Annotated in this window: 90 protein-coding genes and 1 pseudogene (1 of these 91 only partly in view); 39 read left to right on the top strand and 52 right to left on the bottom strand. The window is 71.1% G+C overall.

Translation table 11 applies throughout. The features are described from left to right. The 10 genes from guaD to G514_RS0111560 form a co-directional block, all read right to left on the bottom strand. Nucleotides 1-490: the start of a guanine deaminase gene (gene guaD / locus G514_RS0111605; protein ID WP_028651880.1), read on the bottom strand. It extends 788 nt beyond the left edge of the window; 490 of the gene's 1278 nt are visible here — the first part of the coding sequence; the start codon lies at nucleotides 488-490; its stop codon lies beyond the left edge, outside the window. Next, nucleotides 487-1305 (bottom strand): xanthine dehydrogenase accessory protein XdhC, encoded by an 819-nt coding sequence (xdhC, locus tag G514_RS0111600; RefSeq protein ID WP_028651879.1) that lies wholly within the window; start codon nucleotides 1303-1305, stop codon nucleotides 487-489. Before xdhC ends, guaD begins: the two co-directional genes overlap by 4 nt. Next, nucleotides 1302-3638, bottom strand: a complete 2337-nt coding sequence (gene xdhB, locus G514_RS0111595; protein WP_245582175.1) for a xanthine dehydrogenase molybdopterin binding subunit — start codon at nucleotides 3636-3638, stop codon at nucleotides 1302-1304. The genes xdhC and xdhB overlap by 4 nt, the downstream gene beginning before the upstream one ends. Next, nucleotides 3635-5095 (bottom strand): xanthine dehydrogenase small subunit, encoded by a 1461-nt coding sequence (locus tag G514_RS0111590; RefSeq protein WP_028651877.1) that lies wholly within the window; start codon nucleotides 5093-5095, stop codon nucleotides 3635-3637. The genes xdhB and G514_RS0111590 overlap by 4 nt, the downstream gene beginning before the upstream one ends. A 157-nt stretch (nucleotides 5096-5252) precedes the next feature. Then, nucleotides 5253-6068 carry a bifunctional allantoicase/(S)-ureidoglycine aminohydrolase gene (locus G514_RS0111585; RefSeq protein ID WP_028651876.1) on the bottom strand — a complete coding sequence of 272 codons (816 nt, stop codon included), beginning with the start codon at nucleotides 6066-6068 and terminating at the stop codon, nucleotides 5253-5255. Then, nucleotides 6065-7411, bottom strand: coding sequence for an allantoinase AllB (allB, locus tag G514_RS0111580; RefSeq protein WP_028651875.1), 1347 nt, complete (start codon nucleotides 7409-7411; stop codon nucleotides 6065-6067). The genes G514_RS0111585 and allB overlap by 4 nt, the downstream gene beginning before the upstream one ends. Next, the gene (gene uraH / locus G514_RS0111575) at nucleotides 7401-7709 is read right to left on the bottom strand and encodes a hydroxyisourate hydrolase (RefSeq protein ID WP_028651874.1); all 309 of its coding nucleotides are present in this window, start codon (nucleotides 7707-7709) and stop codon (nucleotides 7401-7403) included. Before uraH ends, allB begins: the two co-directional genes overlap by 11 nt. Continuing rightward, nucleotides 7706-8158, bottom strand: a complete 453-nt coding sequence (locus G514_RS0111570; RefSeq protein WP_036564618.1) for a 2-oxo-4-hydroxy-4-carboxy-5-ureidoimidazoline decarboxylase — start codon at nucleotides 8156-8158, stop codon at nucleotides 7706-7708. The genes uraH and G514_RS0111570 overlap by 4 nt, the downstream gene beginning before the upstream one ends. Further along, the gene (gene pucL / locus G514_RS0111565) at nucleotides 8158-9048 is read right to left on the bottom strand and encodes a factor-independent urate hydroxylase (RefSeq protein ID WP_028651872.1); all 891 of its coding nucleotides are present in this window, start codon (nucleotides 9046-9048) and stop codon (nucleotides 8158-8160) included. Before pucL ends, G514_RS0111570 begins: the two co-directional genes overlap by 1 nt. 222 nt (nucleotides 9049-9270) lie before the next feature. Then, entirely contained in the window at nucleotides 9271-10482 is a 1212-nt protein-coding gene (locus G514_RS0111560; protein ID WP_028651871.1) for a DUF6986 family protein, read from the bottom strand. Nucleotides 10483-10572: 90 nt separating this feature from the next. Between G514_RS0111560 and G514_RS0111555 the strand changes: the two genes are divergently transcribed. Next, nucleotides 10573-11316 carry a hypothetical protein gene (locus G514_RS0111555; protein ID WP_028651870.1) on the top strand — a complete coding sequence of 248 codons (744 nt, stop codon included), beginning with the start codon at nucleotides 10573-10575 and terminating at the stop codon, nucleotides 11314-11316. After that, nucleotides 11313-12863 carry an HD domain-containing phosphohydrolase gene (locus tag G514_RS0111550; protein ID WP_028651869.1) on the top strand — a complete coding sequence of 517 codons (1551 nt, stop codon included), beginning with the start codon at nucleotides 11313-11315 and terminating at the stop codon, nucleotides 12861-12863. The genes G514_RS0111555 and G514_RS0111550 overlap by 4 nt, the downstream gene beginning before the upstream one ends. Nucleotides 12864-12927: 64 nt before the next feature. On the opposite strand, the gene G514_RS0111545 is transcribed toward G514_RS0111550, so the two are convergent. Further along, nucleotides 12928-13119, bottom strand: a complete 192-nt coding sequence (locus G514_RS0111545; protein WP_028651868.1) for a hypothetical protein — start codon at nucleotides 13117-13119, stop codon at nucleotides 12928-12930. 110 nt (nucleotides 13120-13229) lie between these two features. Between G514_RS0111545 and G514_RS0111540 the strand changes: the two genes are divergently transcribed. From G514_RS0111540 to G514_RS0111525, 4 genes are read left to right on the top strand one after another with little or no spacing between them, the layout of a single operon-like run. Further along, the gene (locus G514_RS0111540) at nucleotides 13230-14174 is read left to right on the top strand and encodes an EamA family transporter (protein WP_028651867.1); all 945 of its coding nucleotides are present in this window, start codon (nucleotides 13230-13232) and stop codon (nucleotides 14172-14174) included. 51 nt (nucleotides 14175-14225) lie between these two features. Then, the gene (locus G514_RS0111535) at nucleotides 14226-18824 is read left to right on the top strand and encodes an ATP-dependent helicase (protein ID WP_028651866.1); all 4599 of its coding nucleotides are present in this window, start codon (nucleotides 14226-14228) and stop codon (nucleotides 18822-18824) included. Continuing rightward, complete coding sequence (locus tag G514_RS0111530; protein WP_028651865.1) at nucleotides 18817-19653, top strand: DNA-formamidopyrimidine glycosylase family protein; 837 nt, start codon at nucleotides 18817-18819, stop codon at nucleotides 19651-19653. The genes G514_RS0111535 and G514_RS0111530 overlap by 8 nt, the downstream gene beginning before the upstream one ends. Beyond that, the gene (locus G514_RS0111525) at nucleotides 19650-20363 is read left to right on the top strand and encodes a VOC family protein (protein ID WP_028651864.1); all 714 of its coding nucleotides are present in this window, start codon (nucleotides 19650-19652) and stop codon (nucleotides 20361-20363) included. The genes G514_RS0111530 and G514_RS0111525 overlap by 4 nt, the downstream gene beginning before the upstream one ends. A gap of 54 nt (nucleotides 20364-20417) precedes the next feature. Here the strand turns inward: G514_RS0111525 and G514_RS26360 are convergent, their stop codons facing one another. The 3 genes from G514_RS26360 to G514_RS0111510 all read right to left on the bottom strand — a co-directional run bounded on the left by G514_RS26360 (nucleotide 20418) and on the right by G514_RS0111510 (nucleotide 24335). Continuing rightward, nucleotides 20418-23477 carry a reprolysin-like metallopeptidase gene (locus G514_RS26360; RefSeq protein ID WP_051247377.1) on the bottom strand — a complete coding sequence of 1020 codons (3060 nt, stop codon included), beginning with the start codon at nucleotides 23475-23477 and terminating at the stop codon, nucleotides 20418-20420. Between the two features lie 19 nt (nucleotides 23478-23496). Beyond that, nucleotides 23497-23793, bottom strand: a complete 297-nt coding sequence (locus tag G514_RS26355; protein ID WP_036564616.1) for a helix-turn-helix domain-containing protein — start codon at nucleotides 23791-23793, stop codon at nucleotides 23497-23499. A 62-nt stretch (nucleotides 23794-23855) separates the two neighbouring features. Next, nucleotides 23856-24335 (bottom strand): CinA family protein, encoded by a 480-nt coding sequence (locus tag G514_RS0111510; protein WP_028651863.1) that lies wholly within the window; start codon nucleotides 24333-24335, stop codon nucleotides 23856-23858. A gap of 559 nt (nucleotides 24336-24894) precedes the next feature. Here G514_RS0111510 and G514_RS0111505 point away from each other — a divergent pair. Then, a complete protein-coding gene (locus G514_RS0111505) occupies nucleotides 24895-26688 on the top strand; it encodes a glycoside hydrolase family 15 protein (protein WP_028651862.1) in 1794 nt (597 codons plus the stop codon). 83 nt (nucleotides 26689-26771) lie between these two features. Here G514_RS0111505 and G514_RS29215 read toward each other — a convergent pair whose 3' ends face one another. The 6 genes from G514_RS29215 to G514_RS0111475 all read right to left on the bottom strand — a co-directional run bounded on the left by G514_RS29215 (nucleotide 26772) and on the right by G514_RS0111475 (nucleotide 44692). Further along, the gene (locus G514_RS29215; protein WP_051247374.1) at nucleotides 26772-31325 is read right to left on the bottom strand and encodes an Ig-like domain repeat protein; all 4554 of its coding nucleotides are present in this window, start codon (nucleotides 31323-31325) and stop codon (nucleotides 26772-26774) included. 207 nt (nucleotides 31326-31532) lie between these two features. Next, nucleotides 31533-32177 carry a CDP-diacylglycerol--glycerol-3-phosphate 3-phosphatidyltransferase gene (gene pgsA, locus G514_RS26345; protein WP_036564615.1) on the bottom strand — a complete coding sequence of 215 codons (645 nt, stop codon included), beginning with the start codon at nucleotides 32175-32177 and terminating at the stop codon, nucleotides 31533-31535. Continuing rightward, nucleotides 32174-33523 (bottom strand): 30S ribosomal protein S12 methylthiotransferase RimO, encoded by a 1350-nt coding sequence (rimO, locus tag G514_RS0111490; protein WP_211222140.1) that lies wholly within the window; start codon nucleotides 33521-33523, stop codon nucleotides 32174-32176. The genes pgsA and rimO overlap by 4 nt, the downstream gene beginning before the upstream one ends. 146 nt (nucleotides 33524-33669) lie before the next feature. Continuing rightward, nucleotides 33670-40095, bottom strand: coding sequence for an ExeM/NucH family extracellular endonuclease (locus tag G514_RS0111485; RefSeq protein ID WP_084152056.1), 6426 nt, complete (start codon nucleotides 40093-40095; stop codon nucleotides 33670-33672). 304 nt (nucleotides 40096-40399) lie between these two features. Further along, nucleotides 40400-42034 carry a helix-turn-helix domain-containing protein gene (locus G514_RS30935; RefSeq protein WP_051247372.1) on the bottom strand — a complete coding sequence of 545 codons (1635 nt, stop codon included), beginning with the start codon at nucleotides 42032-42034 and terminating at the stop codon, nucleotides 40400-40402. Between the two features lie 9 nt (nucleotides 42035-42043). Then, nucleotides 42044-44692: an FtsK/SpoIIIE family DNA translocase gene (locus G514_RS0111475; protein WP_084152055.1), complete on the bottom strand. Its 2649-nt coding sequence runs from the start codon at nucleotides 44690-44692 to the stop codon at nucleotides 42044-42046. A gap of 298 nt (nucleotides 44693-44990) precedes the next feature. On the opposite strand from G514_RS0111475, the gene G514_RS31120 reads away from it, so the two are divergent. Continuing rightward, complete coding sequence (locus G514_RS31120) at nucleotides 44991-48167, top strand: M4 family metallopeptidase (protein ID WP_028651858.1); 3177 nt, start codon at nucleotides 44991-44993, stop codon at nucleotides 48165-48167. A 675-nt stretch (nucleotides 48168-48842) separates the two neighbouring features. Here G514_RS31120 and dapA read toward each other — a convergent pair. From dapA to gcvT, 8 genes are all read right to left on the bottom strand, one after another. Further along, complete coding sequence (dapA, locus tag G514_RS0111465; RefSeq protein WP_028651857.1) at nucleotides 48843-49739, bottom strand: 4-hydroxy-tetrahydrodipicolinate synthase; 897 nt, start codon at nucleotides 49737-49739, stop codon at nucleotides 48843-48845. A gap of 860 nt (nucleotides 49740-50599) precedes the next feature. Then, nucleotides 50600-51067, bottom strand: coding sequence for a dihydrofolate reductase (locus tag G514_RS0111460; RefSeq protein WP_028651856.1), 468 nt, complete (start codon nucleotides 51065-51067; stop codon nucleotides 50600-50602). A 16-nt stretch (nucleotides 51068-51083) separates the two neighbouring features. Then, a complete protein-coding gene (locus G514_RS0111455) occupies nucleotides 51084-51893 on the bottom strand; it encodes a thymidylate synthase (protein WP_028651855.1) in 810 nt (269 codons plus the stop codon). 9 nt (nucleotides 51894-51902) lie between these two features. Then, nucleotides 51903-52724, bottom strand: coding sequence for a PhzF family phenazine biosynthesis protein (locus G514_RS0111450; RefSeq protein ID WP_028651854.1), 822 nt, complete (start codon nucleotides 52722-52724; stop codon nucleotides 51903-51905). Nucleotides 52725-52729: 5 nt separating this feature from the next. Continuing rightward, complete coding sequence (locus G514_RS29200; protein WP_051247370.1) at nucleotides 52730-54034, bottom strand: hypothetical protein; 1305 nt, start codon at nucleotides 54032-54034, stop codon at nucleotides 52730-52732. 10 nt (nucleotides 54035-54044) lie between these two features. After that, a complete protein-coding gene (locus G514_RS0111440) occupies nucleotides 54045-55199 on the bottom strand; it encodes an MFS transporter (protein ID WP_028651853.1) in 1155 nt (384 codons plus the stop codon). A gap of 66 nt (nucleotides 55200-55265) precedes the next feature. Next, entirely contained in the window at nucleotides 55266-55523 is a 258-nt protein-coding gene (locus tag G514_RS26320) for a hypothetical protein (RefSeq protein WP_036564609.1), read from the bottom strand. Further along, nucleotides 55520-56671 carry a glycine cleavage system aminomethyltransferase GcvT gene (gene gcvT / locus G514_RS0111430; RefSeq protein ID WP_051247368.1) on the bottom strand — a complete coding sequence of 384 codons (1152 nt, stop codon included), beginning with the start codon at nucleotides 56669-56671 and terminating at the stop codon, nucleotides 55520-55522. The genes G514_RS26320 and gcvT overlap by 4 nt, the downstream gene beginning before the upstream one ends. Before the next feature lie 31 nt (nucleotides 56672-56702). Between gcvT and G514_RS0111425 the strand changes: the two genes are divergently transcribed. Beyond that, a complete protein-coding gene (locus G514_RS0111425; protein ID WP_028651851.1) occupies nucleotides 56703-58238 on the top strand; it encodes a leucyl aminopeptidase in 1536 nt (511 codons plus the stop codon). A 625-nt stretch (nucleotides 58239-58863) separates the two neighbouring features. Here the strand turns inward: G514_RS0111425 and G514_RS26315 are convergent. Beyond that, nucleotides 58864-59238 carry a hypothetical protein gene (locus G514_RS26315; RefSeq protein ID WP_245582174.1) on the bottom strand — a complete coding sequence of 125 codons (375 nt, stop codon included), beginning with the start codon at nucleotides 59236-59238 and terminating at the stop codon, nucleotides 58864-58866. Between the two features lie 70 nt (nucleotides 59239-59308). On the opposite strand from G514_RS26315, the gene lpdA reads away from it, so the two are divergent. From lpdA to G514_RS0111405, 3 genes are read left to right on the top strand one after another with little or no spacing between them, the layout of a single operon-like run. After that, complete coding sequence (gene lpdA, locus G514_RS0111415) at nucleotides 59309-60694, top strand: dihydrolipoyl dehydrogenase (protein ID WP_028651849.1); 1386 nt, start codon at nucleotides 59309-59311, stop codon at nucleotides 60692-60694. Between the two features lie 45 nt (nucleotides 60695-60739). Continuing rightward, nucleotides 60740-62737, top strand: coding sequence for a 2-oxoglutarate dehydrogenase, E2 component, dihydrolipoamide succinyltransferase (sucB, locus tag G514_RS0111410; RefSeq protein ID WP_028651848.1), 1998 nt, complete (start codon nucleotides 60740-60742; stop codon nucleotides 62735-62737). A 24-nt stretch (nucleotides 62738-62761) separates the two neighbouring features. Further along, a complete protein-coding gene (locus tag G514_RS0111405) occupies nucleotides 62762-63673 on the top strand; it encodes a TIGR01777 family oxidoreductase (protein ID WP_028651847.1) in 912 nt (303 codons plus the stop codon). Between the two features lie 58 nt (nucleotides 63674-63731). On the opposite strand, the gene G514_RS26310 is transcribed toward G514_RS0111405, so the two are convergent. Continuing rightward, the gene (locus G514_RS26310) at nucleotides 63732-64265 is read right to left on the bottom strand and encodes a hypothetical protein (protein ID WP_157544751.1); all 534 of its coding nucleotides are present in this window, start codon (nucleotides 64263-64265) and stop codon (nucleotides 63732-63734) included. 64 nt (nucleotides 64266-64329) lie between these two features. On the opposite strand from G514_RS26310, the gene G514_RS0111395 reads away from it, so the two are divergent. From G514_RS0111395 to G514_RS0111380, 4 genes are read left to right on the top strand one after another with little or no spacing between them, the layout of a single operon-like run. After that, nucleotides 64330-65202 carry an alpha/beta hydrolase-fold protein gene (locus G514_RS0111395; protein ID WP_169576410.1) on the top strand — a complete coding sequence of 291 codons (873 nt, stop codon included), beginning with the start codon at nucleotides 64330-64332 and terminating at the stop codon, nucleotides 65200-65202. Between the two features lie 52 nt (nucleotides 65203-65254). Beyond that, the gene (gene lipB, locus G514_RS0111390; RefSeq protein WP_028651845.1) at nucleotides 65255-65986 is read left to right on the top strand and encodes a lipoyl(octanoyl) transferase LipB; all 732 of its coding nucleotides are present in this window, start codon (nucleotides 65255-65257) and stop codon (nucleotides 65984-65986) included. Between the two features lie 9 nt (nucleotides 65987-65995). Next, nucleotides 65996-66916 carry an ABC transporter ATP-binding protein gene (locus G514_RS0111385; protein WP_028651844.1) on the top strand — a complete coding sequence of 307 codons (921 nt, stop codon included), beginning with the start codon at nucleotides 65996-65998 and terminating at the stop codon, nucleotides 66914-66916. Further along, complete coding sequence (locus tag G514_RS0111380) at nucleotides 66913-67875, top strand: ABC transporter permease (protein ID WP_028651843.1); 963 nt, start codon at nucleotides 66913-66915, stop codon at nucleotides 67873-67875. The genes G514_RS0111385 and G514_RS0111380 overlap by 4 nt, the downstream gene beginning before the upstream one ends. A 4-nt stretch (nucleotides 67876-67879) precedes the next feature. On the opposite strand, the gene G514_RS0111375 is transcribed toward G514_RS0111380, so the two are convergent. Both G514_RS0111375 and G514_RS0111370 read right to left on the bottom strand, forming a co-directional pair. Continuing rightward, on the bottom strand, nucleotides 67880-68386 hold the full coding sequence (locus tag G514_RS0111375) for an SRPBCC family protein (protein WP_028651842.1): 507 nt from the start codon (nucleotides 68384-68386) through the stop codon (nucleotides 67880-67882). Further along, a complete protein-coding gene (locus G514_RS0111370; RefSeq protein ID WP_028651841.1) occupies nucleotides 68383-68739 on the bottom strand; it encodes an ArsR/SmtB family transcription factor in 357 nt (118 codons plus the stop codon). Before G514_RS0111370 ends, G514_RS0111375 begins: the two co-directional genes overlap by 4 nt. Before the next feature lie 161 nt (nucleotides 68740-68900). Here G514_RS0111370 and lipA point away from each other — a divergent pair, with 161 nt between their 5' ends. From lipA to G514_RS0111355, 3 genes are read left to right on the top strand one after another with little or no spacing between them, the layout of a single operon-like run. Continuing rightward, nucleotides 68901-69836, top strand: coding sequence for a lipoyl synthase (gene lipA / locus G514_RS0111365; RefSeq protein ID WP_028651840.1), 936 nt, complete (start codon nucleotides 68901-68903; stop codon nucleotides 69834-69836). A gap of 36 nt (nucleotides 69837-69872) precedes the next feature. Continuing rightward, a complete protein-coding gene (locus G514_RS0111360) occupies nucleotides 69873-70589 on the top strand; it encodes a DUF4191 domain-containing protein (protein WP_028651839.1) in 717 nt (238 codons plus the stop codon). A 7-nt stretch (nucleotides 70590-70596) separates the two neighbouring features. After that, on the top strand, nucleotides 70597-71520 hold the full coding sequence (locus tag G514_RS0111355) for a Gfo/Idh/MocA family protein (RefSeq protein WP_169576408.1): 924 nt from the start codon (nucleotides 70597-70599) through the stop codon (nucleotides 71518-71520). Between the two features lie 239 nt (nucleotides 71521-71759). Here the strand turns inward: G514_RS0111355 and G514_RS26305 are convergent, their stop codons facing one another. Further along, entirely contained in the window at nucleotides 71760-72158 is a 399-nt protein-coding gene (locus G514_RS26305) for an RDD family protein (RefSeq protein WP_036564603.1), read from the bottom strand. Between the two features lie 255 nt (nucleotides 72159-72413). Here G514_RS26305 and glnA point away from each other — a divergent pair, with 255 nt between their 5' ends. After that, complete coding sequence (gene glnA, locus G514_RS0111345) at nucleotides 72414-73832, top strand: type I glutamate--ammonia ligase (protein ID WP_028651837.1); 1419 nt, start codon at nucleotides 72414-72416, stop codon at nucleotides 73830-73832. A 153-nt stretch (nucleotides 73833-73985) separates the two neighbouring features. Here the strand turns inward: glnA and G514_RS0111340 are convergent, their stop codons facing one another. Next, nucleotides 73986-74918, bottom strand: coding sequence for an SDR family NAD(P)-dependent oxidoreductase (locus G514_RS0111340; protein WP_028651836.1), 933 nt, complete (start codon nucleotides 74916-74918; stop codon nucleotides 73986-73988). Continuing rightward, nucleotides 74915-75103 carry a hypothetical protein gene (locus G514_RS30680; RefSeq protein ID WP_169576406.1) on the bottom strand — a complete coding sequence of 63 codons (189 nt, stop codon included), beginning with the start codon at nucleotides 75101-75103 and terminating at the stop codon, nucleotides 74915-74917. The genes G514_RS0111340 and G514_RS30680 overlap by 4 nt, the downstream gene beginning before the upstream one ends. A 220-nt stretch (nucleotides 75104-75323) precedes the next feature. On the opposite strand from G514_RS30680, the gene G514_RS26300 reads away from it, so the two are divergent. Continuing rightward, a complete protein-coding gene (locus G514_RS26300) occupies nucleotides 75324-75635 on the top strand; it encodes an alpha/beta fold hydrolase (RefSeq protein ID WP_028651835.1) in 312 nt (103 codons plus the stop codon). Between the two features lie 154 nt (nucleotides 75636-75789). Continuing rightward, nucleotides 75790-76020: a hypothetical protein gene (locus G514_RS0111325; protein ID WP_028651834.1), complete on the top strand. Its 231-nt coding sequence runs from the start codon at nucleotides 75790-75792 to the stop codon at nucleotides 76018-76020. A gap of 257 nt (nucleotides 76021-76277) precedes the next feature. On the opposite strand, the gene G514_RS0111320 is transcribed toward G514_RS0111325, so the two are convergent. The 3 genes and pseudogenes from G514_RS0111320 to G514_RS29875 form a co-directional block, all read right to left on the bottom strand. Next, nucleotides 76278-76994 carry a flavodoxin family protein gene (locus tag G514_RS0111320; RefSeq protein WP_028651833.1) on the bottom strand — a complete coding sequence of 239 codons (717 nt, stop codon included), beginning with the start codon at nucleotides 76992-76994 and terminating at the stop codon, nucleotides 76278-76280. A 215-nt stretch (nucleotides 76995-77209) separates the two neighbouring features. Then, nucleotides 77210-77614, bottom strand: a complete 405-nt coding sequence (locus tag G514_RS29880) for a UBP-type zinc finger domain-containing protein (RefSeq protein WP_084152053.1) — start codon at nucleotides 77612-77614, stop codon at nucleotides 77210-77212. Between the two features lie 475 nt (nucleotides 77615-78089). Continuing rightward, nucleotides 78090-78305 (bottom strand): annotated as a pseudogene (locus G514_RS29875) (transposase); the annotation flags it as partial. Nucleotides 78306-79035: 730 nt separating this feature from the next. Here G514_RS29875 and G514_RS0111310 point away from each other — a divergent pair. Genes G514_RS0111310 through G514_RS26295 form a run of 3 tightly spaced genes read left to right on the top strand, consistent with a single transcriptional unit; the run spans nucleotide 79036 to nucleotide 81313 of the window. Continuing rightward, the gene (locus G514_RS0111310) at nucleotides 79036-79791 is read left to right on the top strand and encodes an SDR family oxidoreductase (protein ID WP_028651831.1); all 756 of its coding nucleotides are present in this window, start codon (nucleotides 79036-79038) and stop codon (nucleotides 79789-79791) included. Beyond that, entirely contained in the window at nucleotides 79788-80693 is a 906-nt protein-coding gene (locus tag G514_RS0111305) for a GTP-binding protein LepA (protein ID WP_084152051.1), read from the top strand. Before G514_RS0111310 ends, G514_RS0111305 begins: the two co-directional genes overlap by 4 nt. Continuing rightward, the gene (locus G514_RS26295; RefSeq protein ID WP_084152049.1) at nucleotides 80690-81313 is read left to right on the top strand and encodes a TetR/AcrR family transcriptional regulator; all 624 of its coding nucleotides are present in this window, start codon (nucleotides 80690-80692) and stop codon (nucleotides 81311-81313) included. The genes G514_RS0111305 and G514_RS26295 overlap by 4 nt, the downstream gene beginning before the upstream one ends. On the opposite strand, the gene G514_RS29870 is transcribed toward G514_RS26295, so the two are convergent. Beyond that, on the bottom strand, nucleotides 81241-82134 hold the full coding sequence (locus G514_RS29870; protein ID WP_245582215.1) for a patatin-like phospholipase family protein: 894 nt from the start codon (nucleotides 82132-82134) through the stop codon (nucleotides 81241-81243). The genes G514_RS26295 and G514_RS29870 overlap by 73 nt on opposite strands. A gap of 205 nt (nucleotides 82135-82339) precedes the next feature. On the opposite strand from G514_RS29870, the gene G514_RS29865 reads away from it, so the two are divergent. Next, complete coding sequence (locus tag G514_RS29865) at nucleotides 82340-84091, top strand: ferritin-like domain-containing protein (protein WP_157544747.1); 1752 nt, start codon at nucleotides 82340-82342, stop codon at nucleotides 84089-84091. Between the two features lie 22 nt (nucleotides 84092-84113). On the opposite strand, the gene G514_RS0111285 is transcribed toward G514_RS29865, so the two are convergent. From G514_RS0111285 to G514_RS0111255, 7 genes are all read right to left on the bottom strand, one after another. Continuing rightward, complete coding sequence (locus G514_RS0111285) at nucleotides 84114-84314, bottom strand: hypothetical protein (protein ID WP_028651828.1); 201 nt, start codon at nucleotides 84312-84314, stop codon at nucleotides 84114-84116. 116 nt (nucleotides 84315-84430) lie between these two features. Further along, nucleotides 84431-84964, bottom strand: coding sequence for a GNAT family N-acetyltransferase (locus tag G514_RS0111280; protein WP_028651827.1), 534 nt, complete (start codon nucleotides 84962-84964; stop codon nucleotides 84431-84433). Nucleotides 84965-85186: 222 nt separating this feature from the next. Then, nucleotides 85187-86626, bottom strand: a complete 1440-nt coding sequence (locus G514_RS26280) for a cytochrome b (RefSeq protein WP_157544745.1) — start codon at nucleotides 86624-86626, stop codon at nucleotides 85187-85189. Between the two features lie 89 nt (nucleotides 86627-86715). Beyond that, a complete protein-coding gene (locus G514_RS26275) occupies nucleotides 86716-87450 on the bottom strand; it encodes an alpha/beta fold hydrolase (protein WP_036564597.1) in 735 nt (244 codons plus the stop codon). 39 nt (nucleotides 87451-87489) lie between these two features. After that, on the bottom strand, nucleotides 87490-88440 hold the full coding sequence (locus tag G514_RS0111265; RefSeq protein ID WP_028651826.1) for an alpha/beta hydrolase: 951 nt from the start codon (nucleotides 88438-88440) through the stop codon (nucleotides 87490-87492). A gap of 160 nt (nucleotides 88441-88600) precedes the next feature. Continuing rightward, complete coding sequence (locus G514_RS0111260) at nucleotides 88601-89458, bottom strand: alpha/beta fold hydrolase (protein WP_028651825.1); 858 nt, start codon at nucleotides 89456-89458, stop codon at nucleotides 88601-88603. A gap of 120 nt (nucleotides 89459-89578) precedes the next feature. Next, a complete protein-coding gene (locus G514_RS0111255; protein ID WP_028651824.1) occupies nucleotides 89579-89908 on the bottom strand; it encodes a hypothetical protein in 330 nt (109 codons plus the stop codon). A 272-nt stretch (nucleotides 89909-90180) separates the two neighbouring features. Here G514_RS0111255 and G514_RS26270 point away from each other — a divergent pair, with 272 nt between their 5' ends. Then, nucleotides 90181-90906 carry a sigma-70 family RNA polymerase sigma factor gene (locus tag G514_RS26270; protein WP_169576404.1) on the top strand — a complete coding sequence of 242 codons (726 nt, stop codon included), beginning with the start codon at nucleotides 90181-90183 and terminating at the stop codon, nucleotides 90904-90906. A gap of 85 nt (nucleotides 90907-90991) precedes the next feature. Continuing rightward, nucleotides 90992-93766 carry an AAA family ATPase gene (locus G514_RS0111245; RefSeq protein ID WP_028651823.1) on the top strand — a complete coding sequence of 925 codons (2775 nt, stop codon included), beginning with the start codon at nucleotides 90992-90994 and terminating at the stop codon, nucleotides 93764-93766. Here G514_RS0111245 and G514_RS26265 read toward each other — a convergent pair. Further along, nucleotides 93725-94687, bottom strand: a complete 963-nt coding sequence (locus tag G514_RS26265) for an alpha/beta fold hydrolase (protein WP_036564593.1) — start codon at nucleotides 94685-94687, stop codon at nucleotides 93725-93727. The genes G514_RS0111245 and G514_RS26265 overlap by 42 nt on opposite strands. 157 nt (nucleotides 94688-94844) lie before the next feature. Here G514_RS26265 and G514_RS26260 point away from each other — a divergent pair, with 157 nt between their 5' ends. The 7 genes from G514_RS26260 (at nucleotide 94845) to G514_RS0111200 (ending at nucleotide 103379) form a co-directional block, all read left to right on the top strand. Further along, entirely contained in the window at nucleotides 94845-95765 is a 921-nt protein-coding gene (locus G514_RS26260) for an NADPH:quinone reductase (RefSeq protein ID WP_084152042.1), read from the top strand. A gap of 375 nt (nucleotides 95766-96140) precedes the next feature. Continuing rightward, the gene (locus G514_RS0111225; RefSeq protein ID WP_211222120.1) at nucleotides 96141-97361 is read left to right on the top strand and encodes a low temperature requirement protein A; all 1221 of its coding nucleotides are present in this window, start codon (nucleotides 96141-96143) and stop codon (nucleotides 97359-97361) included. Further along, nucleotides 97358-98680, top strand: a complete 1323-nt coding sequence (locus G514_RS0111220; RefSeq protein WP_028651821.1) for an NAD(P)/FAD-dependent oxidoreductase — start codon at nucleotides 97358-97360, stop codon at nucleotides 98678-98680. The genes G514_RS0111225 and G514_RS0111220 overlap by 4 nt, the downstream gene beginning before the upstream one ends. Nucleotides 98681-99200: 520 nt before the next feature. Next, entirely contained in the window at nucleotides 99201-99797 is a 597-nt protein-coding gene (locus G514_RS0111215; protein ID WP_028651820.1) for a redoxin domain-containing protein, read from the top strand. Between the two features lie 589 nt (nucleotides 99798-100386). Beyond that, nucleotides 100387-101025 carry a site-specific integrase gene (locus G514_RS31115; RefSeq protein WP_051247353.1) on the top strand — a complete coding sequence of 213 codons (639 nt, stop codon included), beginning with the start codon at nucleotides 100387-100389 and terminating at the stop codon, nucleotides 101023-101025. 315 nt (nucleotides 101026-101340) lie between these two features. Beyond that, the gene (locus G514_RS0111205; RefSeq protein ID WP_028651819.1) at nucleotides 101341-101721 is read left to right on the top strand and encodes an ArsR/SmtB family transcription factor; all 381 of its coding nucleotides are present in this window, start codon (nucleotides 101341-101343) and stop codon (nucleotides 101719-101721) included. Continuing rightward, nucleotides 101718-103379 (top strand): SulP family inorganic anion transporter, encoded by a 1662-nt coding sequence (locus G514_RS0111200; RefSeq protein WP_028651818.1) that lies wholly within the window; start codon nucleotides 101718-101720, stop codon nucleotides 103377-103379. Before G514_RS0111205 ends, G514_RS0111200 begins: the two co-directional genes overlap by 4 nt. Nucleotide 103380: 1 nt before the next feature. On the opposite strand, the gene G514_RS26250 is transcribed toward G514_RS0111200, so the two are convergent. Beyond that, nucleotides 103381-104007, bottom strand: a complete 627-nt coding sequence (locus G514_RS26250) for a TetR/AcrR family transcriptional regulator C-terminal domain-containing protein (protein WP_051247352.1) — start codon at nucleotides 104005-104007, stop codon at nucleotides 103381-103383. Between the two features lie 169 nt (nucleotides 104008-104176). Here G514_RS26250 and G514_RS30285 point away from each other — a divergent pair, with 169 nt between their 5' ends. Both G514_RS30285 and G514_RS0111185 read left to right on the top strand, forming a co-directional pair. Further along, the gene (locus G514_RS30285; protein ID WP_036564589.1) at nucleotides 104177-105079 is read left to right on the top strand and encodes a DICT sensory domain-containing protein; all 903 of its coding nucleotides are present in this window, start codon (nucleotides 104177-104179) and stop codon (nucleotides 105077-105079) included. Between the two features lie 78 nt (nucleotides 105080-105157). Further along, a complete protein-coding gene (locus G514_RS0111185; RefSeq protein ID WP_157544741.1) occupies nucleotides 105158-105583 on the top strand; it encodes a hypothetical protein in 426 nt (141 codons plus the stop codon). 525 nt (nucleotides 105584-106108) lie between these two features. On the opposite strand, the gene G514_RS0111175 is transcribed toward G514_RS0111185, so the two are convergent. The 3 genes from G514_RS0111175 to G514_RS26240 all read right to left on the bottom strand — a co-directional run bounded on the left by G514_RS0111175 (nucleotide 106109) and on the right by G514_RS26240 (nucleotide 110709). Then, nucleotides 106109-107542, bottom strand: coding sequence for a glycosyltransferase (locus tag G514_RS0111175; protein WP_051247350.1), 1434 nt, complete (start codon nucleotides 107540-107542; stop codon nucleotides 106109-106111). Between the two features lie 206 nt (nucleotides 107543-107748). Then, nucleotides 107749-108504, bottom strand: coding sequence for a DUF4386 domain-containing protein (locus tag G514_RS0111170; protein ID WP_051247348.1), 756 nt, complete (start codon nucleotides 108502-108504; stop codon nucleotides 107749-107751). Nucleotides 108505-108528: 24 nt separating this feature from the next. Next, nucleotides 108529-110709, bottom strand: a complete 2181-nt coding sequence (locus G514_RS26240) for an MMPL family transporter (RefSeq protein ID WP_051247346.1) — start codon at nucleotides 110707-110709, stop codon at nucleotides 108529-108531. Between the two features lie 134 nt (nucleotides 110710-110843). Between G514_RS26240 and G514_RS0111160 the strand changes: the two genes are divergently transcribed. Both G514_RS0111160 and G514_RS0111155 read left to right on the top strand, forming a co-directional pair. Then, a complete protein-coding gene (locus G514_RS0111160; RefSeq protein ID WP_028651814.1) occupies nucleotides 110844-111179 on the top strand; it encodes a hypothetical protein in 336 nt (111 codons plus the stop codon). Between the two features lie 14 nt (nucleotides 111180-111193). Beyond that, on the top strand, nucleotides 111194-112132 hold the full coding sequence (locus G514_RS0111155) for a DMT family transporter (protein WP_084152032.1): 939 nt from the start codon (nucleotides 111194-111196) through the stop codon (nucleotides 112130-112132). Here the strand turns inward: G514_RS0111155 and G514_RS29190 are convergent. Continuing rightward, nucleotides 112071-115115: an ATP-binding protein gene (locus tag G514_RS29190; protein WP_051247344.1), complete on the bottom strand. Its 3045-nt coding sequence runs from the start codon at nucleotides 115113-115115 to the stop codon at nucleotides 112071-112073. The genes G514_RS0111155 and G514_RS29190 overlap by 62 nt on opposite strands. Between the last annotated feature and the right edge of the window lie 228 nt (nucleotides 115116-115343).

Below are 115343 nucleotides of genomic sequence, written 5' to 3'. Positions count from 1 at the left end.
CCTCGCGCAGGATCCGGTCGGACAGCACCAGTCCGGAGGTGACCCGGAGGCCGACCCGGGTCGCCTCGGTGAACAGCGCGTCGACCGCGGAGGCGAAGTGCGAGCCGAAGACCAGGGCGGTCGTCGTGCCGGCCCGCACGAGCCCGGAGACGAAGTCGGCGGCCACGGAGGCGGCGTACGCCGCGTCGGCGAGCCGCGCCTCCTCGGGCAGCGCGCACTTCTCGAGCCAGTCGAGCAGCGGCATGCCGAGGCCGCCGATCGCGCGCACCTGCGGGAAGTGCACGTGGGTGTCGACGAAGCCCGGCAGCACCAGGCCGTCGCGCAGGTCGACGACCTCCTCGGAGCCGTCGTGCACCGAGGAGGTGTAGGGCTCGCGCGCGACGATCACCCCGTCGCGGACGACGAGGGCGAGGTCGGACTCCGCGCGCAGCTGACCCCCCGTGAAGGGGCTGCGCGGCGTGTCGAGGAAGGTGCCGCGGAAGACAGTCACCTCGAGGTGACGCCCTCGCGCTCGAACGCCGCCAGCAGCCCGGCCGCGACCGAGACCGCGATCGCCGCGGGCTCCTTGCTGGTCGTGACGCCCGGCAGCCCGATCGGAGTCTCCACGCGGTCGACCACGTCGGCCGGGAACGACGCCAGCAGGGTCGAGCGGAACCGCGCCCACTTCGCCGACGACCCGATCAGCCCGATCGGGCCGAGGTGGCCGCAGCGCAGCGCGGCGTCGATGATCGCGAGGTCCTCGGCGTGGTCGTGGGTCAGCACCAGCACACGCGTGCCGGGCGGCAGCTCGCCGAGCACGAGCTCGGGGATCACCGGGACGTGGTGGGTGTGCACGGCCGCCACCGAGTCGGCCAGCGGCGCGAGCTCGGCCTCGGTGAGGTGTGCGGAGCGCGAGTCGACCAGGTGCAGGTCGAGGTCGTGACGGGCGAGGATCCGCGCCAGCTCCAGCCCGACGTGGCCGACCCCGAAGATCGCGACCGACGGCACCACGGCGAGCGGCTCGAGGAGCACGGTCACCTCTCCCCCGCAGCACTGCACGCCGTGCTGGAACGGCGCCTTGTCGGAGAGGTTCGCGGTGAACGACGCCGGCGCGCTCGCGGCCGAGCCGATCAGGTCGCGGGCGCGGCGTACGGCCTCCTCCTCGAGGTTGCCGCCGCCGATCGACGCCCACGTCGACGACCCGGAGACGACCATCTTGGCGCCGGCCTCGCGCGGCGCGTGCCCGCGGACGTCGGTCACGGTGACCAGCACCCCGGGCTCGCGCGCGGCGCGCAGCGCCGCCACGCCGGCGAACCAGGAGCTCACCGCGCGGCCTCCGCCGCCGACCGGGCCGCGTCGAGCGCCCAGTAGACGGCCTCGGGAGTCGCCGGCGAGGCGAGCTCGACCGGCCGTCCGGGCGGGCCGAAAGCAGCGCACGCGTCGCGCAGCGCCTCGCGCACGCTGAAAGCGAGCATCAGCGGCGGCTCGCCGACGGCCTTGGAGCCGTAGACGACGCCGTCCTCGTGCGCGCGCTCCAGCAGCGCGACGTTGAACTCGCGGGGCATCTCGCTGAACGACGGCAGCTTGTACGTCGACGCGGCCTGCGTGGTCAGCCGGCCGCGGCCAGGGCCGTCGGACTCGTCCCAGCGCAGGTCCTCGAGCGTCAGCCAGCCGGCGCCCTGCACGAACCCGCCCTCGATCTGCCCGAGGTCGACGAGGGGCGAGAGGCTGTCGCCCACGTCGTGGACGATGTCGACCCGCCGCGTGGTGTAGGCGCCGGTGAACCCGTCGACCTCGACCTCGGCGGCGGCAACGCCGTACGCGAAGTACTTGAACGGCGAGCCGGTCATCGTCGAGAGGTCCCAGCTGAGCCCCTCGGTCTTGTAGAAGCCGGCAGCCCACAGCTGCACGCGCTGGTGGTAGGCCTTCGCGACCAGCTCGTCCCACGACAGGTCGGGGTGCGCCGCCCGCACGGGCTGCAGCCGGGCCAGGATCTGCTCGCAGGCGTCCTTGATCGCGCCGCCGTTGAGGTCGGCGCCGGCGCTGGCCGCCGTGGCGGAGGTGTTGGGCACCTTGTCGGTGCGCGTGGGCGCCAGGCGGATCCGCTCCAGCGGCAGCCCCAGCGCGGTCGCCGCGACCTGGAGCATCTTGGTGTGCAGCCCCTGGCCCATCTCGGTGCCGCCGTGGTTGATCAGCACCGAGCCGTCCTTGTAGACGTGCACCAGCGCGCCGCCCTGGTTGAACGTCGTGAAGTTGAACGAGATGCCGAACTTCACCGGCGTGATCGCCAGCCCCCGCTTGGTGTGGGGGTGCGCGGTGTTCCACTCCGCGATCGCGGCGCGCCGCGCGTCGAGGTCGGCCGAGTCGGTGACCTGCTCCCAGGCCGCGACCAGGCGCTCGGGGTGGCGCACGACCTGGCCGTACGGCGTGGCCTGCCCGTCGACGTAGAAGTTGCGCCGCCGCACCTCCGCGGGGTCGAGGCCCAGCACCGGCGCGCAGCGGCCGATGACGTCCTCGATCACGAGCATCCCCTGGGGGCCGCCGAACCCGCGGAACGCCGTCTGCGAGGTCTTGTGGGTCCGCGCGATGCGGCCGTGGGCGAGCACGTCGGGGACCCAGTAGGCGTTGTCGACGTGGCACAGCGCCCGTGACAGCACCGGCTCGGAGAGGTCGAGGCTCCAGCCGCCGTCGGCGGTCAGCGTGGTCTCGAGCGCCGTGAACCGGCCCTCGTCGTCGAAGCCGACCTTCCACGTCGCGTGGTAGCCGTGGCGCTTGCCGGTCATCGTCATGTCCTGCTGGCGGCTCAGCCGCAGCCGCACCGGGCGGCCGGTGAGCGTGGCGCCGAGCGCGGCCACCGCGGCGAGGCCGTGCGGCTGCATCTCCTTGCCGCCGAACCCGCCACCCATCCGCAGGCACTGCACGGTGACCGCGTGGCTCGGGACGCCGAGCACGTGGGCGACGATCTCCTGGGTCTCGGTCGGGTGCTGGGTGCTGGACTGGACGAACACCTGGCCGGCCTCGTCGACCATCGCCAGCGAGCAGTGCGTCTCGAGGTAGAAGTGCTCCTGCCCCGACATCGCGGTCACGCCCTCGAAGACGTGCGTGGCGCGGGCCAGCCCCGCGGCCGCGTCGCCGCGGGCCATCGTCGGCTGCGCTCCCTGGAAGCTGCCGGCCTCGATCGCCTCCTCGACGGTCAGCAGCGCGGGCAGCTCCTCGTAGTCGACCTCGACCGCCGCCGCGCCGCGGCGCGCGGCCTCGAGGGTCTCGCCGAGCACCCAGCAGACGGCGTGGCCGACGTAGCTCACCTCGGACGGGAACAGCGGCTCGTCGTGCTTGATGCCGGAGTCGTTGATGCCGGGCACGTCGGCCGCGGTGAGCACGCGCACGACCCCCGCCACGTCGTACGCCGGCCCGACCTCGAGCCGGGTCACCCGCGCGTGGGCGTGCGGCGCCTGCACGGGGTGGGCGTGCAGCACGTGGGTCGACCGGGCGACGAGGTCGTCGGTGTAGAGCGCGTGGCCGGTGACGTGCAGCGCGGCGCTCTCGTGGGGCACCGACGAGCCGACCACCGCGTCACCGGGCCGCCTGCTCAGCGCGCTCGTGGTGATCTCTGGCTCGGTGGTGAGCTCGGAAATTCCTCGACTGTCGACGTCGGTCACGACGTCACCTCCGCGAAGAGCTTGCGCAGCGACTGGCCCAGCATCGCCGCCCGGTAGTCGGCACTCGCGCGCTGGTCGGAGATCGGCGTGCCGGCCCGCCCCAGGACCTCGGCCGCCGCGTCGACGGTCTCCTGCGTCCACGGCCGGCCCTCGAGCGCCGCCTCGACCTCGAGCGCCCGGATCGGCGTCGCCGCGACTCCGCCGAGGCCGATGCGCGCCTTGCGCACCACGCCGTCGGCCACGTCGAGAGCGAACGCGACGGCCACCGACGAGATGTCGTCGAAGGCGCGCTTCGCGATCTTGTGGAACGCCGTCACCTCGGCGGCCGGCAGCGGCACGACCACCTCGGTGATCAGCTCGTCGGGGCGGCGCACAGACTCGCGGTAGCCGGTGAAGTAGTCGGCCAGGGCCACGGTCCGCTCGCCTTCGGTGGACGCGAGCACCACCGATGCCTCGAGCGCGAGCAGCACCGGCGGGGCATCGCCGATGGGTGAGCCGGTGCCGAGGTTGCCGCCGAGCGTGGCGGCGTTGCGGATCAGCGGCGAGGCGAACTGCGGCATCAGCGCCGCCAGCAGCGGCAGCCGGCTCCCGCTCGGTGACTCGAGGCGGCGCTCGACCTCGGTGAGCGTGAGGGCGGCGCCGATCCTGATCTCGTCGTCGCCGACGCTGAACCCGCGGAGTTCGGGCAGCCGGTCGACCCCGAGCACCAGGCCGGCCCGCGCGCCTTTGAGGTTGACGTCGACGCCCCAGTCGGTGCTGCCCGCGACCACCGTCGCCGCCCGGTCACCGTCGGAGTGGTCGCGCAGCAGCTGGAGCGCCTCGGCGAGCGTCGCCGGGCGGACGTAGGCCGCCTCGCCGTCGTGCAGCTGGGTGGCGGCGGGCGCGGGTGCGGGCACCGAACGCCGGGCGGCGAGCGCGTCGTCGGACGCCGGCGAGGTGAGCGCGAACGCCGCGTCCTTGATCGGCCGGTAGCCGGTGCAGCGGCACAGGTTGCCGCTGATGGCGTGCAGGTCGAACCCGTTGTCGCCGTGCATGCCGTCGTCGTGCCGCGGGCCGGTGCCGTTGGTGGCGGCGCGGCCGGAGCGGTAGTACTCCGCGGCCATGCTGCACACGAACCCCGGCGTGCAGTAGCCGCACTGCGACCCGCCCCGCATCGCCATCTCGTGCTGGACCGGGTGCAGGTCCTCCGGCGAGCCCAGACCCTCGCTGGTCACGACCTCCTGGCCGTCGAGCGCTGCGGCCGGGACCAGGCAGGAGTTGATCGCCGTCCACTCGGTCGCGTCGGACCCGTCGGGCGCCGGCCTGGCCACCATGACCGAGCAGGCGCCGCACTCGCCCTCGGCGCAGCCCTCCTTGGCCCCGGTCAGCCCGCAGCCGCGCAGGAAGTCGAGCGCGTTGGTGTGCAGAGGCACCCCCGCGAGATCACGCGGTGCGCCGTTGACCACGATGCCGGCCATCCGCACCTCCCGTCAGGTGACGATTGGCATGGTTGCTGGTCCCGGTGGGGAACGACCCGCTGGTTGTCCATGCGAACAGCGGACCGCCCGGCCACCCTACCCGCGCGCGCCCGTCCTGACGACGACCAGCGGCGACACGCGCTTCTCGCGCGGGGGGTCAGACCCGCAGCTCCACGTGCCGGTTGACGTCCTTGTAGAGCAGGTAGCGGAACGGGCCCGGGCCGCCGGCGTAGCAGGCCTGCGGGCAGAACGCGCGCAGCCACATGAAGTCGCCGGCCTCGACCTCGACCCAGTCCTGGTTGAGCAGGTAGACCGCCTTGCCCTCGAGCACGTAGAGGCCGTGCTCCATCACGTGCGTCTCCGGAAACGGGATCGCGCCGCCGGGCTGGAAGTTCACGATGTTGACGTGCATGTCGTGGCGCAGGTCCGCGAGGTCGACGAAGCGGGTCGTCGACCAGGCGCCGTCGGTGCCGGGCATCTCCAGCGGCGCGACGTCCTGCTCGCGGGTGACGAACGCCGGCGGCACGTCGAGCCCCTCGACGCGGTGGTAGGCCTTGCGGATCCAGTGGAACGCCGCGGTGCCGGCGCCGTTGTTGCGCAGGGTCCAGTCGGTGCCGGGCGGCAGGAACGCGTAGGAGCCCGGCTCGAGGGCGTGCTCCGCACCGTCGACGGTGAGCGCGAGCGCGCCGTCGACCACGAACAGCACCGCCTCGGCGCCCGGGTCGGCCTCAGGGTGGTCGGACCCGCCGCCGGGCGAGACCTCGACGACGTACTGGCTGAACGTCTCGGCGAATCCCGACAGCGGCCGCGCCAGCACCCACATCCGCATGCCGTCCCAGCCGGGCAGGTAGGACGACGTGATGTCGCTGAGCGTGCGCGCCGGGATCACTGCGTAGGCCTCGGTGAACCTCGCCCGGTCGGTCGTGAGCGCCGTCTGCGGGGGCAGCCCGCCCTTCGGCACGTAGTAGGTCATCGCTCGCCTCTCCTCAGCAGTCGTCCTCGCGGGCTCTGTTCGTCGCCGTCGGCCACCGGTACGCCGCGCAGCCAGGTCTCGCGGACGACGCCGGCGAGCCGGCGGCCGGCGTACGCCGAGACCGGGTTGCGGTGGTGCAGCCTCGTCACGTCGACGGTGAACTCCTCGTCGGGTGCGAAGCGCACCAGGTCGGCGTCGGCGCCGACCTCGATCCGGCCCTTGTGGGCGAGCCCCACGCGGTCGGCCGTGGCGGTGGCCATCCAGCGCACCACGTCGACCAGCGCGTGCCCGCGCTCGCGGGCACCGGTCCACACGGCGGGCAGCCCGAGCTGGACCGACGCGATGCCGCCCCAGGCCTCTCCGAAGTCACCGCCGCCGCGCCGCTTGAGGTCGACCGTGCAGGGCGAGTGGTCGGACACCACGAAGTCGAGGTCGCCCGCTGCCAGCGCCGCCCACAGCGCTTCCCGGTTGGCGGCCTCGCGGATCGGTGGGCAGCACTTGAGCTCGGTGGCTCCGTCGGCGACGTGCTCGGCGTCGAAGGTCAGGTAGTGCGGGCAGGTCTCCACGCTGAGGTCGACGCCGTCAGTGCGCGCGGCCCGCAGGGCGGCGACCGCGTCCGCGTCGCTGAGGTGCACGACGTGCGCCCGGCCACCGGTCGCGCGGGCCTGCGCGATGACCAGGTCGATGGCGGCCTCCTCGGCGGCCTTGGGCCGCGAGGCGAGGAACCCCGCGTAGCGGCCGCCGTCGAGCGCCGCCTCGTCGAGCAGCCCGCCGTCCTCGGCGTGCACGATCATCAGCGCGCCGAGCGCGGCGGTCTCCTTCATCGCGAGCGCGAGCTGGTCGGGCTCGAGGTGGCCGAACTCCTCGACCCCCGAGTCGAGCAGGAAGCACTTGAACCCGAACACCCCGGCCTCGTGCAGCGGCCCGAGGTCCGGCACGTTGCCGGGCACCGCCCCGCCCCAGAACCCCACGTCGACCGAGACCTGGCCCTCGGCGACGGCCCGCTTGGTCTCCAGTGCCTCGACGGTCGTGGTCGGCGGGACGGAGTTGAGCGGCATGTCGAGGATCGTGGTGACCCCGCCGGCGGCCGCCGCCCGGGTGGCGGTCGCGAACCCCTCCCACTCGGTGCGGCCCGGCTCGTTGACGTGCACGTGCGTATCGACCAGGCCGGGCAGCAGCACCTCGTCGTCGGCGAGGTCCACGACCCGCGCGGCTGCCGGCGGGTCGTCGTACGCCGTCACCGCGGCGATCCGCTCGCCCGCGATCCCCACCGCGGCGGGCACCTCGCGGGGCCCGATGACCGCACGCCGGGCGCGGACGACGAGGTCGAGCTCAGCTGCCACGGTAGGTGGAGTAGCCGTAGGGGCTGAGCAGCACCGGCACGTGGTGGTGGCGCTCGTCGGAAATCGTGAACACCACGACCACCTCGGGGAAGAAGCTGTGCTCGAAGTGGGACTCGGTGGCGAACCTCAGCACGTAGTCGCCGGCCGCGAGCTCGCCGCCCAGCGAGCCGATCCGCCCGTCGTGGTCGGTCACCGACTCGTCGATCGGCGTGCCCGAGCGGGTCTCGAGGACCACCCGGACCCCCGTCGCCGGGAGGCCGGCGGCGGTGTCGAGGACGTGGGTCGAGAGCGTGCTCACGAGAGCGCCGCCTCCAGCCGCAGCAGCGCGATCTGGCGGAGGTTGTCGACGGTCTCGGCGCGCTCGGTGGCGTCGTCGTTGCCCAGGCGCCGCTCCAGCTCGACGAGGATCTCGTCGGCGTCGCGGCCGGCCGCGCGGATCAGGAACACGCGGTCGAAGCGCTCCTCGTACGCCGCGTTGCCGGCCCGCAGCCGCGCGGCGGTCTCGTCGCCGGTGTCGACGCCCGACTGCTCCCGCTGCGACTGCGCACCCCCGCGCTCGCCGATGCGCGGGTGGCCGGACAGCGCCTGGTCGAGCTCCTCGTCGGTCAGCTCGCGTGCGGCCCGGTCGGCCGCGACGATGACCTCGTCGCGGTCGGCGTACGGCTGCCCGGCGAGCACCTCGTCGGCGAACCGCGGCACCGACAGGCAGCCCAGCAGCACCTCGCGGGTGACCTCCACCCCGGGCATCAGCAGAACCCCGGCACGTGCAGCCACGCGTCGCCGGCCGGTGGCCCGTCGTCGCGGGTCACCTGGGCCTCGATCAGGCCGTAGGGCCGGTCGGCGGCGATGAACACCTCGCCGTCGTTGGTCAGCCCGTCGACCCGGAACCCCGAGAAGTCGACGAGGAAGTGGTGCTTGTTGGGCGCGGAGAACCTCACCTCGGCGACCCCCGGCTGCTCGTCGAGGAGCGCGCAGCCCATCGAGTGCAGCGTCTCCTGCAGCGCACGGGAGTAGGTGCCGGCGAAGGTCTTCAGCAGCGTGGCCAGCGCGGCGTCGTACGACCCGTTCCAGTCGACGCCCTCGCTGCCGCCGTGCCGCCACTTGGCGACGAGCGAGGTCGCGAGGATCCGGTCGTCGGCCTCGGGCAGCGTCGTGAACTCGTCCTTCAGGAAGCCCTTGAACTCCGAGTCGGTCGAGTTGAGCAGCACCAGCTCCTGCACCCCGGAGATCACGTGCGCCTCGCCCTCACGGCCGACCGTGACGACGCAGGTGCGCACCGCGCCGCCCCGGCGGACGAACGAGTGGTCGCCCAGGCGGTCCCAAGCGTACTCCTCGACCCGCACCTGGGCCGCCGTCGCGGCCGTGCACGCCTCCATCAGCCTGCGGCCCAGCGCGAGCGCGTAGTCCTCGATCGAGTCGACCCCGTGCAGCTTGGCGTAGGCGAACGCGGTGTTCTTCTGCGTGTCGGTCGGCAGCACCAGCGCCTGGTCGCCGCTGACGTGGGCGTCGGCGAACGCCCCGCGCAGCGACGTCGACACGTTGAGGTCGCGGATCTCGTGCCGCGCGGTGTCGCGGACGATGCGGACGACGCGGTTCTCCGCCTTGCCGTACTGGTTCGCTCCCAGGACCGTGGCCATGCCCGCACCCTAACGGCGCGGGACTGCACCGCATCAGGGCGCCATGCGCGACCATTTGCTGCACTGTCGTCGCGCCAGGGCCCGGTCGGGCGCCGGGCGGTTTGCACCACATCCGATCCGCCAGACGTCCCGGATGTGGTGCAAACAGCTGACGAGGGCGACCGGTTCCACGACAGTGCAGCATTCGGGCGCCATGTCCGCCCTTTTGCTGCACTGTCGGGCTCAGGGCCGCGGCCGCGCCAGCACCCGCAACCCAGCCTCGTCCAGCCCGGACCCGCCGACCACCTCGGGCTCGTCGACCGCGCCGCACTCGAGGCCACGCAGGACGTAGGCCGCGAGGGCGCGGGCGGTGGCGGGCTCGTCGGCGATGCCGCCCTCGACACGACCGACGTAGGCCCGGAGCCGGTCGAGCGCCGAGCCGAGGCCCTCGCGGTAGAAGGCGTACGTCGCGGCGTACCGCGTCGGCAGCTGGGCCGGGTGCAGGTCCCAGCCCTGGTAGTAGCCGTGCTCCAGCGAGCGGCGGACCAGCCGGTGGTGGTTGCGCCAGGCGGCCACGACCTCGTCGGGCGAGCCGACCGGCAGGACGTTGGTGGACCCGTCGGAGAGCCGCACGCCGGTGCCGGCCGCGGCCGCCTGCATGACCAGCTTGGCGTGGTCGGCGACGGGGTGCTCCATCGACTGGTAGGCCGCCGCGATGCCGACGAACGCCGAGTAGTCGTAGGTGCCGTAGTGGAGCCCGGTGATCCGGTCGCCGCCCGCGTGCACCATTCGCGCGACCAGCGCCGTGCCGTCCGGCCCGAGGATCGACTGCGGCGTCTCGACCTGCACCTCGAACCGCACGTCGAGCTGCTCGGCGACGTGCACCATCGCCTCCACCTGGTCGACGCTGGTCACCTTCGGCAGCGTGACCACCCAGCCGTCCAGCGACCCGCCCGCCGAGACCAGCGTGTCGACGTACGCCGTCAGCGTGCGGAGCGCCCGCGACCGGGTGGGTGCCTCGAAGCACTTGATCCGGATCCCTCCGAACGGCGCCGCCTCGCCCCGCTGCTGGCTCTGCGCGAGCGCCGTCGCGGCGCGCACGACGTCGGCGGTCTCGTCCTCGTCGGACTTCCCGACGTAGCCGTCCTCGAAGTCGACCCGCAGGTCCTCGACCGGCTCGGCTCCGAGCTTGCCCCGCACCCGCGCGACCAGGTCGTCGTCGGCGACGAGCGAGCCGAACGCGTCCGCGTGCTCGTCGATCACCTCCAGCGCCGCAGCGCCGTACGCCGGCACGAGCCCGGCGTCGTACCGGTCCGCCGGCACGTAGACGGTGTGCACCGGCTGACGGCCGGGCCGCTCCCCCGGGAAGCCGCTCGCCAGCGCGGCGTCGGCCGCCGCCAGCCGCTCGTCGAGCTCGGTCGTGAGTCGTGCCGCGAGCTCGCCGGGGTCCACCATCCCGCTATCCAACTACACGGGCTGCCCTCTCCCGCCAGTTGAGGCGGATGCCTCAGGCGCCGGGTCAGCCGGCGGCCCGACGCTGGACGCATGACGACGACACCACGCCAGGCCGTGGAGGCACTGGAGGCCCAGCCTCGACTTCCCGAGGGCGGCGACGAGCGGTTCACCGGCTACGGCGTGATGGGCATGCCACTGGCCAGCGGTCACTACCTCGCGCTGCGAGACATGGTGGCGAGCTCGATCGGCCCGGCCTACCGCGCTATCTGGCACCGCGACCCGGACGGTCGGTGGACGATCCACACGACCGGCCTCGCCGACCTCACCTGCCCTCGCTACTTCGGGTCGGTGACCGCGGTCGCCCAGGCACCTCGCATCGACGTCTCGTGGCCCGACGACCACACCCTCGAGGTTGCGCTCGGCGATGAGCTGAGGTGGCGGATCGAGCTGCGCGCGACGCCGGCGACCAGGCTGATGACGGGGATGGGCGGTGCGCTCCCGGAAGCCGGGTGGAACAGCGACGCCGTGCTCGCCGCCATGGGACCGATGGCGCGGACGATGCTCCGGACCGGTCGGATCCGGCTTCGCGGTGCGACACCCAACGGTCCGCGGTTCAAGGCCGCGCCGTTGAAGATCTGGCGCGTCGTCGGCGGTGCTGCGTCGTGGTGCGGCGAGGACCTCGGGGTGCAGGCGCCGCTCGACGCACAGGTGCACCTGGGCGACTTCTGGCTCCCCCAGCGGGGCCTCTTCTTCGTGGGTCGCGCACGGTTCGCGGCGCCGGCCGGGCAGATGGACCGCGAGCCGAGCGGCGTGGGCACGAGAATGGGGGGATGACCGCGCCCGCTCCGCTGCCCCGCCGGGTCGAGGTGGTCGCCGGGCTGTCGGTGGCGATCGACCTCGGGCTCGGTCAGCCGGCCGAGCACATGCTGCGTTCGTCGGTCATCGCGTGCGGGCTGGCGGACCGGCTCGGTCTCAGCCGGGAGCAGCGGGACACGGTCTACTACACGACGCTGATCATGTGGATCGGCTGTCACGCGGACTCGCAGGAGTACGCACGCTGGTTCGGAGACGACATCTCGGTGCGCCGCGACGCCTACCTCATCGACTGGTCGGGACTGCCCTACCTCCGGTTCCTCCTGGGCAACGTCGCCCGCGGCGAGCCGGTGGGCCACCGGTTGCGCGTGATGGCCACGCTGATGCGGGACGCCCGCGGCCAGCTCGGCAACCTCATCCACTCCCACTGCACGTCGGCGGCCGCCCTGGCTCGGCACATCGGCCTCGGCCAGGAGGTCGCGCGGACGCTGGCCCACACGTTCGAGCGGTTCGACGGCGGCGGACTCCCGACCGGTGCGTCCGGGGAGGACCTACCGATCGAGATGCGGGTGGCGCAGCTCGCCGACGTGGCGGAGGTGCACGAACGCATGTACGGCGTGCAGGGCGCGGTCGCGATGGCCAGGAGCCGGCGGGGCGGCCACCTCGACCCGACGGTCGTCGACGCCTTCACGGCTGATGCCGAGGCGCTGTTCCCTGCGGCGGGAGACGACCCCTGGGACCGAGCGCTCTCGATCGCCCCCGACTCCGAGATCCGGCTGGACGAGGGTGGCCTGGACGACCTGCTGACGGCGATCGGCGACTTCGTCGACCTCAAGTGCCCGTTCACGCTGGGGCACTCGCGCAACGTGGCGGCGCTCGCCGAGTCGGCCGCCGGGCACCTCGGTCTCCCGGACGACGACGTGACCGCCGTACGCCGGGCCGGACACCTGCACGACATCGGCCGGCTCGGGGTGTCCCACCAGGTCTGGTCGAAGCCGGCCGAGCTGACCGCGACCGAGTGGGAGCGGGTACGGATGCACCCCTACCTCACCGACCGTGTGCTGACCCGTATCCCCGGCCTCGCGCACGTGGCCGCGATCGCTCGGGCGCACCACGAGCACCTCGACGGGAGCGGCTACCCGCTGGGCCTCGCCGGCCCCGCGCTCGGCCGGCCCGAGCGGCTGCTGGCAGCCGCTGTGGGCTACCAGTCGGCCCTGGAGCCCCGGCCCTACCGAGAGCCGCTCTCCCCTGACGCTGCGGCCGCCCGGCTGACGGACCGTGTGACCCGGGGCGCTCTCGACGCGGACAGCGTGGAGGCGGTCCTGGCCGTGGCGGGCCACGCGCCGAGGAAGGTGCCCCGGGACGACGCGCTCACCCCACGTGAGACCGAGATCCTCGGCCTGGTCGCCCGGGGCCTCTCGAACCGCGACATCGCGAGCCGTCTCGTGCTCAGCGAGAAGACCGTGCGCAACCACGTCGAACGCACCTACGCCAAGATCGGCGCCACCAACCGGGTGGGCGCCAGCCTCTATGCCCTCGAGCACGGACTGGTCGCGCCGACCGAGTGACACGTGCGGTTCGGCCGCCGGCACGCCCGCGTCCAGGACTGTGGAGCGCCGCGAGCGGGCTTCCTCAGGTGTGGTCCGAGCCGGGGGTCTGGGTGGACTCGGCCCGAGTGCCCGACGGGTCGTCGGTCCGCTCGTCGGACTCCTGGAGGATCGCCTCGGCCTGCGCCTCCGGGTCGTCGCTGCCGGCAGCCTGCTCCTCGGGCAGCAGGTCGGCTCGGCGGTGGATGCGCTCGTCGTCCTCCGGGTGCTCGCTCACGCGGTCAGCCTAGGTCAGGAGCCCCGCACCGCCCGCCGAAAACTTCCGTGCCTGCCGGAGACACCGCGCAGTACGGTCGTGCGGGTCGGATCGATCGGAAGGAGCCTCGCGTGGCATCGCCGGTGTTCGTCGACGCCGCAGGCGAGCGCCCCCTCCCGCGCGCGGGCCCCCTGACCCTGGCCGGCAGGTCCGTCGGCGCGATCCCGCCCACGGTCCAGGTGCTGCTCGGCATCGTCAGCGTCCAGATCGGCGCCGCGACGGCCAAGCAGCTGTTCGCGACCGCCGGCGCCGCCGGCACCGTCGGGCTGCGGCTGTTCTTCGCCGCCGTGGTGCTGCTGCTCGTCTGGCGCCCGACCCTCCGGCTCGACCGCCGTACGGCGACCGTCGTGCTCTCCTACGGCGTCGTCCTCGGCGTCATGAACCTGTGCTTCTACGAGGCGATCGACCGCATCCCGCTCGGCATCGCGGTGACCGTCGAGTTCCTCGGCCCGCTCGGCGTCGCGCTCGCCGGCTCCCGACGCCTGCTCGACGGGCTCTGGGCGCTCCTGGCCGCGGGCGGGGTCGTCCTGCTCACCGAGGCCCGCGGCGACCTCTCGGTCGCCGGGCTGCTCTTCGCGCTCGCCGCCGGGCTGTGCTGGGGCGCCTACATCCTGCTCACCGCCGCCCTCGGCAGCCGCACCACCGACGGGCGGGGCCTGGCGCTCGCGATGACCGTCGGCGCGCTCGTGGTGCTGCCGATCGGCGTCGCCGGGGCCGGCACCGCCCTGCTCGACGTGCGGATCCTCGTGGTCGCCCTCGCGGTCGCGCTCCTCTCCTCGGTCGTCCCCTACTCCCTCGAGCTGGAGGCGCTGCGGCGGATCCCGCCGAAGGTGTTCGGAGTGCTGATGAGCATGGAGCCGGCGGTGGCCGCGCTGGCCGGCCTCCTGGTGCTCGGCGAGGCCCTGCACGCCACCCAGTGGGTCGCGGTCTGCCTCGTGGTCCTCGCCTCGATCGGCGCGACGAGGTACGCCGCCAGGCCACCGGACCCACCCGACGGGACCGCCCAGCCGGCCTGATCGGGCGCGAGCCCCGACCGGGTGTCGGTGGCGTGAGCAAGACTTGAGCACGTGCCCACCCCGGACCCCGCGCCCCACGACGCGCTGAGCCGCTTCAGCGAGCCCACGCGCGCCTGGTTCGCCGCGGCGTTCGCGGAGCCGACCGCGGCGCAGGTCGGTGCGTGGGAGGCGATCGGGGCCGGTCGGCACGCCCTGGTCGTGGCTCCGACGGGGTCCGGCAAGACGCTGAGCGCGTTCCTGTGGAGCCTCGACCGGCTGCTCACCAGCGAGCGCCCCGACGACAAGACCAAGCGCACCCGCGTGCTCTACGTCAGCCCGCTCAAGGCGCTCGCTGTCGACGTCGAGCGCAACCTCCGCAGCCCGCTGACCGGCATCCGCCACACCGGCGAGCGCCTCGGCCAGCAGGTCCCCGAGGTCACCGTCGGCGTCCGCTCGGGCGACACCCCGGCCGCCGACCGCCGCAAGCTCGTCACGCAGCCGCCCGACATCATGATCACGACGCCCGAGTCGCTGTTCCTGATGCTCACCAGCCAGGCCCGCGAGGCGCTGCGCGGCGTCGAGACCGTGATCCTCGACGAGGTGCACGCCGTGGCCGGCACCAAGCGCGGTGCCCACCTCGCCGTGACGCTCGAGCGGCTCGACGCGCTGCTCGACCGCCCCGCGCAGCGCATCGGGCTCAGTGCGACCGTGCGCCCGCTCGAGGAGGTGGCGCGGTTCCTCGGCGGCAGCGCCGCGGTCGACATCGTCGCCCCGCCCAGCACCAAGGAGTGGGACCTCCAGGTCGTCGTCCCCGTGGAGGACATGACCCAGCCCGGCGACTACGACGAGGAGTCAGAGGAGCCCACGCGCGCGCAGTCGATCTGGCCGCACGTCGAGGAGCACGTCGTCGACCTCATCGAGCAGCACCAGAGCACGATCGTGTTCGCCAACAGCCGCCGGCTCGCCGAGCGCCTCACCGCCCGGCTCAACGAGATCGCCTTCGAGCGGGCCTCGGGCGAGCGCCTGGAGATCGGGCAGAGCCCGGCCCAGGTCATGGCGCAGTCCGGTGCCAGCACCGGCGCCGCGTCGCTGATCGCGAAGGCCCACCACGGCTCGGTCTCCAAGGAGCAGCGCGCGCTCATCGAGGACGACCTCAAGCGTGGCCGGCTGCCGGCCGTCGTCGCCACCAGCAGCCTCGAGCTCGGCATCGACATGGGCGCGGTCGACCTGGTCGTCCAGATCGAGTCCCCGCCGAGCGTGGCGAGCGCGCTCCAGCGCGTCGGTCGCGCCGGTCACCAGGTGGGCGAGGTCAGCCGGGGCGTGCTGTTCCCCAAGCACCGCGGCGACCTCGCACAGACCGCGGTGGCCGTGCAGCGCATGCGCTCGGGGGCCATCGAGTCGCTCGGCGTCCCGGCCAACCCTCTCGACGTGCTTGCCCAGCAGGTCGTGGCCGCGACCGCGATGGACGCCTGGCACGCCGACGACCTGTTCGACCTGCTCAAGCGCACCGCGAGCTTCGCCCAGCTGCCGCGCTCGGCCTACGACGCCGTGCTCGACCTGCTCTCGGGCCGCTACCCGAGCGACGAGTTTGCCGAGCTCCGCCCCCGCATCGTGTGGGACCGCGTCGCCGGCACCCTGACCGGCCGTCCGGGCGCCCAGCGCCTCGCGGTGACCAGCGGCGGCACCATCCCCGACCGCGGCCTCTTCGGGGTCTTCCTCGTCGGGGGCAACGAGCAGAGCGGACCCGGCAAGCGCGTCGGCGAGCTCGACGAGGAGATGGTCTACGAGTCCCGGGTCGGCGACGTGTTCGCGCTCGGCGCGACGAGCTGGCGGATCGAGGACATCACCCACGACCGGGTCCTGGTGACCCCCGCCCCCGGGGTGCCGGGCCGGCTGCCGTTCTGGAAGGGCGACGCGCTCGGCCGCCCCGCCGAGCTCGGCGAGGCGGTCGGGGCGTTCACCCGTGAGCTGGCCGCGATGCCGAAGCACCAGGCCGAGGCGCGCGCCAAGCAGGAGGGGCTCGACGACTACGCCGCGGGCAACCTCGTCGGCTACCTCCACGAGCAGCTCGAGGCCACCCAGGTGCTGCCGAGCGACCAGAACCTCCTCGTCGAGCGGTTCCGCGACGAGCTCGGCGACTGGCGCCTGGTCGTCCACTCCCCCTACGGCACCCCCGTCCACGCCCCGTGGGCGCTGGCGATCAACGCCCGGCTGCGCGAGCGCTACGGCATCGACGGGCAGGCGGTCGCCTCCGACGACGGCATCGTCATCCGCGTCCCCGACACCGACGCCGAGCCGCCCGGAGGCGAGGTGGTGGTCTTCTCCCCCGACGAGATCGACGACCTCGTCACCCAGGAGGTCGGCGGCTCCGCCCTGTTCGCCTCCCGGTTCCGCGAGTGCGCCGCCCGCGCGCTGCTGCTGCCCCGCCGCGACCCCGGCCGCCGCAGCCCGCTGTGGCAGCAGCGCCAGCGCAGCGCGGCGCTGCTCGAGGTCGCCAGCAAGTACCCCTCCTTCCCGATCGTCCTCGAGGCGGTCCGCGAGTGCCTCCAGGACGTCTACGACCTGCCCGCCCTGGTCGGGCTGATGCGCGCGATCGACCAGCGCCGGGTCCAGGTCACCGACGTGGCGACCCCCAGCCCGAGCCCGTTCGCCCGCAGCCTGCTGTTCGGCTACGTCGCCCAGTTCGTCTACGAGGGCGACTCCCCGATCGCCGAGCGCCGCGCCGCCGCGCTCTCGCTCGACCAGGGGCTGCTCGCCGAGCTGCTCGGCCGGGCCGAGCTGCGCGAGCTCCTCGACCCCGAGGTGCTGGCCGAGGTCGAGGCCGAGCTCCAGCGCCTGACCCCCGAGCGCGCCGCCCGCGGCGCCGAGGGCGTCGCCGACCTGCTGCGGCTGCTCGGCCCCCTCAGCACCGACGAGGTCCGCGCGCGCTGCGCCGAGGGGGTCGACGCCCTCGAGGCGCTCGAGAGCCTGGCTGCCACGCGTCGGGTGGTCGAGGTCCGGGTCGCCGGCGTCGAGCGCTGGGCGGCGGTCGAGGACGTCGGGCGCCTGCGCGACGGGCTCGGCGTCGCCGTCCCGCCCGGCACCCCGGAGGCGTTCACCGACCCCGTCGACGACCCGCTCGCCGACCTCGTCTCCCGCTACGCCCGCACCCACGGGCCGTTCACCACCGACGACGTCGCCGCCCGCCTCGGGCTCGGCATCGCGGTGGTGCGGCTCACGCTCCAGCGCCTCGGCGCCCAGGGGCGGGTGCTCGACGGCGAGTTCCGGCCGGGGGCATCGGGGCTCGAGTGGTGCGACGCCGAGGTGCTGCGGTCGCTGCGCCGCCGCAGCCTGGCGCGGCTGCGCAAGGAGGTCGAGCCCGTCCCATCGGCCGCGCTCGGCCGGTTCCTCGGCGCCTGGCAGCACGTCGGCGGCAAGCTCCGCGGCGTCGACGGCGTGCTCTCGGTGGTCGACCAGCTCGCGGGCGCGCCCGTGCCGGCCAGCGCGCTCGAGCCGCTCGTGCTCGCCGCCCGGGTCCGTGACTACGAGCCGTCCTACCTCGACGAGCTCACCGCCTCCGGCGAGGTGATCTGGGCCGGCCACGGCCCGCTGCCCGGCTCCGACGGCTGGGTCAGCCTCCACCTCGCCGACCAGGCGCCGCTCACGCTCCCTCCGCACGAGCCCTTCGAGCCGCCGTCCGATCACGTGCGTGAGCTCCACCAGGCGGTCCTCGACGCGCTCGCCCCGGGTGGCGCGTGGTTCTTCCGGCAGCTGGCCCAGCAGGTCGGTCAGGTCCTCGACACGCCCGCCGACGACAAGGCCCTGAGCGCCGCTCTGTGGGAGCTCGTCTGGGCCGGCCGGATCAGCAACGACACGCTCACCCCGCTGCGGGCGCTGACCCGCTCCGGCTCCGCCAGCCACCGCACCAAGCGGCCCCCGGCCCGGCCCCGGATGGCCGGCACGACCGGCCGCGGCGGCGCCGCGCTCCGCACCGGCCCGCCCGAGACCGCCGGCCGCTGGGCGATGCTGCCCGAGCTCGACACCGACCCGACCCGGCGCGCGCACGCGGCCGCCGAGCGGCTGCTCGACCGGCACGGCGTCGTCATCCGCGGCGCCGTGGTGAGCGAGCGCCAGCCGGGCGGCTTCGCCGCCGTCTACAAGGTGCTGTCGGCGTTCGAGGACTCCGGCCGCTGCCGCCGGGGCTACTTCGTCGAGGGCCTGGGCGCCGCCCAGTTCGGCACCGCCGGCGCCATCGACCGGCTCCGCACGTTCAGCGAGCCCGCCGGGCACCACGACGGCGCCAAGCCGACCGCGGTCTGCCTGGCCGCGACCGATCCCGCCAACCCCTACGGCGCGGCGCTGCCCTGGCCGGCCACCGACGGCGAGGGCGGGCACCGGCCCGGCCGCAAGGCAGGCGCGCTGGTCGTGCAGGTCGAGGGCGAGCTCGTCCTCTACGTCGAGCGCGGCGGCCGCACGCTCCTCACCTGGAGCGACGACGCCGAGCTGCTCGGTCCGGCCGCGGCCTCGCTGGCCGAGGCCGCCCGCCGGGGCTCGCTCGGCCGGCTCACGGTCGAGCGGGCCGACGGGGCCGCGCTGCTCGGCGGCGGATCGACCCCGCTGCGCGAGGCCCTCGACGCGGCCGGGTTCGTCGCGACCCCGCGCGGGCTCCGGCTCAGGGGCAACGGTGCCTGAGGGCGACACCGTCTACCGCACCGCCCGGCTGCTCGACGAGTCGCTGAGCGGGCAGGTGCTGACCGCCACCGACTTCCGCGTCCCCCAGCACGCCACCGCCGACCTGACCGGTGGCACGGTCGTCGAGACCGTCTCGCGCGGCAAGCACCTGCTGACCCGCATCGACCGCGAGCCCGCCGACGGCGCCCCGGGCGGCCCCGGCGACACCGAGCGCTGGACGCTGCACACCCATCTCAAGATGGAGGGCAGCTGGAAGGTCGTGCGCCGGGGCCAGCGCTGGCCTCGCTCCGCCACCAACGCCCGGGTCGTGCTCGAGACCGAGCGCAGCACCGCGATCGGGTTCTCGCTCGGCATCGTCGAGCTGATCCACCGCGACCAGGAGGGCGACGTGGTCGGCCACCTCGGGCCCGACCTCCTCGGTCCCGACTGGGACGAGGACCTCGCGCTCGCCAACCTCGCGCGCGACCCCGGCCAGCGGATCCGCGACGCGCTCCTCGACCAGCGCAACCTCGCCGGCATCGGCACCATGTACGCCGCCGAGCTCTGCTTCACCAGCGGCGTCGACCCCGCCACGCCGGTCGGGGCGGTGCCCGACCTGCGGCGCCTGGTGCGCCGCGCCCGTCAGATGCTCATGCTCAACAAGGAGCGGGCGGTGCAGTCGACCACCGGCGACCTGCGCGAGCGCGAGCGGATGTGGGTCTTCCGCCGCGACAAGTCGCCGTGCCGCCGCTGCGGCACGCCCGTGGCCGTGACCCAGCTCGGCCCGCCGGGCCGCGAGCGCGCGTCGTACTGGTGCCCGTCGTGCCAGCCCGTCAGGATGCCCTCGTGATCGGCACCCTCAAGACCATCGTCATCGACACGGCCGACCTTCCGGGGCTCTCGGCGTTCTACTCCGGGCTCGCCGGCTGGACCCAGCGCTACGCCGACGACGAGTGGGTCACCATGACCACCGACGACGGCTGGCGGATCGGGCTCCAGCACGCGCCCGACCACGTCGCGCCGGGCTGGCCGGGTCAGGCCCAGCCCCAGCAGGCCCACCTCGACCTGCGGGTGCCCGACCTCGAGGCCGGCACCGCCCGGGCGGTCGAGCTCGGCGCGACCGTGCTGCGGCGCAACGAGAGCTGGCACACGCTGGCCGACCCGGCGGGCCACCCGTTCGACCTGTGCCTCAACGCCGGCGACCCGCGCACCACGCTGATGGGCGTCATGCTCGACTGCCCCGACCCGTCCGCGCTCGCCGCCTTCTACGCCGAGCTGCTCGGCAAGCCGGTCACCTACGACGCCGACGGGGCGGCGATGGTGGGGGTCGACGGCGAGCAGCCGGTGCTGTTCCAGCAGGTGCGCGACTACGCCGCCCCCGGCTGGCCCGACCCGTCGCGGCCCCAGCAGCTCCACCTCGACGTGTGGGTCGACGACATCGAGGAGGCCGAGCGCGCCGCCTTGGCGATCGGCGCCGTGCGGCTGCCTGGCAATGGCGACAACTGGCGGGTCTACGCCGACCCGGTCGGCAAGCCGTTCTGCCTCCTCTGGCAGGTCTAGAAAGCACGAGACCGGCAGGACGGGCGAGGCCCGTCCTGCCGGTCTGCGCGGCTGCTAGTGCTTCTTCTTCTTGATCTTCACCACGAGGTCGGCCTGGCTGGCCGCGATGGTGGCCGAGCCGAGGTACTTCACGGTCAGCGTGTTCTTGCCGACCTTCAGCTTCTTCGCCTTCCTCGGCTTCAGCTTGATGGTGACCTTGCCGTTCTTCAGGGTGCCGGTGCCGAGCAGCTTGGTGCCGAGGTAGACCTGCACCGTGCCGGCGGCCACGCCACCGGAGCTGGTGACGGTCGCCTTGACCTTGAAGCCGTGACCCTGGACGGGCTTCTTCGGCTTGGCCGCAGCCTTGACCGTGGAGGCGGCCGGACCGGGCGGCGTGCCGCTGGTGACCGTCACCGTGGCCGTGTCGGTGCCGGTGGCGGCGCTGGCGTCCGTCACCGCCACCGTCACCGTCTTGGGCCCGACGGTCGTGTAGGTGTGGCTGAGGTTGAACGTCGACCCCGTCAGCGTGAGCGGCACGGGACCAGCGCCGTCGCCGTAGTCCACGGTGGCGGTGGCGGTGCCGGGCGCCTCGTCCATGAAGCTGCCGGACGACGTGAACGTCGCCCCCACGGCGACCGTGGCGTCAGGGCCGGCGTCCACGATGGGCGTCAGGTTGCCTGCCGACGGGTTGATCGCGAAGTTGGCGTCGTTGACGTCGAAGAAGTAGTTGTCCACCGCTTCGATCTTGATCCGTGCCGTCGTCGTCGTGACGCTCGGCAGGATCACCACCTCGCTGCCGTCGTTGGGCGTCGACGCGGCCAGCACCGTCGGGAAGGTCAGCCCGCCGTCAGTGGACAGGCTGATCTTCACGTTCGGGGCCAGGCTCGCCGCGGCCGTGCCGGCGACGTTCCAGGTGACGGTCTCGAAGCCCGACCCGGGAGAGCCCGCCGTCGCCCGAGAGGTGACCAGGAACGGGCCGGCGGAGGTGTCGACGGTGACCGTCACGTCGCCGGTCGTCAGCCCACCGGGGTGGTCGGCTGCCGGGTCCGCCGTGAACTCGTCGCGCGCCGTGAACCGGAAGTGCATGGCCTTGGTGCCCGGTGTGTTGGAGGTGTAGGAGATGTTGGGCAGGAACTCCGAGTAGCAGTCGGTCGTGGTCTGGCCCGCCGGCGGAGACGCCGGGCATGAACCCGTCGCGGCGTTGGTGTTGTTGGCCAGGATCTGCGCCATGTCGGGGAAGACCCGGGTCGGCGACGTGCCGGCGAGGTTCTCACCCGGCGAGTGGTACTCCAGCGTGTCGGTCGGCGAGACGATCGCGGCCGTGCCGAACTGCCGGAACAGCGGCCCGCTGCTCTTGGTGTTGCTCGGCAGCGAGGCGGACGCCGAGGCCTGGTCGTTCTGCTCCCACATGTAGGTGAGGGTGTCGCCGTCGGCGTCGTTGGCCGACCCCGTGAGCGCGAACGGCGTGCGCATCGGGATGGTCTTGGCCGTCGGCACGGTGACGGTCGGCGAGTGGTTGGTGGTCACCGAGACCGTGCCGCCCTGGGTGGTCGGACCGCCGTTGACGATCGTGCCGACGATCGGGTCGAACGTCCCGCTCACGTTCTGGACGGTGAGGGCGGGGATGGCGAGCGAGCCACCCCAGGTCACCGTGAAGCCCTTCAGGCCGGCCGTGGCCGCGCCGTCGTAACCCGTCACGACACCGGCCTGGCCGGTCACCGCAAGCACGGCGGCGGTCACGTCGGCGGCGAACGTCGGGCTCCCGGCGGTGAGCGTCGCGGACGTCGGGCACCCGCCGCACGACAGCGTGAACTGCTCGCCGTTGTCGAGGCCGATGAAGGCCACCGACTGCCGCTCGTTGAGGTTGCTCGGCGTGGCACCGGTGGTGTTGGTGATCTCGTCGACGCTGCGCTGCGAGAAGTACGGGTCGGAGTGGGGCTGCAGGTTGTCGGCGCCGCAGATGCCGGCGTAGGCCATGATCGAGGAGCCCGAGCCCGGCTCGACCGACGTGCCGCCGTTGCGCTGGGCCTGGCAGACCTGGCTGTTGAAGGTGTGGTTGCCGCCCATCTGGTGGCCGACCTCGTGCGCGACGTAGTCGATGGCGTAGAGGTCGCCGTCGGGCGTCGGGAGGCCGGTGCACCCGCGGGCCTTGTTGGTGCCGCCGACGACGCCGAGACCAGCGATGCCGCCGCCGTCGTTGCCGAGGCCGATGTGACCGATGTCGAAGTTGTCGGCGCCCATGATCTGGCCGATGACGAAGTTGTTGCGGGTGAGGGTGTCGCTGTTGCAGTCGTCGACCTCGGTCGGGGCGTAGCACGCGTTGGGGCCGCACGGGCCGTTGGGACCGGTCATCTTGGCGACCGTGTCGAGGTTGAGCTTGGTGTCGGTGCCCGCGATCAGCACGAACTTGATCGCGAGGTCGTCGTTGTAGACCTCGTTGACGCGGTTCATCATCGTGGTCTTCTCGGAGAACACGTTGGCGCTGCCGAAGTACGTCGCGTAGCTGCTGTCGGTCAGGAAGGCCATCCGGTAGGTGCGCTGCGAGACCAGGCCGCCGGGGGTCGAGAAGTCACCGCCCTCGGCCACCGCCGCGACGGTCTTGTCGAGCTCGCGCTCGACGAAGGTGCCCGACGCGGGCGACGACCCGCCGGGGTAGGACAGGACGCGGTCCTCGCCGCGGCGGTTGTAGGCCGGGTCGACCAGCCAGGTCACGCCGTCGGGACGACGTACGAAGGCGTGGAAGCCCATCGGCGTGACGTCGAGCCGGATGCTGCTGCCCTGCGCGTCGGCACCGGTGTAGGTGCGGATCTCGGGGTGGGCCGCCTGGAGCTCGGGCTCCATGACGGAGTCCTCGCGGACCTGGAACGCCGTGGGCGTGCCGGCCGGGTCGGGGATCGTCAGCGTCGTCGCGCCGCCCGCGAGCTGCGCCCGCACGCCCGCGAGGTCGACGCGGTAGGCGCTGAACTCCTGGGGTCGCACGCGCACGTCGCCGCCCTTGCCGACGGTGAATCCGTCGAGCGGGCTGAACAGCGAGCCGCCGGCCGCGGAGGCCGACGAGGCTTGGGTCGTCACCGCGAGGAGCGGGACCAGGAACAGGGCACAGAGGAGGGCGAGTAGTCGCCGGGCCGTCGTCACCGCGACAACCTAACCCCTACTATGCGGCGCTGGCGACCACTTCGGTGCTGGCCGGAGCGTCGGCGAGGGCGCCGGTCAGCGACTCCTCGAGCGCGACGAGGTCGGAGACCTCGCGCAGCATGACCGACAGGGGCAGGTCGAGGGCCGAGCAGAGGGACGCGAGGAGCTCGGAGGACGCTTCCTTCTGGCCCCGCTCGATCTCGGAGATGTAGCCCAGGCTGACCCTGGCCTCGGCGGAGACCTCGCGCAGCGTCATGCCGCGGCGCATCCGCTGGGCGCGGAGCACATCACCGAGCAGTCGGCGAAACAGCACCATGCGCGTCTCCTTTCCGTCGTCCGTGGGTGCAACGCTACCCGAGGCGCCCTTCTTCCCGGGGTTCATCCCGGCGTACCTGTGGAAAGCATGCCCTCGAGCGCCGACAGCGCCTCCGCGCAGGTGCGGCCCTGGACCGCCTCGCGGCCGCCCACGAGCTCCAGGGCGAGGGCGGTGGAGACGCCCGGCCCGACCAGCCCGACGTGCACGGTGCCGGGCGGGTGGCCCTCCTGCCCGTCGGGGCCGGCGACGCCGGTGGTGCCGATCCCCCAGGTCGCGCCGGTCAGGCCCGCCGCGCCGCGGGCCATGGCCGTGGCGCACTCGGCCGAGATCACGCCGTACGTCTCGACGAGCGCCGCGGGGACGCCGAGCACGTCCTGCTTGACCGAGGTGGCGTAGGCGACGACTCCCCCGACATAGCTGCGGGACGCGCCCGGCACGGCCGTGAGCAGCGCCGCGAGCCGTCCCCCGGTCAGCGACTCCGCGGTCGCGACGCTCTCCCCGCGCTCCTGCAGCAGGGCGTGCACGCGCGCGGCGAGGTCCATGACCCGACTCTAGGGTCGCCCGTGGCCCGTCGCCCCATACGGTGGCTCGCCGCCGCAGGCGGCCGCGTGCCTCCGCTGCGGTGATCTCGACAAGCTCGATCAGCGGTGGCCCGGCCCGGAGCATCCCTGCGGAGGCTTCGAGGCTCGGCCGTGGCCGGCCTCGCACCTCAGCCACCGTGCCTCGCCGGCCGCGTGCCCACGCTGCGGGGATCTCGACAAGCTCGATCAGCGGCGGCCCGGCCCGGAGCCATCCCTGCGGAGGCTTCGAGGCTCGGCCGTGGCCGGCCTCGCACCTCAGCCACCGTGCCTCGCCGGCCGCGTGCCCACGCTGCGGTGATCTCGACAAGCTCGATCCGCGGTGGCCCGGTGCGGTGCGTCCGCCGGCCCACACGGCCCAGGTGACCCGGGGCAGCGAGCCCACCCGGTCCGGAGCCGTCCCTGCGTTGGGGCACCCAGGCCGGCCCCGCGCTGGTCGAGCTTGTCGAGACCACCGCAGCGGAGGCACCTCGCTCAACCGATGTCACGGTTAGCGGTGCCCGCCTCCGGTTACGGTCGAGGCATGGCGCTGCCGATCGAGGACTACGCGCTGATCGGCGACCGGCGTACGGCGGCGCTGGTCGGCACCAACGGCTCGGTCGACTGGCTGTGCGTGCCGAGGTTCGACTCGCCGGCGTGCCTGGCCGGGCTGCTCGGCACCGACGACCACGGCCACTGGCAGCTGGTCCCCGACGGGCAGTACGCCACCGAGCGGCGCTACGTCGGGTCCTCGGCGGTCCTCGAGACCACGTTCACGACCAGCGAGGGCGTCGTCACGCTGACCGACCTGATGCCGCGCAACGACGACCGCGCCGACCTGGTCCGCAAGATCACCGGCGTCCGCGGCACCGTCCGGATGCTCCACGAGTGGAAGATCCGCCTCGACTACGGCCAGCTGCAGCCGTGGGTGCGGCGCACGACGATCGAGGGCGAGGAGGTGATCACCGCGATCGGCGGACCCGACCAGCTGGTGCTGCGCGGGCCGCGGCTCCCGGTGGCCAGCGACCACTCCCACAACGACGAGTTCGACGTCAACGCGGGCGACGAGCTGGTGTTCTCGATGACCTGGTTCCCGTCCTACGCCGAGCCGACCAACCTCCGGCTCGACGACGCCGACATCGAGTCGTCGATCGAGTCCGACGAGCAGTGGGCGGCCGAGGCCGCCGCCGACGTGCCGCACCCCGACGTCGTACGCCGCTCGCTGCTCACGCTGCGGATGATGACCGACGAGCTCACCGGCGGGATCGTGGCCGCGCCGACGACCTCGCTGCCCGAGGACTTCGGCGGCGAGCGCAACTGGGACTACCGCTACTGCTGGCTGCGCGACGCCGCGCTGACCCTCGGCGCGCTGGTGCGCGCGGGCTACACCGAGGAGGCCGACCTCTGGCGGCACTGGCTGCTCCGCGCGATCGCCGGCGACCCGGCCGAGATGCAGATCGTCTACGCCGTCGACGGCTCGCGGCGGCTGACCGAGATCACCCTCGACCACCTGCCGGGCTACGCCGACTCGCGGCCCGTGCGGATCGGCAACGGCGCGGTCGACCAGGTGCAGCACGACGTCCTGGGCGAGGTGATGGACGCCCTGGCCAAGGTCCGCGACTTCGAGGGAGCGCCGAGCGACGAGTCGTGGGCACTGCAGCGGGCGCTCGTCGCGGACCTCGCGAAGCGCTGGCAGGACCCCGACAACGGCATGTGGGAGATCCGGGGCGAGCCGTGTACGTTCACGCACTCGCGGGTGATGACGTGGGTCGCCTTCGACCGGGCGGTGCGGGCAATGGAGTACCACGACCTGCCCGGCCCGCTCGAGGAGTGGCGCGAGCTGTGCGAGGTGATCCGGGCCGACGTGCTCGAGAACGGCTACGACAGCGAGCGCGGCACCTTCGTCCAGCACTACGGCACGAAGGAGGTCGACGCCTCCCTGCTCGTGCTGCCGCTGTTCGGCTTCATCGACGGCGACGACCCGCGGATGCTCGGCACCATCAAGGCCGTCGAGGAGGACCTCCTCCACGAGGGGCTGGTGCTCCGCTACCGCACCGAGACCGGCGTCGACGGCCTCGCCGGCGGCGAGCACCCCTTCCTCGCGTGCTCGTTCTGGCTGGTCTCGGCGTACGCCGCGGCCGGCCGCGTCGACGACGCCCATTCCCTCTTCGACCGGCTCGTCGAGCTGCGCAACGACGTGGGGCTGCTGTCGGAGGAGTACGACCCCGTCGGCCTGCGCATGGTCGGCAACTTCCCCCAGGCGTTCAGCCACCTCGCCCTCGTGCACGCGGCGTTCCACCTCGCCGACGCCGATGCCCGGGCGGCCGGCGGGTCCTGACCCGGCCTGCGGTGGGCCCCACCACGCAGGAGGCCGGGAGCGGCTCGCGCCGCTCCCGGCCTCCTGGCTCGGATCAGGTCAGGTCAGGAGGCCTTGATCTTCACCGTGGTCGTGCTGCCGGCGACGGTCGTGCTGCCGGCGTAGGTGACCTTGGCCTTCGCGCTCGACGAGGCGAGCTTGCCGAGCTTCACCGTGGCCTTGCCGTTCTTCAGGGTCACCTTGTAGGTCTTCCCCTGGAACTTCACGGTGACCTGCCCGGTGGCCTCGACGCTGTTGGCGCCGACGACCGACACCTTCAGCTTGACCTTGTGGTTCACCCGCGGGTGCTTCGGCTTCACCTTGGCCGAGACCGTGGACGATGCCTTGGTCACGGTCGCGGTGAAGGCCTTCGAGCCCGCGACGAGGTTGGCGTCGCCGGAGTACTCCGCGGTCAGGACCGTGGAGCCCACCGGCAGCGCGCCCGCCGGGATGAGGATCGTCGCGATGCCACCGGAGACCGGCGCGGAGCCGATCGTGGTGGAGCCGCTCTTGATCGTGGCCGTGCCGGTCGCCGCGCCACCGGGCGACCCGGTGACGGTCAGCGTCGCGGTCCTGGACTGGCCGTACTGCATCGACACGTCGGAGATCGCCAGGATCGGCGTCGACTTGTCGCAGCAGGTGACCGTGAAGGTGTCCGTCCCCGGCTTCACGTGCTCGTCACCGGCGTACGCCGCGGTCAGGACCGTGCCGTTCGGCACCGCCGGCAGGGTGAGCTGGGCCACCCCGCCGAGCAGCGGCGCCGAGCCGAGCTCGGTCGCGCCGTTCTTCACGGTGACCGTGCCGGTCGGGTCGACCCCGACCGCGGTGACCGTGACGGAGACGCTGCCGGTGCCACCCGGGGGCACGGCCACGTCGGGCGCCACGACCACCGAGGTGGCCTTGTCGACCGTGACCGTGAACGTGTCGTCACTGACCTGGACGTTGGCGTTGCCGGAGTACGACGCGGTGAGCGACGCGGCCCCGACCTCGAGCGACTTCGCGGCAAGGGTCACCGTGGCGACCCCGGCCACGACCGGCGCGGTGCCGACCGTGGTGGCGCCGTCCTTGACGGTCACCGTCCCGCTGACGTCGACGCCGGCAGCGGCCCCGACGTTGACGGTGACGTCGGCCGGCTTGCCGTACTCCATCGAGCCGTCGGCCGCACTGGTCGTCGACGCCGCCTTGGTCGTGGTGAACGTCAGCGACTTCGTCGACGCGTCGTGCTGCGCGTCGCCGGAGTACGCCGCCGTCAGCGTCACCTGGCCGACCGGGTAGGTCAGCGCAGGCACCGTGATGGTCGCCTTGCCGGTGCCGTCGAGCGTGCCGGACGCGACCACAGTCGACCCGTCCTTCAGGTCCACGGTGCCCGTGGGCGTGAGCCCCGGACCGCTGACGGTCACCTGGACCTGCGCCGCCTGCCCGTACTCCACGGCGAAGTCCGCCGCCGTGACCGACGTGGTGCCGGCCTTGATGGCGGTGACGGTCACCTGCGACTCCGTGCCCGTCGCCGCACCACTCAAGCTGAGCGTCAGCGGGCCGGGCAGCGTCGACGCCGGGACGACCACGTCGATCGACGCCTTGCCCGTCACGTCCGAGCCAGGAAGTGCGGGCTGCGGCGTGTTGTCCAGCGTGCACGCGCAGCTCAGGGTGGTGGCTCCCACCTTGACCACGATCGCGGTGTCCTTGGTGTCGGCGGGGTTGGTCATCGACCAGCCCGAGACGTCGAACTTGACGTGGTCACCGGGGGCGTAGCCCGTCGGCGCGTCGGCCGGGAAGGTGATGTTGATGCCGTTCTGCTTGTAGTCCGGCGTCACCTGGTCCGGGGAGGTCCCGAACGCCGACATGTAGGCCACCATCGCGTTGAGGTCCGACTGCCCGGTGTCCTGCTTGCCGGTCCCGTTGGCCAGCTCGGTGAACCCGTCACCACCGGCCGCCAGGAACGAGTTCACCGTCACCGAGTAGACCGTGCCCATCCCGATCGGCGTCCCGTTGAGCCACATCCCGGTCACCGTGCCCCGCGTGCCCACCGGCGCACCGGCCGGCGGCGGAGTCGCGGTGTAGGTGAAGCCCTTGGAGATACCCAGCTTCAGGAACGGCCGCGACGCACCCGCAGGCTGCCACTGCTGCTCCAGCACCGTCTTGATCTGCGCACCGGTCAGGTCCATGTTCACCAACGTGTTGGCGAACGGCTGCACGTCCGCGGCCTGCTTGAACGTCAAGGTCCGCGGGAACACACCGGCGTTGCCCAGCATGTCGGTGCGCAACCCACCCGGGTTCATGAACGCGATCTGCGCCGACCCGGTCTCCGGGTTGCGCGTGGCCCACTTCTGGACCTCCGCCACCAGGTTGCCCAGCGTCGACTCCGCGCCACGGTTCTCCGAACCCGTCGTCAGCTTGCCACGGTGGAACTCACCACCGACCCGGCCCAACGCCACCGCACCCAACGGCTCGGCCTGCGACACCGCGCTGGCCACGATCCCCGCCGTCGCCGAGTCCGCCGGGAAGTCCGCCACCCACGACTGCGTACCCGTCGTCGGGCAGTTCGTGCAGTGCTGCAGGTTCACGGTGTCCTGCTGGACGTCGGTGACCTGGCCGGTGGCCGTGTCCACGGTGAACAGCAGCTTGTCGAGCGCCATGCCGTACTGGCCGGCGGAGACCACCGGACGCTCGGTCACCGGACGACCCGCCCACCCCGGTACCGGGAAGTGGCAGTTGTAGGACAGGTGGGTGTGACCGCTGATGATCGCGTCGATGTCGTTGTTGACCCCGTTCACGATCCCGGCCATCACCGCCGACTTCGGGTCGCTCAGCATCGTGGCGCAGTCGGTGCCCGCAGCACCCTCGTGCATCAGCAACACGATCACGTCCGCGCCACCGGCCTTCAACGCCGTCGCCTCGGCGTTGACCGAGCTCACGATCGGGTTGACGTCGATCATGTTGATCCCCGCCGGAGACACCAGCGAGGGCAGCTCCTCGGTCACCGCACCGATGAAGCCCACCTTGACGGCGCCGAAGGTCCGGGTCCACGACGGGGCGATCGGGTGCGAGCCGTCGCTCTTCAAGGTGATGTTCGCCGCGAGGTACTCCCAGTCCGCACCACCCTCGAGGTTGCCCGGACCAGCCGGCTGCATCACCCGGTTGAACAGGTCGTTGAACCCCTGGTCGAACTCGTGGTTGCCCACCGAGGACACCTCGAGCCCCGCCTCGTTCAACGCATCGATCGTCGGCTTGTCGTGCTGGATGAACGACTCGAACGTCGAGGCACCGATCAGGTCACCCGCGGCGGCGAACACCGTGTCGGGGTTCGAGGCGCGCAGCTGCTTGACGGCACCGGCCAGCACCGCGGCACCGGCGGTCGGCCCACCACTGTCACGCTGGAGCCGGCCGTGGAAGTCGTTGGTGCCCAGGATCTGGATCGTCCGCGTGGCCGGCTCGGACGCCGAGACCTCGATGCTGAACGTGGTCGCAGCGGTCGCACCCTCGTTGTCGGTGACGGTGACCGTCACCGGGGTCGCGGCCTGGCTGGCGGTCGGCGTGCCGGAGACCTCGCCGGTCGTGCCGTTGAGCGTGACGCCCGCGGGCAGGCTGCCGTTGGTGACGGCGTAGCCGAAGGGTGCGACGCCGCCGGTGACCTGGATCGTGAACGGCGTGATCGCCTCGTCGAGCAGGAAGGTCTTGTTGCCCGGGTTGGTCGCCGTGAACGGCGTGACGGTGAAGGTGAACGCCTGGGTCGCCTCGGCGCTGGCGCTGTCGGTGACCTTGGCGGTGACCGCGCACGCGCAGGCCGCGGTCGGCGTGCCGGAGACGGCGCCGGTCGTGGGGTTCACCGAGACGCCGGCGGGCAGGCCGGTGGCCGAGTAGGTGTAGCCGGGCGTGCCGTTGGACGCCGTCAGCGAGAAGCCGTTGATCGGGTGGTCGACGGTGCCGGTCTTGTTGGAGACCGGGGCGAGAGCGAGCGGCACGACCGCGGAAGGGTTGGCTGCGTTCGGCGTCGGGTCCTGCGCCTCGAAGTCAGCGGTGTTCACGTCGGTGTCCGTCGCGTTCTTGCGACCAATCGACTTCGTCACGCTGTTGCCGGTCGGGCCCGCCCCGGACGCGTTGCCCTCGGGCGCGTTGCTCGTCCCGTAGCCGATCTTGTCGACCGAGTTGGCCAGGACCGACAGGTCAACCGCGACCCCGCCGTTGATGAGGGCGATCGTGCCGCCGGCATTACCGGGGCTGATGGCCGAGGAGTTCTGGAACGCGCCGGCCGTCGTCGGGACGGCCGCGCCGACAGCACCGTTGGTGCCACCGATCACCATGTAGTAGCCGTTGGCAGGGATCGTGCCGGTCAGTGGCGCCACGTTGCCGGTGGCGCCCGTCGTGCCCGGCGCACGGTACTGCAGGGACATGCCTGTCAGGTTGATTGACGTGCCCGTGAGGTTGCGCAGCTCGACGTACTTGTTGAGGTACGTAGCGCCGGCCGACCCGCCGTTGACGTACACCTCGTTGATCACGACGGTGGTGCTCGCGGCCTGGGCAGCCGGCGGCGCCAGGAAGAGCTGGAAGCCGGTGACCGCCAGCGCGATCGAGACGAGGACGGCAAGGCGGGCGCGTCGATGCGACCGGGGTGCAGGCATGAAGAGTCTCCGAAGTGTGGTGAGAGACGACTTCATCGAGCGGGGAAGGTTCTCGATCGAGTCGACGAGCGGTGGAACGCCGGTCCGAGGCGGCGAAACCGTTGGGGCGCTGTCGCGCCCGAGGCAGGACAGTGGATGAACTCTCGGTGAGGATCAGGAGGAGGTCAAGCCCGAACGGCCCGTCTGGGGAAAGACGGTCAGAAATGACTAGGACGGGTCATTTCGAGGCCCGCCCCGAAGGGTGTGGCGCTGGCGCCAGACCCCGGCGAAGAACTGAGCGCCCGAGACCAGTGTCAGGACGACCGCGACGGCGAGGAAGGCCACGGCGAGGTAGTAGAGGAGGTCGCCCGGGGTCTCGAGCCACCCGGGCAGGTCGGGGTCGCGCAGCGGCAGCACGAGACCGCCGAGCCCGATCACCTGGAACGTGGTCTTCCACTTCCCGAGCCGGTCGGCGGCCAGCACCACGCGCTTGAGGATCGAGAGGCGCAGCACGGTGACGGCCCACTCGCGGACCAGCACCACGATCGTGACCGCCCACCACCACGGGCTCTCGAAGATCACGGCGAGGCCCACGAAGGCCATGCCGGTCATCGCCTTGTCGGCGATCGGGTCGGCGATCTTGCCGAAGTCGGTGACGAGGCCGCGGCTGCGCGCGATGTCGCCGTCGATCTTGTCGGTCACCATCGCGACCACGAAGATCGTCCAGGCGATCAGTCGCCAGGTGATCGAGTCGCCCTCGTCGACGAGGAGTGCGGCGCCGAAGAAGGGCACCAGCACGATCCGCAGCGTGGTGAGGACGTTCGGCAGGTTGAGGTTGCTCGGCCTGGCGTCCGCCGCCCGAGGGTCGCTCACCGCGGGCTCGCCACCAGGTCCACGCCCTCACTCTCCACCACGACGGCGGCGACCAGGTCACCGACCTGCGCACCGGGAGCGAGGAGCGTCGTGCTGCCGTCGACGTCGGGCCCCTGGGCGGCGGTCCGGCCGACGACCTCACCGTCGGTGACGTCCTCGACCAGGACGACGACCTCCTCGCCCACGCGCTCCTCGGCGCGCTGCGCGGTCAGCTGCTCGACCAGGTCGGTGACGTGCGCGACCCGGTCGCGGACCTCGTCGGGGTGCAGCTTGTCGTCGTACGTCGCGGCCTCGGTGCCGTCCTCGTCGGAGTAGCCGAAGACCCCGACCACGTCGAGCCGCGCCTCGACCAGGAAGTCGCACAGGATCTCGAGGTCCTGCTCGGTCTCGCCGGGGAACCCGACGATGACGTTGGAGCGGACGCCGGCCTCGGGCGCGAGCGCGCGCACCCGGTCGAGCAGCCCCAGAAAGCTGTCCGGGTCGCCGAAGCGGCGCATCCGGCGGAGCACCGCGTTGCTGGCGTGCTGGAAGGAGAGGTCGAAGTAGGGCGCCACCCCGGCGGTGGTCGCGATCGCCTCGAGCAGCCCGGGCCGCAGCTCGGCGGGCTGGAGGTAGGACACCCGGACCCGCTCGATGCCGTCGATCGCCGCCAGCTCGGGGAGCATCGTCTCGAGCAGTCGGAGGTCGCCGAGGTCCTTGCCATAGGAGGTGGAGTTCTCGCTGACCAGGAACAGCTCGCGCACCCCGTCGGACGCGAGCCAGCGCGCCTCGTCGAGGACGTCGGTGGGGCGCCGGCTGGCGAAGCGCCCACGGAAGCTCGGGATGGCGCAGAAGGTGCACCTGCGGTCGCAGCCCTCTGCGAGCTTGAGATTCGCGGTCGGGCCGGTCGTGAGCCGGGACCGTTGGGCGACGACCGCGCTGGGGCGGTCGGCCGGGCTGATCGGCAGCAGCCGGCGCCGATCGGCCGGCACGTGCGGCTGGTGCTCCTCCCCCGCCACGATCGACCGCAGGCGGGCCGCGATGTCGGGGTAGTCGTCGAAGCCGAGCACCGCGTCGGCCTCCGGGAGCGACTCGGCGAGCTCGGCGCCGTACCGCTCGGCGAGGCAGCCCACGGCCACGACCGACTGCGGCCCGGTGGCGCCGCCCTTGAGGTCGGCGGCCTCGAGCAGCGCGTCGACGCTGTCCTTCTTGGCCTGCTCGACGAAGCCGCAGGTGTTGACCAGCACGGTGTCGGCGGACGCCGGGTCCTCGACCAGCCGGAACCCGTCGGCGGCCAGCCGTCCGGCGAGCTCTTCCGAGTCGACCTCGTTGCGCGCGCAGCCGAGGGTCACCACGGCGACGGACAACGGCTGGCTCACTTCTCCATCTTGCCGAGCGCACGCGTGCTTGCGCGAATCACCGCCGTCCCGCGGCGAGGCGCGGGGGCAGACGCCGAGGGGCCGGGAGCGACGTACGTCGCTCCCGGCCCCCCCGTGGGCTCAGCCCTCAGGCGCTACTTCTTGTGCTTCTTCTTCTTCAGCTTGACCTTCACGGTGGTCTGGCTGGCCTCGACCGTGCTGCTGCCGGAGTAGGAGACGGTCGCCTTGCCGCCCTTCTTGATCTTCCCCAGCTTGACCACGGCCTTGCCGTTGACCAGCGTCACGGTCACCGACTTGCCCTTCAGGGTCACGGTGACCTGGCCCGTCGCGGCGACGCCGTTGGCGCCGACCACCGAGACCAGCACCTTCACCTTCTGGCCCTTCTTCGGGGCCTTCGGCTTCACCGACGCGGTCGTGGTCGAGCCCGCCTTGGACACCGTCATCGTGAGCGCGTCGCTGCTCGCGGCCACGTTGGCGTCACCGGAGTAGTCCGCGGTCAGCGCGTGCGCACCGACCCCGAGGACGTTGGCCGGGATGGCCACCTGCGCGGTGCCGCCGGAGACCAGGCCGGTGCCGAGCACCGTCCCGCCCTGCTTGACCGTCACCGAGCCCGTCGGGACCACGTTGGTCGCGGAGACCGTGACGGACACGCTGGAGGCGCTGCCGTAGGTCACCGAGACGTCGGCCGCCGCAGTCGTCGAGGCCGCCTTCGAGGTGGTCAGGGTCAGGCCGTCCTGCGAGCCGGTGTAGGCCGCGTCACCGTCGTAGACGGCGGTGAGCGACTTGGTGCCGACAGGGAAGGTCTTCGCTGGGACCGCGAGCGTGACCTTGCCGGCCGCGTTCAGGGTGTCGGAGTCGAGCTCGGTCGCGCCGTCCATCAGGTGCACGGTGCCGGTCGGGGTCGCCCCACCACCGGTGACGGTCACCTCGATGGACGCCACGCCGCCGTAGGCGACGGTGGTGTCCGGCGCCGAGGTGGTGCTCGCGGCCTGCACCGGCCCGGAGATGGTGATCGGGACGATGACGTCGGTCCCGGTCTGGTTGCCGATCAGGTGCAGCTTGGCGACGCCGCCCGGCAGGTCCGCCGGGAGGGTGACGCTGACCGACGCTGTGCCGGCGTCGTCGTTCGGCTGGTTGCCGACCGTGTTGCTCACCGCGAAGTTGGCGCCGAGCTGCTGGCCGTTGAGCACCACCTTGATGCTGGCGTCCTGCACGTCGTCAGGAGCCGTCATCGCGAGCGAGGCGACGTCGAACGTCACCGCGTCACCCGGGTCGTACGACGCCGCAGGGGCGCCACCCGGGAAGGTCACCTTCACCGCGTGCTGCTTGAAGTCGACCGGCAGCGGCGTCGTCGAGGCGAACTCCTCCATGTACTCCACCTGGGCCTGCAGGTCGGTCACACCGGTGTCCTGCTTGTCGGTCCCGTTGAGGAAGGCACGGAAGTTGTCGCCACCGGCAGCGAGGAACGAGTTCATCGTCACCGAGTACGTCGTCGCGTCCGCGAGCGCGACCCCGTCGAGGTACATGCTCGTCACGTGCCCGAGCTTGGCTCCCGCGTGGTTGGGGTCGTTGGTCTCGTAGTAGGTGTAGGTGAACCCCTTCGAGGTGCCCAGCCGCAGGAACGGCCGGGACGGGACGTTGCTCGTCGCCGGGTTGTCCGAGTCGCGCTGCCACTGCTGCTCGAGCACGGCCCGGATCTGGGCGCCGGTCATGTCCATGTTGACCAGGGTGTTGGCGAAGGGCTGGACGTCCGCGGCCTGACGGTAGGTCAGGTTGCGCGGGCTGCCGCTGCCGGTGCCGTTGAGGTCCGCACGCAGACCACCCGGGTTCATGAACGCGATCTGCGCCGGCGCGATGTTGCCGCCCGCGGGCGTCTCCGCCCGCTGGATCTCGGCCACGAGGTTGCCCAGCGTGGACTCACCACCGCGGTTCTCGGTCACGCCGCCGGACAGCCGGGCCCGCTTGAACGGACCCTGGATCTGGCCGAGCACCGTGCTGCCGGGACCCGCCGCGTCGGCCACCGCCTGGTCGACGATCGCCTTGACCGCCGGGTCCTCCGGGTAGCTGAACAGCGTGCTGCCCGGACCCTTGACGCCGACGTTGTTGAAGACGACGTCGACCGGGTCACCCGAGGCGTCGAAGGAGTAGACGAGCTGGTCGAGCGCGACGCCGTACTGGCCCGCCGACACGACCGGCCGCTTGGTGATCGCGTCGCCCGCCCACTCCGGCACCGCGAACTCGCACGCGTACTCGAGGTGGGTGTGGCCCGAGACGACCGCGTCGATGTCGGGGCTGATGTCGCCGAGCAGCTCGGAGAACGACGAGCCGTCGGACTCCATGGTGCTGCAGGTGGTCGACGGCGCGCCCTCGTGCACCAGGAGCACGACGAGATCGGCCCCGTCGTCCTTCAGCTGGTCGGCGTAGCCGTTGACCGCCGCGGCGATCGGGGTCACGTGGACCCCCTCCAGGCCGGCCGGGTTGACCAGACCGGGCAGGTCCTCGGTCACGGCACCGACGAAGCCGATCTTGATCCCGCCACCGAAGTCCTTGGTGTAGGTCGGGAGCACGATCGGGTCGCCGGCCTCCTTCGGGCCGCCGCCGTCGGGGTCGTCGTCGTAGACCACGTTGGAGCCGATGTACTGCCAGTTCAGGCCGCCGTCCGCGCCGTAGGGGTTGGTCGCCGACTTCGGCTGCATCACGCGGTCGATGAGGTCGTGGTAGCCACGGTCGAACTCGTGGTTGCCGATCGAGGAGACCTCGAGGCCCGCCGCGTTGAGCGCGTCGAGCGTCGGCTTGTCCTGCTGGACGAACGACTCGAACGTCGAGGCACCGATCAGGTCACCGGCGGCGGCGAACACCGAGTTGTTCGCGCCGTAGACGTTCTTCAGCGACTTCACGGCACCCGCGAGCTGGGCGGCACCACCGTCGGAGGAGCTGCCGATCAGGCGACCGTGGAAGTCGTTGCTGCCGATGATCTGGATGTCACGCACCGTGCCGGAGCTGCCGGTGTCGATGCCGATGATCTCCGGGTTGTGGTCCGAACCCGCGAACGGCTTGGTGCCGTCGAAGAAGTTCGTCGCGTTCGTGTTGAAGCGGCTGTAGTTGAACGCGCTGGACTCGTTGGCGTTGATCTCCCACACGTCGGTGCCGGTGATCATGGCGCGCGCGTCGGCGCTCGCCAGGACGTGGTCGAGCGAGCCCGCCGCGCCGTAGCCGACGCCGTCCACCTGGGTGGAGAAGACGTAGGTCGTGTCCTTCGGGTCGTCGGAGACGACGACGTCGAAGTCGAGGTCGTCGGTGCCGGCGGTGGGGTTGAGGATCGCCTGGATCGGGTCCTCACCGGTGTAGGCGTTGAAGTCACCGACCAGGAAGACCTTGGTGGTGTCCCACTTGTCAGCGAACTCGTTGGCGAACCGGACGAGCTCCTTGGCCTGGTTGGTGCGCGAGAGGTTGAACGCGCCGGTGAGGTCGTCGTTGGCGTTGCCGCCGACCGCCTTCGGGTCGCTGTCCCCCTTGCTCTTGAAGTGGTTCACGATGACCGCGAAGCCGTCGGAGTTCGGCTGACCGACCGGCTTGAAGAACTGCGCCAGCGGCTCACGCGCGTTGTCGAACGGCGAGGGCACCGGAGCCGAGCTGTTCGGCAGGTCCAGGTCCGACGGGCCGACCGGCACGACGGAGGCCTTCTTGTAGAGGAAGCCGTTGCGGATCACGTCCTGGCCGGAGGCCCACGAGCAGGTGCCGTTGGTCTGCGGCGGCTGGACGACCGTGCCGTCGGGGTTGACGGTCGCGCACATGTGGTTGACCGACGTCGCGTCGGTCGACTCCTCGGGCGAGGCCACGAACGCCCAGACGTTGCCGCCTGCGTCGGTGTTCAGCGCGTCGACGAGGTAGTTGATGGTCTCGTCACGCCACGCGATCGGCGTGCCGAGCCCGCCGTCGGCCTTGTCGGGGTCGGGGTTGAGCGGACCGTTGGTCACGCCCGTGCGCAGCTTGTTCGGGTTCTCGAGCTCCTCGAGGGAGACGATGTCCGCGCCCAGGCCGTTGATCGCCTTGACGATCTTGTTCTTCTGTCGGGTCAGGTCGGCCTGCCGGCCCGCACCGCGCGGGGCGCTCACGATGCCGCTGGAGTACGCCGTGGGCGCACCGGTCAGCGGGTCGAACGCGCTCGGGATCGCCTGGGGCGAGGTGCACTGGAACGCGAGGATGTTGTTGCCCTGGCGGTCCTTGTCGTACTGGCAGTTGTAGTAGGGGTTCGCCGCTGCGAACTCCTCCATGGTGATGTTGAAGAAGTTCTCGACGTTGTAGGTCGCGATCTTCAGGTTGCCGCCGACGACCGCGGGGGCGGCGTTCGCCGTCCGCGTGTCCTCGAAGGTGATCACGTCGGTGCCGAGGTCGGGAGCGCCGTTCTCGGTCTGCGCGACCACCGAGCGCTGCGGGTAGAGGTACCACTTCTTGGCGCCGTACCCGATCACGGCCGGCTTGCCGGCGGGGAAGGTCACCTTCGCGCCGACGCGCGCCGAGTGCGTGGCGTCCATGAACGGAAGCGGCACGTCGGAGTTCGCGCTCGCCTGGGGGTTGTAGTAGTTCGAGCTGGTCAGGTAGTTGGTGGTCGAGGCGTCGTCGGTGAACCAGGCGCGCGCCCGGATGTCGTCCCGCGCTGCGGTGATGCAGGCGGGGAGCAGGCCGGGGCAGATCTCCCCGGGCTGCTTGAGCGTCTCGTTGCCGCTCGCCAGGCCCAGCTCGCCCCCGGTCTCGAAGTTGTAGGTGTCGGTGACGACCACGTCGGTCGGGTTGGCGATCTCGCTCTCGTGCGCCTCGCGGTCGGTGGCCGTCGACGGCAGGGTCGTCAGCGCGACCGGCGGCGCCAGGTCGGGGATCGCGACGACCGAGCTGCCGGTGCTGCCGTTGAGGAGGTTGAGCTCGGTGAGGCTGCCGGAGGTGTCGCTGGCGACCGAGAACTCGGAGATCTTGCCCGTGACGCGCACGGACTGGCCGACGGCAAGGGCGCCGCCGGTGCTGTTGATGGCCTGGAAGGTCGGGAAGCCGTAGACGAAGATGCCGTCGGACGCACCCGGGGTGGCGTCGACGGGACCGCCGCTGCCACCGGTCTGGATGGTGAAGCCGCACAGCCCGCAGGTCTTGGTGTTGCCGGTGTTGGCCCAGCCGAGGTTGTAGAGGCCGGTGATCACGCCTTCGGTGCTCACGGTCTCGCTGCCCTGGGCGGTGCCCGCGCCGGCGAAGCTCGAGCGCGGACCGGTGCCCTGGAGCTCGGCGATCGTCTTGATGCCGGGCGCGGCGGTGATCGTGAACTGGAAGGATGCGTCGCTCGTCGCCGGGGTCGGCACCGCACTGTCGGTGACGCGCAGCGTCACGCTGTAGGTGTTGGCCGTGGTGGGCGTGCCGGACACGAGACCGGCCGGGCTGACGGTGACGCCGGGCGGCAGGGTGCCGCTCGGGTCGGACCAGGTCTTGGCGCCCTCGCCGCCCGTCGCGGTCATCGTGAAGCTGGTGATCGGCGTGCCGACGACACCGGACTTGCTGCCGGGGTTGTCCGCGAGCAGCGCGCCGGGGGCGTTGACGGTGATGTCGAAGGACACGTCGCTCGTGGCGGGCGTCGGGTTGGCGCTGTCGGTCACGCGCAGGGTGACGTGGCTGACGCCGGTGCCGGTGGGCGTGCCGGAGACCTGGCCGCCGGCGCTGACGCTCAGGCCCGCGGGCAGCGAGCTGCCGACCTCGGACCAGGTGTACGGCGTGGTGCCGCCGGTCGCGCCCATCTGGAACGGGGTGATCGCGGTGTTCTGGGTGAAGGTCTTGTTGCCCGGGTTGGTCGCGGCGAGCGCCGTCGGGCCGCTGGTGATGGAGATGTCGTCGATGCCGACGAGCTCGTCGTTGCCGGGGGCGTTGGAGGTGAGCACGCGCACGTAGACGTCGCCCGAGCCGTTGACCGCCGCGGGGAGCGGCACGTTGCGCACGGTGGTCTGCGTCGCGGAGCCCGCGGTGGTGGCGTCGGCGATGTAGCCGGCCGGGATGTCGGTGTAGGCGCCGGAGCTCCCGACGCGGTACTGGACCGCGATCTGCTGGGTCGCGTCGTCGCCGCTCGCGTCGAGGTCCTTCGCGGTGAAGTTGAAGGAGACGCCCGCCTGGCTGGTCAGGTTGAGGTGGAAGACGATCGACGGGATGTCGGCCGTGCCGCTGCCCTGGATCGCGATCGAGGTGCCCTGCACCTCGAGGACGCCGCCGTTGGTGGCCGTCGCCGCGGCGTTGGCGACCACGTTGACGGGCGTGCTCGCGCCGTCGACCGTCACCGTCTGCGGGTTGACGCCCTGCGTGGTGTTCAGGTCGTCGCCGCGGTAGCCGATGACCCCGTCGACACCGGACCAGTCGTCGTTGACGGTGATCAGGCTCGCGTTGGACCAGTCCTGGGAGTACGGGACCGTGATCAGCGGAGTCAGGTTGGCCTGCGCCGACGAGGCCGCGAGGACCTGCAAGCCGGTGAACGCCAGGGCGACAGAGATGAGAGCAGCGATGCGGCCGCGACGAGGCGTCCGGGATGCAGGCATGAAGGTTCTCCGAATGATGGGTGAGCGACGTCGGCCCAGCCAGGTCCGGGGAAGGGGACGCAACGAGGTCGAGAGTGATCCGACGCGGGCCGGGACTGCTGGTCCGCGTGTGTGTCCGCGTGGCCGAGCCCAGCGGTCAGGGCACTCTCCGTGAGAAGTCACGGGCAGTCAAGTTCGTGACCCCCATCACGCCCAAGGTGGCCCGAAATGACTACGTGAAGCACCGCCCGGGCCACGGCAGAGACCGGGCAGGGACACCGCAGGGCCACCGCGGGGCCCGGTCCGGCCGGGGCCGCGCCTCGGTCTACCGACCGGTGTAGACGTCCTGGGCGGCCTCGCCGGTCTTGCCCATCGCGCCGTGGTCGCGCCCGTCGACGCTCACCTCGAGCGATCCGTCGGTGGACTGGATCCGCACCGGCGGCGACACCTTGAGCGTGCGGCTCTGGCCGAACGCCAGCGATCCCGTGAAGACGACCTTGCCGGTGCCATCGCGCACGACGACGTGCGCTCCACCGCCCGCGGCGGTGATCACGACCGGGACCGGTGAGGCGGCCTGGCCGCCGCTGGTGAGGCCGGCGGACCCGTCGGCGAGGCTCGGCGACGTCGGCGAGACCGAAGACGGGTGGTCCATGACCAGGCGGGCGACCGACCACGCGAGCACGACGGTCATGACGGCGGCGACGATCACCGACCAGTTCGGTCCGCCGCGGGTGCCGCGGATCGCGCCGCCGCGGCCGGTCGCCAGCTCGGCCTCGAAGACGCGGCGGGGGTCGATCGGTGCGTCGGCGTACTGCGCGTCGTAGGTCTCGAGCAGCGGTGCCACGTCGACGCCGAGGACACGGGCCAGGGTGCGCAGGTGACCGCGCGCGTAGAAGTCGCCGCCGCACGGCGCGAAGTCGTCGATCTCGATCGCCTCGATGACGTGCGGACGGATGCGGGTCCGCTCGGCGAGCTGGTCGACGGTCAGGCGCAGCCGGCCGCGGGCGGCCGCGAGCTCGGGGCCGATGACCGGGTCGACGGCGTCGATCGCGGCCAGGTCGTCGATGACGAACGTCGTGGTGGCGCTCGGTATGACCGGGATCTCCACCGACTGCGTGGCCTCGTGGTCCCACTCGCGGGCGACCTCGGCGCGGACGGCGGGGCGCGGGTCGCGCAGCGGGCTGGGGGTCGGGCTGGCGACGACGGCAGCTGCGGCCGGGGGCACGACGACCTCGGGCAGCTCGGCCTCCTCGCCGGCGTCGGGGTCGGCGTCGTAGTAGTCGTCGAGGCCGGCCGGCTCCTCGTCGGCGCCGGGCAGCACCTCGACGATCTCGCAGCGACCGTCGGCGAGCCTGGCGAGCGCGCCCGCGAGGTCGCCACGAGCGCCGAGCACCCGCGTGGTGAGCCCCAGCGGCAGGGCGAACGGCGCCCCGAGCAGGCGCTCGGTCACCTGCGCGTGGCGGCGACCGGCCGGGCCGAGCATCGCGAGCTCGCCCTCGAGCTCGCGGGGGAAGAGCACCAGCCTGCCGTCGCGGACGACCTGTCGGCGGGCGACGTACTCGACCTCCTCGAGGTCGTTCCAGGGGATGCCGCGCCAGGTCCGGCCGAGGCGGATGCGCACGCCGTGCGAGTCGGCGACGAGCAGCGGCATGCGTGAGTCGAGGAAGGAGAAGACGTAGGCCCACGTGATCGCGGCGAGCCCGACGCACAGCGCCCAGTCGAGGACGTCGTCGAACTGCGTGACCGCCCTGGCGAAGTACGCCGCCGACAGCAGCGAGCTCACGCCGGCCAGCAGCACCGACACCCGCCCGTTGCGGCGGACGATGACCTCGTCGTCCTCCGGCTCGTCGGGGATGCTCGCCCAGCCCGGGTGGGCGGGACGCTCGGACACGGCCGACCGCTCGGCGGTGTCGACCAGGTCGTCGTGGTCGGCGGTCTCGGGGCTCAGCAGGTCGGTCATCGCAGCCTCCTAGATTCCGCTCTGGAGCGTCATGATCACGGCGTCGACCTCGTCGGGCTTGACGAGCACGTCGCGTGCCTTCGAGCCCTCGCTCGGCCCGACCACGCCCCGGCTCTCGAGGATGTCCATCAGCCGGCCGGCCTTGGCGAAGCCGACCCGCAGCTTGCGCTGCAGCATCGACGTCGACCCGAACTGCGTCGACACCACGAGCTCGACGGCCTGGATCACCAGCTCGAGGTCGTCGCCGATGTCGTCGTCGAGGTCGCGCTTGCTGGCGGCGGGGGCCGTGACGTCCTCGCGGTAGGTCGGCTCGAGCTGGCCCTTGCAGTGCTTGACCACGGCGTGGATCTCGGCCTCGGTCACCCAGGAGCCCTGGACGCGCACCGGCTTGGAGGCACCCATCGGCAGGAACAGCCCGTCACCCTGGCCGACGAGCTTCTCGGCGCCGGGGGTGTCGAGGATGACCCGGCTGTCGGCGAGCGAGGACGTCGCGAAGGCCAACCGCGAGGGGACGTTGGCCTTGATCAGGCCGGTGACCACGTCGACCGAGGGCCGCTGGGTCGCGAGCACCAGGTGGATGCCGGCCGCGCGGGCCAGCTGGGTGATGCGGACGACGGCGTCCTCGACGTCGCGCGGGGCGACCATCATGAGGTCGGAGAGCTCGTCGACGATCACCAGCAGGTAGGGATAGGGCGTGAGCTCGCGCTCGCTGCCGGGCGGCACCTGCACCTTGCCGGCCCGCACCGCCTTGTTGAAGTCGTCGATGTGGCGGAAGCCGAAGTTGGCCAGGTCGTCGTAGCGCAGGTCCATCTCGCGCACGACCCAGGCCAGCGCCTCCGACGCCTTCTTGGGGTTGGTGATGATCGGCGTGATGAGGTGCGGCACGCCCTCGTAGGCGTTGAGCTCGACCCGCTTCGGGTCGACCATGATCATCCGCACCTCGTCGGGCGTGGAGCGCATGAGGATCGAGCAGATCATCGAGTTGATGAAGCTCGACTTGCCGGAGCCGGTGGCGCCCGCGACCAGCAGGTGCGGCATCTTCGCGAGGTTCGCCACGACGAAGCCGCCCTCGACGTCCTTGCCGAGCCCGCAGACCATCGGGTGGTGGTCGCCGCGGGCGGTGCCGGAGCGCAGCACGTCGCCGAGCGAGACGATCTCCTTGTCGACGTTCGGGATCTCGATGCCGATCGCCGACTTGCCGGGGATCGGGCTGAGGATCCGCACGTCGGCCGACGCGACGGCGTAGGCGATGTTCTTGGAGAGGGCGGTGACCTTCTCGACCTTGACCGCCGAGCCGAGCTCGACCTCGTAGCGCGTGACCGTCGGGCCGCGGGTGTAGCCGGTCACCTGCGCGTCGATCCCGAACTCCTCGAGGACCGTGGTGAGCCGGCCGACCACGTCGTCGCTGGCCTTCGAGCGCGCCTTGTGGGGCGAGCCCGGCTTGAGCAGCTCGTTGGCCGGCAGGTGGTAGACGACGTCGCCGGACAGGGCGAGCTGCTCCACGCGCTCGGGCAGCGGTGCGTGCGGCGGCGGCTCGAGCTCGGTCGCGGTGTCGGCGGTCGGCTCGGCCGCCACCTCGGCCACCCCCTCGGCCACCGGCTCGATGCCGGTCGCCTGGGTGTCCTCGAGGCTGGTGTCGGTGTCGGCGAGGTTGCGGCGGCGGCGACGGCGGCGCTCGCGGTCCTCGAGCACCGGGCTGTCGTAGGCGGGGTCGCCCATCGACGGGTCGATCTCGCCCGTGGCGTCGAGATCGGTGCGCCGGCCGCGCCGAGCCGGGCGCGCGTCCTCGTCCTCGTCGTCGTGGTCGCGGCCCAGCGCCCGGTCTCGCGCGGCGGCGAGGCGGGACGGCACCTTGTAGAGAGGCGTGGCGGTGATGACCAGGACGCCGAAGACGCACAGGAGCAGGAGGACCGGCACCACGACGTACGGCGTGCGGAGCAGGTCGAGCAGGAGGGACGAGACGACGTAGCCGATCGCGCCGCCGCCCTCGCGGAGCGGGCCGGCGTCGCCGGAGACCGGCTGCGGGTTGCCCTCGGCGACGTGCACGATGCCGAGCAGCCCGAGGCCGAGCGCGCTCCAGCCGACGACCTGGCGCCCGGCCGGACCGTTGTGGATCGGGTCGCGCAGGTTGCGCCAGCCGACCACGAGCAGCATCAGCGGCACCAGCCACCCGACCTTGCCCACGCAGCCGGTGACCGCCACGCGGACCGCGCCCATCACCGGGCCGTCGAGCTGGAACCACACCCCGGCCGCGCTGACGACCGCGAGCGCGAAGACGAAGAGGCCGACCCCGTCGCGGCGGTGCTCGGGCTCGAGGTCGCGAGCGCCGTGGCCGATCCCCCGGGCGAGCGCGCCGATGCCGTGGGCGACCGCCAGCCAGACCGCGGCGACGCCGCGGAAGACGGTGTCGAAGAGGCGGGCGATGGGACCCCTGCCGGTGCGGACGGCGCGCGGCGCCGGACGCCGGTTGCGGGTCGGCGACGACTTCCCTCCCCCGCCGCGGCGCGCGGCCGGCTTCCGCGTCGGCTTCTTCTTGCTCGACGCGGTCCTGCTCTGGTTTCGGGTACTCCGGGGACTCTGTGCTCGCGTAGTAGAGGTCGTGCTCCTGCTACGGGAACGCTGAGCCGACGCCGGCGGGGAAGACGTACGGGTCGCCACGCCACCACCCTAGGCACTCGTCACTCCAGTCACATGGACCCCACTGGTGCGTGTCGGAGAGCGGCTCGACCTCCGGTCCGGGCCGAATCCGGACGATCTGCACGCTTCGGACCGGTGCGTCAGGGGTGACCCGACCTTGAGGGGTGGCCGTCCAAGTTCTCATCGGGCAAAGCCTTTACGGGGGGTGACCGGGTGCTTAGGGTGCGCTCAGGTGATCGGGCGCCACTTGGGGAGTTTCCTCTGGTCGGCGACCCGTCCGCCGACTCGTCGAAAAATTTCTCCCCGGAGGCAAACTCTCGTGAAATTCCTCAAGCAAGGCGTCTGCCTTGCGCTTCTGGGGGCCGGACTCTCCGCAGCCCCCACGACCCTGGCCAGTCAGGCGGCGGCCGCTCCGGCCCCCACCGGCGACGGCCTGGTCAGCCAGCTCACCGCCGAGGCCGACGGCAACGTCTCGATCAAGGACAACCCGGCGACCGGCCGGGCGAGCTTCGTGCGCGCCACCGGCACCAACGCCGACCTGCTCCCGGGCGTCGCGGGTGACTCCGCCGCCAAGGCCGGGTCGAAGGCCGACTCCTTCCTCGACGGCTACGGCGCCCTGCTCGGCGCCGCGCCGGGCGAGCTGGTCCGCCAGAGTGTGTCCTCCAGCTCCGCCGGCTGGACCGTGACCTACACCCAGATCCACGACGGCGTGCAGGTCTTCGGCAGCGCCATCAAGGCCAACGTCGACTCCGACGGCGACCTCACCGCCGTCAACGGCTACGCGGCTCCCGGCATCGACGTGTCGACCAAGCCGACGTTCTCCGCGGCCGAGATCGGCAAGCGGGCGGTGTCGTTCGTGAAGTCCGACCCGCCGACCGCCGAGTCCGGCGGCGCCGCCGACGTGACCGGTCTCAGGGCGACCGACTCCCAGCTCGTGATCTACCGCATCGGCCTCCTCAAGGGCCTGTCCGGCAAGAACGTGCTCGCCTGGTCGACCGTCGTCACCAACGACGCGGTCCGCGACCAGCTGATCTACGACGCCCACACCGGCAAGATCCTCAACCGCTGGTCGCTCAACACCGACGCGCTCGACCGCGAGCTGCGCGAGGCCACCGGCACCGCCGAGAACCCCGTCTTCACCACGGTGTGGGAGGAGGGCGACCTCTTCCCGGGCACGCTCAACATCGACCAGCAGAACCTCATCAACTCCTCGGGTGAGTCCTACTGGCTCTACGAGAACGCCTTCGACCGCGACTCCTACGACGGTGCCGGCGCCAAGCGGATCACCGTCAACAACGACCCGCGGATCAACTGCCCCAACGCCAACTGGAACGGCATCACCACCAACTACTGCGACGGCGTCACCTCCGACGACGTCGTGGCGCACGAGTGGGGCCACGCCTACACCCAGTTCACCTCCGGGCTGATCTACCAATACCAGTCGGGTGCGCTCAACGAGTCCTACTCCGACGTCTGGGGCGAGACCCTCGACATGGTCAACGGCCGCGAGGACGAGGGCGAGACCTTCGACGTCAAACGCCCCGACGGCGAGTGCGACCCGACCGCGCCACCGAAGCTGCTGATGAGCATCACGGCACCCGCGGCCCAGGCCGGCGCCTGCACGCCCGTGGCGGCCGGATTCAGCGAGGCGTTCACGACCACCCCGGTCAACGCGACCGTCGTCGCGGCGCTCGACGCCGAGAACGCCGACGGTCCGACCCCGACCGACGGCTGCACGGCGTACAACAACGCCGCTGCCGTCGCCGACAAGTGGGCCTACGTCGACCGCGGCACCTGCACCTTCCAGGTGAAGGTCGACATGGCCGTGGCCGCCGGTGCCGACGGCATCGTCATCGGCAACAACGTGCAGGGTCTGCCGCCGAACCCCGCGGGCACCGCGCCCGCCGGCTTCTACGGCGTCACCGTCACCCAGGCCGACGGCACCCGCTTCAAGGAGGCGGGCACCGCGAGCGTGACCATCCAGGCCGAGGACATCTCGGGCCGCACCCCCTCGACCCGCTGGCTGATGGGCGAGAAGTCGACGGCGTTCGGAGGTGCGATCCGCGACATGTGGACGCCCACCTGCTACGGCAACCCCGGCAAGGTCACCGACGCCGAGTACAACTGCGACCCGGGCATGACCGACCACGGTGGCGTGCACGGCAACTCGGGCGTGCCCAACCACGCCTACGCGCTGGCCGTCGACGGTGGCACCTACAACGGTCAGACGATCACCGGCATGGGCCTCGACAAGGCGGCCTCGATCTGGTGGCGCGCGCAGACGGCGTACCTCACGCCGTCGTCGAACTTCACGGAGTTCGCGACCGCGCTGGCATCGTCGTGCACCGACCTGATCGGCGACGACATCAGGGAGCTGACCACGACCCCGAACGCGTCGCCGACCCTGGCGGCGCCCATCACGGCCGGCGACTGCACCCAGCTCGACAAGGTCATCACCGCGGTGGAGCTCACCAACCCCGTCACGGAGTGCAACTACCAGCCGGTGCTGCAGCCGGGCTCGCCCGCTCCGTGCGGTGCCGGGTTCACCACGGAGACCGTCTTCACCGAGGACTTCGAGGACGGCCTGACCGGGTGGACCCCGTCGTCGCAGCTCGTGTTCGGCCTGGGCGCTCCGTGGGAGGCCGAGTCGGCCGCTCCCGGGGGCCACGCCGGTGGTGTGGCCTACGGCCCCGCCCCCGACCGGGGGCAGTGCGACTCGAGCCCGCAGGACTTCTCGGGTCGTGACTCGATCACCTCGCCGGCGATCGCGATCCCGGCCGCGGCGACGCAGGGTCTGCGGCTCACCTTCGACCACTACGTGGCCACCGAGGGGACCGTCGACGGCGGCAACGTGAAGGTCAGCATCAACGGCGGCGCCTTCACCAAGGTGCCGGCGGCGGCGTACACCTTCAACAAGCCGGGCAAGCTGCTGTCCGCTGCGGCGGGCAACACCAACCCGATGCAGGGCGAGGACGCCTTCAGCGGCACCGACGGTGGCCAGAGCCGCGGCTCGTGGGGCACCTCGCAGCTCAACCTGGGCGCGACCGGCGTCAGCGTCAAGGCCGGCGACACCATCAAGCTCCGTCTCGACGTGGGTCGCGACGGCTGCGGTGGCATCGACGGTTGGTACGTCGACAACATCCAGGTGTCCTACTGCAAGGCTCCGCCGGTCACGCCTCCGGCGGCGACCTCCGTGGTGGCCTCGGCCAGCCCGAAGAAGATCGTGAAGGGCAAGTCCTTCAAGGCCATCGTCTCGGTCGCCACCGCCAGTGGCATCCCGAGCGGCACGGTCCAGATCTACAAGGGCTCCAAGCTGCTCGGCACCGGCACCCTCGGCGCCGACGGCAAGGTCACCATCAAGATCAAGAAGAAGCTGGCCAAGAAGCTCAAGGTCGGCAAGAACACGCTGACGGCCAAGTACCTCGGCTCGTCCACGCTGCAGGCCAGCCAGGACGACTTCGTGGTCAAGGTCAAGAAGAAGAAGCACCGCCGCTGAGTCGCTGACTCGGTGAGCTGAGCCGGCCGGCCTCGTCCCTTGTGGGACGGGGCCGGTCGGGCTTTTGTCTCGGGTCTCTGGTGGCTGACGGGGCGGGCGGCCGGCGGGTGGCGGCGGCTGGCGGGCGGCGGCGGCTGTCGTTCGGGGTAACTCACCGTTCGGTCAGCTCTCATGCCGTCAGAACGGCGTGGGAGCACACCGAACGGTGAGTTACCCCTGACCACGGCGCGGCGGGGGCGGCGGCCGGCGCGACCGCACCGGATCCGGAGGCCGACGTTCGGGGTAACTCACCGTTCGGTCAGCTCCCATGCCGTCACAACGGTGGAGGAGCACACCGAACGGTGAGTTACCCCTGACGACGGCGCGGCGGGGGCGGCGGCCGGCGCGAACGCACCGGAACCGGGGGCCGACGTTCGGGTAACTCACCGTTCGGTCAGCTCTCATGCCGTCACAACGGTGGAGGAGCACACCGAACGGTGAGTTACCCCTGACGACGGCGCGGCGGGGGCGGCGGCCGGCGCGAACGCACCGGAACCGGGGGCCGACGTTCGGGTAACTCACCGTTCGGTCAGCTCTCATGCCGTCACAACGGTGGAGGAGCACACCGAACGGTGAGTTACCCCTGACGACGGCGCGCGGGACCCCCACCCCACGCCCACCAGAGGCCGGAGCCGGTTAGAGCAGGCCGGACGCCTCGAGGCCGGCACGCAGGGCCGCGACCTCGTCGTCGTCGAGCGGCACGAGCGGGCCGCGGACGTTGCGGTTGTCGAGCACGCCGAGCAGCTGGAGCCCGGCCTTGGCCGTGGTGGCGCCGTAGTTGGGCGCGCCCATCACCGCCTCGATCGCGGGCAGCAGCCGTGTGTAGATCGCAAGCGCCTCGGCGTGGTCACCGCGGTCGAAGGCCTCGAGCATCGCGCGCGTCTGGTCGCCGGCGACGTGGCCGACGACGGAGACGAAGCCCGCCGCGCCGTGGGCCAGCCAGCCGAGGTTGCTCGCGTCGTCACCGGAGTAGACGGCGTACCCCATCTCGCGCAGCCTGACCCCGCGCGCGAAGTCGTTGACGGCGTCCTTGACCGCGACGACCGTGTCGATCTCCTTCGCGGCGGCGTAGGTCTCGAGCGAGATCGTCGTGGCGGTGCGACCCGGGACGTCGTAGAGCATGACCGGGACGTCGGTCGCCTCCGCGACGGTCCGGAAGTGGTGGAGCACGCCGGCCTGGCCGGGCTTGCTGTAGTACGGCGTCACGAGCAGCAGCCCGTCGGCGCCGATCTTCTCGGCCTGCTGGGCGAGCTCGAGCGAGTGCGCCGTGGAGTTCGTGCCGACCCCCGCGACGACGGTGGCGCGGTCGCCGACCGCGTCCTTGACCGCGGCGAGGATCTCGCCGTCCTCCGCCACGGTCGTGGTGGGCGACTCCCCCGTCGTACCGCTCACGACGACGCCGTCGTGCCCGTGCTCGACGAGGTGCTGCGCGATCCGGGCGGTGCCGTCGAGGTCGACGGCCCCGTCGTCCTTGAACGCCGACGCCATCGCGGTCAGCACGCGGCCGAACGGGGCGGAGGGCGATACCGTCATGGGTTCAGGGTATCGGGACCGCGTCGCCGTGCGGTGGCGGTGGCGGTGGGCCGGTCGAGCGGTCGGTCAGCAACCGCGGTGGCCCGGGAATGGCGGGTCGGGGTTGCTGACTGACCGCCGCCCCGGGGCCGAGCCGGTCGAGCGGTCAGTGAGCAACCGCGCGGGGCTCGAAAGGGGCCGCCCGGGGTTGCTGGCTGACCGCTGCCCGGGGCCGAGGCGGTCGAGCGGTCAGTGAGCAACCGCGCGGGGCCCGGACAAGCGTGTCGAGGTTGCCGGCTGACCGCCGCCGGGGGCCGAGCCGGTCGAGCGGTCAGTGAGCAACCGCGCGGGGCCTGGACAAGCGTGTCGAGGTTGCTGGCTGACCGCCGCCCCGGGCCGAGCCGGTCGAGCGGTCGGTGAGCAACCTCGCCTGGCCTGGGAAGCGCGTGTCGAGGTTGCCGGCTGACCGCCGCCGGGGGCCGAGCCGGTCGAGCGGTCGGTGAGCAACCTCGCCTGGCCTGGGAAGCGCGTGTCGAGGTTGCCGGCTGACCGCCGCCGGGGGCCGAGCCGGTCGAGCGGTCAGTGAGCAACCGGCGGGGCTCGGGAGGGGCGTGTCGAGGTTGCTGGCTGACCGCTGCCGGGGGCCGAGCCGGTCGAGCGGTCAGTGAGCAACCGCGCGGGGCCCGGACAAGCGTGTCGAGGTTGCCGGCTGACCGCCGCCGGGGGCCGAGCCGGTCGAGCGGTCAGTGAGCAACCGGCGGGGCTCGGGAGGGGCGTGTCGAGGTTGCTGGCTGACCGCTGCCGGGGCCGGCCTGGGGCCGCCGCCGGGGCCGGCCCGGAGCCGAACCCCAGCGCCGAGACAGCGGTCACTCACCAACCCCTCAGCGCACCCGGGCCCGCACCAGCCGCACGACCTCGAAGCCCTCGTGAGCCTCGCGGCCGGCCTCGACCCACTCCTCCGCGTCGTACGCCGGGTAGAACGTGTCGCCCTCGGGCTCCAGCGGGATCTCGCTCAGGAGCTGCTCGTCGGCGTACGGCAGGGCGGCCGCGTAGACCGCCGCACCGCCGGCGACGTAGACATCGCCCTCGGCCAAAGCGAGGGCGTCCTCGATCGAGGCCGCGGTGAGCACGCCGTCGGCAGACCAGGACGGGTCGCGGGTGAGCACGATCGTGGCGCGCCCCGGGAGGGGGCGCCCGATCGAGTCGTACGTCGCGCGCCCCATGAGGAGCGTGTGGCCCAGCGTGGTCGCCTTGAAGAACGCCTGCTCGCCGGGGACCCGCCACGGGATCGTGCCGGCGTGGCCGATGACGCCGTTGCGCGCAACGGCGGCGATGAGGGTGACGGTCACGCTGAGGGCCCTGCTCCTAGACCGCGATGGGCGCCTTGATGCCCGGGTGCGGGTCGTAGCCCTCGATCGCGATGTGCTCGAGGTCGAACGCGTCGAGCTCGGTCACCGACGGGTCGAGCACCAGCGTCGGCAGCGGCCGCGGCTCGCGCGTGAGCTGGAGGCGCGCCTGCTCGAGGTGGTTGAGGTAGAGGTGCGCGTCGCCGAAGGTGTGCACGAAGTCGCCGACCTCAAGGCCGGTGACCTGCGCGACCATGTGCGTGAGCAGGGCGTACGACGCGATGTTGAACGGCACGCCGAGGAACACGTCGGCCGAGCGCTGGTAGAGCTGGCAGCTGAGCCGGCCCGGGCCGTCGGCCTGCGGGGCGACGTAGAACTGGAACATCGTGTGGCACGGCGCCAGCGCCATGTCGGGGATGTCGGCGACGTTCCAGGCGCTCACGATGTGGCGGCGCGAGTCGGGGTTGGTCCTGATCTGGTCGACGACCTGCGCGACCTGGTCGACGTGCCGACCGTCGGGGGTCGGCCACGAGCGCCACTGGTAGCCGTAGATCGGCCCGAGGTCACCGTCGGTGTCGGCCCACTCGTCCCAGATCGTGACGCCGCGGTCCTGGAGCCACTTGACGTTGGTGTCGCCCCGGAGGAACCACAGCAGCTCGGCGAAGACCGACCGGGTGTGCACCTTCTTCGTCGTCACCAGCGGGAAGCCCGCGCTCAGGTCGAAGCGCAGCTGGTGCCCGAACACCGAGCGGGTGCCGGTGCCGGTGCGGTCGGTCTTCTCGACGCCCTCGTCGAGGACACGGGTCAGGAGGTCGAGGTACTGCTGCACGTCCCCAACCTAGTCGCGCAGGGAGACCTCTCCGCGCACCGTCGTCCGGGTGTCTCCTCCCACCCACACCGCGGTCCCCTCCCGCCTCACGTGCACCCGGCCGGCCCGCCCGATGGCGGTGCCCTGCGCGGCGACGTACCGCTCGGGCAGGACGCTGCCGGCCAGCCACTGGCCGAGGCTGGCGTTGAGGCTGCCGGTGACGGGGTCCTCGGTGGAGCGGTCGAAGGCGCGCACCTCCACCTGCGCGTCGCTGCCGCCGTCGCGCCAGGGCCCGGCGACGCCGACGTCGAGGTCGGCCAGCGCGAGCAGGTCGGGCCGCAGCGCGAGCACGTCGTGGGCGTCGCCCAGGAGAACGCCGACCCAGCCCGGCCCGTTGTCGATCCACCTCGCGTCCACGATGTCGGAGCGGTCGACGCCCAGGGCGTGGGTGATCGTGGCGAGGTCGGCGTCGTCGACCGGGCCGTCCCTGAGCAGGGGTGGCGCCTCGAACTCGAGCCGCTCGCCTCGCGCGATCGTGACGAGCCCGGCGCCGCACTCCTGCACGACCGCGTCGCCGCGCGGCGAGCCGCCCGCCTCGAGCCAGGCGTGGGCGCTGCCGAGCGTGGGGTGGCCGGCGAACGGCAGCTCGCGGCTGGGCGTGAAGATCCGCAGCCGGTAGTCGGCGCCGGGGTTCGTCGGCCGCAACAGGAACGTCGTCTCGGAGAGGTTGGTCCACTGCGCGAAGAGCTGCATGCGCTCGTCGTCGAGGTCGTCGGCGTCGTGGACGACGGCGACGGGGTTGCCGGTGAGCGGGCCGGAGCCGAAGACGTCGACCTGACGGAGCTGGTGCACGACCCTCACCTTGCCAGCACCGGCGAGCCACCGGTGTCGGGGAGCTGGGCGCGGGTCGAGCAGACCGTCTCCTCCCCCGGCCTGTCGCCCACCTGGCACGTGCGGAGCTCGAGCTCGTGTCCGGGCGACTGGTGACCGGGTGCGACGACGTAGGTGACGGTCAGGCGGCGGCCCGGCGCGACGGCCACCACGTGGTCGCCGTCCGGTACGCCGGTCGGGACCGCGAGGCCCGAGCGGGCGTCGTAGAGCACCGGCTCGCCGGAGCCAGGCAGCCGGGTGGCCACGAGGTTGCCGTCGGAGGAGAGCTGCGCACCCTCCCCCGGCAGCTGGTAGGCGACGCTGAAGTTGGGCTGTACGACCTCGATCGTGTCGTCGAGGACCTGGTAGGCGCGGACCCGCGAGCGCGCGTCGAGCAGGCCGGCAGCGCTGACCGGGCGGATCCGCTGCTCGGTGCCCGGCACCAGCTCGTGCCCTCCCGCCGCGTCGATGTAGAAGACGCTGGTGCCGTCGACCGCGACCACCTCGGTGCCGGAGGACACCGCGATAGAGGCGAGCTCGTTGCCGGTGTCGGCCTCCACTACGTCGAGCGTCGGCCGGTCGCCGCCGGTCTCGACCCAGGCGGCCCACGCGGTCTCGTCGGTCGCCGCGACCGGCACGGCGGGGTCCTTGTGCCCGAGCACGTCGCGGGTGCCGTCATCGGCGGCGTAGACGACCCGCCCCTCGTCGTCGCCGTAGACGACGCCGTTGCCGATCCGGGTCATGTCCCGGAGCCCGTCGACCGCGAGCACGGTGTGGTCGAGGTGGAGCCGCCCGTCGGCGTACCAGACCACCCCCGGCACGGGGTTCTCCTCCAGCGAGGCCGCGGCCGGCTCGAGCGCGTCGTCGTCGGGCGACGGCGAGGCCGGGTCGCCGCTCGTGCCGAGGTAGACGCCGAGCCCGATCCCGCCGAGGAGCAGCGGGACGACGACCCACGCGGCCCGCCGCAGGGTCGCCCGGTTGTTGACGTGCTGCTGGTGCTGGAGCTCCTCCAGCGTCGGAGGGGCGAGCACGAGCAGCTCGTCGGCCAGGCGCTGCCGGTCGGCCTCGGGGGTGGCCGGGTGGCGGCGAGCCGCGAGCCGCAGCTCGGCCTGCACCAATGCGTCGACGTTCTCCTCGCGGCTCGCACGGTCCCAGTCGCCGCGGCAGCGCGACAGCGCGTCGGTGGTCGCTGCGGCGGCGCGGTCGGGGGGCACGCCGAGCAGCACCGCCTCCTTGACCAGGTACGGCCAGCGCGCGGCCACGTAGACCATGAAGTCCGCGTCCGCACGCATGGCGGTGAGCCTAGGCGGTGACCCCTGCGCTCTCGGGCGCGCCGGAGCGGCGTACGGCGACGAGCCCCGCCGCTGCGAGCGCCAGCATCGCGGGCACCACCAGGAGAGCGGTCTTCAGCGACGTGGCGTCGGCCAGCGACCCGACCGTCAACGGCGCCAGCAGGACCGCGAGGGAGGTCATCGCGACCGCCCGTCCGCTGGCCGCGGCGACGTGCCCGGGCGCGAGGGAGACCGCGACGGTGAGGCCCAGCGGGAAGAGGTTGCCGAGCCCCAGGCCGAGCAGGGCCAGGCCCAGGACCGCCTGGACCGGCTCGCCGGCCGGCCACAGCACCGCGAACCCCGCGGCGGTGACGCCCAGGGCGACGGCCAGCAGGTGGGCAGGCTCGCGTCTGCGGGCGAGCCGGCTGCCGACCACGCGACCGACGACGACACCGCCGAAGTAGCCGGCCATGAGGGTCACCGCGGTGTCGGTCGACACGCCGACCTGGTCGTCGACGAACGTCGCGCCCCACGAGAGCACGCACCACTCGGCTGCGACCACACACACCAGGACGACGGCGGCCACCCAGTACGCCGCGGGCAGCCGGGCCCTGTCGGCACCGGCGGGCTCGGGCGGCTCGAGCGCGACGTCGCGGTTCGCCCACCAGATGGCCACCGGCACCAGCGGCGCGACCACCAGAGCCGCACGCCATCCGAGACCGGCCGCCGCGGCGAGGGCGAAGACGCCGATCAGCACGACGTAGGACACGCTCGCGGCGACGTTCGCCTCGGTGAGCGCGACGGCCCGCTGCTCGCCGTGGTGGTCGGCGAGCGCGGCCTGGACCGTCGCGAGCACCACGCCGCCACCGATCCCCATCACGAGGATCGACCCGAGCGTGACCGCGACGACCCCGGCGAGCACCAGCCCGATCGCGCCGATGCCCATGACGGCGGCTGCCGACCAGAGGAGCGGACCGCGCCCCGCGGCGCGCTCGAGCCGCGAGGAGACGAGCCCCGCGACCAGGCTGCCGAGGGCGAACGCCGCGACGTGGAGGCCCCCGACGAAGTAGCTGAGGTCGAGCTCGTGACGCAGGTGCGGGACCACGAGGCCCGGCGCCGCCTGCAGGTAGGCGAACCACGCGAGCATGGCGTACGCGACCCAGGTGAGGCGGTCGCGGTGGAACACCCTGACCACTGTGTCAGGGGCCGCCTGGTGCGGCACGTCCGGCCCGGGTGGCACGAGACGATGGGCTCAGGCGCTGAGGGACATCGGGCCGTAGACGACCCGGTCGGCCTCCATCAGCGTGACGGCCTCGACGCCGAGCTCGGCGAGGTCGGACCAGATCTCGCCGACCCACGACTCGGCGTCGGCCTGGGAGGCGAAGCGTCGTTCGGCGTAGTCGGCCGGCACGTCGACGGGCGAGCCGGAGGCGTCCTCGAGCCGCCAGACCCACGGGCGCTCGGCCGGGCTGGGCGGGCGGAAGGTCGGCGGCTGCTCGGGGAGGTTCACTCGCGCACCGAGGGCTCGACGAACGGCGGCGGGGTGAGCTGGAAGATCTCGCGGCGGCCGCGGACGTCGACGCCCACCTCGGCCTCGGGGTTGACGACCGACGACAGCATCGCGAGACCGATGCCCTTCTTGAGCGTCGGGGAGAACGTGCCGGAGGTGACCTCGCCGAGCTGGACGTCGGCGGTGAGCGAGACGCGCATGCCCGGGCGCGGGATCGCCCGGCTGGTGGAGACGAGCCCGCGCAGGATCCGCTTGGGGCCCTCCTCCTTCTCCTTAAGCAGCACGTCGCGGCCCCAGAACGCCGGCTTCTTCCAGCCGACGGCCCAGCCGAGGCGCCCCTCGTTGGGGGTGGTCTCGAGCGAGATGTCCTGGCCGTGCAGCGGGTAGCCCATCTCGGTGCGGAGCGTGTCGCGGGCGCCGAGGCCGCACGGCAGCATGCCGAGCTCCTCGCCCGCGGCCATCAGCGCGTCCCACAGCGCGAGGGCGACGTCGTTGGAGGCGATCAGCTCGTAGCCGCGCTCGCCGGTGTAGCCGGTGCGGCAGACGACGACGCCCTGGTCGGACAGGTGCTCGCCCGGCACCGGGGCCTCGACGAAGGACATGTAGTCGTGGCCGGCCGGCAGGCCGACCTTCTCGAGGACCTCGTCGGACTTCGTGCCCTGGACGGCGAGCACGACGTAGTCGCGGTGCCGGTCGTGGACCGCGACGCCCTCGGGAGCCGCCTCGGTCAGACGGCGGGCGACCTCGGCGGTGTTGGCGGCGTTCGGCACCAGCAGCACCCGGTCGTCGGTGTGGAGGTAGGCGATCAGGTCGTCGACGATCCCGCCGGTGGCGTCGTCGCAGCACAGCGTGTACTGCGCCTTGCCGTGCTCGATGCGGCCGAGGTCGTTGGTGAGCGTGGAGTTCACGAACTCGGCCGCGCCCGGCCCGACGACGGTGATCTTGCCGAGGTGGCTGACGTCGAAGATGCCGACGGCCTCACGCACCGCCGTGTGCTCCTTGACGACGCCCGAGGAGTACTCCAGCGGCATCGACCAGCCGCCGAAGTCGGCGAACTTCGCTCCGAGCGCCTCGTGCCGCTCGTGCAGCGGCGACCTCAGCGGCGCGTCCGCCGCCGTCGCCGGTGTCGCGGGCTCTGTGCCGTCCATGTTCGGAACCTACCCTGCGTATCCTGCGCCGGTGAGTACCTACACGCTGCGCGCTGCCAACCCCGCGAAGACCCGCTGCGACGCGGTCGTGGTCGGCGTGGTGCAGGGCGGCAAGGGCGCGAGCGGCCCCGGCATCGCCCCCGGCGGGGAGGACGTCGCCAAGGCCTACGGGCGGGCGTTCCGCCCGCTGCTCTCCTCCCTCGGCGTGACCGGCACGGCCGGCGAGGTCACCAAGGTGCCAACCGGCAAGCAGCTGTCGTCTCCGCTGCTCGTGCTCGTGGGGCTCGGCAGGCTGGACAAGGGCGAGCAGCCCTCCGCGACGGCCGTGCGCCGGGCCGCGGGAGCGGCCTCGCGGGCGGTCGCCAACACCGCCTCGGTCGCCCTCGCGCTGCCCACCGACTCGGTGGAGCTCGTGCGGGCGGTGACGGAGGGGTTCATGCTCGGGAGCTACGCCTACACGGCGTACAAGAAGAAGGCGGACGACGACTCGACCCAGCAGCCGGGCGAGGTCGTCGTGCTGTGCTCGTCGGCGCGGAAGAAGGACGTCGGGCGGGCGTTCGAGGAGGCGCAGGTCGTGTCCGAGGCGGTCGCCGCGACGCGCAGCTGGGTGAACACCCCGCCCGGCGACTTCACGCCCCCGGCGTTCGCCGCCGCGGTCGAGGCCGCCGTGAAGGACACCACGAAGGGCCGCGGGCCGAAGGTGTCGGTGCGGGTGCGCGACGAGAAGGAGCTCCTCGAGCTCGGCTGCGGAGGCATCCTCGGTGTCGGCATGGGCTCGGCCGCGCCGCCGCGGCTCGTCGAGCTGTCCTACGCGCCGCGCAAGGCAGTGGCGCACCTCGCGCTGGTCGGCAAGGGCATCACCTTCGACTCCGGCGGGCTCACGATCAAGCCGCCGTCGGGCATGAACGAGATGAAGTCCGACATGGCTGGCGCGGCGGCGGTGGTGCAGGCGACGCTGGCCATCGCGCGCCTGGGGCTGCCGCTCAAGGTGACGACGTACGCCCCCATGGCGGAGAACATGGTCTCCGGCTCGTCGGTGCGGCCCGGCGACGTGCTCACGATGTACGGCGGCACCACCGTCGAGGTCCTCAACACCGACGCCGAGGGCCGGCTCGTGCTCGGCGACGCGCTGGTGATGGCGGCCGAGCAGAAGCCGGACGTGATCCTCGACGTGGCCACCCTGACCGGGCACATGGTCGTCGCCCTCGGCGACAAGGTCGCCGGCGTGATGGGCTCTCCCGACGTGGTCGACGACGTGCTCCGGGCGGCGGAGACCGCCGGCGAGGAGGCCTGGCCGATGCCGATCCCCGAGCACATGGACGAGCGCATCCACAGCAGCCGGGTCGCCGACCTGTCCCAGCACGACTGGATCCGCTGGGGCGGCGGCCTGTTCGCGGCGGCGTTCCTCCGCGAGTTCACCGGCGGCCTCCCCTGGGGCCACCTCGACATCGCCGGCCCGGCGTTCAACTCCGGCGGTCCGTCCGGTCACCTCACCTCGGGCGGCACGGGCTACGGCGTGGCCACGCTCGTGGACTACGCGCGAGCGCTCTGCAACGTCGGTGGTTGAGGAGGTCGCGGCGACCGCCGCTGTCGGTGGTTGAGGAGGTCGCGCAGCGACCGTCTCGAAACCTCGTACGCCGAGGCTGTGACGCAACCGAGCTCGACCGAGCAGGTGCCATCGCTGCGGGGGTTTCGAGACAGGCGCTGCGCGCCTTCCTCAACCAGCGGTGAGATCGCGTCCGTCGGTGGTTGAGGAGGTCGCGCAGCGACCGTCGCTGTCGGTGGTTGAGGAGGTCGCGCAGCGACCGTCTCGAGACCCCGCAACCCGAGGCTGGGACGCAACCGAGGCCGACGGAGCAGGTGCCTTCGCTGCGGGGGTCTCGACAAGCTCGACCAGCGGTGGTCGGGCAGGTGCCTTCCCGGCGGGGGGTTTCGAGACAGGCGCTGCGCGCCTTCCTCAACCAGCGGTGAGCTCGCGTCCGTCGCTGGTTGAGGAGGTCGCGCAGCGACCGTCTCGAAACCTCGTACGCCGAGGCTGGGACGCAACCGAGGCCCACGGATCAGGTGCCTTCCCTGCGGGGGTCTCGACGAGCTCGACCAGCGGTGGTCGTGCGGGTGCCTTCCCGGCGGGGGGTTTCGAGACAGGCGCTGCGCGCCCTTCTCAACCGGTGAGCTCGCGTTCCGGGCGAAGCTCAGCCGGGGGCGCCTCCCTCGAGCTTCTTGCGGCGGTTGTAGTCGCGCATGCGCTGAGGGATGCCGACGACGGCGGCGTCGTAGGACGGGACCTGGTAGCGGTTGCAGAACTTGTGCGCCCACTCGACCGACGGGACCCGGCGGCGGGTCCACTCGCCGTCGTGGGCGACGAGGAGCAGGGTCACGTCGCTGACGGCGGTGCGGGGCTCGACGAAGCCCTCGACTCCCTTGCGCGCCTCGACGAACTGCTGAAGGTGGTCCTGGTCGACGCCGTCCGCGGCGCGCACCCGGGTCGAGCCGGTGCGGAAGGCGTCGCGCGCCGGTCCCTTCATCTTCGGCCGGGAGCCGCCGCGGAAGCGGTCCATCCATGACATGGGGACAAGTGTGCCTCCTGCGGCCTCGGGGCGGTGTGGACACACTCGAGTCAGGTGCAAAGATGGCGGGGTGTCCGATTCCGACGTCTCGTTCGACGTGCTGGTCCTCGGAGCCGGGTCGGGTGGGTACTCCTGCGCGCTGAGGGCCGCCCAGCTCGGGCTTCGTGTCGGTCTGGTCGAGAAGGGAAAGCTCGGCGGGACCTGCCTGCACATCGGCTGCATCCCCACCAAGGCCCTGCTGCACGCCGCGGAGGTCGCCGACAGCGCGCGAGAGTCGGCGCAGTTCGGGGTGCAGGCGAGCTTCGAGGGCATCGACATGCCCGCGGTCACGGCCTACCAGGACGGCGTCGTCGAGCGGCTCTTCAAGGGCCTGAGCGGGCTGATCAAGGGCCGCGGCATCATGGTGATCGAGGGCGCCGGCCGGCTCACCGGGCCGCGCGAGGTGACGGTCGACGGTACGGCGTACTCCGCCGACCACGTGGTGCTCGCCAGCGGCTCCTACCCCAAGACCCTCCCCGGCCTCGAGCTCGACGGCCGGCGCATCGTCACCTCGGAGGAGGCACTCCGGCTCGACCGGGTACCGGCCTCGGTGATCGTGCTCGGAGGAGGGGTCATCGGCTGTGAGTTCGCGAGCGTCTGGCGCAGCTTCGGCGCGGAGGTCACGATCGTCGAGGCGCTGCCGCGACTGGTCGCGCTCGAGGACGAGGCGTCTTCCAAGGCCCTCGAGCGGGCCTTCCGCAAGCGCGGGATCGTCTTCAAGACCAGCACGCCGTTCCAGAGCGCCAAGACCACCGACGACGGCGTCGCGGTGACCGTCGAGGGCGGCGAGGTGCTCGAGGCCGACCTGCTGCTGGTCGCCGTCGGACGCGGGCCGGCGACCGACGGGCTGGGCTACGACGAGCAGGGCATCGCGATGGACCGCGGCTTCGTGCTGGCCGACGAGCGCTGCCGCACCAACGTCGAGGGCGTGTGGGCGGTCGGCGACATCGTGCCCGGCCTGCAGCTGGCCCACCGCGGCTTCCAGCAGGGCATCTTCGTCGCCGAGGAGATCGCCGGGCTCTCCCCCACGCCGATCGACGAGACCGGCATCCCGCGGGTCACCTACTCCCATCCGGAGGTCGCCTCGGTCGGGCTCACCGAGGGGCAGGCGTCCGAGCAGTACGGCGCCGACGCGGTCGAGTCGCTCACCTACGACCTCGGCGGCAACGGCAAGAGCCAGATCCTCAAGACCCAGGGGTTCGTCAAGCTGGTCCGCCGCAAGGACGGCCCGGTCGTCGGCGTGCACCTCGTCGGGGACCGCGTCGGCGAGCTCATCGGCGAGGCCCAGCTGATCTACAGCTGGGAGGGCCACCCCGAGGACGTCGCACCGCTGGTGCACGCCCACCCGACCCAGAACGAAGCCCTCGGCGAGGCGCACCTCGCCCTGGCCGGCAAACCGCTGCACTCCCACTCCTGACCACCCACCACCCAGTACCTGAGCGAACACGAGCGAAGGAGCTCCATGGCCACCGAAGTCAACCTCCCGGCGCTGGGCGAGTCCGTCACGGAGGGCACGGTCACCCGCTGGCTCAAGCAGGTCGGTGACCAGGTCGCCGTCGACGAGCCGCTGCTGGAGGTCTCGACCGACAAGGTCGACACCGAGATCCCGTCCCCCGTGGCCGGCACGCTGCTCGAGATCAAGGCCAACGAGGACGACACCGTCGAGGTGGGTGCCGTGCTCGGCGTCATCGGCGACGAGGGCGAGGACGCCGGCGACGCGTCCGACTCCGCCGAGCCCGAGGCGCAGCCCAAGGACGAGGAGAACACCGAGAAGAAGGCCGAGCAGGAGGAGGAGGTCGCCGAGGAGACCGGCGACCTGCCTCCCGGCGACGAGACCCCCGAGGCGGAGAAGGACGACTCGTCCGACTCGTCCGATTCGTCCGACGCCGCCTCCGAGTCGCAGGACACAGGCGGCAGCGCAGACGACTCGTCCGGTGGCGGCGGCGGCGGTGGCGAGTCCACGGCCGTGAAGCTGCCCGAGCTCGGCGAGTCGGTGACCGAGGGCACCGTGACGCGGTGGCTCAAGCAGGTCGGCGACGAGGTCGCCGTCGACGAGCCGCTGCTGGAGGTCTCGACCGACAAGGTCGACACCGAGATCCCCTCCCCCGTGGCCGGCACCCTGCTCGAGATCAAGGTCTCCGAGGACGAGACCGTCGAGGTCGGCTCCGAGCTGGCCCTGATCGGGTCGGGTCGGCCGTCGGGCGGTGGCAGCGGCGGCAGCGATGAGGGCGGCGGCGAGAGCGCCGACGCCGGGGACAGCGAGAGCGCCGAGGGCGGCGACGACACCGGCGGCGGTGGCGAGGACAAGGCCCAGGAGCGCGCCGAGGCCCAGGCCGAGGAGGTCGAGTCCGAGCCGGAGCCCGAGAATGAGCCCGAGCCCGAGGCGAAGCAGGAGCCCGAGCCCGAGGAGAAGCCCGCGCCGGAGCCGGAGCCCGAGAAGAAGCCCGAGCCCGAGGCGAAGCAGGAGCCCGACGCGCCCGCCCCGTCGTCCGGCGGGTCCGAGGACGGCGCGGGCTACGTCACCCCGCTGGTCCGCAAGCTCGCCGCCCAGCACGACGTCGACCTGTCGAAGGTGACGGGGTCGGGGGTGGGTGGCCGGATCCGCAAGCAGGACGTCCTCGAGGCGGCACGCCAGGCCGAGGAGGCGCAGCAGTCCTCCCAGCAGGTGGCCCAGCCGGCGGCCGCGAGCACCACGGCCGGTCCGGGTGTGGCTCCCGCGGCCAAGGCGCCGTCCATCACGCCGGACAGCCGGCGGGGCACCACCGAGAAGATCAGCCGGCTGCGCAAGATCATCGCCGAGCGGATGATCGACTCGTTGCAGACCTCGGCCCAGCTCACCCAGGTGATCGAGGTCGACGTCACGAACATCGCGCGCCTGCGCGACTCGGTGAAGAACGACTTCCTGGCGCGCGAGGGCGTGAAGCTGACCTACCTGCCCTTCTTCGCCAAGGCGGCGATCGACGCCCTCAAGGAGCACCCGAAGCTCAACGCGACGATCGACACCGAGGCCGGTGAGATCACCTACTACGACCGCGAGAACCTCGCGTTCGCGGTGGACACCGAGAAGGGCCTGATCACGCCGGTCGTCCGCGACGCGGGTGACCTGTCGATCTCGGGCCTGGCCAAGAAGATCGCGGACGTCGCCGAGCGCACGCGCACCAACAAGATCGGTCCCGACGAGCTGTCGGGCGGCACGTTCACGATCACCAACCTCGGCAGCGTCGGCGCACTCTTCGACACGCCGATCATCAACAAGCCGCAGGTGGCGATCCTCGGTCCGGGCGCGGTGGTCAAGCGGCCGGTCGTGATCGACGACCCGAACCTCGGCGAGACGATCGCGGTGCGCTACATGGTCTACCTGGCGCTCACCTACGACCACCGGCTGGTCGACGGTGCCGATGCGGGCCGCTTCCTGCAGGACGTGAAGCAGCGGCTCGAGGCGGGCGCGTTCGAGGTATGAGCGCGGTCGACTCGGCGTGACCCGGTGACCAACGTCCTGCTCGCCGGGGCGAACGGCTTCCTCGGGACCCACCTGCGGGAGGCCCTGCTCGCGCGCGGGCACGAGGTGGTGTCGCTGACCCGGTCGGCCCCGCGCCGGCCTGACCAGTCGGCCTGGGACCCGTACGCCGGCACGCTCGACCACGCCCTCGTGGAGGCGGCCGACGTCGTCGTCAACCTCGCGGGCTCCCCCACGGTGGGCAACCCGCACTCGTCGACGTGGTCGGCCGAGCTCCGCCGCAGCCGGGTCACCACGACCCGGGTCCTCGCGGAGGCGATCGCCGCCTCGGACCGCCGCCCGGCGTTCCTCGCCGGCAACGGCATCTCCTTCTACGGCGACCACCGCGACCAGGGCGACCCCGTCCTCGACGAGCACGCCGACAGCCGCGGCGACGCGCTGCTGACGTCGGTCGCGCGCGAGTGGCAGGCGGCCGCCGCGCCGGCGGCCGACGCCGGCGCCCGGGTCTGCGTGCTGCGGACGGCGCCGGTGATGGACCGGCGCAGCGAGCCCCTCAAGCAGCTGCGGCTGCTGTTCAGGGCCGGTCTCGGCGCACGGCTGGGTGACGGTCGCCAGCGGATGCCGATGATCTCGCTGCGCGACTGGGTCGGAGCCGCGGTGCACCTCGCGGAGCACGAGTCCGCCTCGGGCGCGTTCAACCTGTGCTGCGTGCGGACGCCGACCAACGCCGAGTTCACCAAGGCGCTGGCGGGCCTGCTGCACCGGCCGGCGTTCGTGACGGTGCCGAGGTTCGCGCTGAAGGCCGGGGCCGGCCAGATGGCGCCCGAGCTCCTCGGCTCGCTCAACGTCGTGCCGGCCGCGCTGCTCGCCTCGGGCTACGAGTTCCACGACCCCGACGTCGACGCGGTGCTCCGGGCGGGCCTGGCCGCGCTGGACTGAGCGCGGGCCGAGTCCCACGGCGGCCGCGGGGGTTTCGAGACGGGCGCTGCGCGCCCTCTCAACCAGCGGTGGCTCGCACGGCGGCGACCCGCCAAGCGCCTGCCACGACGCGGAACCGGACGACGCGGGTGGTCGGCTCGTCGCCCGGCAGCGATCGGCGTACGCCGGGACCCGTCGCCACGCCGCCCACGAGGCGGTCGGTCACCAGCAGCCGCCACGTGGACCTCGTCCGCGACAGCTCGCGGACCGCGAGCAGCTGGGTGCGCAGCCCGCGGACCCTCAGCCCGCGGTCGAGCCACGACCGCAGCATCGCGCGGTCACGGCGGCCGGCCACGGAGGGTGCGGTGTAGAGCGCCGCCAGCGCGGCGAGGTCGCCACGAGCCCAGGCGTCGACGCGCTGGGCGTCCCAGCTCGAGACGAGCACGACGGGCGGTGGTGCGGCGGGCGCCTGCGCTGCGGGGGCTTCGAGGCTCGTCGCCGGCGCTCCTCGCACCTCAGCCACCGTCATCGCCGGCGCTTCCGCGGCGGCGGGGGCTGCCGACGTCGCGAAGACGGCAACAAGCAGCACCGCGAGGAGCGTCTTCCGAGACATGACCACAGGTCTACCGCGACGCGGCGTCGCTCCGCGGCGCTCGTCCACAGGCAGACTGACCCGCGTGCCGAGCCGTCGCAGCGTCCTGCTCGGCGGGGCAGGAGCCGTGGTGGCGGGCGTGGCCGGTGCGGGTCTGGGCGTGGAGAAGGACGTGCTGCCGGGCCGGACGTTCGCCTACGAGCACCTCGGGCTCAACGGCGCGGACGGCGTCGTGCCCGACGTCGAGCCGGGCCGCGTCGAGAGCGGCACCTTCGGCTCCGCGGCGCGGGGTCGCGAGGTCGGCTACGAGATTGTCTTCCCACCGGGCGAGGACGACCCGCTGCTGCCGCTCGTCGTCGCCCTGCACTGGCTCGGCGCCGACGCCGCGAGGCTGACGAGCGGTCAGCTCGGGCTCGACCGCTTCCTGGCCCAGCACGTGGCCGACGGCGGGGCGCCGTTCGTCATCGCGGCGGTCGACGGCGGGCGCGGCTACTGGCACCCGCATGACGGGGACGACGCCGGCGCCATGGTGCTCGACGAGCTCATCCCGCTGCTCCACGACCGGGGGCACGAGACCGCACGGGTCGGCTGGCTCGGCTGGTCGATGGGCGGCTACGGCGCGCTCCGCCTGGCCGGGCTCCGCGGCGCCGCCGCGACCAGCGCAGTGGCGGTGGCGAGCCCCGCCCTGTGGCGCGAGGCCGGCGAGTCGTCGCGCGACGGGTTCGACGACGCCGACGACTACCGCGCGTACTCCGCCTTCGGCCGGGAGGACGAGCTCGACGGCATCCCCGTGCGCATCGACATCGGTCGCGGCGACCCGTTCTACTTCGAGGTCGAGGCGTACGCCGGCGGGCTGGCCGGCGACGCCGAGCTCCACGTCGAGCGCGGTGGGCACACGCCCGGCTACTGGCGCCGGGTGCTGCCGGCCCAGCTGGCCTGGCTCGGCGTACGCGTCTAGCGACCTCGGCGCTCGTGACCGTCACCTACGGCCCGCGGGTAGGCTCCTCAACGTGGCAGCACCGGTCTTCGAGGTCGTCGGCACCGGCTCCGGGGCCGTGGACTACCTCGACGCCTGGGAGCTCCAGCGCCGAGTGCACGCCGAGGTCGTGGCCGGCGAGCGGCCCGACAGGGTGCTGCTCCTCGAGCACCCGCCGACCTACACCGCGGGCAAGCGCACCGAGCCGCACGAGCGGCCCGCCGACAGCGGGGGCGCGCCGGTCATCGAGGTCGACCGCGGCGGCAAGATCACCTTCCACGGCCCCGGCCAGCTGGTGGCCTACCCCATCGTCCGCCTGCCCGAGCACGTGCTCGTGGTCGACTTCGTGCGCCGGCTCGAGGAGGCGATGATCGCCACCTGCGCCGACTTCGGGGTCGCGACCGCGCGGGTGCCCGGGCGCAGCGGCGTCTGGCTCCGCGCCGACAGCGCGGCCGGGCGGCCCGAGCGCAAGGTCGGCGCGATCGGGCTGCGGGTCGCCCAGGGGGTGACCATGCACGGCATCGCGCTCAACTGCGACGTCGACCTCGGGTGGTACGACCGGTTCGTCCCCTGCGGCATCGCCGACGCCGGCGTGACCACGCTGAGCCTCGAGACCGGGCGGGCCATCGGCGTGCCCGAGGTGCTGCCCGTCCTGCAGGCACGGCTCGCCGAGCTGCTCGCGTGGGCGCCGTACGCCGCAACCCCCGACTACGAGCCGCGTCCCGACCCGGCACGGCAACCACGCATCGAGCTCGTCCGACCGTAGCCTCGCGGCGTGGCCGAGCCCGTCGTCGAGATCCGCGGGCTCCGCAAGGAGTATGCCGGCCGCAAGGGCCACCAGGTCGCCGACCTCGACCTCACCGTCCCCGAGGGCGAGGTGCACGGGTTCCTCGGCCCCAACGGGTCCGGCAAGACCACCACGATCCGGATGCTGCTCGGCCTGGCCGCGGCGACCCGCGGGTCGATGTCGCTGTTCGGGGTGCCGGTGCCATCGCGCCTCCCCGAGGTCGTCGGCCGGGTCGGGGCGGTCGTCGAGTCACCGAAGTTCTCGCCCAGCTTCACCGGCCGCCAGAACCTCCTGCTGCTCGCCCGCTCGGTCGGCGTACCGGACGCGCGCGTCGACGCCGCGATCGAGACCGTCGGGCTGCGCGGCCGGGAGCAGGGCCGCTACAAGACCTACTCGCTGGGCATGAAGCAGCGGCTCGCGATCGCGGCCACGCTGCTCAAGGACCCGAGACTGCTGATCCTCGACGAGCCCACCAACGGTCTCGACCCCGCCGGCATCCGCGAGGTGCGCGAGGTGATCCGCGGGCTGGGCGAGGCCGGCGTGACGGTGCTGCTGAGCTCGCACATCCTGGCGGAGGTGCAGCAGGTCTGCACGACCGCCACGATCATCGGCAACGGGCGCACGCTGGCCACCGGCTCCGTCGCGAGCCTGATCGGCGCGTCCACGAGCCACCGGGTGGTCGCGCCCGACCTCGCGGCGGCGCGTACGGCGCTCGCCGCGGCCGGCCTGTCCGCGACCGAGGACGACGCCGACGGCCTGCTCGTGGCCACGGAGCAGCCCGGCGAGATCACCCGCGCGCTCGGCGAGGCCGGGGTCTGGCTCACCGAGCTCAGCCCGATCGGCGGCGACCTCGAGTCGACGTTCCTCTCGCTCACCGAGCGCGACCGGATGGGCGGGACCGAGCGATGAAGCGGCTCGTGGGGGTCGAGCTGACCCGGCTGCGCTGGCGCCGCGCGGCCGTCGTGCTGATGGTGCTGGGCGCGCTGGCGGCCGCCGCCATCTTCATCGGGACCGTCGTCACCACGAGCGAGCAGTCGCTCGACGACCTGGTCGACGACTACGGCAGCGTGGTCACCGACGAGTACGACGACTGCCTCGAGCACCCCCGGCGCCACGGCGTCCTCGACGACACGCTGCCGGACGACGAGCTCGCGACCGCCTGCGAGCGGCAGATCGCCCTCGGCTGGGGGCACGACGACCTCGACCTCGGCGAGCAGCGCGAGGGCAGCGGCGTGGCGGTGGTCGTGCTGCTCACCCTGGCGCTGCTGCTGGCCGGGACGACGTTCGCCGGCCACGACTGGAACACCGGCTCGATGGCCAACCAGCTGCTCTTCGAGCCCCGGCGGGCGCGGGTGTGGGGCGCCAAGCTCGCCGCCGTCGTCGTCGCGGGTGGGGCCGTCGCGCTCGCCGTGCTGCTGGCCTACTGGACCGGGCTGTACGCCGTCGCGTCGGGCCGCGACCTGCCGATCCCCGAGCACGCCGTCTCGGCGGCGTACAAGCAGGCGGTGCTCGGCGCGGTCCTCGTGGCGGGCGCCACGGGCTTCGGCTACGCGCTCACCATGCTGCTGCGCAGCACCGTCGGGACGCTCGGGCTGCTGTTCGGGTCCGGCCTCGTCGGGGTCGTGATCACGCAGGCGCTGGGGTTCGTGGAGGCCGAGCGGGTGATGCCGTGGGGCAACTTCACGGCGTTCGTCGTCGGGAGCTATCGCTACTACGACTACGACGGGTGCTTCGCCACCGGCTACGAGGCGGGGTGCGACGCCGCCGTCGTCCTGCACCGCAGCGACGGCTCGGTCTACTTCCTGGTGGTGCTCCTCGTGGTGGGGGCGCTGTCACTGCTGTCGTTCCGGCGCCGCGACGTGCCGTGAGGGCTCACGCCCGGTCGACCTGGTCGGTGTAGTGCGCCGAGGTCGCCGGGTAGTAGTCGCGCTCGAAGTCGCGCCGTGCCGGGTCGGCCCCGGTCTCGACGTCGACGAGCCTGTCGAGGTAGTAGTCCCAGCCGGGGCCGACGCCGCCCAGCTGCTCCGCCGACACCCCGGGCTGGCTGAAGGTGAGCGTGGTGACGCCGTCGGCGTGGGTGAGGTCGAGCTCCAGCAGCCACACGTCGTCGCCTGCGTGGGAGGTGAGGTGGAGCCGGTGCGGGGGCTCGCAGACCCGGATCGTCATCGTCTCCGCCTCGTGGTCCTCGCCCTCGAAGAGCATCCGGAACTCCACGCTCCCCTCCGTCGGGTCACCGGTCCAGGAGCCGATCCACCGGGCCAGCCGGTCGGGCTCGGTCACCGCTGCCCAGACGTCCTCGACGGGAGCCCTGAACTCGCGGGTCTGGATCAGCACGTGCTGCCCGTCGCGCTGCTCGATCCGGCCGGTGGGGGTGGTCATGCGGTCTCCTCTGTGCTGGCGGGTGAGGTTGCGGTACGGCGGTCGCGACCGGTGCGGCGGACCTCGGTCTCGAGGGCGTCGAGGGCCTGGGCGCCGATCGGGCGCGTGGCCAGCGCGGCGACGTACGACGCGACGGGGGCGAGCGACGTCCGGTCCAGCGCGTAGTAGCGCTCCCGCCCCTCCTCGCGCACGGTCACCGCGCCGGCGTCGAGGAGCAGCCGCAGGTGCTTGCTGACCGCCGGCCGGGTGATCGGGCGGCCCGCAGCGAGGTCGACGACCCGGCGCGGCTCGCCGGCCAGTTCGGCCAGCAGCTCGCGCCGCGTCGGGTCGGCCAGCGCCCCGAAGATGTCCATGGGTGATAGGTAACCATACGGCTACCAATGCGGCAAGGGTCGGGCTCGCGCGTTCGCCGTCGAGTGACCCCATACGACGCTCGTCCGGGCTCCGGGAGCGCCATTTGGGGTCACTCGACGCGAACGGGCGTGAGGTGGGTCACCGGCGTAGGGTTGAGCCCGTGACTCTGGCTCCCGAAGGCCGCAAGCTGCTCCGTCTCGAGGTCCGCAACGCCGAGACGCCGATCGAGCGCAAGCCGGAGTGGATCAAGACCCGGGCGAAGATGGGCCCGGCCTACACCGAGCTCCACTCGCTGGTGAAGTCCGAGGGCCTCCACACGGTCTGCCAGGAGGCGGGCTGCCCCAACATCTTCGAGTGCTGGGAGGACCGCGAGGCGACGTTCCTCATCGGCGGCGACCAGTGCACCCGGCGCTGCGACTTCTGCCAGATCGACACCGGCAAGCCGCAGCCGCTCGACCGCGACGAGCCCCGCCGGGTCGCCGAGTCGGTCCAGAAGATGGAGCTGCGCTACGCCACCATCACGGGCGTCGCCCGCGACGACCTCGAGGACGGCGGGGCGTGGCTGTACGCCGAGACCGTCCGCGCGATCCACGAGCTCAACCCCGGCACCGGTGTCGAGAACCTCATCCCCGACTTCAACGGCCGGCCCGAGCTGCTGCGCGAGGTGTTCGAGAGCCGGCCCGAGGTGCTGGCACACAACGTCGAGACCGTGCCGCGGATCTTCAAGCGGATCCGGCCGGCGTTCCGCTACGAGCGCTCGCTCGACGTGCTGACCCAGGCCCGCGACTTCGGGCTGGTCACCAAGTCCAACCTCATCCTCGGCATGGGCGAGACCCGCGAGGAGGTCAGCCAGGCGCTGCGCGACCTGCACGCGGCCGGCACCGAGCTGATCACGATCACGCAGTACCTCCGCCCGTCCGTGCGCCACCACCCGGTCGAGCGGTGGGTCAAGCCGGAGGAGTTCGTCGAGCTGGCCGCCGAGGCCGAGGGGATCGGGTTCTCCGGGGTGCTCTCGGGGCCGCTGGTGCGTTCGTCCTACCGCGCCGGGCGGCTGTACCGTCAGGCCATGGACGCCCGCCACGGCGCCTCCGCCTGAGCGCACGCCGCCTGACCAACGCACCGAGAGAGACCGATGTCGAACACCAAGGCCGAGCCGGAGAAGTCCGGCCGGATCCAGCAGTTCCGCCAGACCTACCAGCTGACCAAGAAGACCGATCCCCGGATCGGGCTGTGGCTGCTCGGTGCGTTCCTGATCGTCGGCGCGCTCGGCTTCGTCGTGTTCTTCTTCCTGCTGCCGGGCGACGGCCTGCTCCACACCGTCATGGCGGTCATCGGCGCGGTGCTGTTCGGCACGCTCGCCGTGCTGATCATCTTCGGCCGGCGCGCCCAGCGCTCGGCGTACGCCCAGATGGAGGGGCAGCGCGGTGCGGCCGGCGCGGCGCTGCGGATGCTGCGCCGGGGGTGGAAGACCTACGACGAGCCGGTCGCGGTGACCAAGCAGACCGACGTCGTCTACCGCGTCGTCGGCCCGCCCGGCATCGTGCTGATCGGCGAGGGCAACCACCACCGGCTGCGCCAGCTGATGGCCACCGAGCGCCGCAAGCACGAGCGGGTGGCCGCCGAGACCCCGATCCACGAGGTGATCTGCGGCAACGGCGAGGGTGAGGTGCCGCTGCCCAAGCTGGTGCGGACGGTCCAGAAGCTCGGCCGTGAGGTCAAGCCGGCCGAGATGACCGACATCCTCAACCGGCTCAAGGCGCTCGACGCCAACCGGTCGGCGATCCCGATGCCGAAGGGGCCCATCCCCACGAGCATGAAGGGCATGCGCGGCAACCTGCGTGGTCGCTGAGGAGCCGGTGACGCGCGTCCTCCTGGCGGGGCTGGGCCGCATCGCCCGCACCCACCTCGCGGTCCTCGACCGCATCGCCTCGACGACGGTCGTGGCGGGGGTCGACCCCGCGCCGGCGTACGCCGTGGACGTCCCGGTCGTCGCGTCGCTCGCGGAGGGGCTGGCCCTCGACCCCGACCTGGTCGTCCTGGCGACGCCGACGTCCACGCACGCGGCGCTGGCCGCCGAGGTCCTCGCCACCTCCCCCGCGACGGTGCTCTCGGAGAAGCCGCTGGCGCAGACCTCCGCCGAGATCGCGCCGCTGGAGGCGCACGCGGCGCGGCTCAAGGTCGCCCACCACTTCGCTTTTTCCCCCGAGGTCGAGTGGGCCGCGGCGTACGTCGCGTCACGACCCGAGCTCGGACCGCCCACCCGCGTCGTCGCGATGTCGACCGACGCCTACGGCTCGCTCGGCGACTCCCAGCGCGCCAGCCTGGTGTCGAGCTTCGTCGACTCCGCGCCCAACCAGCTCAGCGTGGCCTCGGCCTTCACCTCCGGGTGGTCGGTGACCTCGCACGCCGACCGCGGCGACCGGGCCGTCACCGTCCTCGCGCACGACGGAGGCGAGACCTACCTGTCGTCGAGCTGGCTGGCCGGCGACAGCAGCAAGCACACGACGCTGGAGTTCCGCGGTGGTGAGGTCGAGGTCAAGATCGAGCACTCGTCGATGACCGTCCTGGTCATCGAGCGCGGCCGGGTCGTCGCGCACGCGGCGTACGCCGACACGGTCGAGCGCAAGCAGGCGCACTACCTCGGGCTCTACGACGCCCTCCTGCACCGCCCCGATGACCCCCGGCTCGGCGTGGGCCTCGCCCTGCGGATCGCCCGCCTGCTCGAGGAGGCCGCCGCGCTTCCCGCGGCAGACGTCGCGTGGCGTGAGGTCACGGCGTAGCGGACCCGCCGGTCCCTGACCCCGGAGCCACGACTGTGCAGCAAATGAGCCCCGCCAGCGGCCAATTGCTGCACAGTCCCGCACGCGACAGGCCATCCGCGGATCTGCACCACATCTGACACCTGTGGCGTGTCGGATGTGGCACAAACCTACGCACTGACCGGGGCGAGCCTGTTTCCCGACAGTGCAGCAAATGGTCGGCCATGCGGCCCGGTTGCTGCACTGTCGGCGGACCGGAGTCAGCCCTTGCCGGCCAAGGACCGGTAGGTCTCGAGCGTGACGACCGCGCTGCCGGCGGCCAGGTCGTGCAGGCCCCGGCCGTCGGGGCGGTAGACCAGCGGCGGGATCACCAGCGCGATCAGGACCTGGCGCACCAGCGCCAGGTGGGGCGGGATGGGCCGCGGGTCGCCGTTCTCGCGCACGACGCGGAGCCGGGTCGCGACCTGGCCGAACGAGCCGCCGCTCAGGGCGGTGAACAGCGCCGACTCGAGCACGAACACGCCGAGCACGTAGAAGCCGGACTCCTGGTCGCCGGCCCACTGGTCGATGCCGCCGAGCGCGAAGATCACCACGAGCGTCGAGGCGAACCAGTCGACGACCAGCGCCAGGATGCGGCGGGCCCAGGTCGCTGTCTCCACTGGACCACCCTCTCAGGACGGGATCGGGCGCCTCCGGGTGCGGGGGCAACTCACCGTTCGGTGCGCTTTCCTGCCGTTGTGCCGGGGTGGAAGCAGACCGAACGGTGAGTTACCCCGCGCGGGTCGGCGTCCGACCCGCGCGGGTCGGCGTACGCCCGCCGAGCACCTGTTACACGCCCGAAACAATCGCGATACGGTCGAGAAACTGCCCGTGCATACGTTGCGCAGGACCTCAGTGAAGCCAAGGAGACCTGCATGTTCCAGAACAGCGACGAGCTGCTCAAGTTCGTCAAGGACGAGGGTGTCGAGTTCGTCGACGTCCGGTTCGTCGACCTGCCCGGCATCGAGCAGCACTTCACCGTCCCGGTGTCGTCGTTCGGCCAGGAGGTCTTCGACGACGGCCTGGCGTTCGACGGCTCGTCGATCCGCGGCTTCCAGGCCATCAACGAGTCCGACATGGCGCTGTTCCCCGACCCGACCACGGCGTTCGTCGACCCGTTCCGCACCAACAAGACGCTCAACCTCAGCTTCTTCATCCACGACCCGATCACCGGCGAGGCCTACAGCCGCGACCCGCGCAACATCGCGCGCAAGGCGCTGACCTACCTCGGCACGACCGGCATCGCCGACACGGCGTACTTCGCCCCCGAGGCTGAGTTCTACATCTTCGACTCGGTCCGCTACTCCACCGGCGCCAACGAGGGTTACTACCACATCGACTCCGTCGAGGGCTGGTGGAACTCAGGCGCCGAGGGCGACAACCGCGGCTACAAGACCCGCTTCAAGGGCGGCTACTTCCCGGTCGCGCCGTACGACCACTACGGCGACCTGCGCGACGAGATGGTCAAGAACCTCGAGGCGAGCGGCCTGCTCGTCGAGCGCGCCCACCACGAGGTCGGCACCGCTGGCCAGGCCGAGATCAACTACCGGTTCGACACGCTGCTCAAGGCCGCCGACGACGTGATGAAGTTCAAGTACCTCATCAAGAACACGGCCTGGGAGGCCGGCAAGTCGGTCACCTTCATGCCGAAGCCGATCTTCGGCGACAACGGCTCGGGCATGCACGTGCACCAGTCGCTCTGGAAGGACGGCGAGCCGCTCTTCTACGACGAGACCGGGTACGGCGGGCTGTCCGACGTGGCGCGCTGGTACATCGGCGGCATCCTCCAGCACGCCCCGGCGCTGCTGGCGTTCACCAACCCCTCGGTGAACTCCTACCACCGGCTGGTGCCGGGCTTCGAGGCCCCGATCTCGCTCGTCTACTCCTCCCGCAACCGCTCCGCATCGGTCCGGATCCCGATCACCGGCTCGAACCCGAAGGCCAAGCGCGTCGAGTGCCGGTTCCCCGACCCGTCTGCGAACCCCTTCCTCGCGTTCTCGGCCCTGATGCTCGCCGGCGTCGACGGCATCAAGAACAAGACCGAGCCGGCCGCCCCGATCGACAAGGACATCTACGAGCTCCCGCCGGACGAGATGGCCGAGATCGACCAGGTCCCGACCTCGCTCGGCGCCGTCCTCGACGCGCTCGAGGCCGACCACGAGTTCCTGACGGTCGGCAACGTCTTCACGCCCGACCTGATCGAGACCTGGATCGACTACAAGCGCCAGAACGAGATCGCGCCCGTGCAGCTGCGCCCGCACCCGCACGAGTTCGAGCTCTACTACGACCTGTGATCATTTCTGCACGATCTAGTCAGGTTCTCTCGAACAGCTCGAACCTGTTTCGCAGTCGATGAAGCCACGGCCGAATCGCGCAGGCTCTCCGCACCTCCGAACATCCTTTTAACTCCGGGGCGCTGCCGGGTAGGAACTCGACGGCGATACCCCTTAATCCAGGTCGCGCGAGGCGTAGAGCCACAGCCACTCCGCGGTGGCCTCGTCGAGCGCATGGGGAGCGACGCCGTGGCCACCGTCCGCCACGACCGCCGCTTCCTGGTTGTCCTCGAAGTAGCGCCCTGTGACCCCGGCGACTAGTGGTGAACCCGCGAGTAGGGCAGAGGTGGAGGCGCCTTGCGCCGGCGTCTTGTAGTAGTCCGGCTCAATGAGGTTCCCCTCTTCGTCCATCGCGCCCAGCGCGCGCATGGTGTCGTCGTCAACATGCCGTTGCAGGCCAGTGTTAATGAACCCCGGATTGAGGGCGTTGGCGACGATCCCGTCAGCGGCCCAACGTTGGCCAGCCCCGACCGCAAGCAGCACGTCGGCGGTCTTGGATTGACCGTACGCGGCCCACCGGTCGTAGGCTCGGTACTCGAACTGGAGGTCTTCTCTGTCGATTGGCGCATTGCGATGTGCGCCGGAGCTGACCACCACCAGGCGTGCCTCGCCGCGAACGGCGGCTGCGTGCGCGAGATGGCTGTGTAGGCCGCGCGCGAGAGCGAAGTGGCCAAGATAGTTCGTGGCGAGTTGCAGCTCCCAGCCCTCCGGGGTCACGCGCCGGGTGGGAATGGCCATGATGCCGGCGTTGGCGACGAGCGCGTCCAGAGGACGATTCCAGTGCTCGACCAGGCGGCGGACCGACTTCAGGTCCGCCAGGTCCAACTCCACCTGTCGGATCCTCGCAGTGCGGCCAACTTGAGTTGGCGAGGCGACGGGTTTGCGTACCGCGATGGTGACGTCTGCACCAGCATCCGCGAGCGCGTGGGCGGTCTCCCGCCCCAGGCCGGAGCTGCCGCCGGTGATCAGCACCGTACGTCCGGACAGATCGGTGCCTGTGAGCACCTCTGCGGCGGTCGCGCGGGCAGTGAAGGGAGTGGTGATCATCGGGTCTCCCCCCTTTCCTGGACGACTACAGCGTCGTGCAAACTGCGGAGCCGGGCGGCGTACGACCCAAGCTCCGGCTCGTCGGACCCGACCGGGTCCGCACTCGACTTGAGCCGCTCGATTTCGGCGTCGAGCTCGTGGTGCAGCCGTTCGGTGATTTCTCCCATGGCGCTTCCCTTCGTCACGAATCACTGCGTCGGCCCGGTCACCCCTGATGACCGCAGCGCGCCGCAGCGCGTGACACGAAAGGAAGCCCACATGGCCCCGATCCAGTACGCACGAACCGACGACCTCGACATCGCTACGTCACAGAAGGGCCCGCCGATGGGCCGCCGGTCGTGCTGCTACACGGCTACCCGTACGACGTGCACAGCTACGTCGACGTAGCTCCACGACTGGCCTCGCTTGGCTACCGGGTCGTGGTGCCGCATCTGCGGTCACGGCCCGACACGGTTTCGTGACAACGCGACCTCGCGGTCGGGTCAGCAGGCCGCGCTCGGCGTCGACCTGATCGGTCTGCTCGACGCGCTCGGCCTGCCCGAGGCCGTCCTGGCCGGCTACGACTTGGGCGGCAGGGGGGCGTGCGTGGTGGCGGCCCTATGGCCGGACCGAGTCACCGGCCTTGTCAGCGTCAACGGGTACCTCATCCAGGACGTTGCCGCGTCCGCGCACCCCATCAAGCCCGAACTGGAAGCCGGATACTGGTACTTCTACTAGCGACACCTTCGTCGGGAAGGACCGTTGACTGTGCCCGGCGCCACGCTCTCCGGTCCGGTCCGTGTCGACGACTGTCGCTTCGGCCAGGGCGGCGTGGACTTGTCGTCGGGCCTCGGGCGAAGCCGCTTTGGTAGACCGATGATCGGATGAGCGGGTGTCGGAACTCGACGCGCTGACCCACGTCAAGCGCGTCGTCGTGGACGGCGGGGTCGGCGTTTTCCGGCTTGAGTCCCAGGATCGTGCTGGCGCGCCACAAGAGTCCGGGGTCTCCGGTCGGGTCTGCTGCAGCGATGAAAAGAAGGTTGCGCGTCGGCTCGGGCAGGGTCTCCAGCTGAATGAGGAGGCTCTGCTCGATGCGGCGCTCGAGAGGCATTGCCGCAGGTAGGGCGAATCCCCGACCATCTCCGAGCTTGGTCCACGAGCGCGGAAAGCGGGCCAGTTCCTGGTCGCGGCCGAGCAGCAGTGAGGGCGGGCGTCTCCTCGAGGGAGAACGGCTCCTACGGCGGCTTGTCATGAAGGGCTCGGCAACTCCACGGATTGGTTGCCTCACCCTAGAACCCGGCGGGCCCTGCCTGGAACCGTTGGCTCGAACCGTGCTTGCTCTTCGCGTTTCTCCGTTCGACGGATTGTGCGGTTCGCGGGCTAGCGGTACTCAGGGTTCTGGAAGTCGAACCGCGTACCGGCGTTCCATGCTGCCTTCTGGTTCCCGTATGCCGGGACGCCCCCGGTCTGCTTCAGCAGGCGGGCGAAGTGCATGAGGTTCCACGTCATGAAGGTGGTGTTGCGGTTCGTGAAGTCGTTGTCAGGGCCACCGCTACCGGGGTCGAGGTACGACGGTCCGGGGCCTGCCTCTCCTACCCAACCGGCGTCGGCGTTCGGCGGAATGAGGAAGCCGACGTGCTGAAGCGAGTAGAGGATGTTCTGCGCGCAGTGCTTGATGCCGTCCTCGTTGCCGGTGATCAGGCAGCCGGCGACCCTCCCGTAGAAGACGTACTGACCCTCATCATTGAGCATCCCGCTGAGCGCATAGAGCCTCTCGATGACCTTCTTCGTCTGGCTCGAGTTGTCGCCGAGCCAGATCGGACCGGCCAGCACCAGGATGTCGCTGTCAAGAACACGGGGATAGATCTCGGGCCACTCGTCCATGGGCCAACCGTGCTTCCTCATGTCGGGGTACACGCCGCTGGCGATGTCATGGTCAACGGCGCGCAGGACCTCCACCTCTACGCCGTGCCTACGCATGATCGCGGCGGACACGTCAACGAGGCCTTGGGTGTTACTGACGTCGGGGGAGCGCGTGAGCGTGCAGTTGATGAAGAGGGCTCGTAGGCCCGTGAAGTCCAGGTCGAGTGCCGTCATCGTTGTGTCACCGTCTTCCTCTCAACACAAGTGACCGCAGCGCAACAGTCGATGTGACAGGTGTGGGCATCACCCGGCTCATCGGTTCCCGGTGACTTTGGGGTGGGATCGAACTTCATCCTGACGATCACGCGAACGCCGGGTTCGTGACGGGTGGGTCAATCGAGCCGCACTCGTTCACGGCTCTGCGGCTGCGCCCGATCGTCAGGATCCTGTTACCGAGCGACGCGAGTCTTGCGACTGCCCCAGCGCCGACGTGAGGGCTTCCCGGCGCTACCGAGGAGCGCTCGCCAGTTCGAGGGCACGAGTCCTCGAGGACCGGGAGCGGGCTGGGTGAGCGGCCGCGAGGTCGGAGGGGCGAGGACGGCATCCACGTCGATTTGTTCTTCGGTCTGGTAGTCCCAGAACCAATTCTGCCCTGGCTCGAACGATTGCATCACTCGATGGTTCGTAGCGACGAAGTGGGCCGTCGCGTGCCTTTCGGGTGAGGAATCGCAGCAGCCAACATGACCGCACGCAGCGCAGCGGCGGAGTTGGAACCACCAAGTGCCCTCGAGCAGGCACTCCGCGCAACCCGTGCCTGATGGCACAGCATTCGGGTTGATCCAATCTGATCGCATGCCGTCAGGCCCCTTCCCCGGCGCCGTTCGTCCGGACGCTCGACGTACTGACCAGGCAAACACCCGAGATGTGACAGCGGAGTCGGGCGGGCATCCCGTTACGGATAGAGAGCCATCGAGACCGCACCGCAGCGTCCAAGGAACAGCCAGAGCGCCGGTGCGCGGTTAGGGCCGTCTTCGCTACTCGAACACTTCTCGACTCGATTTCACGAAAGGGAACGACCATCCTCCGTCCTCGATTGGTGACGGTCGCGCCAGTCGCACTTCCAATGCTCGGGCCTCGAGCCTGAATCCAGGCTCCCAGGTGCGCCTTCTAGACCACAGCGGCCTCCGCTCGCACGTGCAACGGGGCCCTACCCCCGGATCTTGGATACGGGGTGTGATTACGCGGCGGTCGGCAGGGTAGCGGCCTGGCGGGCCTCGTAGGTGGACGGGGACAGGTAGCCGCACCAGGTGTGACGGCGGCGAGTGTTGTAGCGGACGAGCCACTTGAAGACCTGCGGTCGGCAGGCCAGCTCGTCTCTTCAGCAGCGGTCTTCTTGCCGGTCCCGTAGACCTCGAGCCAGAGCCGCAACGTGCCGCGCACGATGCCGAGACCCTCGGCGATGCCGCGGACCGTGGCGCCCGGGGTGGACTCATACAAGTCGACGGCCTGACGACGGAACTCATCGGAGTAGTTCTTCCTGGTCACGGTTCCTGGATCATCTCGCTTCCCCAGCAGGTGATGGATTCAGCGTGTCCAAGAACCAAGGTCAGGCCCCGTTCGAGTGTCGTTCCTTCTCTAGCGCTTCTGGTACAGCGTCCTCGAGTCGATCCCAGGACTACCGCCAGCGTTGAAGCCCAAGAGGTAAGTCTTCGGACGGTCAGCTCTGCACCAGTCGCCTCGCCCCGAGTAGAGGACGGACACCACCTTCAACCCCCGGATCTGAGCCGGGATCGCATTCAGGATGTCGTCTACGCTGGCGAATCTATGGCCCGACACCGACACCTGGCGGCCCATATTCGTCCCTGGTACGCCCGAGCATGCACGGTGCTTCGGCCTACGGAACTCAACTGCTGGTTCGTCCACGTCGACACATCGCAGCGACTCCGGTAGTTCGCCCCGCTCGTCGTGATCCGCGCTCTGGAGCAGGTGCCCCACTTCGCCGGGGCATGCGAAGCGTCCGCTCATGACTTCCTTCGGGGTCAGCACGCAGCACGGAGCGACTGGTCCTCGAAGTGTTCGGGTGTGGTCTTCCGAAGAGCCTCAGTAGGGCTGTAAGCGGGCTGCCCGCGCCCGTCCCCGATCCGCTCGCGCCATGAGCCGCAGCGTCGTCGAGCAAGGTGCGATGCCGCGGCACGAGCTGCGGGCTCCTGTCACATCGAGTGAAGCAGCGTGGTCCTACAAGGGACCGAACCTCGACACGGATGAGAGACCTGACATGAAGATCGTCGTGCTGGGTGGAACCGGGATGATCGGTTCCAAGGTGATCGCCAACCTCACGGAGCGCGGTCACGAAGCAGTAGCCGCATCCCCCGACACTGGTGTCAACACCGTCACCGGGGAGGGTGTCGCGGACGCGTTGCGCGGAGCCGATGTCGTCGTGGACGTGACCAACTCCCCCTCATGGGACGAACAGGCGGTTCGCCACTTCTTTGTGACCTCGACCGGCAACCAGCTCGCAGCTGAGGAGGCCGGCGGCGTGGGCCACCACGTCGTGCTGTCCATCGTGGGGGCCGACCAAGAGCCCGAGAGCGGCTACCTGCGCGCCAAGGTCGCGCAGGAGAACGTCGTCAAGGAGTCCGGACGTCCCTACACCATCGTCCGGTCGACGCAGTTCTGCGAGTTCGTCCGCAGCATCGCCGAGGCGGGAGCGGAGGGCGACATCATCCGCCTCACGAACGCCTACTTCCAGCCGATCGCCGCCGACGACGTCGCGCGGCTGCTCACCGAGGCCATCGTCGCTCCGCCGGCAAACGCCACCATCGAGATCGGCGGGCCCGAAGCGATCCCCCTGGACGAGCTGGCACGACGAACGCTGGCGCATGACGGGGACCCCCGCACCGTGGTCACCGACCCCGAGGCGCCCTACTTCGGCGCCAAGGTCGGGGAGCGGGCCCTCACCCCCGGCGCCGACGCGCGCCTGGGCGAGGTCCGCTTCGACGACTGGCTGGCCAACAACGTCCCGCCGAAGTGAACCCGGACCGGCGTATCTACCGGGACCCCGCGGGCCTGCGCCGGTTCGCCGAGGGGCTCGGGCATGACCACCCACCGCTCTCACTCGGAGCCGCAGACCTGACCATTCACGACCCCGATCAGCTGCGGAATCGCTACGGAGACGTCTTCGGCTACCTGTCACGGGTGGAGCTCGAGGTCGAGCGGAACGTCTTGGAGCTTCGCACGCTACTGCCGGAGGCCTCCGAGACCGACCGCTTCTTCTTCGAGGAGGTTTGGTCTCCGCAGGAGCTGCAGCACGGAGTCCTGCTCGATGCGGTTCAGCACGCCATCGGAATGCCGTCGACGCAGGCTGACCTGCGCACCGTGAGTGTCAAGATCCGCGTGGCCGGTGCGTTGTCGCATCTCCCGGGCGTGGCAGAGGTCATCCGACTTCTCTACCACCTCACCGGGGCGGCCACCGAACGCGCAGCAGTAGTTGCGTACTCGCGTCTCGTCGAAGGCCTCCGAGCGATGGGCGAGCGTGCCATCGCGGACACCGTCATTGCTCCCATCCGCCGACAAGAGCCAGGGCACTTCGCCTTCTACCGACTGTCTGCGGAAGCGCTGGTGCGAGAGCAAGGGCTCAGTGACTGGCAGCTACAGCTGGCCCGCGTCCTGAGGCGCCGGTCGTTCGACCTCGTGGGCGTCAACAACGACCGCCAGCGCGCAGACTTCGGGGACGTTGCCCGCGCGCTCGCACTCGACCAGGACCGCGTCGACATCGCCCAACAGCTGAGTCTCGTGGAACGCGAGCTCCTCTGGAGCGAACAGCAAGGGATGCGGGTACCCAGCTACGTGTTGCGGGCGCTTGATGAGGCGATCTCGCTCAGCGCGGAGCGCAGGGCAGGGCACGCACGCACCGACGTCGAGCTCCGGGCATGACCGCAACGACGCCGCGCCCAGAAGAGGCCCCCAATACGCGACGCCGCATTGGTGGCCCTCGTGAAGAGGAGATTCTCCAAGCAGCGCTCGATGTGCTCATCGAACTGAGCTACGACCGCCTGACCATGGATGCCATCGCGACCAGGGCTCGGGTGTCGAAGGCGAGCTTGTACCGGCACTACGGCGGTAAGCCGGCGCTCGTGCTCCGAGCACTGCGGACGATGTCTCCTCCACTCCTCGAGCCCGACCCCGGCGGCCTGCGGGCCGAGCTTCTGCGGGCGTACAGGTCCGCTGATGAGACCGCCGATTGCGCGTCGCTGGCGATCGTCGCAAGCGTCGCCAGCGCCCTCACTCACGACCCCGAGTTCGCCGAGGCGTTCGAGAGCGTTTTCATCGAGCCCAGGGTCAGACGGATCGCCGATATCTACAGGCGCGCGCAAGCCCGAGGAGAGGTACGCGACGACGTGGACCCGGAGTTCCTCGCCCCCGTCCTGTCTGCCCTGGCCCTGCAGCGCCAACTCCGTCAGGCAACAACAGCGGACGCTGGCTACCTCGAACGGGCGATCGACGAGCTCATCCTGCCGGCAGTCTCGACCGGCTCGGGCGCAGCGAACCGGTAGAGGCCGGGCCCCCTCACGACCACACTGTCAAGAAACTGGGCGGACGTGGCCGCGGCGGTGCGCATCAGCCGCCGGGAGTGTCTGAGGTCCCAGGGCGCAGGCCACACCTCGATGCCAGTCGGCAGCACGACGGTCGGGATATCCTCCGCCACCTCCTGCAGGTCGTGCTCGATCTGATGATGCAACGCCAAGAGCCCAGCCCGCGCAGCGATCGCGCGAGGCCGCCTTGGCGGGACCGTAGGTCTGAGGGGCCAGCTCTCGGGGCCGGCGGTCACGACGACAAGACTGGCCGCGCCCGCCTGCTGAGCCGCCCGGACTGGGACATACGCGAGAGGGCCGCCGTCTATCAGCAGGCGCCCCTCGCGACTCACAGGCGGGAAGATCCCTGGGATCGCGGCACTTGCCAGCAGCGCCGATTCGAGGTCGCCGCGATCGAGCGCCGCCGGCGCACCCGTGTACAGATCAACAGCAACGGCCGTGAACGGTACTGCCAGCTGTTCGATCCGTGACGGCAAGCCAGCCTTGGCAATGATGCGGCGCAGACCACGATCTGTGCAGATGCCGCCCGCAGAACGCGGGCCAGTAAATGGAAACACCTGTCCACGGCGCACGCTCATCCACAGATGGTCCAGCGATTCAGCAGCTGCGCCAGGGTGGGCGGCCGCCATCGCCCCGTTGAGCGCCCCTACCGAGGTTCCGACGACGAGCTGGGGCACGAATCCCCGCTGCTCGAGCGCATGTCCGGCTCCCACATGTGCCGCCCCGTACACACCGCCACCTGCCAGCACCAGGCCGACCGGGCGAGGCAGATCTCGCAACATCGCTGTGCCGGCCAGCCCCCGGGACAAGCCGGCTTCTCGTCCACTACCTGCGTTCATCCTCACGTCAAAGTCACCGCCCTCGGGAAGCCAGGTCCACTCCTACGACCGGCGCAGGAAGCCGACTGTGACAACCCGTGTCACACGGGCGGGGCTCCCCCGGTCGGGCAGGCGACGGACACGCTCGCACGACAGCGAAGGAATGATCATGACCGCCCAGGAACCACCCACGTCCCAGGCCTCGGTCGCGCCGATCGCGACGATCGACAGCCTGCGCGAACACCTGCAGTGGGCGATCGAGCTCGAACACTCCACGCTGCCGCCCTATCTATGCGCTCTCTACTCCCTCGACCCTCAGCGCAATCGAGAGGCGGTGGAGGTGGTGTCGAGCGTGTTGATCGAGGAGATGCTCCACCTGACTCTTGCGGCAAACCTTCTGAACGCCGCGGGTGGACGCCCTGTTCTCGACGCTCCGCAGTTCCTGCCCGGGTTCCCCGCGACCCTTCCGCATGGTGATCAGTCGTTCGAGGTGTCGCTGGTCCCGTTCGGAGATGAGGCCTTGGAGCTGTTTCTCAAGATCGAGCGGCCATCCGCCTCCGAGGCGCCTCCCGAGAGCGAGAGGTACGAAACGATCGGGCAGTTCTACGCGGCCCTCGAGCGGGGCATCCGATACCTGTGCGAAGAGCTGGGTGAGGACGCGGTGTTCTCTGGTGACCCCGCGAGACAAATCACGAGCGGATTCATCTACGGCGGCAGCGGCTCGATCGTGGCCGTGACAGGCCTGGCCACCGCACTCGAAGCTCTTGCCGAGATCGTGGAACAGGGCGAGGGCATGGCTCATCGAGACGTCTGGGACGGCGACCACGACATGTTCCACCCGGAACGCGACGAGGTCGCACACTACTTCCGTTTCATGGAGCTGAAGGTTGGTCGGCGCTACCAGCATGGAGACACGCCGACGTCCGGCCCGACCGGCCCAGGGATCAAGATCGACTGGCGAGGCGTCCGTCCTATGCAGCGCAACCCGCGACTCTCCGACCAGCCAGTCGGTAGCCCCATCCGGGTCGCTCAGGAGTCGTTCAACCACTCGTACTGCGGCCTGCTTCACCTCCTCGACCGCGCCTTCAACGGAAACCCTCGCCTGCTCAACGTGGCGGTCGGCGCCATGTACGGACTCAAGGCACAGGCCCAGACGCTCATGCAGATGCCGGTGAGCGAGGGGCGAACGGCCGGGCCCACGTTCGAGTACGTCGAGCCGTCACTGCGACGGTTCAGCACCGGGGACGACCGTCGAGTCCTCGTCTTGCCGGACGGTCCGTACGTCGTCTTCGGCGGGGTTCCGCTCAGCCGAATGCTCAAGGTTACGGCGCCAGAGAACGACGACTCGCTTGCCTGGCACAGGACGGAGGCCCTCGAGACCGAAGAGGTCTACGCGCTCTGCCGGTGCGGGCGGTCGAGCTCAAAGCCCTTTTGCGACGGATCGCATGCCAGGACCGGTTTCGTCGGAACCGAGACCGCCAAGACCGGTTCCTACGAGAGTCGGATGTGGCGCACCGAGGGCGCCGGCATCTCCGTTCGCCGGGTCGGCAGTCTGTGCATGCACGCAGCGTTCTGCGTCGAACGGCAGAAGCAGCTGGACGACTGGTTGCCAGACACGGGCGACACCGACGCGCGTGCACACGTGATGTGGATGATCGACCGCTGCCCCTCTGGGTCCTACACCTACGGCATCAAACCAGAGGACCTTGCGATCGAGCCCGACCTTCCCGAGGGCATCGCGGTCATCGAGGAGGAGCATGGACTCGCGAGCGGGCTGTGGGTGACTGGTGGCATCCCCGTGCAACGCGCCGACGGTCAGCCCTGGGAGGTGCGCAACCGGGTGATGCTGTGTCGGTGTGGTCGCTCGGGAAACAAGCCGCTGTGCGACGGGACGCACCGTTCAGTCGGTTTTCGCGAGTAGTGCTGCCCTGTCCTAGCGGCTCTCAGAAGTCGCCGAGGCTCTCCTCGTACTTCTCCATCGCCACCACTGCCTCGCGCAGTCCCTGGAGTCTGAGGAGGTATTCCTGGAGCTCGGGGTCCAGAGGCATAGACGGGTCCTGGCTGGCTCTGGCCCGTCCTACCTCGGCGTCAACGATCTCGTGCAAGGTCGGGACGTCGGGCCCGGGCGCATGCGTCTCGCTCATCGGTTCTCTCCTCAGCGTGGCTGGAGTGGCATCGAACTGACACCAAGACGACAAGACGGTGTGTCGCGCTGTGACAGGGGTTCGGGCGGCGACCCCGTGGCCGTACCGACCGCGGGTCAGTCAGGGCCGCCGAGGTCGCTGTGCCGGATTCGGAACACGACGTAGCGATGGCCGCCCAGCTCGGTGGCCTGTTCCATGCCCATGCGCCGCGCCGTCGCGATAGCGCGCTCGTTGCCCGGCGGAAGGATCGCGAACACCTCGAGTGCGCCAACTTCGTGTACAGCCCACCTGATCAGCGCAGATCCAGCCTCCGCTGCGTACCCGTGCCCCCATGCGTGTGGTGCGAGCGCCCAGGACAGGGTGAGGTTCGCCCCACCTACGGGAACGTAGTGGAGCGCGAGGGCCCCCACGACGTCGCCGGCTCCGCGGGTCCGCACCGCCCAGTGCCCCGCAGCCTCGCCGCGTGCGTGGTCCTCGTCACGCCAGGCTTGGATCCTCGCGCGCATGCCCTCGCAGGTCGGTGCCTCTCGTAGGTCGGGACCCAGCCAGGGTGTGACGCTGGGAGATGCGTAGACGGCGAGGGCGGCCTCCGCGTCGTAGGGTTCCCACCGGCGGATCTCGAGTCGCTCAGAGACGGCGGTGTTGGGCATTCCCGACCTCCACGAACGGTGTACCAGGAACTTCGTGCTGACCTGAGGCGCCCGCATCGTCCGGGCATTCTGCGAGCCTTGCCACGGGGAGCAGGAACCAGTGGCGACGCGCGCAACACACTCGGGCGTGCTCGACTGGCCCGTCGGTGCTTTCGAGCACGGCGCGCCATTCGATCTCGGCCAGGGCTCCGCACTCGGGACAGGTCGTGAGGTCGACGCTCATCACTGGCGACCTCTCGCGACGATGGCTGCGCGCTCAGGGCGTAGCGGGATGTGTGACTCTGTGAAACCGCCCTCGGCACCTCTGAGGATGCGTCCACTCTCGACACCGTCCAGGACCTGGTCGCGCTCGGCTGCAGCGAGGGCTCGACAGAGCTGCACGGTGACTGGAAACGCGATGAGCGGACCTAGGAGCACCACAGCTCGTAGGGCGACGACCTGATGCTCGAAGGCCACCCCGAAGACATGGGTCACGATGTCGGTCGCCCCGGCAGCCCAGAGCGCGATGAAGAAGACGAGCCCGGCAACCCCGAAGGCGGTCCTGACGGGATGCTCGCGGGGGCGTTGCAGCATGTGATGCGGGTCGCGGTCACGAGTGGCCCGGGACTCCAGGAACGGCCACAGGAGGACAACTCCGAGGAAGATGCCGACAACCGCCTGGGGCACGAGAACTGCCAGCGGGATCGTGTGACCTAGGAACTCGACCTCCCAGCCCGAGGGAACCAGTCGCAGTGAGCCGTCCAGGAAGCCTGTGTACCAATCGGGTTGGGACCCTGAGGAGGAGCTCGCAGGATCCGCAGGCCCGTGGATCCAGATCGGGTTGACGGTCATCAGGCCGCCGAGCAGGACCAGGACGCCGGTGGTGACAAAGGCCAGGCCGGTCGCGCGCACGGCGATGGCGCGAAGGGGTAGCCCGACGACCGTGAGCTGGGTGCGACCCAGTCCTGGGAGCTGGGGCGGTGGCCGCTGCGCGGCCAGCCAGAGCCGCAGTGCGAGGACTGCCGCGAGGAGCACTGGGATGACGAGGACGTGCAGCCAGTACATGTGTTCGATGGCATTGCCCGGGAACTCGCCGCCGAAGAAGAGGAACGAGAGCCGTGTCCCGATGAAGGGGATGCCGATCACGATGCCCTCGGCGATCTTCAGACCGGTTCCTGCTAGTTGGTCGTCGGGTAGTCCGTAGCCGCTCCATCCGGCACCGAGAGCAAGGAAGAAGGTGACGAAGAGCAGCACCCAGCTCCAGTGACGAGGCCGTCGAAACCCGGCGGTGAAGAAGGTGCTCAGCAACTGGAGCAGCAGCGACGCCGGCAACACGAGTGCGGCCCAGTGGTGTGTCTGGCGGACGAGCAGTCCACCCGGCACGTCGAGCGAAATGTGGAGGGTGCTGGCGTATGCACGTGAGACGGGGACGCCCTGCAGCAGTGCGTAGCTGCCGTCGTAGATCACCGTGTCGGTGGAGCGGTCGTAGAAGGCCAGCAACACCACGCCAGTGATGGTGAGGACCGTGAGACATGTCAGGGAGACGACGCTGAGCAGCGAGGTCCAGTGCAGGGGTACAGCCCGTTTCGCGGCGACATCCACTAGACGTCGCGCGACGCGACGCTCCTGTGGGCGGCTGCTGTGCCTGTCGGGCAGGCTCCTGGCGAGAGTGTGCTGGGTCATGGCGTCCCCAAGCTGGGCTGGTAGAGGCGTGAGCGGGGCCGTCGTGTCAGCAGCGACGGCCCCGCCCACCTGGAGGGGAGGTGGCTGGCTCAGGCGGCGTGGGCGGCCTGGCAGACCTCGATGGCCTCGAGGATGGTCTCGGCCACCGCTTCGGGCTGTGACACGCTGACGGCGTGTGAGGCGTCCGTGAGCTCGCGGACGGTGCGGGCGCCGGCCCGCTCGGCCTCGGCACGCAGTGCGGCTGCGGGGATGTTGCGGTCCTCCGCGCCGAAGACGAACCAGGAGGGCAACGATTTCCAGGCCGGGTTCGCGGTCGGCAGTCCTTCGCTGAGCGCGGCCTCGGTGACCGGACGCTGCGTGCGCCCCATCTTGCCGGCGACCGGGATCTCGACGTCGGCAGCGAACTGCTCGTGGAACTTGTCCTGTCGGATCCGCAGCTCGTTGCCGCCGGTGCTCAGGGGGTAGCCGATGAGCGCCTCACCCAGGGTGCTGCCGGGGAACGAGCTCGAGAGCGTGAGTGCGCTCTCCCCGGTGTCTGGCGCGAACGCCGAGACGTAGACGAGCCCGAGCACGGACGGGTTGTCGGCCGCGGCCTCGGTGATGACCATTCCGCCGTAGGAGTGGCCGACCAGGATCACGGGCTTGTCGATGGCGGTGATGACGTCGCGGACGTACGCCGCGTCGCCGGACAGGCTGCGAAGGGGGTTGGCGATCGCCACGGCTTCCACGCCCTGCGCGTACAGCTTCTCGATGACGCCGTTCCAGCTCGCCGACTCCGCGAAGGCGCCGTGGACGAGAAGGACGGTGGGGTTCTGGTGGTTCATGGAGGTGGTTTCTTTCTGTTGTGGTGTGGTTGGAGGCGCTCAGGCGCGGTGGAGTGCCTTGCGCAGGATGTGGACGGCCTGCTCGATGGCCGCGGTGCTCGCGGCCGAGGGGCGGAGGGGGTTGAGCATCATGAAGTCGTGGATCGTCGCGTTGTAGCGCACGGTCGTGGTCGGGACGCCGGCTTCGAGGAGCCGCCGGGCGTACGCCTCGCCCTCGTCGCGCAGGACGTCGTTCTCGTCGACGACGACGAAGGCTTCAGGCAGGCCGGCCAGGTCCTCGAGCGTGGCGCGGAGCGGCGAGGCGGTGATCTCGGCGCGTCGCGACTCGTCGGGGAGGTAGGCGTCCCAGAACCACGCCATGGACTTCGCCAGCAGGAAGGGACCGTCGGCGAATTCGAGGTAGCTGGCCGTGTTCTGCGCGGCATCGGTGACCGGGTAGTACAGCGACTGGTGGCAGAAGGTGACGTCGCCGCGCTGCTTGGCCATGATGGCGAGGGCCGCACTCATGTTGCCGCCGACGGAGTCCCCGGCCACCGCCAGGCGGCTCGCGTCGAGACCTTCACTGTCCCCATGGGTGGTGATCCACTGCGCCGTGGCGTAGGCCTGCTCGATGGCGACGGGGTACTGAGCTTCGGGCGAGCGGTCGTACTCGACGAAGGCGACGGCGGCGTTGACGCCGGTCGCCAGCTCTCGGACCAGCCGATCGTGCGTGCCAGCGTTGCCGAGCACCCAGCCACCACCGTGCATGTAGAGGATGGTGGGGAGGGGGCCGGTGCTTCCCGCTGGCTTGACGATGCGCACCTTCACGTCGCCGACCGTGGCCGGGACGACCACCCACTTCTCGTCGATGTCCGGCATGTCGATGGGCGCAGCCTGGACGTCGTCGAGGACCTTGCGGGCCTGCTCCGGCGTCATCTCGTAGAAGAAGGGGGGTGTGGCTGTTGCGTCGGCCAGCTGCTGGGCCTCCGGCTCGAGGTAGTGGTGGGTCATCGGTGTCCCTTTCGTGTGGCCGTCGGCGCTTGGGGCCGAGGGGTGTTGAGCGCGTCATGAAGAGCGACCGTCCAGCCACCCTGTTTGTGACAAACGCGAAGGTGCATGGCTGTGGCCCCGCCCCTGGTCGGGACGGGGCCACAGCAGCGGTCGAGCCTGGTCAGCTGGTGGAGCGGACGGCCGAGGTGATGGTCCGGACCACCGCGCCAGGGTCGGTGATCAGCCCCAGGTGGCCCTCGTCGAACCGGACGATCGTCGATCCAGCCTTCTTCGCCATCCCGCGCTGAGCGCTCTTGGGAATGACGAGGTCCTTGGTGCCGATCAGGTACCAGCTCGGAATGGTGCGCCACGCTGGCCGCCCGGACGGCTCGTTCAGCGCACCGAGCGTGATCGGTCGCTGCATGGCCCAGAGTGACTTCGCACGCCGACCGCGGAGTCCGGTCGCGAAGGACTGCAGGAACGTCGACTGCTTGAGATAGACGTCGCTGTCCGGCGTGGGCGGCAGCGTCGCGGGAGCGAAGTCGAAGATCGTGGTCGGGTCGCTCACCGACAGCGCCGAGTCGGGGCCGGCCAGCTCGGCGACTGTCTCACCTCGGGCGGGCACGGAGCCGTTGACGAAGACCAGCGCCCTGACATCGGGATCTCCAGCGGCGGCGTTGGTGACGACGCTTGCGCCGTATGAGTGGCCCACGAGCACGACCGGTCCGTCGATGGTCTCCAGCAGGGTCTCGAGGTACGCGGAGTCCCCAGACAGTGACCGCAGCGGATTCGCAGGAGCAACCACGGGGTAGCCGCGAGTCTGCAGCCGGCGCACGACGGCGCTCCAGCTGGACGAATCGGCCCAGGCTCCGTGGACGAGTACGACGGTCGGCTTGGCGGATCTCACCGGTGCCGACTCGGCTTCCGCCGTGCTGGTCGCGGTCAACGACCCGATCGTGATCGCGCCCAGGAGCACTGCCGCGTGGAGGCGGCGTCGGCGGGCGTTGCGTCGCGCGGCGGCGCGGGTGGTGGGTGTCATGGCCAGTTGGTCCTGTCTCTCGGGAACGGTGAGGACGGCGAGTCGGGCGTCTCCGACGTGCGACTCGCCGTCGCGAGTAAGACCGGGCGACCGGCCCGCCTGTGACACAGGTGCGTGCCCTCAGGGCTGCCAGGGCGTCACGTTCTCGATGTCGTGGAGGACCTCGTGCCACGTCAGTAGGTCATCTCGGGTCAGCGGCGACACGGCGGGGGGCTGATCTGCGCGAGGGAGAGTGGGCTCGCTCAAGCGCAGAGGTTCGACACCCACAAACAGAAGGAGAGTGAGCAGCTCGCCCACGACGCGGCGCACGCTGGGAGCGCCGCACGAGGGGCAGCAGTAGAGGAGCTCGGCGTCGGCCCGGGGCTCGATATCCATGCGCAGGATGGCCTGATCCATCCGTACTGCGATCTCGCCGTCGCACCGTGTGCACGTCATCAAGACTTCAGTCACCGTCGTCTCCTTGGTCGCGTGAGCCTCCCGTTTCGACCAGGTCGCGCTCGGCTGCGTGACAGCCCGTGGTCACGCCTGCCGCGGCCGCTATGTCAACAACAGCGGGCCACCCTTCGTGCGGCCGGCACCGACTGACTACGGACTGACTACGGACCCACTACGGACTTCAGGGGCGCGATCAACGGCGCTCGCGAAGGAGGCTCGTCAACAGCAGGTCGAGATCCGACTGCCCTGTCCGAGAGGAAGTCAAGATGTCAACGCACACTGCCGCTGTGGCGCTCCACTCCGAGGCACTCCACTCGAGTGCGCCGGTCTCGGACGGAGAGATGGACATGGCGGTGAAGGTCTTCCTCGCCGAGCGGACTCGGCTGCTCCGCGTCGCCTACCGGGTGGTGGGTGACTTCGCCGCCGCCGAGGACGTCGTCCAGGAAGCATGGATGCGCTGGCAGCGTGTGGACCGTCGGCAGATCAACAACCCGGCCGCGTTCCTGACCACTGCGACTACCCACCTTGCCATCAACCTCGTCCAGTCGGCGCGCCACCGCCATGAGCTGCCCACCGAGGCGCCGCGCGCTTCACTGGATCTCTCCCAGGACCCCACTGATCATGCTGATCGAACCGAAACGGTCGAGCGCACCATGGGGTTCCTGATGGCCAAGCTCAGCCCCGGCGAGCTGGCAGCCTTCGTCTTGAGGAAGTGCTTCGATTTCCCGTACGACGAGATCGCAGAGCTTCTCGGTACCAGCCCCGCCAACGTTCGCCAACTTGTGCGTCGCGGCCATGTCAGCCTCGCGAGTAGCCGTGTTCGACGCGTCAACCGGGACGCTCATCGGCGGCTGGTTGAGGCGTTCATTGACGCCAACGAGACCGGCAATCTCGCCGGGCTCGTGGACCTGCTGGTCGAAGCGGCCCACGCTGCACCCCGCTGTTCAAAGTCGCGTGGGCGCCATGGCCGAGCCACCACAGGCTCCGCCCGAGTCGCATCCCAAGCGGCCTGACGGGAGGCCCCACCCAACTGTGCCAGTGGCCGCGCTCAGCGCTACGGACTACCCTGCAACGGATAGACTTCTCCCACGGATTCTCATGATCGAGCGCGCCGCCCTTGCCTCCTCCAACGCCGGCGCGTCATCGCTGCTCGGTCGCGACCGTGAGCTTGCTCGGCTTCTGACGCTCGTCAACCGGGCTCGCGACGGCCGCAGCGGTGCGCTGGTTCTCAGCGGCGAAGCGGGTGTCGGCAAGACAGCCCTGCTGGACCGGGTCGTCGAACTGGCTGGGCCCAATGTGCGGGTGGTGCGCACGGTCGCCTCCGAGAGCGAGATGGAGCTCACCTACGCCGGCCTGCAGCTCATGTGTGGGCCCTTGATGACGGCGTCGGTCCCGCTTCCGGAACCCCAGCGAGGGGCATTGGAGACAGCGTTTGGGCTCCGTGATGAGGGTGCGCCGAACCCGCTGCTCGTCGGGTTGGGAGTGCTGAATCTGCTGACGCATGTCGCTGGCGACGAAGCTCTGCTCTGCATCATCGACGATGCCCAGTGGCTCGACCGCGTCTCGGGCCGAGCGGTCGCGAGCGTGGCGCGCCGGCTGGATGCAGAAGGCGTCGCCGTGGTTGTGGCTACGCGGCAGGTGGACGATCACTTCGCGGATCTGCCACAGCTCGTTCTCGATGGTCTCGGAGACGAGGATGCTCGCGCACTCCTGCGACTGGCATTCCCGGGGGCTCTCGACGAACGGGTGCGCGACCAGCTCATGGCTGAGTCCCGAGGAAACCCCCTCGCCTTGCGCGAACTGCCTCGCACCCTGGATCCCGCAGCGACAGCCGGTGGCTTCGCCTTGGTGAGCTCCATGCCGCTACAGCGGCGTATCGAGCAGAGCCTGCTCACGCAACTGGAGTCACTGCCCGCGCCCACGCGCCTACTGCTGGTGCTTGCAGCCGCGGACCCGACCGGCGATGTCGGACTGCTCTGGAGGGCCAGCGCGAGGCTCGGTCTGGGTCCCGAGCACCTTGACGCCGCCCAGCAGGCGGAGGCTCTCGTCGTGGGTGCCCGCGTCACCTTCCGACATCCGCTCATCCGCTCCGCGGTGTACCGCGCGGCCTCGGCCGAGAACAGGCGCTCCGTCCACGCGGCTCTTGCGGAGGCGACGTACGTCGACCGTGATCCTGACCGTCGCGCCTGGCATCGGGCCAATGCGACCCAGGGTCCGGACGAGGAGGTGGCCGGTGAGCTCGAAAAGTCGGCCGAGCGTGCTCGGACCCGGGGTGGCGTCGCAGCGGCGGCCGCCTTCCTCGAGCGCGCCGCAGAGCTGTCGCCCGAGCCGGAGCTCCGCGCTGCCAGGCTGATCGCCGCTGCGGAGGCCAAGCTAGACGCGGGCGCTGCGGACGCCGCCTTGGGGCTGATAGAAAGCGCCCGCGATGAAGCATGGACCCCGCACCAGGAGGCGCTGATCGGTCGACTGCGGGCCCGCGTCGGATACGTGTTGCGGCGCGATCGTAGCGCGCCGCGGGCGCTTCTAGCAGCAGCGCAGGCTCTCGAACCGCACGATCAGGCACTAGCCCGCGACACTTACATGTTGGCCTTGTCGGCGGCTGTCTATGCCGGCCGACTGGGCGAGCCCGGCGCCGTTGGCGAGGTCGCCGCGGCGATCCTGGCGGCGACGGCGGACGACGAGTCCGAGCGCGCGAGTGACCTGATTCTGCGTGGTCAGGCGTTGCTTTCGGCTGAAGGTTTGGAAGCCGGCTTGCCCACCGTGCGCCGTGCGGTGCGCGCGTTCCTGGAGCAGCCTGCTGATTCTCGCGAGCTGCACTGGATGTGGTTCGGCGGCCGGGCGGCACAGGACGTGTGGGACGCCGAAGGTCTCCGCACTCTTGCCGAGCGACAGGTCCAGCTGGCCCGGGCGGGGGGCGTCCTCACCGTGCTGCCCATGGCGTTGAACCTGTTGATGGTTGTACGCACCTTCAACGGTGACCTGGACGCCGCTGAAGCCATCTGCGACGACATCGACGTCATCGTGTCGATCACCGGGCACCCGCTGCCGCAGCTCGCGAGGACCTTCGTCGCTGCCTACCGCGGACACGTGGAGGAGGTGGAGCTTCGAGCCGAGCAGCTGAGGGCGGATGGGCAGGCGCGCGGGGAAGGCTATGCGCTCACGGTTGCCAACATGGCGGAGGCTTTGGTCTACAACGGAGCGGGACGTTACCGGGAAGCGCTTGAGTCCGGACGCAAGGAGCTCCCGTACTCCCACGAGCTCGGCCACGCGATGCGCACCCTTCTGGAGGTGGTCGAAGCCGCGACCCGCGTGAGTGAGTACGCGATCGCTCAGGAAGCGGTGGAGCGACTGGCCGAGGTGACACGGCCGGCGGGAGACAGCAGCTGGGCGCAATCGTTGATGGCGCTTGCAGAGGCACAGCTGCGAGAGGGTGACGAGGGCGAGGACCTGTACCGAGCGGCCGTCGAAGGTTTCGACGGCCTGCGAGTGCCGATGCTCAAGGCACGCAGCCAACTGTTGTACGGCGAGATGCTGCGCCGGGTGAACCGTCGAATCGATGCCCGCCATCAACTCCGGGCGGCGTATGACGGGTTGACCGCATGTGGGATGGCCGGCTTCGCCGAGCGCGCTCGACGCGAGCTCAATGCCACCGGCGAGACCCTTCGCGCCCGCCGTTCGGACAGGCCCGAGGAGCTCACAGACCAGGAGCTGAACGTGGCCCAACTGGCTCGCGACGGTCTCACCAACCGCGAGATCGGGGCGCGGTTGTTCATCAGTGCACACACCGCCGAGTGGCACCTGCGCAAGGTGTTCGTGAAGCTCGGGATCAGGTCACGCAACGAGCTCAGGACCGCCTTGCCCGACGCCGGTTGAGTGCTGGTCTGCGAGTTCCGCCACCTCGAGAACGGCATCGACAAATGCGGCGGGGGCCTCTTGGGGCAAGTTGTGTCCGGCCAGCGCGACCTGGTGGTGCCTCCTCGGCCCCACGAAACGGTCGATGTCGCGCGTCCCATCGGTCGCCGGGAAGTTGCCGTCAGCGAGACCATCCAGGGTGACCGTGGGCACAGTGATCGGCGGCAGCAGCGCGAGCCGGCTCTCGATGTCGGCGTACTCCAGCGCACCATCTGCTCGCCCGAGTCGGTGGCGGTATGAGTGGATCACAACCTCGACGTAGTCGGGGTTCATGAAGGCTTCCGAGGCCAGGTCGAGCTGGCTTTGAAGGAAGTGCCACTCAGGAGAGTTGCGGCGCCAGATCACCTCCGCGATCTCGCGTCGATTCGCGCGTAGTCCCGCCCGGCCACGCTCAGTCAGGAAGTAGTAGAAGTACCAGAAGCCCGCCTCCAGATCCGGCCGGATCGGCCGCTCGGCGATGGCGATGTCCTGGATGAGGTATCCGTTGACGCTCACGAGCCCAACGACCCTTTCGGGCCACAGCGCCGCCGCCACGCATGCCGCACGACCTCCCCAGTCGTAGCCGCCGATGATCGCGCGAGGCACGTCGAGCGCGTCGAGGAGCGATACCGCGTCCGCGCCAAGTGCGGCCTGCTGGCCGGACCGGCTGGTCTTGTCGTCGAGGAACCGAGTCTGGCCATGGCCACGCAGGAAGGGGACGATGACCCTGAACCCCCGCTCCGCGAGCTGCGGGGCCACCTCGACATAGCTGTGGATGTCGTACGGGTACCCATGCAGAAGCAGCACGACCGGCCCGTCCGCGGGTCCGTCCTCGTAGTAGGTCACGTCGAGGACTCCGCTCCGGATCTCCTTGAGCGGTGACATCCGGTCTGGGTGGCTCATGACCTCTCCTGGGTTCGTCGACGTCGCGTCCTCGGAATGCCTCGGCCACCACCCGACCGGGAGGAGCGTCACCTTGTGACACCCACGCGCTGTCACGGTTGGGCTGGCCAGTCGGTCACCCCTGAGTCGCAGTTCGCCAGCCTCGAAGGAGGACCTGATGGCCGGACGAAGCGTGACGACGACTGACACTGGTCTGCCGGCTCAGATGCGGGCTGCGTTCATTCGTGCGACGGGCAGTGTGGAGAACATCGAGGTCGGCATGCTGCCGACTCCCGGGCCGGGGCCAACCGACGTGCTCATCCGCACGGAGGTCTGCGGCGTGAACCACGTTGACCTATTCGTGCGATCCGGTGCCTACGAGAAACACACTCCGTTTCCCTTCGTGATCGGGCGGGACCTGGTGGGGACCGTCGCCGACGTCGGCACGGGAGTGGTCGACCTCCGTATTGGCGACAGGGTGTGGTGCAACAGCCTGGGGCATGCAGGTAGGCAGGGCTCGTTCTCCGAGTACGCCGTCGCACCGGCGGAACGTGTCTACCCGCTGCCACGACCCGTCGATCCGGTCACCGCCGTGGCCGTGGTGCACACCGCCGCCACGGCCCATGTCGGCCTGGTGCGTGAGTGCGGCATCCAGCCGGACGACGTCGTCTTCGTCGAAGGTGCAAGCGGAGGTGTGGGCAGCGCAGTCGTGCAGATCGCTCGCTCTCACGGGGCGCGTGTGGTGGCGACCTGCTCCGCTGCGGACGCGGAGTCGTGTCGACGGGATGGCGCTGACCTCGTTCTGGACTACGCCTCTCCGGACTTGGGCGACCGGCTGCGCCGGGCAGCGCCCGACGGAATCGACATCTGGTGGGACACCAGTGGGCAGTATCGTTTCGAGCTGGTACTGCCGTCGTTGAAGCCTCGGGCGAGAGCCGTCGTGATGGCCGGACTCGCCGTGCGCTCGATACTCCCGGTCGGGCAGCTCTACCCGCGTGATGCGAGCTTGCGCGGCTTTAACTCGTGCGGCGTGAAACCCGTGGTTGCCACAACCGCAGCGACTATCCCGAGCTTGACCCCGAGCTGCAGGTCAATCTGATGTGGTCGCCTGGCGCAGGGGTGACTCACGAGGCCATCCCTCCGGTGCCTGAAGAGATCGCAGTATTGATGCAGGACGTGTCGACCGTAGGGAAGCTGGTCGAGTAGTGCGCCGGCCATACCCGACTGTCACATTTCGCTCGACTGCTCGGTCAATCTCGATGACGGAACGTCGGTCGAGTCGCAGGTGAGGACGAGGAGACCGGGTTTCACCGGGGCGGACGGCGACCGCCAGGCCGGAAGCAGAGAGCGACTGGACCCACTCGTCACCAACGTTTCGTCACAGCAGTGAGCCGGCCGGGGTCTGTATGGCAGACCGCAACGCCGGCCGGACCGCCATGGATGGGCGACGGTACGCGATCGTGAGGAGCCCCTGTTGCCTGCTACCAATGACTTGGAATCGGCAGCCCAGCCAGTGGGCCAACGGCGCATGGGGGCGCGCCCGGTTGACGAAGCCCACCGTGCAGTCACCCCGCTGGAGCTGTTCTTCGACCTGACCTTCGTCGCGGCCGTGGCCCAGCTGTCGGGGAACCTCGCCCATGCCACGATCGATGGTCACTCAGCCGCCGCCATCGGGCCGTTTCTCATGGTCTTCTTCGCCATCTGGTGGGCCTGGATGAGCTTCACGTGGTTCGCCTCGGCCTACGACTGCGATGACGTGACCTACCGCTTGGCCGCGTTCGTCCAGATGGGTGGCGTGCTGGTTCTCGCCGCTGGCATCGGTCCCGCCTTCGAGAGCGGCGACTACGCCGTGGTCACTCTGGGCTACCTGATCATGCGGTTGGCGCTGCTCAGCATGTGGATCCGCGCGTGGGTCCAGCACCCGTCGGGACGGGCCACGTCGCTCAGGTACGCAGGCGGGCTGACTGCCCTCGAGGTCCTGTGGGTTGCCCGGCTACCCGTGGGGAACCACTGGACCACGGTCACGTTCTTGGTGCTCGTGTTCCTGGAGCTCACGCTCCCCGCATGGGCGGAGCGTCCGGCACCCACCAGCTGGCACCCTCATCACATTGCCGAGCGCTATGCGCTGTTCGCCATCATCCTCCTCGGCGAAGGGGTATTTGCGGCTTCCTCAGCCGTTTCGACCATCGTCGAGGACGCAGGTGCCCTGTCCCTCACGGCAGTCGCCATGGCTGCGCTGAGCATCGTGGCAGCAGTGTGGTGGCGCTACTTCGTGACGCCCGCCGGAGCGCAGCTGGAGGCACGCCGAGGGTGGTCGTTCGTGTGGGGGTACGGGCACTACTTTGTGTTCGCAGCGCTGGGCGCGCTGGCCGCCGGACTCGAGGTAGTGGTGGCCGCGAGTGTGGGGCGCGCGCAGCACTTGGCTGTCACGAGTGCTGTGGCCGCGGTGGCCGTTCCTGTCGCGGGGTTCCTCGTGGTGCTCGATCTGATCACAGTGCCCGCCGAGGCAGAGAGGCCGCGCGTCAGCATCACCACCAGTGCTGTCGTGGCTGGTTTGGCAGCTGTCGTCCTAGTCGCAGACCACACCGGTCTGCTCACCGCACTGGCACTAGTCGCCGCGATCACAGTCGGCGCCGCGGCCTCTGATGAAGTCGCCGCGTCACGACACCGCAACTCACGAAAGGAAGTCGCATGAGGAAGATCGTGATCGTCGGCGGAGGCTACGCCGGCTTCTACACAGCGTGGGGGCTGGAGAAGCGACTACGCCGAGGAGAAGCCGAAGTCATTGTGGTCGATCCGGCGCCGTACATGACCTACCAGCCCTTCTTGCCCGAGGTGGCGGCCGGCTCGATCGAGGCCAGGCACGCCATCGTGCCGCTCCACCGTCACCTGCGCAGGACCCGGATCGTCAGTGGGCGTGCCACGGCAATCGACCATGCCGCTCGGACCGTCCGAGTCGAGCTGCCGGATGGAAGCATGGCGGACCTTTCCTACGACGAGGTCGTGGTGACCGCTGGCGCAGTCACTCGCGTGTTCCCTGTGCCCGGCATCGCGGAAAAGGCCATCGGCTTGAAGCGCATCGAGGAGGCGGTGGCTGTGCGCGATGCGGTGCTGACTGCGTTCGACGAGGCAGTCAGCCTTCGGCGCGGGCCGGAGCGCCAACGGCGACTCACCGTGGTGTTCATCGGGGGTGGCTTCGCCGGCGTCGAAGGATTCGGAGAACTGCTCAGTCTTGCCACGGCACTCTCCAAGTACCACCCAGACCTGTCTCGCGATGAACTGGCCTTCCACCTGGTCGACGCCAGTGACCACATCCTTCCGGAGGTCACGCCTCCCGCGAGGGTGTGGGTGGAACGCCACCTGCAGTCGCGTGGCGCGATTGTGCACCTGAACACGACCGTCACGTCCGTGGTCGACGGTCGGGTCGAACTGTCGAACGGCGTGTCCATCGACGCCGGGTTGGTCGTGTGGACTGCCGGGATCGCGGCCAACCCCGTTGTCTCTCGCCATACCGACCTTCCGACCGACGAGCGGGGTCTCGTCATCGTCCGGCCTGACCTACGCGTCGGGACCGAGGATGAACCCATCGATCACGCTTGGGCTGCGGGAGACGACGCCGCCGTGCCAGACCTTGCATCTGGGGCCGGCGCCTACACAATCCCCAACGCCCAACACGCGGTGCGCCAAGGCAAGCGTTTGGCCAAGAACCTCGCGGCGGTCATTCGCGGACGTACTCCGAAGGCCTACCGGCACCGTAGTCTCGGCACCATCGCGACTCTCGGCATCGGACACGGGATCTTCCAGTCAGGTCCTATCACCATCAAAGGTCTGCCTGCGTGGATCATCCACCGCGGCTACCACGTGCTCGCGGTGCCGACCTGGGAGCGGAAGACCCGCGTCTCGCTCGGGTGGCTGGGAGCTCTTTTCCTCGGTAGGGACATCGCCTCACTGGCATCAGTCCAGCGACCACGCGACGCCTTCCGTGATGACGCGACCAGCCGTCGCGCCGCGTGACGCGGCCATGAGCGCGACAATTGGGTCGCTCTGGATGATCGGGATGGCCCTGTGGACCGCAGGCTCGATCGTCATCCTCGTGGTGATGGCAAACCGAGACACATCGAGGCCACGAAGTCGATCGCACGCCAGTCAACACGCCGTCACATCGGAACGGCCAGCGAACGTCTCGTACCGCTTCACCCTGTAGATCTCGAGCTGTAGCCGGTGGGCCCCGAAGCGGGTATTCGTCACACACGACCCAGCTGAACGGTCGAATCAGGGGAACGCCTCACAGACCTCGGCCGCAGGGCCCATGAACGGGTACGAGTAGCGGCCAAACCCAGGACGGCCCCGCAGAGCTCGTCCGGACGCGTAGCTCTGCAGGGCCGTTGCTGGGCGTCGCGAGCACGCCCTGAACCGGCGTAAGTCGTCCGGCTCCTGGTGGAACGAGCCAACGTCGGCGTCACATCTGACCCTACTGGCCGGTCGAGACAACGGGCCGCAACTGCAGGCCATTCAGTGAAAGGGGCGATCGAACATGGGAACTGGATTAGCACCCGGCGACACCTTCCCGGACTACGAGTTGACCGACCACACGCACGAGCTGCGGCGGCTCAGCGAACTCCAGGGACCGGACCCGATGATCCTCACGTTGGCCCGGGGCGGCTACTGCCCCAGAGAGCACCAGCACCATCTCGAACTTGCCGGCTTCTTCCCGAAGGTCGCGGTCGCCTACACCCGGATCGTCACCATCACACCCGACACTCCGCGCGGAGCGCGCGCGTTCCACGATGCTGTCGGCGCCCAGTGGCCGTTCCTTGCTGACCCCACCCGGATCGTCCAACGTGACCTCGACATCCCGGAGTACACCGACTCAACGCACGACCCGATGGTTCCGCACACCCTGGTACTGAAGCCGGGTCTGGTCGTGCACTCTGCGTACAACGGCTACTGGTTCTGGGGACGACCCACGACCTCCGATCTGTGGCACGACCTGCGCAATGTGATGCGCGAGGTCAGACCGGACTGGGACCTCAACGCACCCGGATTGCGTGAGCGATGGGACGCCGGAGACCGAGCCCCCTTCTACGGCTGGAACCGACCGCAACAAGTGCCAATCGCTCACAAGCCGTAAGGCAACATCGGCCGCGAGCTAGCCCTACGCAGAGACGGTAGGGCTGATATTGGTCGGGGTAGTGCTTCACGGACACCTCCGGAGGTGCTTAGAAGGGACCGACAGGTTCCATTCATCTGAAGGTCTGGCGCGTGCTGCGCCGTGGCCTTCTGGCACCCCTGGAGGTGGGTCTCGTGGTTGTTCACGCTCTTCCGGTCACTTCATCGACGGTCGTCGCGGTCGATGTTGGCAAGACCGAGTTCGCATTCTCGGTCACCAATGCGACGCGGACGTTGCTCCTCAAGCCCCGGACGGGCTGTCCGATGACCGGGCCGTCGCTGGCGCAGGTCGTGGCCGACCTCGACCAGGAATCCCGACTCTCGGCTCTCGGAATCTGGCCGACTTTCAACCGTCGACGATCCAGGGGTGGCTGCGAACACTCACTGGCCTCTCGGGCAACTACCAGAAGGTCATCTACGCCAACGTCTCCTCCGTCTTCACCGCGGCAGTCGACGACGGTCTGATCCCCCGCAACCCATGCAAGGCGCCTTCGGTCAAGCGGCCGAAGTCGGACCCCAGAAAGCTGAAACCGTGGACCCGTGAACAGGCGATGACTGTTCGGGAGCAACTGCCCGAGCGCTACCAGCTGGTCATCGACCTCGGCGTCGGCTTGGGGTTGCGCCAGGGCGAGATCTTCGGGCTCTCGCTGGCCGACATCGACCTCAACACGGGCGAGATCGAGATCAATCGTCAGGTGAAGGTCCTTGGCGGCAACCGCCTGATCTTCGGGCTCCCGAAGGGACGGAGGGTCCGGACGGTTCCTCTTCCCGATGGTGTGCTGGAGCGGATCAACCAGCACGTGACGCGCTTCCCTCCCCGCTCGGTGACCTTGGCTCGCACCGACGGAAAGCCCCGCACCGTCGACCTGCTGCTCTTCACGCGCGAGACCGGTGCCCTCAACCGGAACTACTTCAACCCTTCGGTCTGGCGTCCCGCGCTCAAACGGGCGGGGTTGGAGGTCAATCGGCAGAACGGCTGTCACGCGCTGAGGCACTTCTACGCCAGCACCCTTCTCGACTCAGGCGAGTCGACCCTGGCCCTCAGCGAGTACCTCGGCCACGCCGATCCAGGGTTCACACTCCGGACCTACACTCATCTGATGCCGTCGTCGACCGAGCGGACGAAGACCGCGATCGACGCGATGATGGCGGGCGACCCCGACGAGGACGCCGACGGCGCTGAGACCTGATGCCGATCCGCTGTGCGTACCCAGTGCACCCCAGCGGCGCCTGCTAGAGGCGTTTGCGCAGGTCAGCACGCTGAATCACTCACTACTACGACATCTGACAGCGAGCGGCCTTCTCGGCCGCACCTCCGCTGACCTGCGCAACGCGAGAGCGGGCCTCCGTGCGAGGCCCGCTTTTCTCGCGTTGCCGGCGGTGGCGTTGGCGGTGGCACCGGCGGTGGCGTCTGCGAGCGCAGTAGCCGTCGCGGATTTGGTCCAGGCACGATCGCGTCACGACAATGGGTTGAGACTATTCGCAATCCATCAAGTGCAGGAGCCATGCCAAGCAGCTTTCCCGACGGCGCCGAGAAGCCGCTGTACGAGATCAAGGCCAACCTGTTCAAGGCGCTGGCGCACCCGGCGCGGATCAGGGTGCTGGAGATCCTGGCGGCCTCGGGCGGGCAGCCCACGGCGGTCCGCGAGATCCTCGAGCAGACCGGGATCGAGGCGACCCTGCTGTCGCAGCACCTCGCGGTGCTGAAGCGGCACGACGTCGTCCGCGCGGAGCGCAGCGGGAACGCCGTGCACTACGAGCTCGCGCACCCCAAGGTCGCCGAGCTCCTCGCGATCGCGCGGATCTTCCTCACCGACACGCTGAGCGCCAGCCGCGAGCAGCTGGCCGTGCTCGAGGCCCTCCCGCCGATCGGCTCGCAGGGGTGATCGGCGCGTCCACGCGGTGGCTGTTCCGGCTGCTGCCGCAGCGAGCCGACTACGCCCCGCTCCGCGAGTCCTGGCGGCGCGACGCCCTGGCCGGGGTGACGGTCGGGGTCGTGGCACTCCCCCTCGCGCTCGCGTTCGGCGTCAGCTCGGGCGTCGGCGCGGCAGCGGGGCTCGTGACGGCCGTGGTCGCGGGGCTGGTGGCGGCCGTGCTCGGCGGATCGCACGTGCAGGTGTCAGGTCCGACCGGGGCGATGGTCGTCGTGCTCGCGCCGGTCGTGGCCGAGTACGGCGCCGGGAGCGTCGCGCTGGTCACGGTCCTGGCCGGCGTCATCGTGTGCGTCGCGGGGGCCGCGGGACTCGGCCGCGCGGTGACCTTCATCCCGTGGCCGGTCATCGAGGGCTTCACCCTCGGCATCGCCACGATCATCTTCCTGCAGCAGCTGCCCTCCGCTCTCGACGTACCGACGCCGGCGGGCGACCGGCCCTTGGTCGCCGCGTGGCGGGTGCTCGCGGACGCCGAGCCGTCGGCTGCGGCACGGAGCCTGGTGGTCGTCGCAGTGGTGGCCGCGCTGATGCTGGCGCTGCCTCGGCTGCACGCCGGGATCCCGGCGTCGCTGGCCGCGATCGTCGTCGCCACGGCGCTGGTGACCGTCCTGGGCCTGGACGTCGACACCATCGGCGCGCTGCCCGACCACCTCCCGAGCCCGGTCCTGCCCGCGCTCGACCCGGGTGCGGCCCAGACGCTGCTCAGCGCGGCGCTGGCGATCGCCGCGCTGGCCGCCATCGAGTCCCTGCTCTCCGCCCGGGTGGCGGCCACGATGTCCGCCACGGGTCCCTACGACCCCGACCGCGAGCTCGTCGGCCAGGGACTGGCCTCGGTGGCGTCCGGGCTGTTCGGCGGCATGCCGTCGACCGGCGCGATCGCCCGGACCGCGGTGAACGTCCGCTCCGGCGCCCGGACCCGTCTGGCCGCCGTCACCCACGCCCTGCTCCTGCTCGGCGTGGTCTACGTGGCCACCGGGCCGGTGTCACACATCCCGCTCGCGGCCCTCGCGGCGGTGCTGATGGTGACCTCGACGCGGATGGTCTCGAGGCGCACGGTCGGCAGCATCCTCCGGTCCACCCGGTCCGATGCCGTCACGTTCGTGGTCACGGCGGTGGTCACGGTCTGCCTGAACCTGATCGAGGCCGTCGAGGTGGGCGTCGTCGTGGCGGCGTTCTTCGCCCTCCGCCGGGTCGCCGCCCGGAGCGGCGTGGTCCGCGAGGAGCTGCCCGGACCGCGCCTCCCGGGTGACGACCAGATCGCACTGCTGCGCCTGGACGGCGCGATGTTCTTCGGCGCCTCCGACCGGATATCGAGCCTGATCACAGACGCCGACCACCCCCAGGTCTCGGTCGTGGTGATCCGGATGTCCCAGCTCGGGATGCTCGACGCCACTGGCGCGCACACCCTCGGCCTCATCGCGACCGAGCTCGAACGTCGCGGGATCACCGTGATCATCAAGGGCGTCCGCCCCGAGCACCTCCCCCTCCTGACGAACGTCGGCGCTCTCGAGGCACTGCGCCACGAGCATCACCTCGTCGACTCGCTCGACGAGGCCATCGCCCATGCCCGCAGCCACGTGGCCGGTCGTCAGGTCGTGACCGGCCGAGGTTGACTCAGGTGGCGGCGGCCACGCTCAGGCGGGTGGTGGGCGTGACCTCCGCGGTGCGCATGATCTCGAAGCGCTCCAGCAGCTGGGCGAGCCCGGCCTCGAACTCGCCGGTCGAGGTGGGGTCGTCCCACAGGCCCGCGAGCCGGCGCAGCACGGGCGAGGTCAGCCCGGGGCCGGCGACGGTCGCGCGCCCGGACAGGGAGGCGCCGTTCGTCAGCTCCAGCAGGAGGTGACCGGACATGAAGGTCGTGAACCCCTGGTACGCCGCGACGGCGTGCGCGTCGGTGAAGCCCTCGGCGGTCAGCGCGGCCAGGAACCGCTCGGCCCACGTCGCGGACGTGAGCGGCGGCAGGAGTGGGGAGCCGGCGGGCGGCATGGAGAGCAGGCCGGGGACCGCCTCGGGGCGCGCGCGCGCCGCGCGCCGCAGACCGTGGGCGAGCCGCGTGCAGAAGTCCTGCCAGCCGTCGGCGGGGGCGGCGAGGACCTCGGGGTCGCTCTCGAGGTCGTCCAGGATCCGGGTGGCGAGCACGGGTTGCAGCGCGGCATCGCGACGCCGGAGGACCCAGCCGTCCCGGCCGCGGTCGTCGCGTCGCCAGTACGCCCCGGTCGGCGAGGTGTGGTCAAGGTGCACGCAGGGTCCTCCGGTCGTCGGGTGTCTCCGATGCTTCTCCAGACCGAGCGCCGTGGCACCACCCCTGCAGGTGAAAGGTCGGCGTGGTGTCGAGGTTTCTGCCCATCAGTCGCCGAAAACCTCGACAGAAGGCTCGGTCCTGCCGCGGGATCGTGGCTACCCTGCGGGCGTGGACGACTCGCAGCCGACCGGAGAGCCGCCCGGGGAGCGGCTCGGAGCTCGAGCCACGCTCTCGATCGGCCAGCTGTCCCGAGCCACCGGGGTGCCGGTCGCGACGCTGCGCGCCTGGGAGTCCCGACACGGGTTCCCGGTCCCCCAGCGGCTCGCCAGCGGCCACCGCCGCTACTCGCGCGGCGACGTCACCGCGGTCCAGGACGTCTGCCGGCGCCGCGACGCCGGCATGCGCCTCGACGTCGCGATCGCCCACGCGCGCACCGGTCCCGTGTCGCGGGCCGAGGCCTCGGTGTTCGCCCACATCGCCGCGAGGCACCCCGCCCAGCCGCGGCAGCGCTTGCGGAAGCGCACCCTCACGAGCATCTCGCACGCGATCGAGGACGAGATGGCGGCGACCGCGCAGCGCGGCCACCTGTTCGGCGGCTTCCAGACCGGACCCCAGTACGCCGCGTCACGCTCCCGGTGGGCGGACCTCGCCAGGCTGACCGCGAGCGCGCACGTCTTCGCCGACTTCGACGACCTCGACGAGGGGATGACGCACCAGCACGGTGCTCACCGGCCGGTGCTGGTGGGCCTCGGACCGACCGCACCCATGGCGCGCGAGTGGGTCGTCGTCTGCGACGCGCCCGGCCTGTCGGCCACGCTGATCGCGTCGGAGGCCCCGGGACAGAGCGGGACGCCCGAGGAGGAGCGCGTCTTCGAGACCATGTGGACCGTCGACGCCGGCGCCGTCCGCGACGCGGCCCGCACCTGCGCCCAGGTCGCGGCGGCCGCCGGGAGCCACCGAGCGGCAGACCTGCTGTCCGGCGACCTCGCCGCGCCGGCGTACGCCGACCACGACCGGCGGCTCGTCGTGGAGCGGCTGATGCACCGCATCGTCCGCTACGGCGAGGGCTGACGCGCTGCCCACGCCTCTTGACGAGACCTTGACGCAGTGACAACTCGCGCATAGCGCGGCCCGCCGCAGGCTCTCGGCATGAGCCTGATCCGCACCTCCTTGAGCATCATCGCGACCATGGCCGCCGTGGCGGTCCCCCTCGCCACCGGAGCGCCGGCCCACGCCGAGGACCAGCGTGCGTGCGTCTCCAAGCGTGAGTTCTTCGGCGCCCGCCAGCTCGGCATCGTCATCCCGCCCGGTCGGGACTGGCTGTCGAGGGTGCCGCCGCCCTCCGCCAAGCCCGTCGGGCGACTGACGATCGAGGACAGGTGGGACGTGCGCCGCCGAGGGGTCACCGTCACGCAGACCCTCGACCGGGTCCGGGTCGGCGTCAACCCGCTCGTGAGGGTGAAGATGTACCGCTCGTGCGAGCAGCCGCTCACCGACCTGCAGGTCTACGTCGGCTTCCACAAGGACACCAACCTGGTGCTCTGGACGATGTGGTGGCCCACCCGCGCGGCGTAGTCCACGTCGCGACGCGCCCGATCCGTTACATCGCGCCCCCAGGTGACCGAGGGTCTCTAGACCGGGTGACGTGCGGACGAGGCTGTCCTGCGTGCGGCGCCCGCGTGCGGGTACCAGCCCACACCCACCATGGACACCTCACGACGCGACCGGCTCATGACCGGCACCCCGCGCTGCTCGGAGTGCGGGACACGCAGGCCGCACGGGATGTCCTGCCCCAACCCGGCGTGCCCGAGCCACCGGCGGCGCCAAGAGCGGCGCGCAGGCCGGGCGTCGTACGACGAGTGACGGAGCACACGGGGCGCCACCCCTGTGGGTGGGATTCGCGGATCCGGCCGCGGTCACCGGTGCGACATGTTCTTCCTCTACACCAGCCGGTTCGGCCTGCTCGGGTCGATCGTCCTCTCGATCGCGGTCACGGCCGTGCTGGTGCTGGTGACGTGGCGCTGAGCTGGCGGCGGCTGCAGCAGGGTCTCGTGCAGCTGCTGGTGTTCGGGACCCGCTCGTAGGGCGTGCCCGCGGCGCTCAATCCAGCAGCGCTGCGAAGAGGTCGACGTACTGCACGAGGTGCCGGTCGCCGAGGTAGCGGTCGCGGACCGTCTCGCGCGCCGCGGCCCCGAGACTCCCGCGCAGGCGGTCGTCGCGCATGAGGATGGCGATGGCCGAGCCGAAGGACTCGAGGTCCCACGGGTCGTCGAGCAGCATGCCGTTGCGGCCGTCGACCACCTGGTCCTGGATGCCGCCCACGGGTGAGGCCAGGACGGCCCTGGCCTTCCACATCGACTCGGTCACCGTGAGCCCGAACCCCTCGGCGAGGCTCTTCTGGACGACGAGGCCGGCCTGACGCTGGAGCGCGTTGACGAGGTGGGCGTGCTCGTCGGGGTCGTCGGCCGGCAGCGAGCAGAGGTGGACGCGGCGCCGGGTCGGCGCCGGCAGCTCCTGCCAGGCGGCCAGGCACTCCCGGGCCACCTGGGCACCCTCCGGGTCGGAGCCCTCCTCGGGCCGTGGCCCCGCCAGCACCAGGTGCACATCGCTCGGCATCAACGCGATCGCGTCGGCGAAGCCGGAGAGCACCCCGCCCATGTCCTTGAGCCGGTCCCAGCGACTGGCCTGGAGGACGTAGCGCTCCCCGGCCGGCAGCATCTCGCCGGTCAGGATGACGCCGGAGTGCCGCCGCACCCGGCCCTCCGTGCCGTCACCCCGGGTGAAGTCGCGGAACCGCTCCCCCACGTTGCCGGCGACGATCCCGGCCGCCCGCAGCGTCGCCTCGACCTGCTCGCGCGAGAGCTCGGCGTTCTTGGGGGCGAACGGGTCGATGGACGGCGCGATGACGAAGGCCCGCGACGGGTTGAGCCAGCGTGGTGCCCAGCCGGCCCGCGAGAGGATCACCGCGTCCGCGGCCTCGACGTACGGACGCAGGAACGCCCATGCCGTCTCGGTCGCGCGGGTGCCGGCGTCGGCGCCCATGTGGGAGCGCCAGATGACGTGCGCGCCGAGCTCGCGCAGCCCGGGCACGAGGCCGGCGGTGGGCGGGTCGTGGAGGACGACGACGTCGCCGAGACGCACCCGTCCGGAGATCCGCTCGAGGTTGTCGGCCAGGACGGTCTCGTAGTGCCTGCGCTCGGGCTCGTCGAGCCGGCCGGCGTCACCCACCGCGCCGTGCAGGAAGTTGTGCATGCGCTTGGTGATCCGGGCGAACGCCGGATCCGTCTCGAGGACCAGCCAGTGCGTCTCGAGGCCGCCGATGTGCCCGTAGCCGAGCAGTCCGGACAGCAGCTCGGCGACGCCGTCACCGGAGGACGTCGCGCTGACGTTCCAGACCTCGCGGTCGGCGAGCAGGCGGCGGGCGGTCTCGGCGTAGGTCCGGAGGCGGTCGGCGCGCTCCGGCTCCAGGAGGTCGGCGAGCCGGTCGAGGGGCAGGACGTCATCCCGCACCTCCGGGGGCGCCACCTCGGTCATGCCGCTGCCTATCTCTCGACCCCGATCTCCCTGCCGCCGCGCACTCCGTGGCGACCGGCCCCGTGGGCCGCCCTGACCGACGCCGGCACGCGGCGGGTGGTGCGGGTGGGCCGGTGGTGCCGGAAGTCAGGTCGTGGGCAGCGTGGGACCAAACGTAGTGGCCGCCGTGGGCCGTCTGCAGGGTTCCGGCAAATCCGCTCCGGCGACTACGGCAGCTCCGGATCGCCGCCCCGACGGAGCACGGCCACCCCGAGGGCCGCGACCCAGAGTCCCCAGCCGGTGCTGCCCAGCAGCCCGGCCGGGTCCCAGACCGGGAAGTCCGGAATCGCCGTGGCCATGACGTCGCCCTGGTTGAGGAAGTAGAGGACGCTCACGACCAGACCGCTGACGCCGACCCAGCCGGGAAGCACCTCGCTCCTGAGCACCACGACCGCGACGGTCACCGACCACGCGATCGCGAGGAGCTGCCCGAGGTGCTCACCCAGGAGCGCCCCGCCGTACTGGTGCTGGGCGGTCCATGCCGCGGCGACCGCTTGCCTGGTGGCACCGTCGCCGGCGACGTACTCGCTCGCCAGCGGGGGCACGACGAAGACCCACCGCAGGAAGCCGGCCACGGAGAGCACCACCGAGGCGGTGCCGATCGCGGTGGCGGCTCGCAGCGCGACGTCCTCCTTGCGCCCCAGGGCCGCCGGGAGCAGCAGCATCGGCACCCCGATGATGGCGTAGGTCCACGCGACGGCGAACCAGGTCCAGATCAGGCTGTTGCCGCCGTCCGCGAAGCCGGGCAGCACCACGTCCGCCGGCTCGCGCAGGATGTCGGGCCAGTCGAAGGTCGAGGACAAGACGGTGGCGGCAGTCCCGAACGCGAGAGCGCCGACGACGAAGAGCCATCCGGTCGTGCGTCGCAGCGCCTCGGAGGGTGCGGTGCCGGTGGAGGTCACCTCGGTGGTGAGTGTGCTCATGACATTTCCTTTCATTGGTGTGGGTCAGGCGTTCTCGAACGTCGGGGCCGGCCTCGCGGGCTCGTCACGCGACGTCGTCGGCCCCTCGATGTCCAGGGCCGGTAGGAGCCGGTCGAGGCGCCCCGGGATCCACCAGTTGCGCTCGCCGACGAGCTGCATCACGGCCGGGACGAGCAACAGCCGGATGACCACGGCGTCCACGAGCACGGCCGCGGCCATGCCGATCCCGATGATCTTCAGAAAGATCTCGTCGTCGAGGACGAAGGCGCCGAACACCGCGGCCATGATGAGCGCCGCTGCGGTGATGACCTTGCCGGTGGAGGCGAGCCCCTCGGTGACGGCCGCGGCGTTGTCGCGCCCGCGGAGGTGCTCCTCCCGGATCCGGGACAGGAGGAACACCTCGTAGTCCATGGAGAGCCCGAACAGGATCGCGAACATCATCATCGGGATGAACGCCGGGATCGGGGTCGGCGTGGTGATCCCGACCAGGTCCCCGAGCCAGCCGCCCTGAGCGGCGTACGCGACCACGCCGTACGCCGCGGCGATCGAGAGCAGGTTGGACGCGGCGGCCTGGGCGGCGACGACCACCGACCGGAAGACCGCGACCAGCAGCAGCAAAGCCAGCAGGATCACCGCGGCGATGAACAGCGGCAGCCGCCCCTGGATGCTGTTCGTCTGGTCGACATCGGCGGCTGTGATGCCGCCGACCTTCACGACGACGTCGCTGCCGGCCATCACGTCGGGGACGACCTCGGCGCGCAGCCGGGCGAGGAGCCTCTTGGTGGCACCGTCCTGCGGGCTCGTGGTGGGGGTGAGCGTGATGAGGGCGGCATCGCCACCCGGTGCGGCGACGGGCGGAGACACAGCGGCCACTCCGGGCGTGTGCCCCAGGACCTCCCCGAGCCGTCCGAGGTCGGCGAGCGCCGACGCGTCACCGCGGTCGGCGACGAGCACGAACGCACCGTTGAAGCCGGCGCCGAAGCCGTCGGTCATGAGGTCGTAGGCCCGTCGGGTGGTGAGGCTCGTCGGGTCGTTGCCGTCGTCGGGGTAGCCGAGGTGCAGGTCCTTGACCGGGACGATGAGCACCCCCAGCGCGGCGACCGCCGCCAGGGCGGCCAGCACCGGACGCCGCTGGACGACGCGGGCGTAGCGGCGCCAGAAGCCGGCACCGCTCGCGGTCGGGGCGCGGCGGGGCCACGGGATCCGCAGCCGGTCGACGCCGCGCCCGGCGAGCCCGATCAGCGCCGGCAGGAGCGTCAGCGCCGCCAGCATCACCGCGCCGACCGTGAGCACCGCGGAGAACGCGACGCCGGGCACGTAGGGCTGGTTCATCGTCAGCATGCCGAGGAGCGAGATCACGACCGTGACCCCCGCGAACACGACCGACCTGCCCGCGGTGGCCATGGCCGTGGCGGCTGCTGCTGAGGGGTCGGCGCCGGCGCCGAGCTCACCGCGGTAGCGGGTGAGGATCAGCAGGGCGTAGTCGATGCCGACGCCGAGACCGATCATGATCGCCACCGAGCTCGCCCACTCGGGGACGTCGACCACGTTGGCCATGAGCCTGCCCCCCGCCAGGCCGATGCCGACCCCGAACAGCGCCGTGGCGAGCGGGAGCCCCGTGGCGACGAGCGAGCCGAACGCCAAGAGCAGGATCAGCGCGGCGATCGCGAGCCCGGGACCCTCGGCGCCCATGCTGCTCGACTGCACGTTCTCGATCGCCTGTCCGGAGAGCTCCAGCTGGACGCCCCCGGCCCGGGCGTCTGCGGCGAGGTCGACCATCTCGGAGGCGACCTCGACGGGGAAGCGCGCACCGGTCGAGTCGAGCTGGACGACGGCGTACGCCGTGGCACCGTCCGCGGAGACCTGGGCGGCGCCGGCGGCATCCCACGGCGAGACGACGTCGACGACGTGCGGCAGGTCGCGGAACCGGTCGACCACCGGACCGACAACGGCGTGGACGTCGTCCGAGGCGACCCCGCGGTCGTCGTGGACCACGATCGCGACGGTGTCGCCGGCCCTCGCGGGGAAGCGTGCGTCGAGCAGCTCGGCGGCCGCCTTGGAGTCCGTGCCGGGCGAGAGGAACTCCTGCTTGCTCTCGCCTCCGAGCGCCGAGCCCGCGACGTTCACCGTGACCAGGACCGCGATCCACGCGACCACGACCAGCCACCGGTGCCGGTAGGACCACGAGGTGATGAATTGCAACATGGCTGCCGCCCTCCCTGACGGTGTGCACGCCGTTCGGCGCTGCGCCGATGGTGGGAGCCAGCGCTGACGCCGCGCTGACGCCGCCGGCCCGCGCCCGTCAGGACCCCGTCAGCGGCCCTCGGCAGGGTCGGACCATGGACGAGCGCACGGGTGCGGACATCAGAGGAGCCATCGGCGGCGACGCGATTGCGGTCGCCCGGATCGTCGCGGACGCCGAGCACACCGAGGACCCGCTCGTGGTGGTGATGGCCGCGCTCCTCGAGGCCGCGCCCGCGCGGCTGGTCCGTGCCCTGGGCCTCGCCGTGAGCAGCCGGGATCGCCAGGTCGTGGCGATCGCGCGCGCCCACCTGGCGGAGGACCGCGACCTCGTCGACGCCCTGGCCCGCGACCACCTCGTCAGCTACCCCGACAGCCTGGTGGTGTCCTGGATCGCTGGCCACCCGGGAGCGTCGGGGCCCAGGTCGGCCTAGGCTCCGCCTACCCGATGACAGCAATGACACCGAGCCTGCCCGTCCGGACCCTGAGCGCCCGGACCCTCGGCGCGCTCGCGGTCCTCGGCGTGGTGCTGGCGTTCTCCCTCAGCTCCACGCTGGTGAAGCGGGCCGAGGCGCCGGGTGTGCTGCTGGCCTTCTGGCGGATGGTGACGGTCAGCATCGTCTGGCACGTCTACCTTCGGATGACCGGGCGCCGCGTCACCCTGCGCGACGTGCGCCAGGCGCTCGTCCCGGGCGTCTTCCTCGGCCTCAACCTCGCGATCTTCTTTGCGGGAGCCACGCACAACAGCGTCGCCAACGCGGCGCTCATCGGGTCCCTCTCGCCGTTCCTCATCGTCCCGGCCGGTGCCTTGCTGTTCCACGAGCACTTCAACCCGCGCGCCCTGGCGTTCGCGCTCGTGGCCTTCGGCGGGCTCGTGACGGTGCTGCTCAACGCACCGCCGGACGGCGACGCGACGGTCCGCGGCAACATTTTCGGCCTCGCGGCGATGCTGCTGTGGACCGGCTACGTCGTGTCCACGCGCTACTTCCGGCGCGACATGGAGGTCGCGACGTTCATGGCGACGGTGACGCCCATCGGCGCGGTCGCCGTGCTCCCGCTCGCGCTGGCGGACGGCGACGTCCTCGGCCTGAGCAGCCGGGGGTGGAGCTACATGCTGATCCTCAGCCTGCTCACCGGCGTCTGCGCGCACGGGATGCTCGTCTACGCCCAGCGCACCATCCAGATCGGCACGATCGGCGTCGCCCAGGTGGCGCAGCCGGCGCTAGCGGTGACGTGGTCGTTCCTCCTGCTGGGCGAGCACGTCCGCGACCCGCAGGTCGTCGGCATCGCGGTCGTGATGAGCGGCCTGCTGGGCTTCCTCGTCCTCAACGAGCGTCGCGGCTCGAGCGGCGAACCCCGCGCGCGTCCACGCGGTCGTGGTCGGTGACGAAGTGGGAGACCGTCTCCATCCGGACGTCGGCGCGCTCCAGCAGGTCGTCAGCCGCGGTGAGGTCGCCCGCGTCGTGGGCGAGTCGGGCGAGCGCGTCGAGCGCGAAGACCTCCACGTGACCGGCACCCTGCTCGGTTGCGTCAGCGAGCAGACTCTCCAGCGCGGCCCCAGCGCGGGCGCCGCCGGCTGAGGCGTCCAGGGCCATGAGCAGGCACTCTCCGAGCAGCGCCTGCTCGCCACCGCCGACCCCACGGTGCCACGCGACCGCGGCCTCCAGGGCGCCCCGCGAGCCGGCGAGGTCCCCCTCGGCGCGCAGCACCCGGCCCAGGTGCACCCTGACCAGCGCTGCCAGACGGGGGTCCCCCGTCGCCTCCGCTTTGTCGATCGAGGTCCGCAAGGTCGCGGCACCGCTCGCGTAGTCGCCCGCCTGGCACTGTGCCCGGCCCAAGGCCGAGAGCTGGTAGGCCTCGGTCTGGAGGAAGCCGAGCCGGTGCGAGCCGTCGACGGCCGCTGCGAGGTGGGCGACGGCGTCCTCGAAACGTCCTTGCAGCCGCGCCAGCTCGCCCCGGGTGGCCTCGCCACGAGCGTGGAGCCACGGGTCCTCGACGACGGCCAGCCACCGCTCGACCTCGGCGACCGACTGCACGCTGCGCTCCTCGTCGCCCGCCGAGATCGCGGCGCGGGCGGCGAAGAGCGCGTTCGCCGCCTGGTCCCACGGCCGGTCAAGTCCGTCGTAGAGCGCGCGGCTCCGATCGGTCAGCGCGAGCGCCCGTTGGAAATCACCGTGGTGGGACACCACGTAGGCGAGGTAGTAGGCGCTCCGTGCTTGGAGATCCAGGTCTCCGGCGTCCTCCGCGAGCGCGGCAGCTGCGTCGACGTGTTCCCTGGCGCGTGCCAGGTCGCCGGTCGAGGCCTCGATCCAGCCCGCCAGCAGGAGCGCCTCGGCGCGCCGCGCGGCGGTGGCGAGCCCGGTAGCGGCCTCGAGAGTGGTCAGGATCCGCTCGGCGCCGCGGCTGTCGCCGAGGACCACCCAGGACCAGCCGAAGCCCGTCGCGAGGTCGAGGGCGCGCACGGCGTCGTGACCCACGCTCCAGGCCAGCGCAGCGTCGATGTTCGCCCTCTCGGTGCGCGCGAGGTGGAGGTGCGCGGCCTGGTCGACTCCGCGGACGCCGGTCGTCGACCGCGCGGCCGCCTCGGCGTACCACCGCGCGTGGGCGTCGAGCGCGACGTCGGACTCCCGCGCGTGGGCCATCGCGTCCAGCGCGAAGGCACGGATGCTGTCCAGCAGGCGGTAGCGCGGCCCACCGTCGGACGCCGGCTCGTCGTGGAGGGCGACCAGCGACCTGGTGACGAGCCGGTCGACGACGTCGATCGTCGCGCTCGACGGCACCCCGAGCGCCTCGAGCACGAACTCGACGGCGGGCAGTAGCGCGCCGTCCGCGAACGCCGCCAGCGCCCAGAGGCCGCGCTGGTCGTCGGGGAACAGGAGCTCGTAGCTCCAGCGGATGGTCGACCGCAGGGAACGTCGACGCTCGGACCGGCGGCTGCTCGGGTCGTTGAGGAGTCCGAACCGGTCGTCGAGGCGCCGGGTGATCTCCTCGACGGTGAGGGTCCTCGTCCGCGCCGCCGCGAGCTCGATCGCCAGGGGCAGCCCGTCCAGCGACCGGCACAGGTCGACGACGGCCTCGTCGTCCCGAGCCGCCCCCGCGAGGCTGGACGCGCGGCGTTCGAACAGCTCGACCGCGTCGGCGAGCTCGAGCGGCGCGAGCTCGACCAGCGTCTCGCCGTCGACCTCGAGAGGGAGCTGGGAGGTGCACAGGACGCGGAGCCCCGGCGCGTGGTCGAGCAGGCGCACGGCGAGATCCGCTGCCGCGTCGGCCACGTGCTCGCAGTTGTCGAGGATCACGAGCGCCGAGCCGGCCCGCAGCCGCTCGAGGAGGGCTGTTTCGCTGCCGGGTCCGTTGAGAGCGGCGACGAGGACGTCGACCACGTCACCGCGGGTCACCGCGTTCTCCAGCCGCGCGAGCCAGACCTCGTCGACGGACCCCGCCGCGAGCACCCGGCGCCCCACCTCGAGGGCGAGAGCGGTCTTGCCGATCCCCCCGGGACCGATGATCTCGACCAGCCGCTGGGTGCCGAGCAGCTCGGCGAGGGCCGACACGTGCGCGTGACGTCCCACGAGCTCGACCGACATCGACGGCAGGTTGCCCCGGGGCGGATCGTCCCGCTGTCGCGCCGGCGCTGCGGGAACCTCCTGCGCGAGGACCTCCTGCTCCAGCCGCTGCAACGCCGGTCCGGGGTCGAGTCCCAGCTCCTCGGAGAGATGCGTCCGGACCCGTTGGTAGGCAGCGAGCGCGTCGGCCTGCCGCCCCGCGCGGTAGAGCGCGGTGATCAGCAGCTCCCACAACGGCTCCTGGAACGGGCGGGCCGCGACCTCGGCCTCCAGCTCGCCGATCACGCCGGTGGCACCGCCGAGGTCCAGCCGGGCCCAGAACCACACCTCGAGGAGGGTGGTGCGCGCCTCCTCGACCCGGCTCCGCGCCACGACGGCCCACTCCGCGTCCCCGGCGACCTGGAGAGGTTGTCCCCGGAGCAGCTGGAGGGCCGACTCGCACAGCTCGCCGGCCCGGTCGGGCTCGCGGCGCTCGCGCAGACCCGCGGCGCGGGTCGCCACCCCCTGCACGGCGAGGGCGTCCACAGCCTCCGCCTCGACGGCGAGCGCGTAGCCGCCGTCCCGGCTGACGACGGCCGCCGGTCCGAGCGCCCGGCGCAGCATCGCGACCTTCGACTGGAGCGTGTTGCGCTGCACCTCGGCCGCCGCGCTGCCCCACAGGTCGTCCACGAGCCGCTCGGCGCTCACCAGGTCACCCGCCTCGAGCGCGAGCCGCGCGAGGAGCTCGGAGGCCTTCCCGGCCGGCACCTCGACGCGCACCCCGTCGACGCGGACCTCGAGCGGTCCCAGCAGCGCGACGTCGAGCACGCGACGAGAGTAGGCCCGGGGAGGCCCGATGGGCGGTGGTGTGGCGGATGCGTTCGCTGCGGTGATCTCGACAAGCTCGATCGGCGGTGGCCCGGTCGGGTGCCTTCCTTGCGGTGATCTCGACAGGCTCGATCAGCGGTGCACCGGTCGGTTGCCTACCTTGGGGAGGTTCCGACGCTCAGCCACCGTGGTGCGCGGCGTCGTACGGTGGCTGAGGTGCGAAGGCGT

The organism is Nocardioides halotolerans DSM 19273 (assembly GCF_000422805.1).
Taxonomy (GTDB): Bacteria; Actinomycetota; Actinomycetes; order Propionibacteriales; family Nocardioidaceae; genus Nocardioides; species Nocardioides halotolerans.
This window is presented reverse-complemented; position numbering and strand designations above follow the sequence as displayed.

Excerpts from the sequence above, each read along its gene's own strand:
- G514_RS0111590 (WP_028651877.1), bottom strand. The coding sequence starts at position 5,095 with ATGGCCGGCATCGTGGTCAACGGCGCACCGCGTGATCTCGCGGGGGTG.
- G514_RS0111585 (WP_028651876.1), bottom strand. The coding sequence starts at position 6,068 with ATGACCTACTACGTGCCGAAGGGCGGGCTGCCCCCGCAGACGGCGCTC.
- G514_RS0111570 (WP_036564618.1), bottom strand. The coding sequence starts at position 8,158 with ATGCCCGGGGTGGAGGTCACCCGCGAGGTGCTGCTGGGCTGCCTGTCG.
- pucL (WP_028651872.1), bottom strand. The coding sequence starts at position 9,048 with ATGGCCACGGTCCTGGGAGCGAACCAGTACGGCAAGGCGGAGAACCGC.
- G514_RS0111560 (WP_028651871.1), bottom strand. The coding sequence starts at position 10,482 with ATGGTGGACCCCGGCGAGCTCGCGGCACGACTCACGACCGAGCTCGAC.
- G514_RS0111555 (WP_028651870.1), top strand. The coding sequence starts at position 10,573 with ATGACGACGACACCACGCCAGGCCGTGGAGGCACTGGAGGCCCAGCCT.
- G514_RS0111550 (WP_028651869.1), top strand. The coding sequence starts at position 11,313 with ATGACCGCGCCCGCTCCGCTGCCCCGCCGGGTCGAGGTGGTCGCCGGG.
- G514_RS26355 (WP_036564616.1), bottom strand. The coding sequence starts at position 23,793 with ATGGTGCTGTTTCGCCGACTGCTCGGTGATGTGCTCCGCGCCCAGCGG.
- G514_RS0111510 (WP_028651863.1), bottom strand. The coding sequence starts at position 24,335 with ATGGACCTCGCCGCGCGCGTGCACGCCCTGCTGCAGGAGCGCGGGGAG.
- G514_RS0111505 (WP_028651862.1), top strand. The coding sequence starts at position 24,895 with ATGGCGCTGCCGATCGAGGACTACGCGCTGATCGGCGACCGGCGTACG.
- G514_RS29215 (WP_051247374.1), bottom strand. The coding sequence starts at position 31,325 with ATGCCTGCACCCCGGTCGCATCGACGCGCCCGCCTTGCCGTCCTCGTC.
- G514_RS0111485 (WP_084152056.1), bottom strand. The coding sequence starts at position 40,095 with ATGCCTGCATCCCGGACGCCTCGTCGCGGCCGCATCGCTGCTCTCATC.
- G514_RS30935 (WP_051247372.1), bottom strand. The coding sequence starts at position 42,034 with ATGACCGACCTGCTGAGCCCCGAGACCGCCGACCACGACGACCTGGTC.
- dapA (WP_028651857.1), bottom strand. The coding sequence starts at position 49,739 with ATGACGGTATCGCCCTCCGCCCCGTTCGGCCGCGTGCTGACCGCGATG.
- G514_RS29200 (WP_051247370.1), bottom strand. The coding sequence starts at position 54,034 with ATGCGTGCGGACGCGGACTTCATGGTCTACGTGGCCGCGCGCTGGCCG.
- gcvT (WP_051247368.1), bottom strand. The coding sequence starts at position 56,671 with ATGGACGGCACAGAGCCCGCGACACCGGCGACGGCGGCGGACGCGCCG.
- G514_RS26315 (WP_245582174.1), bottom strand. The coding sequence starts at position 59,238 with ATGTCATGGATGGACCGCTTCCGCGGCGGCTCCCGGCCGAAGATGAAG.
- sucB (WP_028651848.1), top strand. The coding sequence starts at position 60,740 with ATGGCCACCGAAGTCAACCTCCCGGCGCTGGGCGAGTCCGTCACGGAG.
- G514_RS26310 (WP_157544751.1), bottom strand. The coding sequence starts at position 64,265 with ATGTCTCGGAAGACGCTCCTCGCGGTGCTGCTTGTTGCCGTCTTCGCG.
- G514_RS0111380 (WP_028651843.1), top strand. The coding sequence starts at position 66,913 with ATGAAGCGGCTCGTGGGGGTCGAGCTGACCCGGCTGCGCTGGCGCCGC.
- G514_RS0111375 (WP_028651842.1), bottom strand. The coding sequence starts at position 68,386 with ATGACCACCCCCACCGGCCGGATCGAGCAGCGCGACGGGCAGCACGTG.
- G514_RS0111370 (WP_028651841.1), bottom strand. The coding sequence starts at position 68,739 with ATGGACATCTTCGGGGCGCTGGCCGACCCGACGCGGCGCGAGCTGCTG.
- G514_RS0111360 (WP_028651839.1), top strand. The coding sequence starts at position 69,873 with ATGTCGAACACCAAGGCCGAGCCGGAGAAGTCCGGCCGGATCCAGCAG.
- glnA (WP_028651837.1), top strand. The coding sequence starts at position 72,414 with ATGTTCCAGAACAGCGACGAGCTGCTCAAGTTCGTCAAGGACGAGGGT.
- G514_RS0111340 (WP_028651836.1), bottom strand. The coding sequence starts at position 74,918 with ATGATCACCACTCCCTTCACTGCCCGCGCGACCGCCGCAGAGGTGCTC.
- G514_RS0111320 (WP_028651833.1), bottom strand. The coding sequence starts at position 76,994 with ATGACGGCACTCGACCTGGACTTCACGGGCCTACGAGCCCTCTTCATC.
- G514_RS29880 (WP_084152053.1), bottom strand. The coding sequence starts at position 77,614 with ATGCGATCAGATTGGATCAACCCGAATGCTGTGCCATCAGGCACGGGT.
- G514_RS0111310 (WP_028651831.1), top strand. The coding sequence starts at position 79,036 with ATGAAGATCGTCGTGCTGGGTGGAACCGGGATGATCGGTTCCAAGGTG.
- G514_RS26295 (WP_084152049.1), top strand. The coding sequence starts at position 80,690 with ATGACCGCAACGACGCCGCGCCCAGAAGAGGCCCCCAATACGCGACGC.
- G514_RS29870 (WP_245582215.1), bottom strand. The coding sequence starts at position 82,134 with ATGTTGCGAGATCTGCCTCGCCCGGTCGGCCTGGTGCTGGCAGGTGGC.
- G514_RS29865 (WP_157544747.1), top strand. The coding sequence starts at position 82,340 with ATGACCGCCCAGGAACCACCCACGTCCCAGGCCTCGGTCGCGCCGATC.
- G514_RS0111285 (WP_028651828.1), bottom strand. The coding sequence starts at position 84,314 with ATGAGCGAGACGCATGCGCCCGGGCCCGACGTCCCGACCTTGCACGAG.
- G514_RS0111280 (WP_028651827.1), bottom strand. The coding sequence starts at position 84,964 with ATGCCCAACACCGCCGTCTCTGAGCGACTCGAGATCCGCCGGTGGGAA.
- G514_RS26280 (WP_157544745.1), bottom strand. The coding sequence starts at position 86,626 with ATGACCCAGCACACTCTCGCCAGGAGCCTGCCCGACAGGCACAGCAGC.
- G514_RS26275 (WP_036564597.1), bottom strand. The coding sequence starts at position 87,450 with ATGAACCACCAGAACCCCACCGTCCTTCTCGTCCACGGCGCCTTCGCG.
- G514_RS0111265 (WP_028651826.1), bottom strand. The coding sequence starts at position 88,440 with ATGACCCACCACTACCTCGAGCCGGAGGCCCAGCAGCTGGCCGACGCA.
- G514_RS0111260 (WP_028651825.1), bottom strand. The coding sequence starts at position 89,458 with ATGACACCCACCACCCGCGCCGCCGCGCGACGCAACGCCCGCCGACGC.
- G514_RS0111245 (WP_028651823.1), top strand. The coding sequence starts at position 90,992 with ATGATCGAGCGCGCCGCCCTTGCCTCCTCCAACGCCGGCGCGTCATCG.
- G514_RS26265 (WP_036564593.1), bottom strand. The coding sequence starts at position 94,687 with ATGAGCCACCCAGACCGGATGTCACCGCTCAAGGAGATCCGGAGCGGA.
- G514_RS26260 (WP_084152042.1), top strand. The coding sequence starts at position 94,845 with ATGGCCGGACGAAGCGTGACGACGACTGACACTGGTCTGCCGGCTCAG.
- G514_RS0111220 (WP_028651821.1), top strand. The coding sequence starts at position 97,358 with ATGAGGAAGATCGTGATCGTCGGCGGAGGCTACGCCGGCTTCTACACA.
- G514_RS0111215 (WP_028651820.1), top strand. The coding sequence starts at position 99,201 with ATGGGAACTGGATTAGCACCCGGCGACACCTTCCCGGACTACGAGTTG.
- G514_RS31115 (WP_051247353.1), top strand. The coding sequence starts at position 100,387 with ATGACTGTTCGGGAGCAACTGCCCGAGCGCTACCAGCTGGTCATCGAC.
- G514_RS0111205 (WP_028651819.1), top strand. The coding sequence starts at position 101,341 with ATGCCAAGCAGCTTTCCCGACGGCGCCGAGAAGCCGCTGTACGAGATC.
- G514_RS0111185 (WP_157544741.1), top strand. The coding sequence starts at position 105,158 with ATGAGCCTGATCCGCACCTCCTTGAGCATCATCGCGACCATGGCCGCC.
- G514_RS0111175 (WP_051247350.1), bottom strand. The coding sequence starts at position 107,542 with ATGACCGAGGTGGCGCCCCCGGAGGTGCGGGATGACGTCCTGCCCCTC.
- G514_RS0111170 (WP_051247348.1), bottom strand. The coding sequence starts at position 108,504 with ATGAGCACACTCACCACCGAGGTGACCTCCACCGGCACCGCACCCTCC.
- G514_RS26240 (WP_051247346.1), bottom strand. The coding sequence starts at position 110,709 with ATGTTGCAATTCATCACCTCGTGGTCCTACCGGCACCGGTGGCTGGTC.
- G514_RS0111160 (WP_028651814.1), top strand. The coding sequence starts at position 110,844 with ATGGACGAGCGCACGGGTGCGGACATCAGAGGAGCCATCGGCGGCGAC.
- G514_RS0111155 (WP_084152032.1), top strand. The coding sequence starts at position 111,194 with ATGACAGCAATGACACCGAGCCTGCCCGTCCGGACCCTGAGCGCCCGG.